The organism is Desulfoluna sp. CLI2B, assembly GCF_056847375.1.
In genome coordinates this window covers 5,616,630-5,731,972 of sequence record NZ_CP186557.1, presented here as the reverse complement: position 1 = coordinate 5,731,972, position 115,343 = coordinate 5,616,630, and the positions used below count along the sequence as shown (strand labels likewise).

Below are 115,343 nucleotides of genomic sequence, written 5' to 3'. Positions count from 1 at the left end.
GAAGCTCGGTGGCAGGCAGGCCTTCAAAATCCCGATACTCCCCGGCCTTTCCGCAGCCCAGGGACGAAGGGTCTGTCCAGGCCAGGCCAATGCCCCCGTCGTCGGTGGTCACGGCCGTGTACTTCAGGCCGATGGTCACAGAGGTCACAATGGTACGGCTCGCCTTGTCGGAAAAATGCGCCGACAGGTTTCGAATCAGTTGCATGGAACTCTCCTCATATTCGTTGGCCATGGGCCTTTCGGACGCACAAAAAGCCAAAAAGGAATTGACCGATTTCTTACCAAATGCAATGTGAGTATGTCAAATGACGTTTAAAAACGCTATATATACGCCAGACAAATACTCGCAAAGGAAACCCAACTGATGAAACCGTTCACACGCACAGCTTCCCTCATGGCCGCCGCCCTGATCTTCCTGTCAGGCCTGGACGTTGCACGGGCCGATGTGGTGGTGTTTGCCGCCGCATCCACCACCAACGCAATCACAGACATCGGCGAACTCTATGCCGCCCGAAAGCTTGGCCGCATGGTTCCCTCCTTTGCCTCCTCCTCCACCCTGGCCAAACAGATCGGAAACGGGGCGCCCGCTGATGTCTACCTGTCGGCAAACACCAAATGGATGGATTACATCGCCCAAAAGGGCCTGGTGGGCCAGGGAAGCCGTCATCTCTCCCGCGAAAAACCGCATCGTCCTCATCGCGCCGGCGAAAAGTGCCCTCACGGACATGGTTGTCAAACCGGGTTTTTCCCCTGCCTCGGCCCTGGGCGAAACCGGCCGCCTGGCCATGGGAGACCCCGGCCACGTCCCGGCGGGCATGTACGGCAAAAATGCCCTGGAGAGCCTTGGGTCCTGGGATGAAGTCAAAGATCGCCTGGCCCCCATGAAAGATGTTCGGGCAGCCCTGGTGCTGGTGGAACGCGGTGAATGCCCCTTGGGCCTCGTCTACGCCACCGATGCCGCCATCTCAAAAAAAGTGCGCGTGGTGGGGACCTTTCCCGAGTCCTGCCACCCGCCCATTGTCTACCCCGTGGCCGCCGTCAAGGGAGGCAACGCCGAAGAAGCCCGGCGATTCCTTGACTTCCTGCAGACCCCGGAGGCCCGGGCTGTCTTTCAAAAATACGGATTCGGCGTCAGGTAATGGGCATTTTTACCCTTACCGCCTTGGAGCGTGAAGCCGTGGCCTTAAGCCTCCAGGTGGCAGGCTGGGCCGTGGTGCTCAGCCTGCCCGTAGGGATCTTGACGGCCTGGGCCCTTGCCAGGGGCCGGTTTCCCGGAAAATCCCTCCTGGAGGCGCTGGTCCACCTGCCCCTGGTCCTACCGCCTGTGGTCATGGGGTACCTGCTGCTGGTGCTCCTGGGGCGAAACGGTGCCATCGGAGGCCCCCTCTTCAACTACCTGGGCATCTCCCTGGCCTTTCCCTTTACCTGGAAAGGGCAAACGGCTGCAGCCCGGCCCACGGCCCTTTGCCTGTCTGCGCCGTACGCCTCTCCCTGGAGAGTGTGGACCCGGGACTGGAAGCCGCGGCCCGCACCCTGGGTGCCGGACCCGTCGCGGTCTTCTTCACGGTGACCCTGCCCCTCATGGCCCCGGGAATCCTCACGGGAACCCTCCTGGCCTTTGCCCGGAGCCTGGGGGAGTTCGGTGCCACCATCACCTTTGTCTCCAACATCCGGGGAGAGACCCAGACCCTGCCCCTGGCCCTCTACACCCTCACCCAGGTGCCGGCCGGCGAGACCGGTGCCATGCGCCTGTGCATCCTGTCGGTACTCATCGCCATGGTGGCCCTCATCGTTTCCGAGACCCTTGCCCGCCGAGTCGCAGCCCGCATGAAGGCATAAATGAGGGGTAACAATTCAGCTCCGAAAATCAGCTTCCGGCGGCAAGGTGTGCCACCTTGAAAGCAAGTTGCGAATGCGCTTTCCCCTTCGTTCCTCATGGAAAATCACATTCGCCTTTGAGTCAGATCAAACTGAATCAGTTGTTAAAACCTGTTTATCAAACGTTTCAAACGTTTGGCCCCGGCAGGTCCGCCGGAGGCATACGCTGAACAGTGACAAGGAAGGATTCAATCCCATGCTGAATTTACAGATCCACCATACACAGGGCCGGTTTATCCTGGATGTAGCCTTTGAGGCCCCCGGAACCGGGGTCACGGCGCTTTTCGGCCCGTCCGGGGCGGGAATCGCGGCGAAGATGGCGGCGGCGGCGGCCGCTGCCGCACCGCGCTAACGGGCTCTGTCTCTTTGATTCAAAGCAGGGCATTGACCTGCCCCCGGAAAAGAGGCGCATCGGGTATGTGTTTCAGGAGGGACGGCTCTTTCCCCACCTTTCGGTGCGGTCCAACCTCACCTACGGCATGCGAAGGACGCCCGCTGCCCTTCGTTTTGTGAATTTTGATGAGGTAACCTCCCTTTTGGGCATCGGCCATCTCCTCACCAGGCGACCGGCAGGTCTCTCCGGAGGGGAAAAACAGCGGGTGGCCATCGGCAGGGCCCTTTTGACCAGCCCGGCCATGCTCCTCATGGACGAGCCCCTGGCCTCCCTGGATACGGCACGAAAGGCCGAAGTGATCCCCTATATCAAAAAGCTCGCGGCCCACGTCTCCATCCCCGTTCTCTACGTCAGCCATGCACCTGATGAAATCCGCGCCCTGGCAGCCCACGTAGTGCCCCTTGAAAACGGGGGAGTCACCGCTGAAGGCTCACCAAAGGCTCTTTTCTCAGAAGGAATGCTCTCTTCCCCATGGAGTACCGGGCCCATGGCCGTTGCGTCCCCCTGATCGCTGTTTCCACCACGCACTTGCCCAAAAAGCAAAACCCCCGGGGCACCGTTGCCCCGGGGGTTTTACACCACTACAATTTAGGAGAATATAAGGATGATTTTTTTCCCTGAACCGTCCCCTTAAGGGCGCTTCAGAAAAGGGTCTTGCTGTTTTCAGATTTCGGGGGGTGCCTTGCGGCACCCCCTTCAACCTTATGGAGATAGGAGGATGAAGAATATATGTAAACACCGTGTTGACGACCCGGGCCACCGGATCGCGATGAGGAGATTCTTTAAAACAGCTTCCGAAGGACCCGGCTCAAAGGGATTTCCAAAAAAGGGGGAAAAGAGGTTTCTTTGGGTTGTTTTGCGTTTTGTTCGGTTGAGCCGGGCCTTCGAGAGGCTTGTCCTGGTTAATTTGCAACCCGCGTGCCAAACCAAGATTTATTTTTGGTAAAAATACATAACAATCCTTTATAAAAGGACATACCCATAGCAAAAAAATTCAGCATACGTTTTTCCCCTTTGCAGAGCTCGCCACCTCGCCCTTGCCATGGATACTTTTTAACCACATGATTACCCCCTCCCCCCAACGCTTTGGTTACTTTGTAGCCACCTGCCCCAGCAACGCACAAAGACAGGCAAGGCATGCCACACTGGAACACGATCTTACCGATAACGAGTCTGCTCGCCTTCTATGGTTAAAATAGGGAGCAGAAACAAGCCTCCGGCGTCTAGGGGATGATCACCTGGCCCCCAACTTGCGAAGGCTTTTTTGAGCTGAATGGTCACCCGTGCCGGATCCAGGGCCAGGGCCAAACGCAAAACCCCCGGGGCACCATGCCACGGGGGTTTTACGTATTGCACCACTGCAATTCAGGAGAATAAAGGATGAAGCTATATGTGAACACCGTGACGGCCCGGGCCACCGGGCCGCGATAGGATGGTATGTCCTTCAGGTTTGGATCATGGCCTATTTTGTGAACCGGACCAGGGCATACCCCCGGCCTCTGCGGATGATGAGCATGTCCACCTGCTCACCCTCATCAATGCCCTCCAGCACCTCGAAGTAATCGTCTTCGGAGCGAATGGGCGTGTGATTGACCTCTTTGATGATGTCACCGTGGACCAGGCCGATCTGGCTGCCTTTGCTTCGGGGCTTCACCCCGGTGATGAGGACCCCCTGGGTGTCGGACAGGTTGAAGCGCTTGGCCATCTCCGGGGAGATGGAGGCGATGTCGATGCCCAGATCCGTGTCCCCGCTGCCCATGCCCTGGGCGCCTGCGGTCCTGCGATCTTCACGCTTGCCGATCTTGACCTTCACGGTCTTCTCTTTGCCGTTCCTGAGAAAGGTGACCTTGACCTTGTCCCCCACCTTCTGGGAGGCCACAATGCCGGTGAGGTCTTTTAAGGTCTCCACTTTTTTGCCGTCGATGGAAAGAATGATGTCCTTGGCCCTGATACCCGCCTTCTCCGCAGGATCACCCTTGAAGGCGTCCATGATCATGACCCCTTTGGCACCGGGAAGTCCGTAGTATTTCACCACGTCACCTTGAATTATTGCCTGGATGGAGACCCCGAGCCACCCGCGGGTCACGTTGCCGTCCTCTTTGAGCTGGGCGATGATACCCGCCGCAAGCTTCACGGGAATGGCGAACCCAAGCCCCTGGCCGCCCTGGATAATGGCGGTGTTGATACCGATCACCCGACCTTCAAGGTCCAGAAGGGGGCCCCCGCTGTTCCCGGGGTTGATGGAGGTGTCGGTCTGAATGTAGTCGTCGTAGGGCCCGCTGCCCAGGACCCGCCCCTTGGCGCTGACAATGCCGGTGGTAACCGTGTGCCCCAGGCCGAAGGGATTGCCGATGGCCATGACCCACTGGCCCACCTTGATCTCCTGGGTGTCCCCCAGCTCAAGGGCGGGAAGCTCTTTATCGGCATCGATCTTGATCAGGGCCAGGTCCGTACTGGGATCACGCCCCGCAATGGTGGCCTCGTACTCATGGCCGTCCTTGAGGATCACCTTGATCTCCGTGGTGTTCTCCACCACGTGGTTGTTGGTCACAATGTAGCCCGAGGGATCCACGATAAAGCCGGAGCCCAGGCTGCGCTGCTTGAACTCACGCTGGCGCTGATCCCCGAAAAACCGCTCGAAGAACTCGTTCATGGGATCGTTGGGGTCCATGCCCTGAAAATGCCGGGAGACACGGCCACCGCCGTTGACTGTTTTCTCGGTACGAATGTTCACCACGGACGGAGAGGCTTTCTCCGCCAGCTCGGAAAAATCGGCGGGGATCATCTTGACGGCTTCCGCCCTGACGGGAACGGCCGTCAGGAGCACGGCCAAGGAAAGCATCATCAGGGCAGCGATACGTAAAGGGTGTGACGATTGCGGGATGGCTGTTTCTCGTGTGTGCATCATCTATGGGGTAGCTCCGTTGTTAAACGTTGTCGTCTCGTTTTAAAAAAATCTTCCGAAGGGCCCGGCTCGGAGGGGTTTTCCAAAAGGGGGAAAAGAGGCTTCTTTGGGTGTGTTGCGTCTTGCTGAACAAGCCGGGCCTTCGGAAGGCTTGGAGACGAGTAGTGCAACCGCTGTGCCAAGCTTTGAAGTCAACCCACAGAAGCATCCCGTAACCGACTGTCATCATAGAAAAGATAAACAGCCTTCATGGTTCTTCAACAGCCGCGTTCTTTTTTTTCTTGCAGGCCCGGGCCACATAGTGGATACTTTTTAGCCATATGATTCCCATGTAACCGGATGGCCATGGTTATTTTTTAACCACCTGTGCCAGAAAACGCCCGCTTTGCCTCAAAGCGGTACAGCTCCCGTTTGTCCATCAAAACGGTCTCGGGACCTGTATCGGCCTTTCAGGTAAGGGTCTTGAAGCCAGGTCTCACCAGGCAGGGCCCGGTGGCGCACGGCCTGGCACCGGTTTTGCTATTCAGATTCCATTGGGCTTTATGCACCATCCCCCCGGTCCGGTGACCGGGCCATGCCCTGAACCATTATAAAACAAGAGAGACGGTATGCCATCGGAACGGAAATTCTGGTCGGAAGTCCCGCCCTGGATCTTTATCGGAGCGGTCGTGGTGCTTCTGCCCATCTCCTCCTGGGTCACCTTTGACAAAATCAAGCGCCAGCGGGAAAACAGTATCCAGCTCCTCATCGAAAAAGGCGCGGCCCTGATCCGCTCCTTTGAGGCCAGCACCCGTACAGGCTTCATGGCCGACAGCTTCCGGGAGAACCGAAAACTCCAGAAACTCCTCTTTGAAACAGCCCGCCAGCCCGACATCTCCTATATCCTCGTGGCCCAGGACGATGGCCGCATCATCGCCCACAACAAAGCCTCCCTGGCAGGCAAGCACCTGAACCTCACCTACCAGGGCAAAGAGCTGGACTTGAAGCGCATCGCCGGTTCCGGCCGCCTCTTCTGGCAGATCATTCATGAAGAGGGGGGCAAGCAGACCCTGGTCATCTTCCGCCGATTCACCCAGGAGGCCTCCAGCCTCTTGCGGATGCAGATCTCCAAGTACGACAACCGGGTCCTCCCCGACGCCGTGCTCCAGCTGGAAAAGGCCCCGGAGCGCATCATCTTCGTGGGCCTGGACATGAGCTCCGTGGAAAAAGCCGGGAAAATCGAGATGCAGGACTCCCTCATCTCCGGGGTGGTGCTGCTCCTGTCCGGGTTCGGGGGGGTGATCCTCCTGTTCATGATCCAGGCCTACCAGTCCACGCGAAGCTCCCTCTCCCGCATAAAGGCGTTTTCCGATACCATCGTGGAGAACCTGCCCATCGGGCTCATGGCCTTTGACAGTTCCTTTCGGATCCTCTCCTTCAACCACGTGGCCAAAAAGGTGATGCAGCTGCCGGACAACACCACGGGCAAAGAAGCCCGGGCCCTCTTGCCCGGGGAGTTCACCGATCGCATCCAGGAGCTGAAATACGGCATCGGCATGGTGGAGGACCAGGTGGAATGCACCACCCCCCAGGGGGCCTTTCTTCCCCTTCAGGTAAGCGCTGCGCCCTTGAGGGACGAAGAGAACCTGGTCACCGGGTACCTCTGCCTCTTCAAAGACCTCACCGAGGTGCGGAGCCTGAAACGGGAAGTGGAGCGAAGCCGCCGCCTGGCCTCGGTGGGCAAGCTCGCCGCGGGCGTGGCCCACGAAATCCGCAACCCCTTGAGCTCCATCAAGGGATTTGCCACCTATTTCAGTGAGCGTTACAAGGACAACCCCAACGACTTGAACATCGCCCAGATCATGATCAAAGAGGTGGACCGCCTCAACCTGGTGGTTGGCCAGCTCCTGGAATTTGCCCGGCCCGTGAGCCTCTCCCCCAAGCGGGTGGAACTCGATCCCTTCATCGATAACTGCGTCAAGCTTGTGAGCATGCGGGCAAGGGAGCGGGGAATCACCATCGCCACGGTCTTTGACGACGCACCCGAGACAGCCCTTTTTGACCCGGACAAGATCAGCCAGGTGCTGCTCAACCTCTTTTTAAACGCCATTGAGGCAACAGAACCGGGGGGCAGTATCGATTTGAACGTCACACGCCCCGTGGGATCGACCAATCTCGTCCTCACGGTAACCGACACCGGGTGCGGCATCTCCGATGAGAACCTCGCCCATATTTTTGATCCCTATTTTACGACCAAAGCATCTGGAACCGGGCTGGGACTGGCCGTCAGTCACAACATCGTGGAAGCCCACGGTGGCGAAATCCGTATCAAGAGCATCGAAGGTGAAGGCACCGCCATCACCCTGGTCATCCCAACCAAAGCGGAGCAGACAGATCATGACAAAAAACTTCTCGATTCTGGTTGTTGACGACGACACCTCCCATCGAACCATGCTGGCCACCCTTCTCACCGGGTGGGGTTACACCATCTTTGAAGCCAACGACGGCGAGCCCGCCATCGAGATGGTCAAGGAGCGTTACTTCGACCTTATTCTCATGGACATCCGCATGCTCAAGGTTTCGGGCCTGGAAGCCATGGAGAAGATCAACCAGATCAACCCGGCCATTCCCATCATCATCATGACCGCCTACTCCTCCATTGAGACGGCGGTGGGGGCGTTGAAAAACGGAGCCTACGACTACCTCACCAAGCCCATCGACTTCGACAAGCTCCGCCTCACCATCGAACGGGCCACGGAACGCCAGCGCCTTCAGGAAGAGAACCAGCGCCTGCGCCTTTCGTTAAAGGAGCAGTTCGACCGGCAGAACATCATCGCCCGAAGCAACGTGATGACCCAGCTCCTGGACACCGTGGCCCAGGTGGCTACCTCCGAGGCCACGGTCCTCATCACCGGGGAGTCGGGCACCGGCAAGGAGCTCATCGCCGGGGCCACCCACTACAACAGCACCCGGCGGGAAGGCCCCTTTGTGAAGATCAACTGCGCGGCCATCACCGAGACCCTCCTGGAGTCCGAACTCTTCGGCCACGAAAAGGGGGCCTTCACCGGCGCCCAGCGCCGCAAGGAGGGAAAATTCGTCCAGGCCCACGGAGGCAGCATCTTTTTGGACGAGGTCTCGGAGATGCCCCTGTCCATGCAGGTGAAGCTCTTGAGGGTCCTGCAGGAGCGGGAGATCACCCGGGTGGGGGGCGAAGAGGTCATCCCCATTGATGTCCGCGTCATCACCGCCACCAACAAAAACCTGGCGGACCTTGTGCGGGAGGGAAAATTCAGGGAAGACCTCTACTACCGGCTCAACGTGGTGGACCTCTACCTGCCCGCCTTGAGGGAGCGGCGCGACGACATCCCCCCCATCGCCCAGCACTACCTTAAGAGCCTGGCTGAAAAAAACCGCAAAGAGATCTCCGGGTTCACTCCGGAAGCCATGGACATGCTGGTGCGCTACCGCTGGCCCGGTAACGTGCGCGAACTCATCAACACCGTGGAACGCGGGGTCGTCCTCTGCCAGAGCCCCTACGTGGGCATCGAGTCCCTGCGCCTCATGGAAGAAGAGCAACTGGAACCGGCCCACGCCACTGCCGGATTTTCCGGCGAAGTCCGGCCCCTGGAAGAGGTGGAAAAAGAGGCCATCCTCTTCACCCTGGACGCCACCGGTAACAACAAAAGCCAGAACACAAGGCATGGGCGTTCATAGAAAAACCCTGCACAAAAAGCTCAAAGCCTACGGGGTGATGCCTTAAGGGCAGAAAACGGCCTCCGGCGGCCCTGCCGGGGGCTAAACTTTTAAAAAGTTTAACAAATAGGTCTTAAAAAACCATTTTTGATGAAACCTCTTCTAAAGGCGGATATGATTTGACCCGAGGAACGAGGGGCAAAGCGCATCCGCAACCTGCTTTCAAGGTGGCACACCTTGCCGGGGCCAAACGTTTGAAAAGTTAGACAAACAGGTCTTGACTGCTTTGCCATGAATTCCAGCGATTCCGACTGTTCTAACCTTTCGGAAAGTTTTTTGCGGAGCTTTTTTTCAAAAAAGCGACCCGCCGGAGGCAAGGGAATCGTTACAAAAAAAGGGCTCGTGATCTTAAAAGAATCACGAGCCCTTTTCTTTTTCCTTGCCATGTTCTGTGGTCATTTATCGCGCAGCGACAAGCAGCCCCCACATCCCCGCTCACGGGCGCCGCCCGTCTGCACATGTGAAGGGGCAACGCCCCGGAGCATGTGCTTTATCTGTTTTTCCAGTCAAACACCTGAATGTTTTCCGCCTTGTATTTGTCCGGGCCCTGCTCGATGGCGTCGAACTCCAGGATGACGCCTTCGCGTTTGTAGCGCATCAACTGATCGCTGACGATCTTGGGCTCGAAGTCGTTGACGTGACAGAAGACATTGCTCTGCACCTCACCGACACCCAGACCGGTACGCATGTTGAGAAACCCGTACTCGCGGCCCTCTTTGACGGAAGAGATGATACCGCGCTGCCGGCGTTTGTTGTCGAACCGGCTGGGCATGAGCCCTGGCACGAGAAAACCTGAAAAACTGTTGTCCACTTCCCGGCGCAGTTCGGAGCTGGTGTTATCAAAGGAGAGCAGGTCCACACGCTTTCCCCGGTTCTGAAGCGCCCTGACCAGGCGCAGGAAGTCGCCGTCCCCGGTGCCGATGAGCACGTAATCGAGGTTTTCGGACTGGAGCAGAGCATCCACGGCCAGGTCCAAGTCGGCGTTGGCCTTGACCACGGTGTCCCCGTCGTCGTTAAAGTAGCGTTTCACGGTTTTTAAGATCAGGTGAAAACCGGCCCGGCGCATGGCGTTTCGGTACTCTTCGCTGCGCATGCGGTACTCGTGGTCAAACTCCTCCCGGTCGAAATCCGCGGCCAGATAGGCGTTGGCCCGTACAATGGTGGTGTCCTGGGCCGAAACCAGGTCGCGAATGACGCTGTAACGCATGCCCCACCCACCATTGAAGCTGAGGTTGTCTACATCAAGAAAAATACCTGCCTTGAGCATAATGTACAAATCTCCGATACATGCGTGGGACGATTTCTCCTAAATCAATTAAAAAAAAGCCCCCCCGAGCAAACGATCCGGCACGCATAACATAATAAACGGCCTTACCGGCGGAAAACAGCGACGGGGTCAAGGTGCGAATCATCCATTGAAGCTCTCAACCACCGCCCTTTTCCGGGGAGGAGTCATTCATAATCTGCGATCACCCTGGCGCACACCATGAAATCCGATGTGCACCGCCATATAGTGTAGGAATATCATTCACATCTTTACCATAGTTTTTCATTTGCCACAAAGGGGGAACATTTTTTAAAACCACGCGAAAAGCCATTATCCTTGAGGGGCTATCCCCTCGGCAGCCCTTTTCCGCCCATGCCGTGTCGCCAAAACAAAAAAAGGCATGCCCCCGGAGCTCTCTCCGAAAGACACGCCTTTACCGTTAGAAAAAAGAAAATAATCAGGCCAGCATGCCCCCGTCCACCACCAGGGAACTGCCCGTCACATAGGAGGCTGCGTCCGAGACAAGGTAGAGGACCGCACCGGCCATCTCCGAGGGCTCGGCCACGCGGCCTGCAGGGATCTGGCGGTTCACCTCCTTCATGATGTCCTCATTCCGGGTGATGGCAGAGGCGAACTTGGTGTCGGTCAGGCCCGGAAGCAGGGCGTTGACCCGAATTTTGTCCGGGGCCATCTCCTTGGCCAGGGCCTGGGTCATGGCGATCATCCCTGCCTTGCTCACGGAGTAGACCCCTTGAAAAAAAGCAGGCCGGACCCCGTTCACCGACGCCACGTTGACGATGGCTCCGCCGCCCCTCTCCTTCATCAGGGGAGCGGCGTTCCGGATAAGAAAAAACGGGCCCTTGAGGTTTACGTCGAAGATCTTGTCCCAGGCCCACTCTTCGGCGTCCACCATGGGCCCGAAGTGGGGATTGGCCGCGGCGTTGTTCACCAGGATATCCAGCCCTCCGCAGAGGCGCTTGACCTCTGCCGTCAGCTGGGCAATCTGTTCAAGGTCCCCGGTGTGACAGGCCACGGCATGGGCTTTGCCCCCGGCCCCTTCGATTTTTGCCTTTACCGCTTCGAGACCTTCGATCTTACGGCTCGAAAGCACCACCGTCGCCCCGGCCTCTGCAAGGGCCATGGCAATGGCCTCTCCGATGCCCCGGCTTGCGCCGGTGACCAGCGCTGTTTTCCCTTCAAGTGAAACCGATACAGCCATACCTACCTCCCATGATCCATTGATTTCCGGTTCAGTACATATGATAGAGCGGTCCTCTCAAGGATCTGCACCGCAAAAATCAGCATGGCAAACCGCTTGTCCCTGGTGAGGCCCTTGTGGTACCGCTGGTAAATCTGCTGGGCAATAACGGCCAGGCGAAACAGGCCAAAGCAATGGTAGTAATCAAACCCCGAAACATCCCGGCCCGTGAGCCTGCCGTAGCGAGCCACCATCTCGGACCGGGAGAGCGCCCCGTCCATGTTCGTGGGCATAAGGCGGATCATCTGCATCTCTTCGGGGTCGTCTTTCTCCACCCAGTAGGCCAGGGAGTTGCCCAGATCCATGAGGGGGTCACCGTAGGTGGCCATCTCCCAGTCCAGAACCCCGATGATCGCCATGGGATCGGCCTCGGACAACACGATGTTGTCCAGTTTGTAGTCGTTATGGACGATGGTGGGCTGCGGCGTGTCTTCGGGCATGTGGTCTGCAAGCCACTCCATGACGGCTTCGAAGTCCGGGGCGTCGTCGGTCCGGGCGTTGCGGTAGCGCCTGCTCCACCCCTCCACCTGACGCCTTACATACCCTTCGGGCTTGCCCAGAAAATCAAGCCCCGCCTCTTCCACGTCGATGCCGTGGAGAGCCACCTGGACGTCCAGCACCCTTTCGCAGAGCCCTTTCGCCTGGGCCGGACTGTAGGCAAGCCCTGCGGGCAGGTCCTTTCTAAGGATGATCCCCTCCATGCGCTCCATGACGTAAAAGGGGCACCCCATCACCTCCGGATCCTCGGTGTAGTACAACGGCTCAGGGCAGTATGGAAAATGGGGCCTTAAGGCGCTTAAGATACGGTACTCACGCCCCATGTCGTGGGCGCTCTTGATCCTGGCCCCGAAGGGAGGCCTGCGCAGGACCATCTCGGTCTCTCCCACGCGCACCAGATAGGTAAGGTTGGAAAACCCGCTGGGAAACTGGGTCAGTGTCAGGGGGCCGGAAAGCCCCGGGATGTTGGCCACCAAGCAATCATACAGCTTGCCCTCGTCCAGCCCTTCTCCGTCACGAATCGCCTGTGCTGTGTCCTTCATGCGCTCTCCTCTTCCATATCTCTGAATTAGGCAGACAGAAAAAACAGCCTCCGGCGGCCCTGCCGGGGGCTAAACTTTTAAAAAGTTTAACAAACAGGTTTTACGACTATCTTGTAAGGCTCCGCCGAGACAACCTTGACAGTTTGTCATGCTCCATCGGGAACGTTTTACGGTTCTTTTTTCCCAAAACGGGGGGCAGTGCGGTTAAATCTGATATCCAGCAAAATACCGATGCGTATCCTGTGACGTCGAAACTTGTATAGCAACTCGCAGAAACCACCAGCCTTTATGTCGGGCGAAGCCCGAGCCGAAGGCCCCTGCGCTTTGGCCCGAGGAACGAGGGACAAAGCGCAAGGGCTATATGCTTTCGAGGTGTTTTCGTTATCGTGGCTTCGCCACCCTCGCCGCCGGAGGCACGCTTTTTGCCGGTCACTTTAACCATAGAAGGCAGCTTTTCCTTGAGCTTATGCTAACCGAGAGAAGGCCATCTCGATGACGGCGTCAGCGTAGGATTCCACGGAGGTGCCCCGTTTTTTGAACTTCCAGCGTTTCAGGTACCAGTCCTGCTGCATGGCTTTTATGAGCCCTGCGATCAGGGCGGCATCGCAGGGGGTAAAGGCCTTTTCCGCGATGCCCTCTTCAATCTGATCGGTGAGGGCTTTTTCCGTTGCCGCTTCCATGGCAAGGGCCCGGCTGACATCCTCTTTGCCCAGGTGGCGGGACTCCATGAAGCTGAAAAAAAACCACGGCCGGGCCACCTCGCTCAGGTAGATGTGCGCTCGGATCAGGGCAGCGAGTTTGTCAAAGGGGTCGGTGAGGTCTGTGACGCTCTCCCGTAAAAACCGCTCCAGAATCCGCCGTCCCTGCCCCTGGATCAGGGCAAGGAGTTCTTCTTTGCTCTGGATATACCCATACAGCCCGCCCATGGAGAGACCGCTTTCGGTGCACAGGTCCCGCATGCTCATGGCCTGGAACCCCTTCTCCATGGAAATGGCGAACACCGCCTGGATGATCCGCTGGAGGTTCTTCACCGCCGTGGCCTCTTTTTTCACACGGATGGACCCTGCGTTTTCCCGGAACAGCTCCCGGATCATCTCCTCCCTGGAAACCTCGAACTTCTCTTGAAATACACGATAATCTTTCGTCGTCACGTCAGCCCCTTGCCCTTGTCCCATACTGATATTACCCAAACTAAAAACGAATGGTAACCATTCAGCTTATGCCTCCGGCGGCCCTGCCGGGGGCTAAACTTTTGAAAAGTTTAACAAACAGATTTTAAAATCATATTTTACGTTTACGCCGACACAAATACGGATGTGATTTGACCCGAGGAACGAGGGGCAAAGCGCATTCGTAACCAGCTTTCAAGGTGGCACACCTTGCCGCCGGAGGCTCGTTTTTCTACCTCACCTCCCGTCCTTCATAACTCCGCAGGATCCGTTTGGCCAGAGAGGTTTTATGGACTTCGTCTGCACCATCGTAGATACGGGCGGCACGTTCGTGGCGGTAGAAATAAGCCAAAATGGTGTCGTCGGTCATGCCCAGGCCACCGTGGACCTGCAGAGCCCGGTCCACGATGCGGTTCATGGTGTTGGCCACCACAAACTTGATCATGCTGATGCTGTCCCGGGCCTTGGCCGCCCCCACGTTGTCGATCTGCCAGGCGGCGTGGAGGGTCATGAGGCGGGCGGCCTCCATCTCGGCTGCGGATTCGGCGATCCAGCCCTGGATGATCTGGCGGGTGGCCAGGGTTTTCCCGTTGGGGGCGATGACCCGCTCGTTGGCCCGCTTGCACATGAGGTCAAAGGCCCGCCTGCAGATCCCCAGCCAGCGCATGCAGTGATGGATGCGTCCCGGGCCCAGGCGCTCCTGGGCAATGACAAACCCCTGGCCTTCGGGTCCCAGAAGGTTTGTTTGAGGCACCCGGCAGGACTGATAGAGGATCTCGGCGTGGCTTGCGTAGCCGTTGCCTTCATGGCCCATGACCGGGATGTTGCGCACGATGTTGAACCCCGGGGTCTCACCGGGCACGATGATCATGCTGGCCTGGAGGTACGGGGGAGCGTCCGGGTTGGTGACGGCCATGACAATGGCAAAGTCAGCTCCGTCGGCGCTGGTGGTGTACCACTTGTGGCCGTTTATGACGTAGTCGTCCCCGTCTTTCTCTGCCGTGGTCTCCAGCATCACCGGATTGGATCCCGGCATGTCCACCTCGGTCATGGAAAAGCAGCTGCGGATGTCGCCCGCCACCAGGGGATTCAGGTAGCGTTTTTTCTGCTCATCGGTGCCGAACATGTGAAGGATCTCCACGTTCCCCGCATCCGGGGCCTGACCGGAACGGAAGATGACCAGGGGGAACGCCCCAGAGCCTAGGAACTAGGCCGTGTTCAACCAAGAGAGCCCCATGCCCCCGCACTCCACAGGAAAGTGGGCGCAGACACCATCTGCCGGACCATGGCCTGCTTCTCCCGAATCTTCGGCAGCATGTCGTTAAAGTCATGCACGAGGTACTCCGGCTCCATGGGAATCAGCTCCCGATCCACAAACTCGTTGATCATCGAGACGATGGTCTCAATGCGTTCCGATACGCCAAAATCCATGACGGTCTCCTCGATTTAGAGTTTAGCCTGATTTATAAAACCGGGTTTGACAAACAGGTCTTAAGCAAGCCTTTCCAGGCTCCGCCGAAATAATTTCCACTTTTTCACATTAGGAAAATTTTTTGCGGAGCTTTTTTTCATAAAAGCGCCCCCCCGGAGGCAAGCTGAATAGTTGCCTGAATAGCAGCGCCAAATCTTTATCTATACGTCACCCACTCCCGGCCCAGAAGGGCCAGATGGGCGGACACGTTGGCGCTCATGAGACGTATCCCTCGTTTGCCGACACGCAGGGTGGAATACCCCCCGTTTACAAGCTCCCATGAAAGGATCATGGACTCCGACGGCGACAGGTTGAGGGCACCCCCCAGGGCCATGGCAATGGCACCGCCCGACGAAAAGACAGCGACGGTTTCCCGGGGGGCAAGGCCTGCTGCAAGGCCCTTGAGGCCGGAGCGAACACGCCCGGCAAACGCGCCAAAGGACTCCACCCCCGAAGGCAGGGGCATGCCGCCCATCCAGAGAGAGAGGGCCTCTTCAAAAAACGGCTGAAAGGTATGGTTGGAGAAACGGGCTTCAAGGGCCTCTGTCAGATGGGGATGGCTTCGGGCAATGAGGGGATGGGCAGCCTCAATGATGCCCATGTGGTCGTATTCGTTAAAATCAGAACAAACCGCCACATCCCGGGGCGTATTCATCACGGACAGGGCCAGGGCCGCGGAGGCCTGCTGGCGCTTCGGCTCTCCTGCCACCACCCGGTCAAAGGAGACCTTGCAGGCGCTGAAGTGGTCCCCCACCGCTTTGGCCTGGGCTTTTCCCAGGTCGGTGAGGCTGTCATAGCGCTGGCTTCCAAAGGCGGCCTGCCCGTGCCGTATGAAAATGATTCGGGCCATGTCCGTATCCCCTTCGTTCAGGTGAGATGACCGGTCGCGGAGATGTGCCAGTGAGGAAAGGCTGGCCCGCGACCGGCCACACGGATCATCGACAGCCCCTGCCTGGCGCTGCCGTGGTATCGCTGCTGAATCACACTCTAAAAAGGCCGACGCCAACCTGTCAAGAAAAAAAGAACGAGCGCTCGCTTTTTTTGTTGAAACCCTTTTCCCCCCACGCTACAGTAACCATGTACCCACGAAACCGGAAAAAAGGGGGAGGCCCCATGCACATCGCTGTGCTCATCAAGCAGGTCCACAACACCGGTTCCACACAGCTCCAGCCGGACCCGGAGGCATCACCCGAGGACTTTCGCATCAACCGCCTGGACGAACACGCACTGGAAGAGGCCCTGCGCATCAAAGAGTCCGGGAGAGGGGTCACGCTTACCCTGGTCTCCGTGGGCCCCGACCGGGTCACCGACGCCCTGAGGCGAGGACTCGGCATGGGGGCCGATAAAGCCATCCAGATCAAGGCAGACATTGAACCCCTCTGTGCCACGAAAACGGCCGCGGCCCTGTTCCCGGTCCTTGACGACCTCAGGCCCGATCTCATCCTCTGCGGGGCCATGAGCGAAGACCTCATGCAGGGCATGACCGGCCCAGCCCTTGCCGCCATGCTGGGCATCCCCCACACCTGCCAGGTCGTGGAAGAGCTCCGCATCACAGAATCCCCCCGCACCCTGGAGGTCACCCGGGACGCCGGGGCAGGCATGCGGCAGGTGGTAAGCCTGCCCTTTCCCTGCCTTGTCACCGTGCAACAGGGGTTCAACACCCCACGCTACCCCAACATTACCCACATGATCAAAGCGCGCAGCCAGCCCATTGAGTGCCGAAGTGTGCCCCCGGCAGCCCCAACGGTCACGACCCCGGTCACCGGCACCTCCCCGCCGGTGCAAAGGGGCCGTGGCCTCCGCATCAAGGGATCACCGGAAGAGCAGGCCGCACATTTCATCGCCTATCTCAAGGAACGCCAGGTGTTGCCAGAATAAAAAAAGCAGACCTCCGGCGGTGAGGTGAGCCACCTCGAAAGCATATTGCCGTTGCGCTTTGTCCCTCGTTCCTCGGGCCAAAGCGCAACGGCCTATAACCTATAACCTATTTCCTATTATCTACTTTATCCTGACATCATGATCGCACTTATCATCGACATCTCCGGCACTCATCTGCCCGCCGTCGCCATGGAGCTGGCAGCCCTGGCCCTGCGACTGAACAAAACCGAAACATCCGGCATCATGGCCGTGGTGTGCGGAAAAGAGGCGGCCCTTGGCGCCCGCCGGTTTGCCGAAGCCTCGGGAGTAGACACCCTGGGGTTGGTGTGTGACCCGGAAGCCCATCCTGCCGCGGACATGGTAACGGCCCTCAGGGCGGTGCTCCCCGCACAAGGGCTCCGGCATCTCCTGTTGCCCCACACGCCCTGGTCCATGGAAGTGGCCCCGGTCCTGGCTGTGGGTTTGGGGCTCCCCACGGTTCCCTGTGTGACGGGATACGACACGGAAACGGCGACCTTTTTTCGCAGCGCCGGATCAGGCACCTCCCTTCTGCACGTCAAGGCCCCCGCTGGCGGGGTGATCACCTTGCAGGCCGGGGCGCTCTCCCCTGCTCCGGACGCCGATGTTCCGGGGCGTGTCACTGTCCGCCCTTTGGCTGTGGCCCCGGGTCCGATCCGCATCCGATCCTCATCGGCTCAGGAAAGAGGAAACGCAGACCTGTCCGGCGCCCGGGTGGTGGTCTCCGTGGGCCGGGGCATCGGCTCACAGGAGAACCTGTCCCTGTTCCGCCGCTTTGCAGAGGCCCTGCCCGGCGCCGCCACAGGGTGCTCCCGCCCCCTTGTGGACATGGGCTGGATGCCCTACCCCTGCCAGGTGGGGATCACAGGCACCGCCATCACCGCGGATCTCTACATCGCCCTGGGCATCTCCGGCTCCACCCAGCACCTTGCAGGCATTCCCCGGAGCACCACCGTGATCTCGGTGAACCGCGACCCGGATGCGGCCATCCACGCCGTCAGCGACCTTATCGTTGAGGCCGATCTCCGTCCCTTCATGGAGGCGACCCTGGCGCTTTTAGCGACAAAATAAAAAAGGGGCACCGACCCTAAGGTCGGTGCCCCTTTATTTCATGCACAATGTGGTGCGCTCACCCTGATTAGAATCAGGCTTCGGCTTCTGCCGCTTCCTTCTTCTCCTCTTTGGGTGCGTCTGCTTCGGGAGTCTCTGCTTTGGACGCCTCAGCCGCTTTTTCAGGTGCGGCCTCGGTGGCCTTGGGCTCGGCCTTCTCTTCAAGCTCGGTCATCTTTCCGGTGAGGAACTTGATGGGTGCGCCGTAGCCGGGGGCGATAACCCCGGGCTTGCACTGGACCTGGAGACAGGGTGCGTCTTCACAGAACTGACACTTGTCGTAATCGATCTCGCAGAGGTTATCCACCACCTTCATGGCGTCATGGGGACAGGCCTTGACGCAGAGACGGCAGCCGATGCAGCCCACGTTGCAGACCTTTTTGGTCTGGCCGCCCTTCTGGCGGTTCTGGCAGCCGATGACGCTGACGGCGTTGTCGGGGACCAGGACCATGATGTCCCTGGGGCAGGCCGTAACGCAGAGGCCGCATCCCACGCAATTGTCCACGTTTACCTTGGGCACGTTGAGCTCGCCGATGACAAGGGCGTCAAAGGGACAGGCGCGTACGCAGTTCCCCAGGCCAAGGCAGCCGTATTCGCAGCCTTTTTCACCGGCAAAGAGGTTGGCCGCGGCTTCGCAGTCGTTTAAGCCGTTGTAGATATATTTGGTGGTGCTGTTGGTTTCGGGACACCCCTTGCAGCGGGCCACGGCCTTTACAGGCTTGATCTCCGCAGCTTTTTTTCCGGTGAGCGCGGCAATTTTCTGGGCCACCTCGTTGCCACCGGGCGTACAGAGGTCAGGGCGCACTTCCGGGTCTTCCACCACGGCTTCGGCGTACTGTCCGCACCCGGCATAGCCGCAGTTGGCGCAGTTACCCGCAGGGAGGATGTCGGCGACCTCATCAATAAGAGGGTTGGTCTCGACGGCAAGTTTTTTGTCGGCAAGGGCAAGCAGAAGGCCGATGGCAGCTCCCAGCCCACAAAGTACCAGTAAAGGAATCACAATGGTCATAACTACCCCATAGAAGGATATTAGGTGTTGGTTCCGGCAACCCCGGGGTCGCCTTGTATCACCCGCCACACAGTCTTGATAAACGTGTCACACGTCGATGAGCCGACGGGTCGTCCCGACCTCGGTAAGCCATGAGGTCGAGGTCACTTTACAGCCGGTTTCCAAAAATGTAAATACCCGACTTTTCACAACGATACCATTTTAGCAAAATGGTGACCCGGATAAAATGTGCCGACACATGGAATGGCCCCGTTGCCATACGTCCTGTGGCTCCACCGGGGACATGCCCTGCATCGGGCTTTTCCGGCCACCCCTTTCCATAACGGGCAAAGCCCCGTCTTTGTCCATTACTTCTTACAAAAATTATGCCACTTTTTCAAATGCATCTTTTTTCCATTGTTCCCCCGGACACCGCGCAACAACGCCAAATGTCTCCCCTTCCGAGCGTGCAACCCACCTGTTTTCCAAAAATCCGTACACAGGCCCGTCCCCATCCGTTATTTCGGACACGCTTCAGTCCCCAAGGCCCCCGTCCCCCCTTGAAATCATGGGACAATTTTTTCCCACCCACTATGGCACGCATGTTGTAATGTTTCTCTCCTGCCTGCATTGGCATCGGACCCGCATCGTCCCGGCCCCTTGTTCTGAGACTGGAAACCATCCCCCCGTTTTTCACTCTCTTGACCCGTTTGGCCGCTGTCGACGATGCGGGTTCCTCATTTTCGGATGCCTTAGCCCCGATTCCCCTGCCCCAATCAGCCCCCTCCGGTGCCACGGTTACCGGACCTTTGATTTTTATGCGGGCATCTTATATGGTGCCATGTGCCCCTGCGGAAAAATGCGGGGATGGACCCAATCACCTTGAAGGACACACCATGAGACAAGAAGAAGGCATCGTCATCAAAACAGCATCCCACGGCCGCGCCTGGGTGGAAACCGTCCGCACCTCCGCCTGCGAGGGCTGTGCCTCCAAGGGATCCTGCCATGCCTCGGGAAAATCCATGGAGGTGTGCGCCATCAACGACGCCGGAGCCCACATCGGAGACCGGGTCCTCGTCTCCATCGGCACCGGCACCCTCATCAAGATGTCCCTTCTGGCCTATATCTTTCCGGTATTTGCCCTCATGGCAGGAGCGGCCGCCGGAAACACCCTGGGCCCGGCCCACGGAATGAACCCCTCCCTTGCCGCCGGTATCGGTGGATTCGGAGCCCTGGCCGTCTCCTTTGTCATCATCCGTTTCTTTGAGGGGAAGATTGCCCGGGGGGACTCCTACACCCCACGCATTACTCGCATTCTTCCCGGAGCGCCCCTGGCCTGACAACGGTCCTATCACGCAACCAACGTCCCTTCAGGGGAACCTTTTTTCAAGACGGCTCTCCTCTTTTTTCCGGAATTGCTCCTGTAAATGAGACCTTTTTTGTCCTGATTTACGGAGGCAAGCCATTGTCAATCGCAGCTTTCCGCTCCTCCGAAACAAAAAATCCCCCTCCCGTTGTCAAATTGCCAACCACTACACCGGATACGAATGTTTTCTGGTTAAGTTATTGCGATTAATTGCTTGATAATTTTTCACCTGGCCCAAGGGTGTGCCCGGTTTCATCATAGATTCACGAGGATTTACCGGAACGGCCAAAGACGGGATTTCTCAGGCACGTGGAGTACACGGGACAGTTACCCTGATTTTATCTCGGGCGTGCCGCCCCGGACAAAGGTGTCATCACATGAAGGGGGTATAGTCGGGGACCCGGTAGATCAAAGCAGCATCATCCGCACACGGCGACTTCACCGGTCACGATACGTGACGCCGGTCAGCTGTCCGGTCGCTGTTTTCATGGACGCCCACGGTCCTTACCGCTTGACGCTGCCGTGAGAAACACACTCACTATTTAACCACCCAGGACTTAAGTTGGAAGAAGGGATGCAACACCCGTCGACACGCCGGAGGGTTTTGCACATGGGCGCCGGGCCTCGGCTCGCCCATGGCCGGAAAACCAAGGGCTCGCGTCTTCCGCCCAAGGCCTGCAAGGATGAGAGAGGAAGTTGACTTAGGATGCGCCCAGAAAACGAGAGGAAACTGGCCGTCATACTGGGATTGGTTCTGCTGGCGACAGCGGCGCTGTGCTACACGGTGCTGAAGCCTGACGCGCCGGAAGAACCGGTTCGTATGCTCTTCAAGGGAAGCGCGGGGGATGTGCTTTTTACCCACCAGATCCATGTCAATGAGTACGACACGGACTGCGCTTCATGCCATCACAACCTGGATGACGGTGATGAAGAGTACAACTGCAGCGAATGCCATGAACCCGGCGCGTCGGAAGACGACGATGTGATGGGTCGAACCGACGCCATACACGCCCAGTGTATCGGTTGTCATGAAGAGATGGGGGCAGGTCCCGCCGAATGTGCGGAATGCCATGCCACGCCAAAGTAACGGGCCTATTCGTCATGAGATGACGCCACCGCCCACGCCTTGACGACCCCCTTGCCGGCGCCTGAAAGGCCATGGGCCCGACCCATGGGAACGTTCCGGGCGGCTGGACTCATCACCAAAACACCATCACAACACAGGGACTGAGACTACTACAATGATACGACGATCGTTTTTCGGCTACCTGGCGGCAAAACTGCCCTACGAGACGGTGCAGGGCGGACTTCCCGACCCCGTGGACACCGGTCTCCCCGGGGAAGTCACCCTCCAGATTGGGGTTCAGTGTCACAGAAAAGCCTCGTGGATAAAAAGAAAACCATCCTGAAAAAAGGGGTGGAGGTTCAACGGGGAGCCCTCTACGGACTGTTTGATGAAGAAAAGCACGACCTGACCGCGCCGGTCTCCGGCACCGTCGGCAGCGTGGAAACCCGCACCGGCAACTACGGACGGCACTTCGCCCTGGTGAACATCGCCACCAGCGAAGAAGGAGAGCCTTCTCCGGCCTTTTCCGAGGCCCTGGACCAGGACGCCAAAGGCGAAACAAGCCTTGCCTTTCTGTCCCACCTTCCCGGACGCCCGCCCTTTGCCCGGCTCGGAAGCGACAGCATCCACACCGTGATCCTGAGCGCCCTGGAAAAGGACCTCTTCACCAACGTCAACCAATACGCCCTCCAGGCCCGCAAGGCCGACTTCAAGCGCGGCGCGGACTTCATCAAGGAGCTGGCCCCCAAGGCCCGCGTGGTCCTGGTTCTTCCCCAGTACCTGGAGGCCGAAGCCGGAGACACCGGCTGCGAGACCGTGGGGGTGAAAAACCTCTACCCCAACGGCAACCCCCTCCTGCTGGCCAAGCGCCTGTCCGGCACCCCGGTGGAGGCGGGCAAAACCCTGGAAGAGGCCGGCTTTCTCTTCTTCAGCGCCGAGTCTGTGGCGGCCGCCGGAAAGGCCCTTCGCACCCGAAGCCTTCCCCAGGAAAAGCTCGTCAGCCTCACCCTTAAGGACAAGCAGACCAAGCTGGTCAATGCCCGCATCGGCACCCCCATCTCCCGGATCTTCGAGGCGGTGGGCGAGACCCTTGTGAAGCGTGACCACCTCATCGTGGGCGGCCCCCTCACCGGCATGTCGGTCTACACCCCGGACTTCCCCGTGGACCCGGACACCGACGCCATCCTCTGCTACGGCCCGGAAAACATGCCGCGCCTCACCGACACCTACTGCATCAACTGCGGCAAGTGTGTGCGTGTCTGCCCGGCCAACATCCCGGTCAACCTTCTTATCCGCGTGCTGGAAAACGGCCTCTACGAAGAGGCGGTGGAAAAGTACGATCTCGACGCCTGTGTGGAGTGCGGCCTCTGCAGCTTCATCTGCGTGGCCAAGATGCCTGTGCTTCACATCATGCTGGCGCGGCCTCCATGAAGTGTGTGAAACGGGAGGCTCACGATAGACAATTAGACCAAACTGATTGTATCCCACGCGCCCTTCTACCGGGACGCCTGCACCGTCATGAAGCGCAGCTACCTCATCATGGCTGCTGCCCTTGTGGCCCTGATCCCCGGCTGGGTCATGTTCGGCGCCCCTGCCCTGGGTGTTTCCGCCCTGGCCGTGGCTTCGGCCATCTTCTGGGAGCTGACCGCCAACACCCTCATGAAGCAGCAGCCCACCGTCGGTGACGGCAACGCAGCCATGGTGGGCCTCATCCTCTCCATGCTGCTGCCCGCAACCGCCCCGTGGTGGATGGTCATCACCGGCACCTTTGTGGCCATCATCATGGGCAAGGTGGCCTTCGGCGGCATCGGGGGCAACCCCTTCTGCCCGCCGGCCCTTTCGGCGGCGGTCCTCACCGTGTCCTGGCCCTCCCTCATGAACTTCAACGGCATGCTCGTGGATTACGACATGATGTGGACCATGGTGGATCCCCTCATCAACGTGAAGTTCTTCGGCGCGGGCATGGCCGAGCTCTACCCCCCCATGGAACTCCTCATGGGCCACCAGGCCGGTGGCATCGGAGCGGTCTGCGGAGCCGGGCTCATTGCCGGCGGCATCTTCCTGATGATCCGCGGCATCAACCGATGGGAGATCTCTCTCTCCTTTCTGGCGGGCGTCTTTATCAGCGCCTGGCTGTTCAGCATGAGCAACCCGGACCTTTACGCAGGACCCGTCTTCCACCTCCTCAGCGGTTACACGCTGGTGGCCGCCTTCTTCCTGGCCACGGAAGACGCCTCCTCTCCGGTAAACGTCGTCCCCATGCTCATCTACGGCTTCGGGGGCGGGGTGCTCACCGTGCTGATCAGAAACAAAGGGGCCTGGGTGGATGGTGCCCTGTTTGCCGTGCTTCTCATGAACCTGGCAAACCCCATCCTCGACATGATCCGACCGAAAGCATTGGGAAAGGTGTAACATGAACGATATGTTTAAGATGGTACTGGTTCTCGCCGTCCTCACCTCCGTCTCGGGCGGGGTGCTGGCCGGGGTCCGAACCCTGACGATGGACCGCATCGAGTACCAGCAACTCAAATTTCAAAAGGAACCGGTCATTCGAACCATCCTGGCGGATGCGGACAATGACCCCATGGCCGATCGTTTCAAGGTCAAAGACGGCGAAGTGTCCCACACCATCTTCCCCGCCAAGATCGGCGATCAGAACATCGTAACCCTCGAAGCCTTCGGCAAGGGGTTCTCCGGCCCCGTGGGGCTGCTGGTGGCCTTTGACATCGACAACGACACCATCGTCGGCAGCGGGGTTACCATCTACAGCAACCCCGGGTTTCGGCTGGCGGAGGACCCCTCGCTGGTCGCCCAGTTCGAAGGAACCGGCATCGACCAGACCGCCTCGGTGAGCAAGGACGGCGGCGACATCGACGCCATCTCCGGCGCCACCATCACCAGCCGTGCCGTGTGCGTGGCCGTCAACGAAGCAGGCGCCCTCTACACGCGCCTGAAGCCGGAGCTGGTAAAACGCATGGACAACCTCGCGTCTGAAGGAGGGAGCAACTGATGGCCAAGTCATTATCCCAGGAGTTCGTCAAGGGTCTCTGGGAAGAGATCCCCCCATTTCGCCTGGTGCTGGGCCTCTGCCCGGTCCTGGCCGTCACCCGGTCCGTGGAGAACGGCATCGGCATGGGCATCGCCACCACCTTCGTGCTGGTCTACTCCGACCCTGCTGATCTCCATCTGGGAACAGCTTCATCCCCTCAAAGATCCGCATCGCCTGCTTCATCACCATCGTCGCCACCTTCGTGACCGTGGTGGAGTTTCTCATGCAGGCCTTTGCCTACCCCCTTCTACCTGAAGCTGGGGATCGCCCTCGTCGATACCGTGCCGCTGGGCTCGTTACTGGGCCGCGCGCCGAAGCCTTTGCCTGCCGACGAATGTCGCCCACTCCCTGGCCGACGGCCTGGGCATCGGCCTGGGATTCACCCTCTCCCTGGCTGTGTTGGGTACCTTCCGCGAAGTGCTCGGTGCAGGGACCTTTCTGGGGCACAGCGTTTTCGGAGACGCCTTCCAGCCCTTCACCTTCATGGTTGAGGCCCCCGGCGCGTTCATCGGGCTGGGCATTCTCCTCTGCCTCATGAACATCGCATCGTCGAAATAGAAAGGAGGGCGAGACACCATGACCGAATACATTTTGCTGGCCATCAGCTGTATCTTCGTCAACAACATCATGCTCACCCAGAACCTGGGGGCCTGCCCCTTCCTGGGAACCTCCAAGAGCATGGACACCGCCGTGGGCATGAGCATGGCCGTCATCTTCGTTCTCGTGATGGCGGGTATCACCACCTGGACGGTGGAAGCGGCGATTTTGAAGCCCCTGGACCTTCAGTTCTTAAGGACCGTGGCCTTCATCCTCATCATCGCCTCCCTGGTGCAGTTCGTGGAGATGTTCCTTAAAAAGAGCATGCCCTCCCTGTACGCGGGCCTCGGCATCTTTTTGCCCCTTATTACCACCAACTGTGCGGTAATCGGGGTGTACCCCTTCATCAACATCAACGAAGAGTACACCTTCATGCAGGCCCTGATCTCTTCGTTCTGCTACGCCACAGGCTTCGGCCTGGCCCTGGTCCTTTTTGCAGGGGTCCGGGAGCGTGGGGTGGCTGACCAAGTACCGCCCCTTGCGGGACACCTCCATCGGCCTCATCACCGCAGGCTACCGTGCCCTGGCCTTCTTCGGCTTCAAGGGCGTCAGGGGACGCCGATCTACCCTGAGGCGAGATCTGTCTAAACACGAAAAAGGGCGGCCCGTTACAGGGGCCGCCTTTTTTGTCTCCGGTGGCGCTTTTTGAAAAAAGCACACAAAAACTTCCCGGGAATTAAAACACGTCCCTTAGGATTACCTGCGGGGCTGAAGGGACGTGCCTTGGTAAGCGAAAAAATGAAACCTGTTTCTCAAACGTTTCAAAAATTTTGCCCCCGGCAGGGCCGCCGGGGGCAAAATCTAAATGCGTTTGCCCTGTTCCAAAACCCTTGACCCGCAGCACCTATTCTGACAACGTGTTACCGTAAAGCACACATGTGTTTTCCAAGGCACCCCTTTCACAGCCCCTCAAAGACCGACCAAGAGACCCTGACCATGACAAACACACCGTCCCAGGACACCCCCAATCTCCCCATCGGCACGGTCATCCACGACAAGTGGATCGTCCTCGAGTTTGTCGCCAAAGGCGGCATGGGCGAGGTGTACAGGGCCCATCAGGTCAACCTCAAACGCGACGTGGCCATCAAGGTCATCTCCAGGGAGTGGCTCCTCTCGTTCCAGGGGGACGATGAAGAGCTGGATACGGCCCTTAAGCGCTTCAGGCGGGAGGTGGAAGCCATGGCCTCCATCCGGCACCCCTGCGTCATCCAGGTCTATGACCACGGCCTCTTTACACCGCCGGACGGCAAGGAGGCCTTGGAATTCATCGCCATGGAGTTTGTGCCCGGGGCCACCCTGCGGGACACCATGACGGAAAGCGGTTTCGACCCGGAAGACGAATCGGCGGCCCGGTGGATCCGACACACCTTTCTGCCCCTTCTGGAAGGGGTGGAGGCCATACATGCCGGGGGCATCGTCCACAGGGACCTGAAGCCCGAAAACATCCTCATGGACGGGGCCACCCCGAAGATCTCCGATTTCGGCCTGGCCCGCTCGGGAAAGTGGCAGGGCCTCACCCACACCATGGATATGCTGGGCACCCTGCAGTACATGTCTCCGGAGCACATGGCCGATGTCCGCCGGACCACCCACCTGTCCGATGTTTACGCCCTGGGCAAAATCCTCTTTGAGGCCATGGCCGGGCCCGAAGCCTTAAGGTCCCTCACCTTCAAACAGGCAGGGCTCCCGTCCCCGGAGTCCCCCTTTTTTGAAGAGATCCACCGGATCATCGCCTCGGCCACGGCCGAGGCCCCGGAAGAGCGCACCGCCACGGTGGCGGAGCTGAGCAGCAGGCTCACAGGGGCCCTCTCCCTCACGGGCAGCCCGGCCACGGCTTCACCGAAAAAAACGGTGCCCGCCCTATACAGATGGGCCATCCTCTGCCTTGTTGCGCTGCTGTGTGCCATCCTTGTGTCTGGCACTTCTCCGGCCCGGAACCGGCGAATCACCTGGCGGCGGAACGCCCGGCGAGCCTCCGGGGGGCCAGCCCCTCCTGGCGGAGAACAACACCACCATGTTTCGCATCAGCCCGCCCCGGGCCGAAGAGGGAGCCCCGGCCCCCTTTTACATGTCGGAAACCCAGGTCACCAATCTCCAGTTCATCGCCTTTTTGAACCAGCAGCCCAGGGCACGGGTCACCGTGGACGGCAACCGGGTCATGGGAGACGGCAGGCTCTGGATGCTCATGAAAAAACAGCATCTCCCCCCGCCTCCGGGGACGTCCGACCACCAGGCCCCCATTACCTTTAAAAAGGGACAGTTTGTTCTGGTAAGCGGAGACAGCGCCGCCTGCCCCGTGGTCAACATCTCGGGATACGCGGCCCTTGCCTATGCCGAGTTCTACGACAAGGCCCTTCCCACCTTGGACCAGTGGGAGACGGCAGCAGCGGTGCCTCCGGCCGACGATACCACACCGGAGCGCCTCCCCTTTCCCTTCCCCGTGCTTGTCTTTAAGCCCAACACCTTCGGCATCCGAGGCGTGGGTACACCGGTGATGACCGAGTGGGTCCTGGCCGAAGGGGACGTGGCCGCTGAGCCCGTCCTTGCACGCCCCGCCATGCACCCCAAAGCCAACGGAAACGATACCTTCCCCGACGTGGGCTTCAGGCTGGTGGCCCCGGCAACACCGGCCAGCGATTAGTCTAAGACCCGACGTATCAAAAAGGCAAAAGCCTAAATGCGTTGGCCTTTCCTTTTTGTGTAGAGACTGCTCACCACCACGATAAGACAGGCCCAGGCTATAAAACGCCCCCAGATTGGTGAGAGGCTGGGATCCCGCAACACCCCGGGAAGCCGGGTAAGATCCCGGCAGAGGCCTGCGGCAGAAGGAAACAAAAGAAGAGCGAAAAAAGCGGAAAAAAACAGATTTCGATACAGGGTTCCAAGAAAAGAGCGCCCCGCGCCCAGGGCATGGACCAGAGGCAAGAAAGCGTCCTCCGGGGCGCCATGGGGTGGGTTGTCCTGGTCCACAGCCAGGTCGGCTTCCGCCATGGCCGGAGCGTCTTCCGGGCCGTCCCCCACCACGCAGAGATATTTTCCCCGGCCACGCAGGGCAGCCACGGCCCCGCCCTTCTCCCCGGCAGGCAAATCGGCCAGCACCCCGTCCATGCCCAGTTGCGTAGCCAGGACACCGGCGGAGGCGGCAGGTGCCCCGGTCAGAAACAGCACGGTGAGCCCCATCTGTTTCAAGGAGGCCACCGCGGCCTCGGCCATGTCCATGGGGTCGGAACGGCAGAATCGCGAACCGTTTTTTCGGATGCCACCACCAGGGTGGTGTTCCCGTCGGCTTCCAGGGCGTCCAGCACCTCCCCTTCGTGGTGAAAGCAGACCCCGTGGGACACCAGCCAGCTGGCCTTGCCCACCCGGACGATCCGGCCGTCCACCACCGCCTCCACCCCTTCGCCGTGGGGTTTAAAATCGGTTCCCCGGCTTCGGAAGTTACCCACCCGCTCGGCGTACAGCGCAACGGCCTTTGCCAGGGGGTGCTCTGAATCTGCTTCCGCTGCATCGGCAAGGCGCACCAGCCGGGATTCGGTCTCACCGTTCATGGGCACCGCATGGATCACCCGGGGCCGCCCCCGGGTCAGCATTCGGCTGCTGGAGAAAACCACCGTGTCGACCCGGCCGAACTGCGCCAGCGTCCCAGGTTGCCTTTCCCACAGAACTCCGGTTGGGCCTTTTCGCCAAACGGCCACGGGTAGGGCCAGCCCCACGACACAGGGAAGGGCAAGCATGAGCACCATGGCTCCGCGCCCCAGGGAAAACGCAGACATCCCGATGGCGGAAACCCACGCCCCGCAGGTCACCACCGCAGCAAGGGCCAGGACGGCAACCAGCAGCAGCGCCGCCCGACTCGCAGCTCCGGGCATGGCAGCCCCACATCCTTTATTCACATGTTCCGAGCCACTGCCAGCGACACGTCCGTTGCCGTGCCCCACCATGCCTGGTGCCCTCATCTCTGCTTCGCCCATCTTACCCCATCCGTCCTTATATAAAAAAACACCCGCTACACACCGGGCACGGCGACACGATAATCGAACCTGCGGGGAATGGCAATGCCGTACAACCGGTCCCCCAGGGCAAACGCATGTAACAATTCGGTGGCCTCAGGCGGGTCGCTTTTTGAAAAAAGCTCCGCGAAAACGTTCCGGTAATCAAGGAGCTATGCAAGGTTGCTGTGTACACCAAAGAGATAAAGCCTGTTTGTCAAACGTTTCAAAAGTTTTGCCCCCGGCAGGGCCGCCGGAGGCAAAAATCTAAACGCGTTGGCCTAGCCGGTCACCCTTCAGCGACGCAGCACCCGGGCCCAGCGCCAGACATTGAAAAAACCGGCCAGGGCCGCAGCCACATAGGTAAGGGAACAGGCCACAAGGATTCGTCGGGCGGCGGGAAGGTCCTCTTCAGGGATGTAGGGACCCGATTTAAGCAGGGGCAGGGCGCGGCGGAAGCTGGCGTCCAGCTCCACGGGCAGGGTGACCAGGTGGACCAGCACCGGCGTGATGAGCAGAATTCCTGCTCCCACCAGGATCAGGCGACCCATGATGGGAGCCTTGAGCACCACGCCCACAAGGGGAAAAACGATAAAGATCAGGGTGCCGCATCGGTCCACGGCCTCCGACAGCTTGATGAGACGCCCCCGGGCAAAAAAAGGGGGGTACCCCCGGGCGTGCTGGAGGGCATGGGCCACTTCATGGGCGGCCACCACCACGGCGGAAAGGGTCCTGCCCTGGGCAAAGGCCGGCCGCAACCCCACGCACTTTTGCCCGGGGTCGTAATGGTCGCCCAGCAGGGAGACCTCGGCCCGCACCTCCTTCAGCCCCAGGTCCTTGATCAGAAGACGGGCAAAATCCAGCCCGGTGCCCGAAAAATAGGCCTCCCGATTGTAACGGGCAAGGATGTATCGTGCCCAGGCCTGGGGGCCGAAGAGAATCACCAGGATAAGAAGCGCTGCAACAAGAAAAATCATGAACACTCCCGTAACATAAAAGGGCACGGGCCATCCGCAGCCCTTGGGGTGCAGATCAGGCGGTCAGGGTCCCTCCGGCAAGGGACCGGTACCGCACCTCGGCGGGGAGGTCACACTTTTTCCCCTGCTCGTCCAGCCTGACAAAGGTGATGGTGGTGGAAAACACATGCCTCTCATCCGTGGCACCGGGCTCGTCGGAGAAGACCTCCACCCCGTACCTCACCGAAGAGCCCCCCTTTTTCACCGGCTCGATCTGAAACCTCAGGATGGCCCCGCTGATCACCCTCTGCTTGAATACGATATCGTCCATGCCGATGGTCACCAGGGTGCAGCCGGGAAAATCCCGGGACGCAACAAGCCATGCGTATTCATCGATCCATTTAAGCAGGGCCCCTCCAAAAAGATAGCCGTGGTGATTGAGGTGTTCGGGACGAACAATGGCATAGGTGTCCATAAGCGATTCTCTCCAGCGTCACTTGTTAAAAAGCGCCTTGCCCTGAGCCCTTCGGCCCGGAGGATTCGGCACACAAATCCTGTCGCGTGTCTGCGGCTCCCCTGCGGGCACACCCTTACCGGGCCGAGATAAGAGCCTTCTGCACTCTACACAGGCTCTTTCCGGGTTTCAATGCAGATTTTCTCACCCCTTTATGGCCGCTCCTTATCTGTGGTATACTGATTCATTGAAAACACCCCCTGCGATGCCTGCCCCGCCCCGTCACCCCGGAACCGGAGTCTCCCTGCAGGCCCTCTTCGCCATCGCACACCCCGACCCAAAAAGACCGGCACCATCCCTTCCCTTGCGGCTCCTGTGCCCATGCGCCGCCGCCCAAAGGAAACCTGCCATGAGCCTTCGCCTTAAACTGACGCTTTTTATGGCCTTGTTTACGGCCACCCTCCTCGGCGCATATCTCGCATGGTGGCTCCCGGCGTACACCCGGCGGGTCGAGTCCGACCTGATCACCCTGGGGGAGGCCGAGGTCGCCCTTCTTGCCGAGGCCATGCGGCCCGGCATCCTCTCCGCCCCGCCGGGGGGCCTCGTAGGGGCCCTGGAGCACACCCTTGAGACCTCTCCGGTCTGGAGCCGCATCATCCTGACCGACGCCCGGGGAAAACAGGTCTATCCCCCCACGCCAGAGCCCCCTGAAACCACGCCCCTGACCTGGTTCGAAGCCACCATCACCCACGGCATGGTGGAGATTGCCACCCTGCGCCTCGGCGCCAATGTCAAAGCCCTCACCGCAAAGCGCACCCAGGCCGCCGCCCGCATGGGCCTTTTGCTCATTGCCCTGCCCGGCATCCTTACCATGGCACTGCTCCTGTACACGACCCGGCGGATTACCCGCCCCTTGAACCGCTTGGGTGTTGCGGCACACCACATCGCACGCGCCGATTTTAACGTCGCCCTTCCGGGGGCCACAGGCGATGAAATCGGCCTGGTGACCCACGCCTTTGACACCATGAAGACCCGCCTTGCGCAGCGGGAACAAAAGGGCACCGAAAACCAGCTGCGCCTTTCGGCCATCATCAACAACGCAGCGGCCGGCCTCATCACCATCGATCACGCCGGGACCCTGCGATCCCTCAATCAGGCGGCGGAACAGATGTTCGGATACGCATCCAAGGATGTCCTTGGGCAAAACATCCGCATCCTCATGCCCCGGCCTTACCGAAGGGAGCACGACCGATTCATACGGCGCTACCTCCAGTCCGGAGAAAAAAGAGCCATCGGCATCGAACAGCAGGTCAAGGGCAGGCGAAAAAACGGCGAGGTCTTTCCCATCTGGCTCGCGGTCTCGGAGATGAAGCAAACCGAAGAGCCCCTGTTTGTTGGGTCGATCCTTGAGATCACCCAGCAGAAAAGCGCAGACGCGGAACTGATGAAACATCGGGACAACCTGCGTGTCATGATCCATGAGCGTACCAAGGACCTGGAAATCGCCATGGAAAAGGCCGAAGCCGCCAACAGGGCAAAATCCAACTTTATCTCCAACATGAGCCATGAAATCCGCACCCCCATGAACGCCTTGCTGGGCTTTCTGGCCCTGGCCCTGGAAAAAGACGACTTGCCAACAGAGCTTCGGAGTTACCTGGAGGTCGCCCACCGCTCCTCCTGGAGCCTTTTGGGGCTTCTGGACGACATCCTCGACATCTCCAAGCTCGAAGGAAACCGCATGGAGCTGGAGTTCACCCCCTTTGATCTCACCGCCCTGTTGCGGGACATCTCCCAGACCATGGCGGCAGCCGCCCGGGAAAAGGGGCTCTACCTGCGGTTATACATGGACACGCCCATGCCACGATACTGCTCAGGGGATCCCATGCGGCTCAGGCAGGTGCTCTTCAACCTCCTCTCCAACGCCGTCAAGTTCACCCACAAGGGGGGTATCACCATCCATGTGGAGTCCCTCACCGGCACGGACATCCATTTTGCCATCAACGACACGGGCATCGGCATTCCCGAAGACCAGCTGAAACGTATCTTTGAGCCCTTTGCCCAGGCCGATGACTCCACCACCCGACGATACGGCGGCACCGGCCTGGGGACCGCCATTGCCAAACAGCTCACCGAACTCATGGGCGGAACCATCTGGGTCAAAAGCGAGGTGGGCAAGGGAAGCACCTTTCACCTGACCATCGCCCTGCCGGAGGCCGCAGCACCCCACCAGGCCCCGCCGCAACCCCACGCCTCTGTGCCGGCGGCCCTTTCCGTCCTCGTGGCAGAAGACATCGATGAAAACGCCAAGCTCATCATGATCCGCCTGGAGCAGCAGGGGCACGGGGCCGTGTCGGTTGCCAACGGGCAGGAGGTTCTCAGGGCCCTTGCCGAGACGCCCTTTGACCTGATCCTCATGGACGTTCACATGCCGGAAATGGACGGCCTGGAGGCCACCCGCAGAATCCGCTACGGCGATTCCGGCAAGGCTCCCCGAACCATCCCCATCATCGGGCTCACGGCCAGCGCCGGGAAACAGGATGTCAAGGAGTGCCTGGACGCGGGCATGGATGAAGTGGTCACCAAGCCCATCGACTTCTCGCACCTCTTTGCCGCCATGGAAGCCACCCTCCCCCGTGAAGGCCTCTCCCCACTGACCGCCCCCGAGCCCACTGACGGCTCCGGCGGCACATGGCCGAGAATTGCAGGGGTCGACATGCAAAAGGCCATGACCACCTGGGGAGACCGGGCCGTATACCTCAAAGCCCTCTCGTCATTCGTACAGAAATTCAAAGCAACCCCTCAGGCCATGCTCCGAGCCGTAGAGAAAGGAGGCACAGATGGCATCCACCAGAAACTCCATGCCATCAAGGGGGCGTCGGCCAACCTCTGCATGACCGAGGTTCACAGGGCCTGCCAGGCCCTCACCCCCTTGCCGGGCCCCGACGAAAGCCATAAAACGCGTCCTCTTCTCCTCACCCTCCACGGCGCGTTCCAACGGTTGGCCCAGGCCCTGACACTTCCGGACCGGAAGGCCCCCACCGCGGCCCACCCCGAGCGCTCCCCGGAGGAAGCGGCAACCTGGTTTGCCGAGCTGTTCAACGCTCTGGAAACCGACAACCCGGACCGGGTGGCCCCCCTTCTGGAACCGACTGTCGCCTGTATCTCCGAGGCACACACCCAAACCATCCAGGACAGGGTGGACCTGTTTGACTTCCGAGGAGCAGAGGAAGAGGCCAGGAAAACAGCCCGAGACATGAACATTTACTTAAACGGGGAAGCCCATGGCGCAAAAACATAAAATACTCGCGGTGGACGACGAGCCCGGTAATCTTCAGATCATCCGGCTCATCCTCAAAGACCACTACGACCTGGCCTTTTCCACCAGCGGGCGGGAGGGGCTCCATGCGGCATACAAGCATCGGCCGGACCTTCTGCTCCTGGACGTGATGATGCCGGACCTCAACGGGTACGACCTGTGCCAAAACCTCAAGGCAGACCCCAGGACCCGGCGTATCCCCATTATCTTCGTCACGGCCATGGGGGATGTGGAGGACGAAAAAAAAGGGCTGCAGCTCGGGGCCGTGGACTACATCACCAAACCCATCAGCCCCCCCATCCTCAAGGCCCGGGTCAACACCCACCTGGCACTCTATGACCAGAACCGGGAACTCGAACATGCCGTGGCCCGCCGTACCCGGGACCTCCACTCCAGCCGGTTGAAGGTTATCCAGCGCCTTGGACGGGCCTCGGAATACAAGGACGACGAAACCGGAGCCCACATTATCCGCATGAGCCACTACTCCCGGATGATCGCCCTGGCCGCCGGTCTCTCCCAGGAGGAGGCACAGCGCCTCTTCACGGCCGCCCCCATGCACGATGTGGGAAAAATCGGCATCCCCGACAACATCCTCCAGAAACCAGGCCCCCTCACAGCCGAAGAATGGGTCATCATGAAACGACACCCCGCCATCGGAGCGGAAATCATCGGCGAGGACGACTCCGAACTCCTGAAGTACGCCCGCACCATTGCCCTGACCCACCATGAAAAATGGAACGGCTCAGGGTACCCCGGAGGCCTTGCCGGCGAGGCGATTCCCTTTGAAGGACGCATCGTGGCCCTGGCCGATGTCTTTGATGCCCTCACCAGCAAGCGCCCGTACAAGGAGGCATGGCCCGTGGAAAAAGCCATGGCCCATATTGCCGACGAATCCGGCGGCCACTTTGACCCGGCCCTGGTCAAGGCCTTCATGGGCATCAAAAAACACCTGCTCTGGGTTCTCAACAAATGGGGCGACAAGGCGTGACCCATTGCACCCGTTGCCCGGACAACCCATCCTTACCAGGAGACCTTCCGTGGAAAAATGGACCATTTTGACCGTGGATGATGAGCCCATCAACCGAGAGGTCATCAAACATATCCTCAAAGATCACTACCGGCTGATGTTTGCCGAAAACGGGTTTAAAGCCATGGCCCTGGCCACAGGCAGCCTGCCGGACCTCATCCTTCTTGATGTGATGATGCCGGAGATGAGCGGCTACCAGACATGTGCCGCCCTGAAAAAGGACCCCAGGACCCGGAATATCCCCGTTATCTTCGTCACCGCCATGACCGACATCGAAGACGAAACCACGGGCCTGGAAATGGGTGCCGCCGATTACATCACCAAGCCCATCAGCCCTGCCATCCTCAAAGCGCGCATCGCCACCCACCTGGCCCTCTACAACCAGAACCGCACCCTGGACGCCAAGGTCAAGGAGCGCACCAAGGAGCTCAACAACACCCGCCTTGAAATCATCCAGCGGCTGGGAAGGGCCTCGGAGTACAAAGACGACGAAACCGGGCTCCACATCCTGCGCATGAGCCACTATGCCCGGCTGCTCGGCCAGGCCATCGGCCTGCCCGAAGTGGAGGTCAATCGCCTGTACAATGCCGCCCCCATGCACGACATCGGGAAAATCGGCATCCCGGACCGTATCCTCCAGAAACAGACCGCCCTCACCGAAGACGAATGGCGCATCATGAGGCGCCACCCCAAAATCGGAGCGGAGATCATCGGCCCAAACCCTTCCCTTCTCCTTCAGATGGCCCGCACCATTGCCCTCACCCACCATGAGCGCTGGGACGGCAGTGGGTACCCCCGCCGACTCAAGGGCGAAGCCATCCCCATCGAAGGCCGCATCGTGGCCGTGGCCGATGTCTTTGATGCCTTGACCTCCAGGCGCCCCTACAAAGAAGCCTGGGACGTCAGCCGGGCAGTGGACTACCTCCGAAAAGAATCGGGCCACCTCTTTGAGCCAAACCTGATCAGCCGGTTCATGGGCATCCTTCACCAGGTAATCGAGATAAAAGAGCGCCTCGCCGACCACCCGGACGCCGTGCATCGTGCGGCAGCCAACTGAAGCCTTTTCCTGTGGATAACCCGATTTTGCATGGTTTCCGTGGTTGGCAGACAAACTAACCGAGCATGACTGACCGGCCACAACCAACCAGTATTCCAGCTGATAGCGCAACCGTTCTGCCTGAAACAATGGAGTGCTTCCGGGGATATCCACCCCTTGACATTAAATGAATGATCGTTTATTAAACTCCCATGAGACCCAAAGACGAAACCAAACGAGAGGCCATCTTAAACGCCGCCATGGTGCTGATCAACACCCTGGGGCTGGCCCACACCTCCATGTCCAAAATCGCCAGGGAGGCAGGGGTCTCCCCCGCCACCATCTACATCTACTTCGAAAACAAGGACCACCTCCTCCTCACCCTCTACGTGGAGGTCAAACGGGAGATGAGCCGGGCCATCCTGGACAGCCTGGACGACGACCTGGACATCCGGGACGCCTTCCGCTTCATGTGGGAAAACCTCTACGCCTACTACCTGGCCTACCCGGACCACTTCGTCTTTGCCGAACAGTTCTGCAACGCCCCCATCGCCGATGCCGTGGAGGAAGAGGAGGCCAAAGGCTTCTTCGCACCCTTCACCCACCTCATCGAGCGAGGCCAGAAAGAGGGCATCCTTAAGCAGGTTCCCATGGAACTCCTCGTGGCCTTTGCCTTCCACCCCCTCACCCAGCTGGCCAAGCAGCACGTCAAAGAGGGAATCGCCATGAACGACGACGGCCTCGAAGCCGCCTTCTCCTGCGCCTGGGACGCCGTGGCCGCCCCCGAGGCATAAGCCACGTGCCTGAAAAAAGAAAAAAACCTATTCAGTTGCCTCCGGCGGGCAGGGGCTACAGCCCCTGCACCCCAGTATCGCAAATGCTCCGGGACTCGTTCCTCGCCCTGCGCATTTGCTGACGGGCTACGCCCGTAAGGTGTTGCTAAGATTAAGGGGCAATAGTCCGTATCAGGATGTTGCTCTCCTTAGGGAATGATGCACGAAGGCTCTGTCCCCACGTTCATCATCCAAGGCACCGCCTTTGCCTCTCTTCTTTTTTGCCCCCGCCCCACGCCATAGTTGTCCCCTGTATCAGCAACACGAGACATTTTTTGATGATAACCTGACTGCACGATTCGAAAGCTCCCCAAATACGCCCTCTCGTTCCAGACCGGTAACAAAGAGATGAAAAAGGTAGGTTATTAGTAGGTTACAAATAAACAATCGTTCATTCATGATAAAGTTTTCAAATCTTTCTGTGTATTGTGATGGCGCAAGGCCGAATCCTTTTCTCCCAAATACACTCTATCTCACATAGCTTGTGCCACACACCTTGTACCCTTAGAAAAGGAATCTCGTTATTCCTTGGGTATAGGCTTATCCCAAAAACATCTTCCTGCTCAGCCCACTTCCTAGCAGCCCATGGCAATGGGGGCACACTTTTCATCGGAAAGTGCTAAACGATCGTTCTTTTATTATATCTTTTTCGAAGCAGTATGATGATAACAGAGCCCAAGACCATTGCATCCGATCCCACAAACGTCCACGTCTAACATAGGCCCTCCACACTACCCATCCCTCCATTATGGACACTTACAAACAAACGACCATTCGTTTATTATAAACACATCAAGAACACGGCGTTTTTATTCATGTTTGACTTCTATTACCGTTGGCTTCGGCGGCTCGCAGGGGCAATGTGACCCTGAATGGCTATACCGACCAGAGCATACGGGCGCAGCCCGTCAGCACATGTGACGAGCCCGAGGAACGAGGGCTTGGAGCATGTGCATACTGGGGTCAAGGAGCTCAGCCCCTTGCCGCCGGAGTTATTCCGGTTAAACTTCTTCAGCGTGTTTTTAGAAGAATGAAATGGGCTTCTCCTGTAAAGACGGTTGCCAGATGTCACACATCACGCGAATGCCCCGATAACGCGGGTAGAATGGCTGCATCCATGCATTCGCCTCAGGGTTTCAAGGTGCCCCCACCTTGCCGCCGGAGGCAGGCTTTTTATGCGTCTAAAATGAGATCACGGGGGTGGGCAGGTGTTGCTTGGCAACGGAGATGGAGGTGTTGCTGCCGCTGAGAACACTGTAGGCGGCGGCAAGGGCAAGATCGGGGGTATTGTTCTCCTCGCTCAGGTGGGCAAGGACAAGGTGGGAGAGCCGGGACCGGTCCACGGCATCCAAAAGGGTGGCGGCCTCTTCGTTGGAAAGATGGCCCACGCGGCTACGCACGCGCTGTTTCAGGGGCCGGGGTTGTCGTAGAGGAGGTCCCAGTAATATCGTAGGACTCCAGGATCAGGGCGTTGCAACCTGACAGGTGCTCTTTCACAAGATGGCCCGCAATGCCCAGGTCGGTGGCGATGCCCAGGACCGAACCGGACGGGGTGGTGACCCGAAACCCGGAGGTATCGGCCGCGTCATGGGAGATTGAAAAGGGGTGGATCTCCATGTCCCCCACACAAAAGCGCCTGCCGCACTCCATGGCCTGAATGTCCATGGCTTTGGTCTTGCCGAGCTTCTTGACCGACCCTGTGCGGGTGGCCTCGGTGATGAACAGGGGGATCCCGAACCTGCGGCACACCACCCCCACGCCCCCCACATGGTCGGTGTGCTCATGGGAGACCACCACGGCAGAAAGGGTCGTGGGATCGAGGTCCCGCTCGGCCATGCGCCGCTCCAGCTCACGGCCCGAAAGGCCGCAGTCAAACAAGACCGCCGTCTCGCCCCCCTTTACGTACAGGGCATTGCCCTTGCTGCCGCTGGCGAGCTGGCAAAAACAGTTTTCCGGTTCCTGAATCTCAGTCATCTCATGTCATCCCAAAGAATAAAATGCCTCCGGTGGCCCTGCCGGGGGCCAAACTTTTGAAAAGTTTGCCAAACAGGTCTTAACAGCTTTGCTATGAATTCCAGCGATTCTGATTGTTCTAACCTTTCGGAAAGTTTTTTGCGGAGCTTTTTTTCAAAAAAGCGACCCGCCGGAGGCAGGCTTTTCACGACCACAGAGGGCACCGTTTTTTTGTTTTGATCTTGCGCCGGTCCTTATACGCCGGTGTGTCCGAAGCCGCCGTCTCCGCGCTCTGTGGCGTCGAGGTCGTCCACCACGGTGATCTCGGCCTGCCAGACGCGGGTCACGATCATCTGGGCGATGCGCTCGTTGCGATTGATGACAAAGGGCTCGGCACCGAAGTTAATGAGGGCCACCTTGACCTCGCCCCGGTAATCGCTGTCGATGGTGCCCGGTGCGTTGACGATACCGATGCCGTGCTTGACGGCCAGGCCGCTCCGGGGCCGGATCTGGGCCTCAAATCCCTTGGGAAGGGCCATGGAAAACCCGGTGGGGATCAGGGCCACGGCACCGGGTGCCAGGGTCACGGGGGCTTCGTTGGCCGCATGGATATCCATGCCCGCGGCCTCCTCGGTCATGTAACGGGGCAAGGGAACGTCGCTGTTTTTCTGCGGGTCAAGGCGCTTGAAGGCCACCCGGGGTCTGTCGGTCATATCGGCTCCATATAATAAAAAAATGCGTAACTAATCAGTTCAAAAGCGCCTCCGGCGGCCCTGCCGGTGGCCAAACGTTTGAAAAGTTTGACAAACAGGTCTTAAGAAAGTCATTCCAGGCTTCGCCGAAAGAAATTCGTCACTTCTTTTGGAAAGTTTTTTGCGAAGCTTTTTTTCAAAAAAGCGACCCGCCGGAGGCATGCTTTTTTTCAGCACCCTTGCCCATAGGAGACTCGTTTTACGGAGCGGCAAAAAAATACCGTAACAGGCACAGACAAAAAAAGGTACCCCCACACGGGAGGTACCCTTCATTTTTTTGGTGTCATGGGGAGCCGGCCATGGGGTCAGCCGGACGCCATCACAACCCGAAGACCTTTCGGATCTCAGCTTCGGAAGGCTCGGGGCCGAGGACGGCCACGGCGGGTTTCTGGCTGAAGGCCATGTCCGCGACCTTTCGGACCTCTTCCACGGTGACGGCCTCGATCTGGGCCACCACCTCATCCAGGGAGAGCTGGCGTCCGAAGTGGAACTCGCTGGAGGCAAGTCGTGCCATCTGGCTGTCCACGCTCTCGGAGGCCAGGAGAATATTTCCCTTGGTAAAGGCCTTGGCCTCGTCCAGGGTCTCCTGGTCCACGCCGTGCTCACAGAGCCTCATGAGCTCCTGGTTCGTCACCTCCAGGCATTCGGTGAGCCGGTCCGGGCTGACGCCCGCATAAACACCGACCATGCCGCTGTCCACGTAGGATGCGTTGAAGGAGTAGACGTTGTAGGCAAGGCCACGCTTTTCCCGGATCTCCTGAAAAAGCCGGGAACTCATGTTCCCGCCCAGGATGGTGTTCATCAGGGAAGAGGCAAAGCGCATCTCGTCGGTGACGGAGAGGCCGGGCCACGCCAGGCTCACGTGGGTCTGCTCGATCTCCCGGGACAGGGCCTTCACCCCGGACAGGGGGGCAGGCACCTTCCGCACGGGAAATCCGTCCCGGGCCTTGATGCCTTCAAAGGCCGGGGCCAGAAGGGAGACAATCTCCTCGTGGTCCACATGGCCTGCGCAGGAGATCAGCACCCGGTCGGGCTGGTAGAGATGGGAAAAGAACCGAACAAGATCCTCCCGCCCGTACCCCAGGATCTGCTCCCGGGTGCCCAGAATGGACCGCCCCAGGGCGTGATCCCCCCAGAAACACTCTTCCAGGAGGGTGTGGATATGATCCTCGGGGTTGTCCTCCACCATGCCGATCTCAGAGAGAATCACCGGCCTTTCGCTCTCCACCTCTTCCTGGGAAAAGGTGGAGTTCAAAAAGATATCGCTGAGCAGGTCCGCCATGGTGACGAGGTGCTCATCCATCACGCGGGCGTGATAGCAGGTGTTCTCCATGGAGGTAAAAGCGTTGGTCTGCCCGCCAATGGCGTCGAAGGCCTTGGCGATGTCGTAGGACGACCGCTTTTGGGTTCCCTTGAAGAGCATGTGCTCGATAAAATGGGAGAGCCCGCCTTCGGGCACGGCCTCGTCACGGGCGCCTGCGTCTACCCAGACGCCCATGGAGACGGATCGCACATGGTCGATCCGCCTCGAGACGATGCGTACGCCGTTTGTCAGTGTGGTCTTATCGACGGCCCCTGTCATTGCCCCCTCGACCACCTCGTCCGCCGCGTCCGCGGTCATCCCTTCGGCCGCCCCTGTCGTCCCGGCGTCCGCCGCGATCATCGCGGTGGGGACGTGCCTCTTCCCCTTCGGGGGCGGGCAGGACTGCCTTGTGGCTCAGGCGGATTTTTCCGTCGCGGGTTACCTCAAGGACACGGACCTTGAGCTTGTCCCCTTCGCTGACAATGTCGGAGACACTGTTCACGCGGTAGTGGGCCAGCTCGGAAATGTGAACGAGGCCGTCCACGCCCGGGCGGATGGTGACAAAAGCGCCGAAATCGGCGATCTTGGCCACGGTGCCTTCGTACTCTTCACCGGGCTCGGGATCGGTGCCGATGTCGTTGACGATCTGAACCGCTTTGGCTGCGTCTTCGGCGTTGACGGCGGTGATCTTCACGGTGCCGTCATCGGAGACTTCCAGGCGGGTGTTGGTGTCGGTCTGGATCTGACGGATGTTCTTGCCGCCGGGGCCGATGATGTCTCGGATCTTGTCCGGGTTGATCTTGACCACGTGCACCTTGGGTGCGTGGACAGAGATCTCCTCACGGGGTGCGTCGATGGCGTCGAGCATCCTGTCGAGGATGTGGAGACGGCCTTTACGGGCCTGCTCCAGGGCCTTGACCATGATCTCCTTGGGGAGTTCGTTGATCTTGATGTCCATCTGAAGGGCGGTGATGCCCTCGGAGGTACCGGCCACTTTGAAGTCCATGTCGCCGGTGTGGTCTTCATCCCCGAGGATGTCGGAGAGGATGGCCACCTTGTCGCCCTCTTTTACGAGGCCCATGGCGATGCCGGAAACCGGCTTGGAGATGGGCACGCCGCCGTCCATGAGGGCCAGGGTGCAGGAGCACACCGTACCCATGGAGGAGCTGCCGTTGGACTCGGTGACCTCGGAGACGAGGCGCACGGTGTATTCAAAGTCTTCCTTGGAGGGAAGGATCGGCTCGATGGCACGGAAGGCCAGGGCACCGTGACCGATTTCACGTCGGCTGGGTGCACCCACGCGCTTGCACTCTCCCACGGAGTAGGGAGGGAAGTTGTAGTGCAGCATGAAGGGCTTGGTGGTGTCTCCGGAGAGGGTCTCCACACGCTGCTCGTCCATGCCGGAGCCCAGGGTCAGGATGCCCATGACCTGGGTCTCGCCGCGGGTGAACAGGGCGCTGCCGTGGGGGCGGGCCAGAACGTCCACGTCGCAGGTGATGTCGCGGATCTCGTCAAAGGCCCGGCCGTCGATGCGGTGCCCGTCTTCGAGGATGATGGCGCGGGCCACCTTCTTGCTCAGGGAGCTGAAGATATCGGAGATCTCGTCCTTGCGCTCAGCCATCTCTTCGGAGAGGCCTTCGATGAGCTCGGCTTTAACGGCTGAGACAGCGGCTTTACGGGCCATCTTGTCTTTCACCTGAAGGGCTTCGCGGACCTTGGCGGCCGCCTGGCCGTCCACAAAGGAAACCAGGGACTCGTCCACGGCAGGGGCTTCCACCACGCGCTTTTCACGGCCCACAGCCGCACGCATCTGCTCCTGAATATCAATGAGGGGCTGGATGGCGTTGTGACCTGCTTCCAGGGCCTCGATCATCTCGGCTTCGGAAACCACTTTGGCCCCGGCTTCCACCATGGTGACACCGGTCTTGGAACCGGCCAGCACGATGTTGATGTCGCACTCTTCCATCTGGCTCAGGGTGGGGTTGATGACGAACTCACCATCCACACGGGCCACGCGTACGGCGCCGATGGGCCCTTCAAAGGGCAGCTCGGAGATATGCAGGGCCGCGAAGGTGGCGATCATGGCCAGCACATCGGGCTCGTTCTCTTTGTCCATGCTCATGACGGTGGCGATGACCTGGGTCTCGCAGCCGTACCCGTCGGCAAAGAGGGGTCGGATGGGGCGGTCGATGAGGCGGCAGGTGAGAATCTCTTTCTCGCTGGGACGCCCCTGCTCACGCCTGAAGTAGTTGCCGGGGATACGTCCGGCCGCGTAAATCTTCTCCTGGTACTCCACGGAGAGGGGAAGGAAGTCGATTCCCTCCTTGTTCTTATCGGCCCCTACGACGGTAACCAGCACGCTGGTTTCGCCCATCTGTGCGATGACGGCCCCGGAGGCCTGCTTGGCGATTTTGCCGGTTTTAAGGGTCAGTGTCTTTCCGTTCAGCTCGGTTTCAAAGCTGTATTCTTGCATCTATTGCTCCTTGGTTAGGTGAAACCGCTGCGTTCATTTGTGAGGCCCCTCATCGAACGTCCTCATAAATAACGGCACGCGTGAGCCATCCACCCATATGACGGGGGTCGATACCTCAGGTGTGCTTATTTAAAAGGAGTTCGGTTTCGGGTTGCCTCGTGTGCGGCGGTCAAGGGGTATGGGAGTGCGGAGGGCACCGGAACCATTTCCGGTGCCTTCCGCAAAAACCATCTATCGTTTGAGGCCGAGTCGTGCGATCAGCTGCAGATGCAACGAGTGATGTTTCTTCTTCATGTAGTTTGAGAAGACGACGGCGACGGCCGACGAGAATCAACGCCAGCAACGTGAGTGGTGGTCTTCTTCCTCGTGTACCTTCACGTGCTCGTGTAGGTACTTGATTCGGTCGGTCAGAAGCGCAATCTGCACTTCGGGGGAGCCGGTATCGGACTCGTGGGTTTTCGGACCGCTCATGCACGTTCGAGTTTCTCGTCAGTGGTAAATACGATGGTCTCGCCTCCAACCGGGTGCGCACCCTTCGGAGGAACGTTTTCTGTCCGCCGCACGGCACCGTGAATGAATAAAATTGGAATAACTGAAAACCGGCAAACCGTTCGGCAAACCAACACCCGCCAGCCGCCTTCTCCGATCCGATATTCCATTCAGACCGGCTGCATCATTCGGGCGGTTGCTTCTGCTCGCATAAGTGCGACCGTAAGTCCCCCACAGGGAACCCCGACGACACAGAAGGATAATTATACCTTTATGCGTTAAAAACACAACAATATTTATGATGTGCCCCGTATTTTGCCGACTCCACCACGGCAATCAGGGCGCCGTGGCCGTCCAGGACCCGGCAGAAATCAGCCCCGGCCTCCTGGCCGCAAGGCGTCCAGGCCAAAGGGTTCCCGTTCATGACCAGGGCCCGGGTGGCCTCGTCCACCACCATGGAAGGCAGGTGGGAGAGGGCCTCGGCCATGGGAATCATGGACAGGTCTTCCCGTTCCATGGTCTCTGCCTCGGAAAGGGGCAGGGCCTCGTCCACATGAAACCCGGAGCTCTCGATACGGCGAGGGCGGCGGGGAAGGCGCCCCGCATGCCTGGGACTCTGCCATGTCCCGGGCCAGGCTGCGGATGTAGGTCCCCTTGGAACAGCTGACCTCAAAATCGATGTGGGGAAAGGAGAAGGCCACGAGCCGGTTTTCATGGAGAGTCACGGGACGGGGGGGCTTTTCCACGGCCTGCCCTTTCCGGGCCAGCTTGTAGAGGGGCACCCCGTTGTGTTTCAGGGCCGAGTAGATTGGCGGAACCTGCATGAAGTCCCCTGTAAAGGCGGCACACAGGGCCTCTGCTTCGGGAAGTCCCAGGCGCGACTCAAGGGCGGCCATGGCCTCGGCAGACTCGGTGGTGAGCACCTCGCCGTCGGGGTCCAGGGTATCGGTGAGGGTCCCCAGGCCAAGGCGGGCTGCGTAGCGTTTGTCTGCATCAAGGAAAAAGCGGGAGAGCCGTGTGGCCTTTCCCACGGTGATCACCATGAGGCCCGTGGCAAAGGGGTCCAGGGTGCCCGCATGGCCCACCTTGGAGAACTTGAACCGCTTTTTGATGCGGTAGACAACCGATGCCGACGAGATTCCCGCCGGCTTGTCGATCAATAAGATACCGTCGTTCATCTGTCTTATCTAGAATGCGTCGGAGATCCGAAGCACTTCCTTTTTGATGTCCTTGAGGCTGGTAAAGGAGGTAAAGGCGGCTGCGCCGGGATGGCCGCCGCCACCGTAGGCCGCGGCAATGATCCCAACATCCACGGGACCGTTGGAGCGCAGGCTGACGTGGTAGTGGGGCTTGGGTCTGTCCCCGGGCAGGGGCCGGGACTCCTGGATGAGAACGGCCACCTGCACATCTTCAATGTGCTTGGCGTAGTTTACCAGGCCGTTGATATCGTCCACGCTGGTCTCAGTCTCCCGCAGCATCTCCTGGGTCAGGTACATGACGGAGAGCTTGCCGTTGTCCGAGATCTCGATGGTGTCCAGCACCATGTTCAGGAGTTTGAGGCGCCCCAGGGAGTAGGTGGCAAACAGGGTCTGGGCCACCTTGTAGGAGTCCACCCCCGTCTCCACCATGCGCCCGCAGATAAAATAAGCCTCCGGGGTGGTGTTCTGGAAGAGAAAAGAGCCGGTGTCTGTAAAAATGGCCGTGTAGATGGCGTACGCCATGGAGACGTCGATGGGCACCTTCAGATCCGTCACCAGGCGGTAGACGAGCTCTCCGGTGGACGAGGCGGCAGGGTCCACCATCTGGTGGAGGCCGAAGCCGGTGTTGGTCACGTGGTGGTCGATGTTAAGAACGGTGGGTATCCGGCCCACTTCGTCGGCATGGGACCCCACCCGGGACAGATCGCTGCAGTCCAGGACCACGGCGGTGTCGTAGGACGAGAGGTTGCCGGGATCAGACATGATTCGCTCAATGCCGGGAAGAAAACGAAAAATGGCGGGAATGGGGCTCTCATTATAAAGCCGCACGTTTTTCCCCATCAACGACAGGGCGCGTCCCAGGGCCAACAGCGACCCGATGGCATCACCGTCGGGTCGGATATGGGTCACTAGGAGCAGGCTCCTGCTCTGTTTCAGGGATTCCAGAATCATCATCCTGATGGCCTCGCATAGCTCTGAACGATCCGTCTGTATAAGGTCACAGGAAAAACCACGGCACCCTGCGCACCAACGCGTGACGTCGTCGCTGAAGTTACCGGGTTACGACTCCGACTCGCCTTCTGATTCGGAGTCACCATTGACCGAGAGAGTTTTGAGGACCTCGTTGATATGCGAACCGTAGTCAAAGGATTCGTCATACACGAAGGTCAGCGACGGCATGAACTTCAGCCCGAGCTTGCCGGCCAGGGATTTTCGCAGAAACCCCGAGGCACTTTTGAACCCGGCCAGGGCGTCGTACTTGGCTTTTTTTCCACCGGACACGCAGAAAAAAACCTGGGCATGGCGCAGGTCGTCGGTGAGCTTGACGCCTGTCACGGTGGCCATATCAAGGCGGGGATCGCTCACCTTTTTGTGCAGCAGTTCCGAAAGGGTGGACTGAATTTTAACGCTGACCCGTTCAGCACGAGAAAACGGCTTCATACTGGGTATGTATCCTTATGGTGTCAAACGCTGAAATGCCCCGTCATGAAAAACCGGTAAGGCGTATGGCGAGGCATTGCAGCGTGGAAGTCTTTTCAGAAATACCAGAATAGAATGCCGGCCCGAAGGCCGGCAGGATGCGCTAATCGAGGGAAGGTTTGATCTCTTCCAGGTAGTAGCAGTCGATGGTGTCACCGAGCTTGACATCGTTGTAGTTCTCGATGCCGATACCGCATTCGTAGCCCTGGGCCACTTCTTTGGCATCGTCCTTGAACCGCCTGAGGGAGGCCAGGTTGCCGTCGTAGACGATAACCCCCTCGCGCAGGAGGCGGACCTTGTTGCCGCGGACAATCTTGCCTTCGAGAACGTAACACCCGGCAATGGTCCCTTTCTTGGGAATCACAAAGGTGTCGCGAACTTCGGCACGACCGAGGATCTTCTCCTCGAAGGTGGACTCCATGAGTCCGACCATGGCATCTTTGAGGTCCTTGATGGCATCGTAGATGATGTCGTAGAACCGCATGTCCACGCCCTCTTCCTTGGCCATGTTCTGGACCTTGGTGGCGGGGCGGACGGCAAAGCCGAGGATAATGGCGTTGGAGACCGCTGCCAGGGAGACGTCGGATTCGGTGACGGTACCGGTGGCGGAGTGGATCACATTGACCTTCACCTCGCTGGTGGAGAGCTTGCCGAGGGACTCGCGGAGGGCCTCGATGGAGCCGTGAACGTCGGCCTTGATGATCAGGTTGAGGTCCTTGACCTCGCCCTCTTCCATCTGCTCGAAGAGACGATCCAGGGTCACGCGGCTGTTCTTGGCCAGCTCGCGGGCACGGGCCTTCTGGAGGCGGTGCGCACTCACCTGCTTGGCGTCTTTGTCGTCTTTGACCGCAACCATCTCGTCGCCGGCTTCGGGAACACCGGTGAGGCCGATGATCTCAACAGGCATGGAGGGACCGGCCGTGGTGACCTGCTCGCCCTTGTCGTTGAACATGGCTCGGATCTTGCCGTGGTACATGCCGCAGACAACGGACTGCCCGGACTTCAGGGTACCTTCCTGGATCAGGACCGTGGCCAGGGGGCCGCGGCCGATGTCGAGCTTGGACTCCACCACGTGGCCGATGGCCAAACGATCGGGGTTGGCATCCAGCTCCAGGACTTCTGCCTGGAGAAGGACCATATCCAGCAGATCGCCGATACCTTCGTGGCTCTTGGCCGAGACGTTGACGAAGATGGTGTCTCCGCCCCAGTCTTCCGCCAGAACGCCGTGATCGGAGAGCTCTCGCTTCACACGATCCGGATCGGCATCGGGCTTGTCGATCTTGTTCACCGCAACGATGATGGGCACCTCGGCCGCCTTGGCGTGGTTCAGGGCCTCAACGGTCTGGGGCATGACGCCGTCGTCGGCGGCAACCACCAGGATAACCAGGTCGGTGACCTTGGCACCGCGGGCACGCATGGCGGTAAACGCCTCGTGACCGGGGGTGTCGAGAAAGGCGATGGCCCCGTTGTACAGATGGTCAGCACCGATGTGCTGGGTGATGCCCCCGGCTTCCCCTGAGGTGACGGAGCTTTTACGGATCACGTCAAGCAGAGAGGTCTTACCGTGGTCAACGTGGCCCATGATGGTGACCACGGGGGATCGGGTCACACGCTTCGAGGGATCCTCGTCCACGGAGGAGGTACTCAGGATGGTCTCTTCTTCAAAGGCCGCGCGCTCCACTTCAAAACCGAATTCCACGGCAACGAGCTCTGCGGTATCGTAATCGATGGTCTGGTTCACCGTGGCCATGACGCCCATGCCCATGAGCTTGATGATCATGTCGTTGGCCTTGATGCCCATGCGCTTGGCCAGTTCGGCCAGCACGATGGTGTCATCCACCTTGATGCGTCGCTTGATGGCCTTGGGTACGGTAATCTGGGTCTTCTGGCCCACGGGCTGCTGCTTGTGCCTGCCGCCCTTACGGCCTTTACGGCCCCGGCCTTCAGAGTACAGGGCGTTGCCCTCTACCACGGTCTTCTTACGACCCTTCTTGCGAGAGCCAAAGGCGTCTCCGCCGGTCTCGTTACCACGCCCGCGACGGCCCTTCTTGCCGCGTGAATCACCGGCCATCTCGCCACCCGTGGGAGGCATCTGGGGCTCATGGGTTCGCTCGTTGCGATCGTGGGTGTTGTTATGGGGCGTCGAAGGTCGGGAGTAACCGTTACCACGATGGGTTGACGCCTCTTTGTCCCGGAGGAACGCGGGCTTGGTCCCGGGCTCGGGGAGTTTGATAATCTTGGCAGCCGTGAACTTCTTCACTTTCTTGCGTTTCTTCTTGGGCTCATCTTTATCAGCCGCAGAAGCATCCGCCTCATCAGGTTGTCCCGTCTTACCGCCTTCTCCGGCTTCAGCTGCCGGAGCCACATCTTTTTCAGCGGCCTTTTCAGCCACCGGTGCCGCCTCTTGGGCGGGTTCGGCTTTCATTTCTGTGACACTCTCCTCTTCGTTCTTGGCCTCGACAACGGGTGCTTCCGGCGTCTCGGCAACGGGAGCTGGCGTCACGCTTGCGGGCTCAGGGGCGACCTCGGGGGCTGCGGGCTCTTCCTGGGAAGGCGTCTCAACCTCGGGGCGCTTGATGATGCGGGCCGGCTCACTTTTCTTGGCTTTCTTGGGTTTCACGGGCTCGGTGGCCGCCTTGGCCTCGGCCTCGGCTGCTTCGTCCTCTGCCTCGACCACAGGCGTCTCCGCCTTTACCACCTCTTCAACAGGGGGAGTGGTCTCGGAGGCGGCTTCGTCAGCGGTTTCCGGCTGAGGAGGCTTCACCTCGGGGCGCACCACCTCTTCCGCCACGGCGGCGGGCTCCACGTCGGAGGCGCTTTCTGCCTCGGCGTGTTCTGCATCGTTACTGCGCTTGCGTCGCCTGATGACGGTCTTTCGAACGCGCTTGTCCCGAGTCTCCGGATCTTTATCGCCAAAGAGGTTCTTTCGGATCAACTCAACGGTATCATCCTCAAGAGAACTCATATGACTTCCAACCTCAATGCCCATGGCCTCAATCTTGTTGAGCAACGCACGGTTGGTCATATTCAGGCTTTTGGCAAGTTCATAAACTCTGATTTTTGCCATTCACTCCCCCTAATATATTCTGCAATATATTCTGCAACAACTCCCTGTTCACACGGCTTACCGAAAAACCAATCCTTGTGTGACGCCCGCCCGGGTTTTAAGGCTTACGCGTCGAGATTCGGCTCGGGGTCTGATTCCTGCTCCGGGCTATCGCCCTCCTTGTCGGCCTCATCGGCGTCCAGGGGTTCCGGCTCGGGTTCTGCTTCCTGCTCCGCGCTCTCGTCTGCACCGTCGGCCTCTTCGGCCACCGGCGTATCAAGCTCGGATTCCTCCGACATCTCGTCTTCGGGGATGTCGCTCGCAGCGGCGTCGTCTGCCGCTGACTCATCATCTTCTTCGCTTCCCGTCGCTGCAGGCTCCGGGTTTCGGGCTGATTCAAGGACCAGGGTTGCCCGCTCCTCGTCAAAGCCGTCGATGTCGAGAAGATCGCTCATGGAGGCTTCCGCCACATCATCGACGGTGTAGTACCCGCTGGAATGAAGGGCCTCGGCCTGGGCTGCACCGACACCGGGAATGCTCATGAGGTTGTTAAACTCATCCTTGAGCGACCGGCTGTGCTCTTCTTCGCTGACCACATCCAGCTGCCATCCAGTCAGGATGGATGCGAGCCGGACGTTCTGCCCTTTCTTTCCAATGGCCACGGAGAGGTAGTCCACAGGGACGATGACCTCCATGGTCATGGTGTCTTCATCGATGATCACCTTGGCGATCTCCGCAGGTGCCAGGGCGTTGCAAACATAACGGGCGGCATCTGGGTGCCAGGGGATGATATCGATCTTCTCCCCTTTGAGTTCCTGAACCACGTTCTGGACGCGGCTTCCCCGCATGCCCACACAGGCGCCCACGGGATCGATGTCCGAATCGATGGAGCTGACGGCGATCTTGGCACGTACGCCGGACTCCCGGGCAGCGCCGTTGATCTTGACCACCCCTTCCATGATTTCGGGGACCTCGGTCTTGAACAGGGCAATGAGAAACTCCGAGCTGGCGCGGGTCAGGATGACCTGGGGGCCGCGGGACTCCAGGAGGATATCTTTGATGAGGGCACGGACCCGATCGCCTCGGCGGAAGGTCTCCCGGGGGATCTGTTCCCGCACGGGAAGCACGGCCTCGGTGTTGCCGAGGTTGACGATGAGGTCCCCCCGGTCCACACGCTGGACAATGCCGTTGATGATCTCTCCCTTGCGGTCGATGAAGCTTTCATAGATGGCTTCGCGCTCGGCATCCTTCATCTTCTGGATGATGACCTGCTTGGCAGACTGGGCGGCAATGCGACCGAAAGTAGAGGTGTCGACCTTCAGGCCGAGGCTGTCCCCCATCTCGCAATCCCGATCCAGCTTTCGCCCCTCTTCGATGGTGATCTCCACGTCGGGATCCACCACCTCATCGACGACTTCCTTGAACTGGAAGACCTCGATCTCACCGGATTCTTCGTTATATTGAACCTCAATGTCGGCATTTTTGCCCAGTTTTTTCCGGGCTGCAGACGCAAGGGCTTCTTCCATTGTCTTGATCAGCACATGAAAATCGATACCCTTGTCTTTGCTGACCTGCTCAACAACTCGTTTGATCTCTGAAATTTGCATCAGCTCTCTCCAATATTTCCGACAAGTCTGGCACGTTTGATGTTCTCAAGGGCAATCTCGTGCGTTGTTCCATCCACGTCCATGCACACCATCTCACCCGGAGCCTGCCCGAGGAGTGTGCCTTTGAAACGGCTTCTCCCTTCAATGGGGGAATGGGTCGTGATGACAGCCATGCTCCCTTTGAAGCGATCGAAATCCGCTGGTTTGGAAATGGGTCGGTCAAGGCCCGGTGAGGAAACCTCCAGACGGTATTCACCGCGGATGTCCAGGGAGACGTCCATGAGGTCGCCCAGCTGGCGGCTCACATTGGTGCAGTCGCCCAGGCTCACCCCGCCCTCTTTATCTATATAAAGGCGTAGAATCGTCTGGCCGAACTCGGTCACGGTCTCCATGTGAACAAGCTCCAGCCCTTCGCCCTCGCACAGGTCATCGGCAAGGCGCCGCGCCTCGGCGAGGTGCCGTCCGGTGATAGCCGATTGCGATCGGCCCTCTTTTTTTCGATTTTTCTGTTTCTTGGAGCTGGTACCCATACCGTTTATCCGTTCAACCCACTGTAACACAGCGCAGTAAAAAACAAAAAACGGGCGTTTTGCCCGTTCCCGAATGCAACAGACCTTCATGTCACGGCATCGCCCGAGTGGGCAGACACCACTGCCGAATGGCCTCAAGGAACGGGGCTCACCCAGCAAAAAGCCCCGAAAATGGGACTGTTTCAAGGGGCGCACGGGTGGTAAATACGACAGGGCCAAACCCTTCGACGCCAGTTACCGGCGGGTTTTACCCCCCCGGAGCAAGCGTTGCGCGCAGCTCCCTCAAATTTCCAGCCTATTCTAATAAGATAAAAAAAGTGTATTGTCAATATATTAATCAGGGAGGCCGCGCCCGAGTCCTTGTGCCGCCTAAACCATGGCCCGAATCAGCCGCAATTCGTCCACAATCCCCTTGAGAAAATCCTGGGTGGATGTCGGGGCGGCGTCTTTTTCCTTCCCCTTGCCCCCGAGCATTTTTTTGGCGCCTTCGATGGTATAGCGCTCATCGTGGAGCAGGCGCTTGATCTCAAGGATTGTGTCGATGTCTTTCCTGCGGTACATGCGCTGCCCCGACTCCGTGCGTTTGGGACGAATGGCGGAAAACTCGCCTTCCCAAAAACGCAGGACATGGGACTCCAGCCCCGTCAGGCTGCTCACTTCGCTGATTTTGAAATACTTTTTCTGAGGAACAATACCCATTTTATCCTCCCCGCCTTGCGTGTCCTGGTAACCGGACCGTCACCGCGTCCAGCCCGCGCCAACCTCCTTTTCGGCACTCCAACCACGTTTGCGTCGCGCCCCGGCCCAAGGCCGGGGCGCCTCAAAAAAAAGGGGCGCCAAAGACGCCCCTTTCCTGCCCGATCACAGCGTTCCTGTGTTGTCGGTGCCTTAAATGGAATCAGGGAAGGACAGCATCGAAACGCTTTAACAGCATCTCCATGATCCGGGTGTGAATCTTATTGACCGCCTTGTCGTTGAGGGTCTTGTCCGCAGATCGGTAAACCACCCTGAAGGTAAGGCTCTGCTTGCCTTCGGGAATGTTCTCCCCGGCGTACCGATCCAGAAGCCACGCACGCTCAATGAGGGGCTGCTTCTCATCCAGGATGGAAGCCACCGCATCACCAGAGCGGACGGAAGCCTCGCAGATGATGGTCACGTCCCGCGTCACGGAAGGAAATTTCGGAATGGCCGTGGCCTGGCGATCTCCGGAGATACGCTCCGCAAGGGGCGCCATGGCCAGTTCAAAGACAAAGACATCCTGCTTGAGCTCAAAGCTCTTCAGCACATCGCCGTGGACCTTGCCGGCAAGGCCGATCACCTCACCGTCCAGCAGGATCTCAGCCGTGTACCCCGGACGGGTATAGCTGCAATCATCCGCTGCCATGGGCCGGAAAGCAACCCCGGAAACATGCAGGGCCTCAAAGAAGCCCTCGAGGGCACCCTTGAGATCGAAGAAGTCGCACGACTCTTCCTTGCCGAACCAGGAGGCGGCCCGGCGGTCACCGGTGACAAGGCCGGCAAGCATTTCCGGCTCCTGGGGAAGGGTTTCCCCTTCTCCTGCGATGAAGGTAGCCCCCACCTCAAAAAGCCGCAAGCTGCGTTCCTGAACGCTGATGTTTCGAGCGGCAGAAGAGAGAAGCCCGGGCACAAGGGAGGTTCGCATCACCTTCTGCTCTTCGGAAATGGGATTGAGGATAGTCACCAGGCGCCTGCGGGGGTCTGCCTCGGCAAAGCGCAGCCTGTCCACGGCGTCTTCCCGGATAAAGCTGTAGTTGACGGCCTCGTTGAAACCAAGCCCCACAAAGGCGCCGCGTACGGCCTGACGCGCTTCAAAGGCAGGAGGATAGCTCTCCTTGGCAGCCACGACCTTGGCGTAGGAGGTCTCGATATTGTTATACCCCCAAAGCCGGGCGATCTCCTCGGAGATATCCTCGGGCCGTTCCACGTCCACACGGAAGGAGGGGGGAACCACCTCCAGGGTGTTGGCGTCTGAAACGGTGACGGTAAATTCGACGCGGGCAAGGTATCCTGCCATCTCATCGGCCGACAGGGACGTTCCCAGGCGCCTGTTCAGGGCGTCCACGTCCACGGTGATGGTGCGGGGCGCATAGGGCACGGGGTTTTCGTCGATGAGGCCTTCCACCAGGCGCCCGTTGCCGAGCTCTGCCATAAGGGCCGTGGCCCGATCCAGGGCATACACAACCCCCTCGGGGTCGGTGCCGCGCTCGAAGCGATGGGACGCATCGGAATGGATCCCCGTAAGCTTGGAGGTCTTCCGCACTGAGGTGGGGTTAAAACAGGCGCTCTCCAGGAGTACGCGGGTGGTCCCCTCCTCAATCTCGGAGTTCATGCCCCCCATGACCCCGCCGATGGCAACGGATTTCTCGCCGTCACAAATCATCAGCATCTCGGCGTTGAGCTTGTGCTCTTTTTCATCCAGGGTGGTAAAGGCCTCCCCTTCTGCTGCGCGCTTCACCACGATGCGGTTCTCGGCAAGGCGGTCAAAATCAAAGGCATGCAGGGGCTGACCGGTCTCCATCATCACGAAGTTGGTGATATCCACGATGTTGTTGATGGGTGTCAGGCCCACGGAGAGAAGTCGCCGCTGGAGCCAGGCCGGAGACGGCCCCACCTTGACATCAAAGACCAGACGGGCGGCATACCGCCAGCACAGATCCGCGTCTTCGATGGTCACCGAAGTGTGATCACCGATGGTGCCCAGGGATGCGTCGGCCTCGGGAAGGGACACTGCCGGACGGGTAAGCGCAACGGGAGGTTCCTGGAGAGAACCGGCTTCACGGGCAACACCAAGCACGCTGAGGCAGTCGGGACGGTTGGGAGTCAGGTCGATCTCCACCATGGAGTCGAACAGGTCCAGGGCTTCTTTAAGGGGCGTACCGGGCACAAGGTCGGTACCGAGCTCCATCAGACCGGATGCATCGGTATCCAGCTGAAGTTCCCGCGCGCTGCAGAGCATGCCGCCGGACTTCTCACCACGGATTTTCCCCTTCTTGATCTTCACACCCCCGGGCAGAACCGCGCCGGGAAGGGCGCAGGGCACCACAAGGCCTTCGGCAGCATTGGGCGCGCCGCAGACGATGCCCACGGGCTCGTCGGCACCCACGTCCACCTGGCAGAGCCGGAGCTTATCGGCATTGGGATGGGGTTTTGCCTCGACAATCCGGGCCACGACCACGCCGTCAAGGGAGTCATACAGAGGGGTTACGGAGTCCACCTCCAGGCCGGCCATGGTGAGCCCGTCTGTGAGGCCTTCGAGACCCATCTCCAGGGGTATGTATTCTTTTAACCAGCTTAGACTGAATTTCATCTTAGAATTGCCTCAGGAACCTGATGTCGTTTTCAAAATACTTCCGAATATCATCCACGCCGTATTTGAGCATGGTGATACGCTCGATGCCCATGCCAAAGGCGAAGCCGCTCACCTTGTCGGTGTCGTAGCCCACGTTCTCCAGAACAGCGGGGTGCACCATGCCGGAGCCGAGGATCTCAAGCCAGCCGGTATGGGAACAGACTCGGCAGCCCTTGCCCCGGCAGATCACGCACTTGATGTCCACCTCGGCGCTGGGCTCGGTGAAGGGGAAAAAGCTGGGACGGAACCGAAGGGAGATGCCGGGATCGAACATCTGATGGATAAAGGAGGTAAGAACGCCCTTCAAATCCCCGAAGGAGACGTCTTTGTCCACATAGAGGCCTTCCACCTGGTGGAACATGGCCGTATGGGTCAAATCGGAGTCACACCGGTACACCTTGCCCGGAGCGATGATCCTGACGGGAGGCTCACTCTTTTCCATAACGCGGGGCTGAGTCGGAGAGGTATGGGTCCTGAGCACGGTTTCGGGCGAAATATAAAAGGTATCCTGCATATCCCGGGCGGGATGGTGCTTGGGAATGTTGAGGGCTTCAAAGTTGTAGTAGTCGCTCTCGACCTCGGGCCCCTCCACCACGGAAAACCCGAGACGGGTAAAAATCTCACAAATTTCCGTGGCAATGCGGGTGATGGGATGAAAGGAGCCGACCTCGGCACGGCGCCCGGGAAGGGTGATCATCTGGGTCAGACGCCTCGGCCTCGGCCGCAAGGACGCTCAGGCGCTCTGCAACGGCATTTTCGAGCCCGCGCTTCATCTCGTTGGCCCGCTTGCCCGCCAGGGGACGCTCCTCCGCAGGGAGGGCGGAGATATTTTTAAGGTACTGAGTCACAAAACCCTTTCGACCCAAATACTGGGTGGAAAGGGTTTTCACGCTTTTCTCATCGGAGGCCGCCTCAATGTCGGAAAGGGCCTCACTGTAGATCTGTTCGATATTAGTTTCCACGGTCGCGCTACGTATCCAGTTTGGATGGCCTCAACCTTCAAGAGGGTCGGGACCTGTTAAAAAAACGAGGCAAGGCAGCGTGCTTTGATGAAAGCGAGGCCGCCTTACCCCGAAAAAGGCCCATCCGAAAGAGCGGGTCGACATGCGTGGCACCAAGGCCGTCAATGCACGACCCGACTGTGGCAGGGAATCGATCTCCTTAAAGCTGCTGGGACGCTCGCTCTGCAATCACGGAAAACGCTGCAGGGTCGGAAACGGCCAGTTCAGCCAGGACTTTACGGTCCAGATCGATGTTGGCCAGCTTCAGGCCATGGATAAACTTGCTGTAGGAGAGACCGTTCATACGCGCGCCGGCGTTGATACGGGCGATCCAGAGTCTACGGAACTCGCGTTTTTTCTGCTTGCGGTCGCGGTAGGCGTACATCAACGCCTTGTCTACGGAGTCGGCCGCGGTGCGAAACAGTTTGCTGCGACCGCCACGAAAGCCTTTGGCCAGCTTAAGAACCTTATTTCGACGCTGCCTCGCTTTAGTTCCTCTTTTAATTCTCATTGTCTTTCTATCTCCTTCGTTACATCACGGCCTGACCGTTTACCTACAGTGGCCCGTGATGTCCGCCGTTTTTTTCTGGTGATGGTGACCGCACTGAATCTTAAACGTCCAGCAACGGTTCAAAATCTCATTTTCGATTCCGTTGATCGGCCCGCTTGAACCTGATGACCTCCGGATCCCGTACGGCACGGCCGTTAAGGGGCTGGGGTTCCAGGCGGGGACAATCGCCTCTGCTTCAAGGAAAGCTACCCGTTGGGAAGCATTCTCCTGACAGCTTTAACGTTGGTTGCATCAAGAACCTGTGCAAGCCTCAGAGACCGCTTGCGCTTGGTGGTCTTCTTGGTGAGGATGTGGCTTGAGTTGGACTTGTTGAACTTGTATTTGCCGGAACCGGTCTTCTTGAAGCGCTTTGCAGCTGCTCTGTTGGTCTTGATCTTGGGCATGGTGTAAAACCTCTTTCACATTTAAGGTGGCGCAGACATCTGCCGCCCGAAGGCCGAAAAACCACAGGCGAACCGAACGTGTACGGTACCGCCTGCGCCGAATGTCATCACGTTGACGCCCCGAACCGGGAAACGGGGACCCCGGAGTCGAAGGCATTATGATGACCCCGCAAAAAGCCGCAAGTCACCGGCCAGGTCTCCGGCATACCGGAAGACCACGGAGGGTGACCTTTGTGCTTTGCGAAGGCATCTTACTTGGGAGCGAGGATGATGAACATGGTACGCCCTTCAAACTTGGGCATCTGCTCTACCGTCGCGACGTCTGCAGTCTCTTCGGCGACACGGGCAAGCAACTCGCGTCCCAGGGCGGAGAGGGTAATTTCACGCCCGCGGAACATGCAGGTTACCTTGACCTTGTTCTTCTTGCCGATAAACTTTTTGATGTGACCGACCTTGGTCTGCAGGTCATGGTCACCTGTCTTGGGCCGGACCTTGATCTCCTTCATCTGGAAGGAGCTCTGCTTCTTCTTGGCCTCCTGCCGCTTCTTGGTCTCTTCGTACTTGAAACGACCAAAATCCATAATCTTGCAAACAGGAGGATTCGAGTTCGGTGCCACCTCAACAAGATCGAGTCCGCCTTCAGCGGCTGTGTTCAATGCCTTCTGAATGGGAAGCACGCCAAGCTGGGTTCCGTCGGAACCGATAACGCGCACTTCTCTTGCTCTGATCTTGTTGTTGACGTTGATTTTGCTGCGGTTAGCTATGTTCTCCTCCTCGTGGTCTACTGTTTCAAGCTATCATTCCGCAATCACAGTCTATTTTGCGGATAATGTATCATCAACAAACGTTCTATTTATAGAAGATTTGGCACAAATGCAAGAAAAAAGTTACTTTTTCCGGGTTGTTAATCCCTGAAACCACAGGGAACAACAGCGGAACGTGACACAGCCTGTCAGGTCTACACTCCAGGAAGCTGTCCTTCCAGTACCCGTTGTCCGGGTTGGCAAAAAACGCCTTGAACAAGAACTTGTTCCGAAGGACGCGCCCCCGGACCTCGACCCCGGACTGGGCATACAGGGGCCCAACACTGGAAAGGTCACAGGACGCCCCGCCCCCCATGGCGTCTTCATAGGCCCACACCACACGGGAGACCCCGCTGAGCAGAATCGCCCCAAAGCACATCAGGCAAGGCTCCATGGTACAATACAGCGTGGCCTTGGCCCCCTGGGCAAGCCCCCCGGACTCCAGAAGGCTCCTCAGGGCCGTCACCTCGGCGTGGTCCAGCTCGTTCCCGGGCCCTGCGGCCGTGCCGCTTCGTCGCCCCGTGGCCACCACACGCCCCCCTGACACAACCACGCACCCTACAGGAAAATCCCCTCCCTCAAGGGCCTTTCGGGCCTCACCAAGGGCAACCTCCATCCAACGGACATCGTCTTCAGACACACTCACACTCCCAATTTAATTTTTTTGCCTCCGGCGACCCTGCCAGGGGCCAAACATTTAAAACGTTTGTCAAACAGGTTTTGTTTTTTGAAGCGAGTGCCCTAACCGGTCACAGTCCCTCATATTTTTTCATTTATCAAGGCATTTACCGCAACGTTTTTTGCGGCGCTTTTTTTCAAAAAAGCGACCCGCCGGAGACATAAGCTGAATAGTTACCACAAAAAACCATCATTCCAGCCTGCAGATGGTGGTATCGCAGGGACAGCTGTCATCCACCTCGCAGGCATGGAGAAGCCGAAGGGCCATCTCCCTGCGCCGCTCCGGCACCGGCGCCATGGGCGCCTCCGAAACCAGGGCCTCAAGCTCGCCCCTGCCGGGGATCGCATCGAATCCGCTCCCCTTCACCTTCCCGGTGACGGCGTCCAGCACATCGGCGTCCTCTCCGTTGGTCACCACCACCACAGGAATCTCATGGGGAGCCAGCACCAGGCACAGGGCCTGACCCGAGCGGTGACGGGTGACAATGGAGCCTGGCCGGTAGCGGACCACCATGGCCGCGACCCCACCCGACGAAACGATAAAATCCACAGGAAACCGGGCCTTCTTCTCCCCGGCCCCCACCTCCACAACCCGGGACGCATCGATCTCATCCGGGGCAAACCCGCACACATCCATAAGATGCCGGGCAATTTTCTGGCGATACCGCTCGTCATGGGTATCCGTCAATGTTTTGCCCGTCAGGCAGTCCGTCAGCGTCCCCAGAATCAGGTGATGACCTTCGCTCATATGCGCCTCCTCGACCATCAAATCCCTTTGACCATCTTTCAGCTTAACCGATTCAGCAGGGCGAAACAAGAATTGCCGCGCCTTACCCCGGGGCAAACACATTCAGGCATTGCCTCCGGCGACCCTGCCGGGGGCCAACCTTTTGAAACGTTTGACAAACAGGTTTTGTTTTTTTGCGGCTGCGCCCCTGCAAGGCATAGCCCCTCTTCATTTTTTAATTACCGGAACGTTTTTGCGGAGCTTTTTTCAAAAAGCGACCCGCCGGAGGCACCCCTCGGACAAAAGCCCTGCCAAAGGCGCCCACACTGCGGCTTTCAGGGCTTCACCTTGTATTTACCCCTCAACCTGTTATATAAAGGTTATTTTATTTTGCCATGGTGCGCCATGGCCGCTCGCATCCAGTGCAAAGGGGGCACCACATGCAAGCCCCGACCAGCCGCTCGTTTCCGGCGCATTGCACGCCACCCGAGATGGTTCTGAAAAGAGGGACAAGGCCATCATGACATCACGTGAAGAGTTCGAAAAAAGGGAGGAGAGCTTTCTCTCCCCCTACGGGCTGCCCAGCTCGGCGGATCAGAGCGGCGCGGAAGAGGCCTGCCCCATCCGGAGCGACTTTCAACGCGACCGGGAGCGCATCGTCTACTGCAACGCCTTCAGACGCCTGAAACACAAAACCCAGGTCTTTCTCTCCCCGCTGGGGGAGCACTACCGCACGCGCCTCACCCACACCCTTGAAGTGGCCCAGATTGCACGGGCCGTGGCCCGCGCCATGCGTCTCAACGAAGACCTCACCGAGGCCATCGCCCTGGGCCACGACCTCGGCCACACCCCCTTCGGCCACAGCGGAGAGACGGTCCTGAAAGAGATCTACTCCGGCAACTTCTCCCATCCCATCCAGAGCCTTCGGGTCATCGACATCCTGGAAAAAAACGGGGCGGGGCTCAACCTTACCCTGGAAGTGCGCGACGGCATCCTTAAGCACTCCAAGGGGTACGGCACCATCATCCCGGAGTCCAAACGGGAAAAGGCCTGCACCGCAGAAGGTCAGGTGGTCCGCGTGGCCGATATCATGGCCTACCTGAACCACGACCTGGACGACGCCATCCGAAGCGGGGTCATCTGCAAGGAGCAGATCCCCGAACGATGTGTCCGGGTCCTCGGCAGCAACCACCCGGAGCGGGCCACCACCATGGTCCGGGACCTCATCTACGCCTCCCACCCGGAAAACGGAGAGCTGAAGCTCCAGATCACCGACGAGGTGCACCGGGCCATGGACGAGCTGCGCAATTTCCTCTACCACAACGTCTACCGGTCTCCGCAGGTCCACAACGAGTTCGTCAAATCCAAAAAGATCCTGAGGGAGCTCTACACCTTTTTCCTCCAGGACACCAACGAAACCATCTTCTCACACGAGCTGGCCGCCCTGGAAATGCCGAATCACAACACGATCCGCTCCAAAGAACGCTCCGTCTGCGACTTCATCGCCAGCATCACCGACCGATACGCCCTGGAACTTTACGAGCGCCACTTTTTTCCGTCGTCGCTGGTATAAACCACAATGGGCCCGCACAACCAACCGAGGCCCCATACACGAGACACAAGGCAAAAACACCCATGAACAGAACCCGCCCCCTGATCAAAATCGACAACCCCGGAATGGGCCCACCGGATCAAGCACCTTTTCGATAAAATGGATCGCAGCTATACTGCGGCCGCATCGACAAGCGGGTTCACCTGCGCAGGCTGCGAGGACAACTGCTGCCTCTCCCTGTTTTATCACCACACTCTCATGGAACTCTTCTACCTGAAAGAGGGCCTTGCCACCCTGCCGGAAGAGACCCTTGCCACCGTCACTTTCCGGGCCCAGGAAGCCGCGCCCCTGCTCCACCAGCGAGCCAACGGCGAACGGGATGAAAAGGTCCCCTGCCCCCTCATGGAAGAGGGGCAGTGCATCCTCTATGAGCATCGCCCCATGGTCTGCCGGCTCCACGGCGTCGCCCACATCCTTGAACGGCCCGACGGCACCGTCATCGACGGCCCCGGATGCGCCCGGTACGAACAAGCCGACACCCAAAGCCTGCCCCTGAACCGCACCCCCCTTTACCGGGAGATGGCCATCCTTGAAAAAGAACTGAGGGAAGAGACCGGCTTTGCCGACCGTTTAAGACTCACCATCGCCGAGATGATCCTGCTTTAATCAAAAAAAGGCGATCCGCCGGAGACCATAAGCCCATGAAACACCTTGACACACCCACCCTGGACGGCCTTGAAGGCCGCATCAAAGAGGGCGAAACCTTCCGGTTCCGCTGCCACGCAGGCCTTGAATGCTTCAACCGCTGCTGCCGCAACCTCAACCTCTTCCTGAGTCCCTACGACGTGCTGCGCCTCAAGCAGGGCCTGAACATCACGGCCGGAGAATTCATCGACCAATACACCGATGCCGTACTCAGAGAAGGAAAGGCCCTCCCCGAGCTCCTGCTCCGCATGAACGACAACGACGAAGCCACTTGCGTCTTTCTCTCCGAGGCCGGCTGCACAGCCTATGAATTCCGCCCGGACACCTGCCGCACCTTCCCCTGCGAACACGGAGTCTACTACAACGCAGAGGGCACAAGAGAGCGTGTCCTCTTCCTTCGCCCCCCCTCTTTTTGCCGTGGCATCGACGAAGAGCAGGAGCTGACTCCGGAGGCGTGGCAAAAAGACCAGAACGCCGAAAAACACAACGCCATGAATGAACTCTGGGGAGAGGTGGAAACCCTGCTCTCGGGCAACCCCTGGGGCGCAGAAGGCCCCAAGGGCCAGCGCGCCAAAATGGCCTTCATGGCCACCTACAACGTGGATGATTTCAGGGAATTTATCTTTGGAAGCTCGTTTTTAAAGCGCTGCAAAATCAAAAACGATCTCAAGATGAAACTGAGAAGGGATGACGTGACCGTCATGAAGTTCGGTTTCGAATGGATCCGGGCCGTCCTCCTGGGCATGCCGTCAAAAACGATCCACATGAAATAAAAGCGGGTGCCTCCGGCGGCCCTGCCGGGGGCTAAACTTTTAAAAAATTTAACAAATAGGCCACAAACAACAGTTACATGAATACCGTTATAAATGCGGATGTGATTTGACCCGAGGAACGAGGGGCAAATCACATCCGCCATCTGCTTTCAAGGTGGCACACCTTGCCGCCGGAGGCTTGCATTACAGCTTTTCCACTCCTTCCGGCATCTCCCACACCCGATCTCCACCCAGGACATACCCGCCGTCGAGGCGAATGACGAATTCGTCATAAAAAGGGGCGTCAAACGCAATTAGCCGCCTTACCACATCTTCCGGCGTGCCGGTGCGGCCCGGAGGGTATGGTCCACCAGACCCTTTTTGACCTTGTCCGGGTGCATGCCCCAGCCTCTAGTCTCTTTGCCGTGACGGGTGTCCATAACCCCCAGCATCAGCTCGTTGACCCGGACATTGGGTGCGCCAAGACGGGCCCAGGTTTCGGTGAGCAGGGAGATGCCACGATTCAGGGCGGAATACCCCTCGTTAAACAGGTAGCTGGCAGGACCGCTTCGCCCCACCATCCCCGCAATGGACGTAAGGTTCAACACGCATCCGTCCGGAGCCTGCTTCAAATACGGCAAGGCCGATTCAAACACCCAGCGCTTGGCCGTGAGGGTGGTGGCCACCTCCAGCTCCCACTGATTCTTTGTGTAGGTGCCGTGGACCACGGGCATGCCGCCCCGCTCGATGTTGTTGATGAGGATATCCAGTCGCCCAAAGCGATCAATTACGCGCTTGATAAGCCCCGGCACCGCCTCGGTGTCGGTTAAGTCCACGCGAACGATCTCATGGTCGCACCCCACCTCGGCAAAGGCCGCCTCCATGGCCGGGAGGCTCTCCTCCCAGTCGTGCCAGGTCAACACCGTCCGAATCCCGCGGCGGGCCAAAGAGAGCCCGATCTCCCGACCAATGCCCTTCACCGCCCCCAACACCAACGCCACACGTTCATCTGCCATCTTTCAAATTCCCTTTCTGTTAGCCAAAAGCGTGCCTCCGGCGGCGAGAGTGAGCCACCTCGAAAGCACATAGTGTCGTTCGTCCTCGTTCCTCGGGCCAAAGCGCAAGCACCTTCGACTCGGGCTTCGCCCGACATAAACGCCGATTGTTTATGCGGGCTGGCTCACAAGCTTCGACGTAACAGGATACATTGTTGCTACGTGTCCATTTTGGATCTAACCGCACTGCTTCCGGCGGCCCTTCCGGAGGCCACCCCCCTTAAAAAGGCTGACAAACAGATCTTAAACCATCATGCCACGGCTCCACCGTAACAGTTCAGGCGCGATCCCTTTAGAAGCATTTTTGCGGAGTTTTTTTCAAACAAGCGTCCCTAAATGCCCTTCATCTGCTTTGCAGAAAAATAAAATAGGCATCTCCTGCAAAAGCGGTTGCCATATGTCACACTCCACGCGAATGCCTCGAAAACGCCTGGACGCACGCAACACACCTCCATGCGTTCGCCATAGGGTTTCCAGGTGCCCCCCACCTGGCCGCCGGAGGCAGGCTTTTTATCACCCACGTTGGCCTGTCCGGACTTTACATCACGACGCCCGTCGGGTGCCGAAGAGGCGCTCCCGGATCCAGCCCATGGCCTCACCGAGAAGGGCTTCGTCGTCGTCGAGGACGGCCTGTTTGCGTTCTGCATCCAAGGAGATGGTCCCGTCGGCCACCTGGCCACGGAATCCGTCGAGATCATAACAGGCGAGTTCGAAAGCCTTGCGGTCATCTCCTTCCAGTCGGCCGGGCATGTGCTGCTGCTTGAGGCTGATAAGCTCCATCATTCGGTCGTTATGCTCGTTGTAGGCCACAAGACCCTGGCTTTCCATCCAGCGTCTCGGGGTCCACACCTCCCCGCCGATGAAGCCCTCGCAGATGGGCTTCGATGACGGCAAAGTATTCGGTGATCGAACCGTCTTCCCGGGAGCGGGCCAGGGCTCGGGCCAGGGGAAAGAAGCGACAGGAGGCCGGGCGGTCGTCATACACGGCGCAGCCTTTGTCGGTCACAAAGGGACAGGCGTTGTGTTCCCTGGTGGATGTTTTAAAAGAGACCACGGGGAGGCCGGTGCTATCCCCTGTGTATATAAAGGTATAGGTATCGAGGAACTCGCGGGTGGACATCTTGAGGGCCCGGCTCAACCGGAGGATGTCGTACGGGTAGAGAAACTGGTTGAGATCGCAGCAGCACTGGTTGAAACACCCTTTCTGGGCGCCGCATGCAAAGGTAAAGGATTCGTCGATTCCAATAAACTGTGGTTCACCGCTCATAACACCTCCGTCCGGGGCCATGCCCCCCAAAACATATTGTGCCGGGACCGACCCCGCCCCATTGGGTATGGCGGCACCGCATCCTGACTGTATTTCTTGAGCCTTGTGCCGGAAAGAACCCCTCCCGGCCCCGGTGCGGCATCGCTCCGGAGGCACCATGGTCCCCCAGCCCGGTACCAATGTCAAGACCGCCTGAGGGGTGGCCCGGCACTGAACGTCAATTCACTGATGGAAACCTTCAAAATTATTGATTTACTAGAACATCGTTCACGCCGACTTATGATAAATTCCTTTTAACAACCCAAAATTTATTCCTTGAAAAGCACCATAAACCCCCGCATCTTAGAGATGTTACCTCACGCTCCGCCCCCCTCATCCCCGTGCAACGCTTTCCATTTAAAATCCGACAGATACCTATATCTGGTATGAACTACCACTCATTATAGAAGATGTGGAAATACCACGAAAAACACAGTAGATAGCTCTTTTTTCTGGGAATTTCAGCCCCTAAAAATGGTTGACAAGGGTCAGACCCGGTGATACTTTGCAGCTTAATTATTATCATGGGAAGTGACCCAAAACACTATCACCTATTAGAATAAAGCAATTTGAGAAGAACATTATATATCGGCGGAGAGGACGAACTCTGCGGATACATAATTTTTTTATTATCGTAGCCAAGAGGTGTAACACCTCAGGCAACAGTGTCAGTGGCGATACCTCCATTTTGGGAGTTTCGCCAAAAGTTAACGAGGCATTGAACAGGTGATCAATGCCCTATCAGGGAGGTATAGCAAATGCCAAGCTATGTAATCGCTGAAAAATGTGACGGTTGCAAAGGCGGGGAGAAGACAGCATGTATGTACATCTGCCCCAACGACTTGATGGTTCTGGACCCCACTGCCATGAAGGCCTACAACCAGGAGCCCGATCAGTGCTGGGAGTGCTTTTCCTGCGTTAAAATCTGCCCCTCACAGGCCATTGAAGTACGCGGCTACTCCGACTTCGTGCCCATGGGCTCCAGCATCATGCCCATGATGGGCACCGAGGACATCATGTGGACCTGTAAGTTCCGTAACGGTGTCGTCAAACGCTTCAAGTTCCCCATCCGAACCACCGCCGAAGGTTCCGCCAATGCCTACGAAGGCCTCAAAGGCAAAGACCTCAGCTCTGCCCTCCTCTCCACTGAGGAAGCGGACGGCAAGACCCTTGCACAGCCCCTTGAGCTTGCATAGGTCTTCTTGGTCACCACGAAGGTGTTTCTGATTACGATTCAAAAAATTTCTTTTTAGGAGGAAATGACAATGGCATTACCTAACAAGCCTTTGGGAGAACTGAAAGCTGTTCGCGACCCTGAAGTCGTCGAAATGGAAGTGGATATTCTGATTGTTGGCGGCGGCATGGCTGCCTGCGGTACGGCCTTTGAGGTCAAGAAGTGGGCCAGCGACGACACCAAGATCCTTCTCGTTGACAAGGCCGCCATGGAGCGTTCCGGTGCGGTTGCTCAGGGCCTCTCCGCCATCAACACCTACATCGGCGAGAACACCCCCGACGATTACACCCGCATGGTCCGTAACGACCTCATGGGTATCATCCGTGAAGACCTCTCCTTTGACGTAGGCCGCCACGTGGACGACTCCGTTCACCTCTTCGAAGAGTGGGGCCTCCCCATGTGGAAGAAGTCTGCCGACGGCAAGAGCATGGACGGCAAGAAAGGCCTCAAGATGGGCCTCCTTAAAGATGGCGCCACTCCTGTTCGTACCGGTAAGTGGCAGATCATGATCAACGGTGAATCCTACAAGCGTATCGTTGCCGAAGCAGCCAAAAAGGCCCTCGGTGAAGAGAACATCCTTGAGCGTGTTTTCATCGTCGAGCTTCTCAACGACAAAAACGATCCCAAGAAGATCGCCGGCGCCGTTGGTTTCTCCACCCGTGAAAACAAAGTCTACATCATCAAGTGCCAGACCATGATGTGTGCCTGCGGTGGCGCGGTTAACATCTACCAGCCCCGTTCCGTTGGTGAAGGTAAAGGTCTCGTGATGATCCGCATGGAGAACGCAGGTTCTACCTACACCATGTGTCTCCGTGCAGGTGCTGAGCTCTCCATGATGGAAAACCGTTTCACCCCCGCCCGTTTCAAAGACGGTTACGGCCCCGTGGGTGCTTGGTTCCTTCTCTTCAAGGCTCACCTTGAAAACGGTATCGGCGAAAACTACGCCGCCACCGACCGCTCCAAAGAAGAGCTGGCTAACTACGCTCCTTACGGCACCGCAGCCATCACCCCGACCTGTCTGCGTAACCACCTGATGCTCTTCGAGATGAAGGCCGGTCGTGGTCCCATCATCATGAAGACCACCAACGCCCTGCAGAAACTCGGCGAGACCATGGACAAGAAAGAGCTCAAGCACCTCGAGTCCGAAGCTTGGGAAGACTTCCTTGACATGACCTGCGGCCAGGCCAACCTCTGGTGCGCCACCAACACCGAGCCCGAGAAGAAAGACTCCGAGATCATGCCGACCGAACCGTACCTCCTCGGTTCACACTCCGGCTGCTGCGGTCTCTGGTGCTCCGGTCCCGATGAGGACTGGGTACCTGATTCATACAAGTGGGGCGTCGGCGACAAGGTCTACAACCGTATGACCACCGTTCCCGGCCTCTTCACCGCAGGCGACGGCGTTGGCTGCTCCGGTCACAAGTTCTCTTCCGGTTCTCACTACGAAGGTCGTGTGGCTGCCAAGGGCATGGTTCAGTACATCACTGACAACCCCTTTAAGCCTGAACTGGCCGAGACCAAAGAAGAGCTCGTCGACCTCGTATGGAAGCCCGTCCGTACTTACCTCGACAACAGCGAGTTCACCACTGCTCAGAACGTGAACCCCAACTACTGCAAGCCCGACGGCATGGCCCTTCGTCTTATGAAGGCCACCAACGAGTACGGCGGTGGTACGGCCACTTACTACCAGACCAGCTCCAAGGCCCTCGAAATCCTCATCGACGACCTGCTCAAGATGATGCACGAAGACTGCGAGAAACTCGCAGCCGGCGACCTGCACGAGCTGATGCGCTGCTGGGAAATCTTCCACCGTCTCTACACCGTAGAAGCTCACGTACGGCACATCCAGTTCCGTAAAGAGACCCGTTACCCCGGTTTCTACTACCAGGCAGACTTCCCCGGCCAGGATGATGAAGAGTGGTTCTGCTTCGTTAACTCTGCCTACGACAGGAAGTCCGACGAGTGGACCATGAAGAAAGAGCCTTACCACAGAATCATCCCCATGAAGTAATTCTAAGGGAAGCTGTGATGAAGTAGCTTAAATAAGCCTCCAGATGTCCCTTGCGATGTCTGGAGGCTTTTTTTAATGCCCCGCGCTCTTTCATGGGACTGAATTTATTTTTTTGTTGTAAACACTTTTTCCTTCGCCGAAATGTTGTGTCCAGATTTTTGCGGGCTTCAGCTCATACGCCGGAGCCCGACGGAATGTGGACACGCACACCAAGGTGACCAAGGAGAAGGTGAACAGCACCATCTTGTCCCCGGAGTCCACAAAAAAGAGTAGCGAATACGATGGTTTCGACAGTTTATAAACATTTATGCATGGAGGGATAGCATGACAATCGACAAAGCAGCCCCTGCTAGTGCAAGCATTTTGGTCGTTGGCGGTGGGATCAGCGGACTGACCACCACCCTCGAAGCCGCTGAAACCGGCCACGAGGTCATCCTGGTTGAAAAAAACGCCTACCTCGGCGGGCGTGTTCTCCAGTTGAACCAGTACTTCCCCAAACTCTGTCCTCCCACCTGCGGGCTTGAAATCAACTTCCGCCGGATCAAGGACAACCCTGCCATTCACGTGCAGACCATGACCGAAGTGGTGAAGGTCGAAGGGACCCCCGGCAACTACGAGGTGACCCTGAAAACCCGTCCCCGCTACGTCAACGACAACTGCACCGGCTGCGGCGCCTGCGCCGAAGCGTGTGAAGGCGAGATTGAAAACGAGCTCAACTTCGGGATGGATCGCACCAAGGCAGCCTACCTGCCCCACCCCATGGCCTTCCCCGCCAAGTACGTCATCAGCGAGTACATCAGCGCCGACGACAAGAAGAAGTGCGAAGAGGCCTGCAAGTACGGAGCCATTGATTTTTCCATGACCGAGACCACCACCACCGTGAAGGTGGCCTCCGTGGTCTGGGCCACCGGATGGAAGCCCTACGACGCCACCCGCATCGACAACCTTGGCTTCGGTCGCCACCAGAACATCATCACCAACATGATGCTGGAGCGCATGGCCTCCTCCACCGGCCCCACCGAAGGCAAGATCGTTCGGCCCTCGGACGATGCAGCCCCGAAATCCGTGGTTTTCGTGCAGTGCGCAGGCTCCAGGGATGAGAACCACCTGCCCTACTGCTCCTACATCTGCTGCATGGCCTCCCTCAAGCACGCCACGTACCTGCGCGAGCAGTACCCCGACTGCGAGGTCACCATCTACTACATCGACCTCCGCGCACCGGGCCAGCGCTACGAAAAATTCTACAACAAGCTCAAGGAAGACGAGAAGGTCTTCTTCGTCAAGGGCAAGGTGGCCGAAGTGGCTGAGGCCGACAACGGCTGCGTCACCGTGGTGGCTGAAAACGCCGTCACCGGTAAAAAAGTGCGCCAGACGGCCGATATGGTTGTCCTGGCCACGGGCATGGAGCCCAGCCTTGCAACAGACAAGCCCCAGGCAGATCTCACCTTCAACGACAACGGCTTCATCATCAACGATTATGACAAGGGCGGCATGTTCGGGTGCGGCTGCGCCAACAAGCCCGCTGACGTTGTCTCTTCCAACCAGAATGCTACAGGTATGGCCCTGAAAGCGATTCAAACCGTAGTAGGGAGGTAAATAACCATGGCAAAAAAATATGGTGTATATATCTGCACAGGTTGTGGAATCGGCGATGTCCTCAATATTGACGAGCTGGCGGGTGTGGCTGAGGACGAGGGCTACACCGTCAAGCGTCACGAATGCCTCTGCGGCAAAGAGGGCCTTGAGATGCTCAACGCCGACGTCAAAGACGGCGTCAACGCACTGTCCATCAACGCCTGCTCTCGCCGGGTCAACTACGACATCTTCAAGTGGGACGACTGCCTGGTGGACCGCGCCAGCATCCGCGAGCAGGTGGTCTGGAGCATGAGCCGCGAGAAGTACCCGGCCAAAGGCCCCGAAGACGACGATTACTTTGTGGACAATATCCAGCTGGCCGCCAACGACTACATGCGCATGAGCCTGGCTCGTCTCGAAAAAATCGAGCAGCCCGAGCCCTTCAAGCTTGAAAACCAGAGCAACAAAATCCTGGTTATCGGCGGCGGCATCACCGGTATCAACGCGGCCATCGACGCAGCCAAGACCGGCGCCGACGTCACCATCGTGGAAAAAGAGGCCAAGCTGGGCGGCTGGGCAGCCAAGATGCGCAAGCAGATGCCCCAGGGCGAGCCCTACACCGAGCTCTTGCCTCCGGTCATCGGCGACACCCTCGCCAAGCTTGACGGCTTCTCCAACATCACCGTCAAGACCAGCACGGTGGTGGCCCGTATCGCCGGCCAGCCCGGTGACTTCACCGTGACCCTTAAAAAGCCCGGCGAGAAGATCCCCTTTGACGTGCCCTTCCCCCTTCCCGATGAGATGAAGGTGGACGAGGCCGGCAACGAGCTGGACGCCGAGTCCCTGGCTGAAAAGTACAAAGAGTACAACGAAGGCCGTGAGGACATCCTCCACCTCGACCCCGAAGGGGAAAAATTCGGTGCCGTGATCCTGGCCGCCGGCTGGCGCCCCGCCGAGCTCACTGCCGAGGCTTACCCTCACCTCTCCATCGACGATCCGGACGTGATCACCAACGCCCAGTTTGAAGAGATGGCAGCCGCAGGCAAGCTGACTCGCCCCTCCGACGGCAAAGAGGCCAAGAACGTGGTCTTCATCCAGAGCCCCGGTGCCGGCAGCGACCGCGACTTCGAGTACGCCGGTTCCGTTACCAGCCTCGTGGCCCTGAAGCAGGCCAAGTACGTCCGCGAAGACTACGAAGACGGCAAGGCATACATCTTCTACCAGCACATGCGCACCCCCGGTCTCACCGAGGAGTTCTACAAGAGCATGCAGCAGGACAACGGGGTCTTCATGACCAAGGGCGACATCGCCTCCGTTACCAAAGAAGGCAAAGCCTTTACCGTTGAAGCCAACGGCACCCTTTTGGGCGACAGCCTCAAGGTGAAGGCCGACCTCGTGGTCGTGGCCGCCGGCATGGTCCCCGTCACCGTGGACGACGCCGTCATCAACCTGGCCTACCGCCAGGGCCCCGGCTTCCGCGACAACGACATCTTCGACGGGTACGCAGACTCCAACTTCATCTGCTTCCCCTACGAAACCCAGCGTACCGGCATCTACGCCGCCGGCGCCATCCGTCGGGCCCAGACCATGGAAGAGTCCATCGAAGACGCCTCCGGTGCGGCCCTCAAGGCCATCCAGTGCCTTGAGTCCGTCAACCGCGGCGTGGCCGTGCACCCCCGAAGCGGGGACATGACCTTCCCGGACTTCTTCTTCCAGCGCTGTACCCAGTGCAAGCGCTGCACCGAAGAGTGCCCCTTCGGCGCCCTTGACGACGACGAACGCGGGACCCCGAAACCCAACCCCACGCGTTGCCGTCGCTGCGGTACCTGCATGGGTGCCTGCCCCGAGCGTATCATCGGCTTTGCCGATTACAGCATCGACTCCGTGGGCTCCCAGGTCAAGTCCGTCTGGGTTCCCTCCGAGGACGACTACTACGAGCCCCCCATGCGTATCCTGGGCCTGATCTGCGAGAACGACGCTCTGCCCGCCCTGGACATGGCCGCCATGAAGAAGCTCGGCGTCGACGCCCAGATTCGCTTCATCCCGGTTCGTTGCCTGGGTTCCGTCAACGTGGTCTGGATCAAGGACGCCCTCTCCCAGGGTATGGACGGTGTCTTCCTCCTCGGCTGCAAGCACGGGGACGACTACCAGTGCCACTTCGTCAAAGGCTCTGAGCTGGCCGATGTTCGTATGAAGAAGATCGGCGACGCCCTGGCCTCCCTCGCCCTCGAGGAAGAGCGCGTGGCCCAGTTCGAGATCGCCATCGACGAGGCAGACAAGCTGCCTGAAATCGTCAACGGCTTTGTCGAGCAGGTGGTGGCCCTGGGTCCGAACCCCTTCAAGGGCTTCTAAGACCCGGCTCTTATGATGCAATGATCGGAGCCTCCCCTGATGCCTTCGGGGGAGGCCCCTTCAAGCGAGTTTCTAACGCAGAAAACGATGAGGAGGAATTCTCATGTCCGATAAAACCCTTGTGAATCCAAACCTGGAGTTCATTGATGAAGTGGTGGGACTCGGTGGCGACTCCCTGAAGAAGTGTTTTCAGTGTGCAACCTGCGCCGTGGCATGTCCCATCGCCCCCGAAAACTCACCCTTTCCCCGAAAAGAGATGATTGCGGCCTCCTGGGGCCTCAAGGATCGCCTGGTGGGAAGCGCCGATATCTGGCTCTGCCATGCCTGTGGCGACTGCTCCACCCTGTGCCCCCGCGGGGCTCAACCCGGTGACGTGCTCTCGGCCATTCGCTCCTATGCCATTACCGAGTACGCCCAGCCCAAAAAACTGGCCAAAATGGTCACCGACAAGAGCAAGTTCTGGATCCTTACGGCCATTCCGGCTGTCTGGTTCGCCATCATGGCCATCATCACCATGACCATGGGCGGTACCATGGAGAAGATCTTCGGCTTTTTCGGCGCCCACTGGGTGCACCACACCGACGCACCCATCGCCCATGCTCGTTTCATCTCCACCTGGCTGGTGGACTTTACCTTCGTGCCCCTGGCCATTGCAACTGTGACCATATTCTACCTGGGTCTCAAGCGCATGCTCAACGACATGCATGAAAACGCCCTGGCCGAAGGCAAAACCGACAAGCAGGACCTGGACATCAAGGCGTTCCTGAAAACCATCCCCGCCGTGCTTCCCAAGATCCTCAAGCACACCCAGTTCAACGAGTGCGGAGAGAACAAGTCACGCGGCACGGCCCACATGATGGTACTCTTCGGGTTCGTTGGCTGCTTCATCGCCACGGCCATCGCCGGCTCCCTTCTCTACTTAGCCGGAACAGCCGGTCCTTACTCCCAGCTCAACCCCCTCAAGTGGTTCGGTAACCTGGGCGGCATTCTCATCGTCCTGGGCGCAGCCCTGATGATCAAGGACCGTCTCGGCAAGAGCGAGACCAGCAACTACAAAGACTGGTACCTCCTCGGCTTGGTCATTCTCCTGGGCGCCACCGGTCTCCTCACGGAGATGGCCCGCCTGGCAGGAAGCACCTTCGGGGCCTACCTGCTCTACTACATCCACCTGATCGCGGTCTTCCACCTCTTTGCGTATGTGCCCTTCTCCAAGCTGGCACACTTTGTTTACCGCATTGTGGGCATGACCTACGCAGAGTATGCAAACCGCCAGTAGTGGCTGAAGCTGCATCTGAATAAAAAAGGAGAGCCGCGCAAAGCGCGGCTCTCCTTTTTTTATTTGCCATGCTGAACAGGGCAGGGTAGCCCCCCAAAAGCCATGGCAGACCAAATTCCTTCCAGAGCCGCAGCATCTTCTCGACAATTTCGGTCTCCAATGCCTACCCACTATCCATAGGGAAACACGAAACGCTTATAATGAGAGTTTCATCATCGCCCCACCCTTTCTATGCCTGAATAAGAATTCATTCCATTTCGAGCCTATTTGATGCCTTGAGCAGCCCTCCGGCACCCATCGCCCACAGACTTTCTAAGCCCTGTATGCGCTCACTTTGTGGCATTATAGAAGGTTCACACCCATCGTTACGGGTGCACCACTCCCCTTTACCGACCACCTGGTGTTCAGTCTATGTTCCAACGAATAGCGATTCAGACGATACTTTCTATGGTTCAAGGGGATGGAAAAACAGACCTGCGGCGGCAAGATGGAGTCGAAACCCTGTGGCGAATGCACGGAGGTTGACATCATGCAAACGTTTTCGGTGCATCGCGTGGAGGGGGATTGTGGGCCACCGTTTTTTAAGGAGAGGCCCATTTCATTCTTCTGCAAACCCGATGGAGGTCATGCGGAATTTGCTTGGTTTTAATCGGAATGACTCCGGCAGCCCTACCAGGGACATAAGCTGAGGCGTTACAAAATAAAAAGGGCGGTGCATCTCTGCACCGCCCTTTGACAAGCAAACAAACGATCTCACCCCGTCAGGAGTGAACACCCATGCTATTTGCCGAGAGCGGCAGCGTGGGTTTTGATCTCAACTTTTTCGGTGAGACCGGCATAGTACTCGCGGAGGATGACGAGAACTTCTTCACGACCGAAGTGATCGGGAATCTCGGTACCTTCGGAGAGGCCTTTACGCAGCATGGTGCCGGAAAGGATAACGCGGTCTTCTTTGCTGTGGGGGCAGGTACGCAGGGAAGCCATGCCGTCGCACTTCTTGCAGTAGAAGGTCCAGTCGATCTTCAGGGGCTCGCAGAGGAGGCGCTTGCCTGCATCTTCGGGCATGGGGATCTTGTCGAAGAGATCCTGGGCCTCGAACATGCCGTAGAAGTCGCCAACACCAGCGTGGTCACGACCGATGATCATCTTGGAGACACCGTAGTTCTGACGGAAAGTGGCGTGGAGGAGGCCTTCACGGGGGCCAGCGTAACGCATGTCAAGGGGATACCCGCCCTGGAGAACGTTCTCTTTGACGAAGTACTTGTCAACGAGGGTGTCGATGCATTTCCGCGTACTTCCGCGGGGATGTCGCCGGGCTTCAGGTTACCCACGAGGGAGTGGATGAACGCCGTCGCATACCTCGGCAGCAAGCTTGGCCAGGTACTCGTGGGAACGGTGCATGGGGTTACGGAGCTGCAGGGCTGCAACGGTTTTCCAGCCGCGCTCTTCGAAGATGGCACGGGACTGGGCGGGGGTCAGGTAAACACCCTTGTACTTCTCGGGGTAGTCGCCTTCAGAGAGAACCTTCACGGGACCGGCCAGGTTGAAAGCTTTCTGCTTCATAACCATCTGAACGCCGGGGTGATCATCTTCGGCGATTTTCCAGAACTCTTCAGCAGTGGGGGTGCCTTCGCCCATGAAGACCTTCTCGCACTCGTAGCGCTTGTCGGCTTCGGTCATCTCGTATTTTTCGGTGACCTTCATAGTGGCCATGATCTCGCCTTCGGCGGTCACAAGGGCAATCTCTTCGCCGTCGGTGATGGCGTCAGCGTCTTCTTTGGAGGCGTCGAGGGTCACGGGGATGGGCCAGAAGGTCCCGTCGGCCATGAGGAAATCGTCACAAACACCTTTCCAGTCGGCTTTGGTCATGAAACCGGTGAGGGGGCTGAAACCACCGATGCCCATCATGATGAGGTCGCCTTCGGCGCGGGGGCTGATGGTGATTTTCTTGAGCCCTTCAGCTTTTTTGAGTTCAGCTTCCTTTTCAGCACCTTCGAGAAGGCAAATGGTCAGGCCTTTCCCACCATGGGGAGCAACTAAGTTTGACATGAGCACGTCTCCTTTCATTAAAAAAAATGACTTGGATATAATTCGAATAAATGTTCTTCACATTTACTTCATGTGCGTTATCTCTATTATTAAAGTAGATGAATAGGAAACAAGGCCCGCTTTGTCAAGTTGAATTTAGGACTTTCATCAACACAGATGATGATAGACGTTTTATCACATCCCCAATTTTGCTTTATTTTTGACCGGTTGATTGATTTTTCACCCCATATGGTGCATTTTCAAAACCGCCACACCACCTGTAGAGCCAAAGACCGACATGAAAAAAGATCAAAAAAAAGGCACCGCCCCTTGATGATAAGGAGCGGTGCCGTCTTTTTCATGTCAAATCAGCCTCTACGGGCAGATATGTCCCCTTTGAATTACTTCAGGGAAGACAAAACAAAGTAGGAGCGACCTTTCCCTGAAAGACCGGCCTTTTTGTTGAGGACACCACCGAAAACCTCCAGCTCGCCGTCCCCGTCGATATCCACGATATCAAAATCGATCAGAAATCCCTTAAAGGCTGCCGAGCTTGCAATCGGTGCCAGCTCGTAGCCGTTCCACCCCACAACCACAACACGACCATTTTTGTAGCGTTTCAACCCCTGGAACAGATGCCCCAGAGAATCTTTGTGCTGAAGCACGCCCACACCTTTCAGGTTCCCGTGATCCACAGATTGAACCCGGGAAACCAGGTAGCGCCGTTCCTCACGCTCTTTGGACCCTTCGGTCTTGGAGAGAAAAAACCGGGAGCCGCCATAATTTTCGTCGCTACGGTACACACTGGAATGGTCGGAAGCGTCGTTCCAGAACCCCAGACGACCACCCTCGGAAAGAAGGTAATACCCGTTGCCATCACCTTTCAACACGGGGGCCGTGTCCCAGCCAAGGACATTGAAAGCCCCATTCATCTCAAGGGGATGACCCAGTTCAAGGCCCTTAGACCCCAGACTCACCCGGTGTATATCACCCCAGTAATCGATGCCGTCGAGTCTCTGTGCAATACAGGTTCGTTCCCCATCAGGCAGGGACACAACGGCCGAAAGGAACGGCGCGGGTTTACCCACCGGTACCAGGGTGGTTCCGTTGTGACGAAACACCAGAGTAAAGGGGTCCTGGTTCACAGCGTGAACGGCGGAAAGTAAGAGCTCTGACTTGCCATCTCCGTCAAAATCCAAAGTATCCATGCGGACCGGTTTCAAATAATCGGGGTAACTCACCCTGTCAGATTCAACAATGGCCTTTTTAGATACGTTGAAAAGAAGCAGGGTTCCCCTTGTAGCGGCCACGGCTTCCACCACTCCGTCTCCGTTCATGTCCGCAGCAGCAACGCTCTGGACCTCCATGGAAAAGATATCGCTTCGAACGGCCTCTTCTTCAGTAGGCACAGGCGAAGGGGTTGGCACTTCCTTTTTGACAACCGGTGCTGGTATCGGAGTCGCCTTGGGCGCCTCCACCCCAGCTGTCATTTTACCGGCCACCTCATCGGCCAGCTCGCCCACAAAGCCAATGAGCTCGGCTTCGGAGCCGGATCGGGAAAAATGGAAGCCCTTTTGTTCCATGGATGCGCCGAGGTTGGCGGTGCCGCCAAACAGGGTGACGCTGATATCAAGGGAGGGCCCGTCACACTCCGTGAGAACGGAGACCCCGGCCTCCCCGAGTCGGTTAGTAACCATCTGGGCCACGCCGGTTTTCAGGTACCCGCTGGCCTCGGGTCCGTTGTAGGCCACCTCGTCAATGGACAGGCAGGGCTGTGCTCCCATGGCCGCCCCCCCAAGCAGGAGGACCATGGTTGCCACCATACCGGCAACCCGCTTCTTCATGTGGAATTTCATAGACATCCTCTCCCGGCACTTGCGCCGTGTTCATACCTATTTTATATAAGGTCGCTTTTCATAAGTAGTGCATTGACAATACACAGAAACTTCACTTTTTTTAGACTATCATCATATCCGCGTTGGGTGAAGTTTTTTCTACCCGCAAAACCACGCCTCGCCACCAACCTGTTTTTATTAATGATTCTCTCGAAGGACACCCTTCTAAAATCGTAAAATTATATTGACATTCCCATTGAAATTTTTTAAAAACTTAATCTTAATTAAGGTAACATAATGGATGTGTTGCTTTATGTTATCCGGTTGCTGCTTGTTGTTACACCCGGAAATCTTCGCATTTTCCTAACGATTTCCAAACAGTATGGTGCTACCTTCCTGCGAAACCGGAGTCATGGTCAACACCGGCAATGCCGCGCATGGAGCCTTGCGATCGGTCTGACGCGCCTTCAGGGACCTGTCCGAAGCTAAGATGCCAACGCGCCGGGGGACTATTTGAAACCTGAACGATAAGGAGATTTATTAATGTTCAAGAAAGTGTTCGCTGCAATGCTCGCCGGCCTTTTCATCAGCGCTCCTGCGTTTGCAGAAGTAAAGATGAGCGGTTCTTTTTTCATCAAAGGGAATGGAGTCCAGAACCCTGAGACCGGTAAAGACTACCGTTACTATGAGTCTGACCTCGAAATTAAATCCAGCATCATCGTTAACGAAAACACCTCCGTTGACATCACTGCTGAAGCATTCGACACCAGCTGGGACAACTCAGCCAACATCGCTGGCGGCAGTGCCAACGACGACGGCCAGAATTACTTTGAAGTCAGCAAAGCTGCCATGACCCACAAGTTCACCACCGGCACCACCTTCATCGGCGGTATCGACAGCAACCTTGACGCATGGGGTACTGCTTTCGGCGACAACGCCGAGCGTATGTACTTCATCCAGGCTGACCAGGCCACTCCCTTCGGTACCCTGACCTTCAAAACTGAAAAAATCAATGAAGTCGACAAAACCGATGACGATGCCGATGTTGATGGCTACCTCGTTGGCCTGACTACCAAAGCTGGCGCCTTCACCATTCAGCCCGCAGTCTACTACCTTGACGCTCAGTCTGCCTGGACCGATGACCTTGGTGTCCAGGGACTCTCCGCTGGTTCCTCTGCCATCAAAGGCCAGGTTGCCGTAACCGGTAAAATTGGTGCCATCAACCTCGAATCCGAGTTTGGTTTCGCGTCTTACGATGACGACGCCATTGGCGGTTACGACGGTTCTGTATTTGGCCTCTGGGTTGATGCAGGTACTACCGTTGCAGGCCTCGGCGTTAACGCCGGTATCCTCTACTCCGGCACCGACGATCTGGTTTCTTACTACGTAGGTGACGAACTCTGCCCCATGGAAGTACTGGGCGATGAAATCCTCCTCGAAGGGACCACCCTCGCTCGCGTCAAGGTCTCCAAGGCTATTACTGAAACTGTTTCAGTAGACACTGCCCTGGCCTACGCAATGACCAACTTTGACAAGGACGAGAACCTCGCGCGTTCCACCAGCACTGGCAACATCAAGTTCGACAATGTTTACGAACTCGATGTTAACGCTTACTACAAAGCATCTGACGCCGTAACCCTCTCCACTGGTATTGCTTACCTTGACGGTGATGACGCAAACGAAGAGTCCTTCGAAGACGAAGGCGTTTGGGGCTACGTAAAAATGAACGTTGCTTTCTAATTTTAGGAATGCATAGTTCTTAGCCATTAAAAAAGGCCCGCCGTTTTGGCGGGCCTTTTTTTGTTTCCAAGCCTTTTCACAAGCCCACTGGAACCTCACGCAACGCAGCTCACCGCGCCGCCCCTACCCACTTCGCCAAACGCGCTTATACCAAAATAGAAAGCCCCTGCTATATATCCACAGCAGAGGCTCCAATAACACAAAACCTATCTATCAAATTTTTTAAAAATTTGGCCCCCAGCAGGGCCGCCGGAGGCTGATTGCACCGTTAAATCTATTTTTCTGAACCATCAACCATTAATTCTCATTCAAGAGCTGATTCACCACCTTGGGGTTGCCCTTGCCCTTGGTGGCTTTCATGACCTGGCCCACAAAAAAGCCCATGAGCTTCTTCTTGCCGCCGCGGAAGGCCTCCACCTCTTTGGGGTTGTCGGCCAGGAGCTTGTCCACGATGCCTTCGATCTCAGAGGTGTCGGAGACCTGGGCAAGGCCCTTTTCATCCACAATCACCTTGGCCTCTTTTCCGGTGGCGGCCATCTCGTCAAAGACAGTCTTGGCCATGGTGCCGCTGATGACATCCTCCTGGACAAGGGAGAGAAGCCCTGCCAGCATCTCCGGGGACACGGGCACGTTGCCAAGGTCCATGCCGCCGGTATGCAGAAGCCCCAGGACGGATCCCATAACCCAGTTGGCAACCATCTTGGCCTGCTTGGGCTTGGAGCCGAAGATGGCCAGGCAGTTGTCGAAATAGGTGGCCAGCTCTATGGACGAGGTGAGGACATCGGCATCGGCTGCGGGCAGGTTCAGCTCGTCCACGTAGCGCTTCTTCATGGCATCGGGGAGCTCAGGCAGGCTGCCTGCGATCTCATCGTACCAGGCGTCGTCGATGACCACGGGCAGGAGGTCGGGGTCCGGGAAGTAGCGATAGTCGTGGGCGTCTTCCTTGCTGCGCATGGAGGTGGAGATCTCCTTGTCGGCGTTCCAGAGGCGGGTCTCCTGGATCACCTCGCCGCCGTTATCCAGAATATCGGCCTGACGGTTGATCTCATATCGAATGGCCCGCTCGATGTTCCTGAAGGAGTTTAAGTTTTTCATCTCGGTGCGGGTACCGAACTCTTCTTGGCCCCTGGGCCGCAGGGAGACGTTGGCGTCGCAGCGGAGGCTGCCCTCTTCCATGTTGCCGTCGCATACCCCGATGTGGCGCACGAGCTGATGGATTTTTCTCACCAGGGCACCGGCCTCCTGAGCAGAGCGCATGTCCGGTTCTGAGACGATCTCGATGAGGGGCACCCCAGCACGGTTGAGATTCACCAGGCTGATGGGGCGCATGGGGTCGTGATTGAGCTTGCCCGCATCGTTTTCCATATGGATCCGCGTGATGCCGATGCGCTTGGTGGAACCGTCTTCCAGGTCGATGTCCAGATGACCGTGCTCGGCAATGGGCAGGGCAAACTGGGTGATCTGGTACCCCAGGGGAAGGTCCGGGTAGAAGTAGTTCTTACGGGCAAAACGGTTCACCCGGTTGATGGTGCAATTGGTTGCCACCCCGGCCTTGGCCGCATAGGCCACTGCGGTTTTGTTAAGCACCGGAAGCACCCCGGGCATGCCGGTACAGACCGGGCAGGTCTGGCTGTTGGGCTCCGCCCCGAAGGCGGTGGAGCACCCGCAAAAGATTTTTGTTTTGGTTTTCAGCTGCGCATGTATTTCAAGGCCAATGACGACTTCATATTCCATATCCGACTCCGCTGCATGGGCGATATCATAACAAAGAACCGGTCCATCAAGCCGACAGACCGGTATGTATATAAAAGGAAGGATTATAGAAGATTTCAGGTTTGATGACAAACCCTTATTCATGGTCGAGGGACTTTCCCGACACAACAGATCGTTACGCACCACCAGACTCATCACGGCCCTTCCCATCCCCTCGCCACCAAACACGGGCACCAAAAATATACGTTTTGACAAACCCCAATCTCCATACTATAAATACGGGTTTTTCAAACTGTTTTGCGCCGACGTCAAGGTGACCGGCACATGAAACGAACCACACCGGACGGGACAAACCACGAACACCGCTCGTCCCCACCGATGTGTCAAGGCACGGCAGACCATATGAAATATTTTCTTTGCGTTATCGGAATGGTGATGATTGTTGAGGGACTTCCCTGGTTCGGATTCCCGAACAGGGCCCGCCAGATTCTCCTGACCCTGGCCGCCCAGCCGGAAAATCGCTTGAGAAGCATGGGGCTGTTCATGATGCTTGGAGGGCTTGCCCTCGTTTATCTGGGGAATATGTAAGAGATGTACCAACTCAGTGATTATCGATTCGACCTTCCGGAAGAACTCATCGCACGCCACCCGGAAAAAAACCGTACCGACTCCAGGCTCCTGCATCTGGAGCGTCACACCGGTTCAAGGCACCACCGACATTTTTCCGATCTCTCGGGCCTCCTTAATAAAGGAGACCTCCTGGTTGTAAACAACACCAGCGTCATCCCCGCCAGGCTCATGGGCCACAAAGAGACCGGCGGCAAGGTGGAGGTGCTGATCCTGGACTACCGGGAAGGCATGGCAGCCATGGACCGCGACGGTGCTTTCTCCTGCCGGTGCCTGCTCAAGGCGTCCAAGCGGGTCAAACCCGAGACGCCCATCCGCTTCGGAGACGGTTTTTCCGCCGTTGTGGAGAGCTTTGACCAGGGTATTTACCGCCTCCGGTTCGCGTGCGACGGCGACTTTGACCGCCTCCTTGAGACCCACGGCAACATGCCCCTGCCCCCGTACATCAAACGGGACGCAGACGCCTTCGACAAAAAAACCTATCAGACGGTCTATGCCAAAAACCGCGGGGCCGTGGCCGCCCCCACCGCAGGGCTCCACTTTACGGGGGACCTCATGGAGACCCTGAAAGCCAAGGGCGTTGAGATCGCCGAGCTCACCCTCCACGTGGGCTACGGCACCTTCGAGCCCGTGCGGGTGGACGACATCCGGGACCACGCCATCCACACCGAGTGGTACGAAGTCTCCGAAGCCACCGCATCCGCTATAAACAATGCCAAAGCCGAAGGCCGCCGGGTTATCGCTGTGGGCACCACCTCGGTGCGCACCCTGGAGTTCGCCACCGCCGATGACGGCACCCTTACCCCCGGTGCCGGCCCCTGCGATATCTTTATCTATCCCGGCTACCAGTTCAAATGCGTGGACGCCATGGTCACCAACTTCCACACCCCGGAGTCGACTCTCCTCATGCTCGTCTCCGCCTTTGCCGGAAGAGACACCATCTTCACCGCCTACAAAGAAGCCGTCAGGCTGAAATACCGCTTCTTCAGCTATGGTGATGCAATGTTTATTGATTAAAGCGTACCGAAAAAGCATGCCTCCGGTGGCGAGGTGAGCCACCTCGAAGCGTATTGCGACTGCACTCTCCCCCTCGTTCCTCGGGTAAAAGTGCAATCGCCTTAGGCTCGAGCTTCGCCCGATACAAACGCTATCGGTTGATGCAAGCAGCGTCACAAGCCTCGAAGTAACAGGATACGTTATCGTAACGTGAGCAGTATCCTCGTTAGCCGTAAAAGCGTTTCGACTTCAAGCAACCTCTTTCAGGCAAGCGCCGGAGGCAACCGTCATATAAAAATAGCCTGTTCTACACGGGCAAAGCCCGTCAGCGAATGTGACAACCTGAGGAACGAAGGTTGGAGCATTCGCAAACCTGGGGTGCAGGGGCTTTAGCTCCTGCCCGCCGGAGGTAGCTTTTACATAAAGGAAAACCATGAGACTTACGTATACCAAAGAAGCTCAGTCCACAGAGTGTCGGGCACGGGCAGCCACCATCAAGACGCGTCGGGGCGAGATCAAGACCCCCATTTTCATGCCTGTGGGCACGGTGGGGTCGGTGAAGGCCGTGTCGGTTGAGGACCTTGAAGAAGCCGGCGCCCAGATCATCCTCGGCAACACCTACCATCTTTATTTAAGGCCCGGCACCGATGTGCTGGACGTTTTTGGCGGGCTCCATGATTTCATGAAATGGAAGCACCCCATTTTAACGGACAGCGGGGGGTTTCAGTTCTTTTCCCTGGCCAAGCTCACCAAGCGCACGGAAGAGGGGGTCTCGTTTCAGTCCCACATCGACGGGTCCCGGCACCTCTTCACACCGGAAAAATCCATTGAGGTGCAGAACCACATCGACTCGGACATCATGATGTGTTTGGACGAGTGCACGCCCTACCCGTCGGACCACAAGGCCACCAAAGAGTCCATGGAGCTCACCACCCGATGGGCCCAGCGCTGCTATGATTTCTGGCAGCAGGAGACCGACCTGCGCAACAACGCCTTCGGCATTGTCCAGGGCGGCATGTACAAGGACCTGCGCACGGCGTCGGTGGAGCAGATCTGCGACATCGATTTTCCCGGCTACTCCATCGGCGGCCTCTCCGTGGGCGAGCCTAAGGATCTGATGATGGAGATGGGCGAGCACACCCTGGCCCAGATGCCGGACCTGAAGCCCCGCTACATCATGGGCGTGGGCACCCCCTCGGACATCGTGGAGCTGGTCATGATGGGCGCCGACATGTTCGACTGCGTCATGCCCAGCCGGAATGCACGAAACGGCAAACTCTTCACCTCCGAAGGGGCCCTCAACATCGCCAACCAGCGGTATCAGAAAGATGAAAAACCCCTGGACCCAGTGTGCACCTGCTACACCTGCCGAAACTACTCCAGGGCCTACCTGCGCCACCTCTACAAATCCAAAGAGCTCCTGGCCTACCGCCTCAACACCATCCACAACCTTCATTATTATATGAACCTCGTGGGGGAAATCAGGCAGGCCATCCTCGAAGACCGCTTCATGGCCTGGCGCAAAGGCTTCTACGCCGCCATGGAGGGCGGGATTCAGTAGTGAAACAAAAGCGTGCCTCCGGCGGCAAGGTGGGGGCACCTTGAAACCCTATGACGGGCTCCGCCCGTTGCTTACGGAAGAGGGTGGCCAACCTCCGGCATACAAGCGGAGTCCGCTCTTGTCACGAGGGTGCCAGAAGCATCAACCAACTGTAGGGTGCGCTTGCGCACCATTGACGGGCCTTGTGATCGCAATACGGCTTCAGACCTTCCAAGGTTTGCGATGCATGAAGCTTCATTAGCCCAACCCATCAAAGGGTTTCCCAACAACATGCGGTGCGCAAGCGCACCCTCCTCGATGAGGCATAAGCAACGCCGGTTCTCCCCCCGTTTTCTCAGTCCCCTTCCTTCGTATGGATAAATTTCTTTGATTTTTTTCCACATCCTGTGAAATAAAAGTGATTCACACCGATCTCATCAAACGTTTCGTTTGGTTTGCAGCAGCCGTATCGGTTCCCAGGTAAAAACATGGACGCCGCGACGATACCGCCTGCCCGGGACACACCGCAGGCTTCGTGGCTGATATGCGTTCTTTTCATTCACCACAAGAGATAGACGGACCGGAGGATTTCATGACCATTTCGACCAAGATCAAGGGTGCCATCGAAAAATCATCATTTATCCGCAAAATGTTTGAGGAAGGAGCCCGCCTCAAGGCAGAGCACGGAGCGGACAAGGTATACGACTTCAGCCTCGGCAACCCCTACCTCGCCCCCCCGGCTGAATTCAAGGAGAGCCTCATGAAGGTGGCGGCCTCTTCCGGTGAAGGCATCCACTCCTACATGCCCAACACCGGCTACCCCTTTGTGCGCGAGGCTGTGGCCGGGTTTGTCTCCGAGCAGCAGGGGGTCACCCTGGATGAAAACGACATCGTCATGACCTGCGGCGCGGCAGGGGCCCTCAACGTGGTTCTCAAGACCCTCCTTGATCCCGGCGACGAAGTGATCTGCCCGGCGCCCTACTTTGTGGAGTACAATTTCTACGCCGACAACCACGGGGGCGTGGTAAAGACCGTTCAGACCAACCCGGATTTCACCCTGGACCTGTCCGCCATGGAAGGACATCTGTGAAAAGACCAAGGCCATCCTTATCAACACCCCCAACAACCCCACCGGCCAGGTGTACGACAAGGCGAGCCTTGATGCCCTGGGAGATCTTCTGGCCCGCAAGAGCCGGGACATCGGTCATCCCATCGTCCTTATCTCCGACGAACCCTACCGGAAGATCACCTACGCCGGTATCACCGTGCCCTCCATCATGACCAGTTACGCCAACAGCGTGGTGGTGACCTCCTACTCCAAGGACATCTCCATCCCCGGAGAGCGCATCGGCTACATTGCCATCCACCCCGACTTCGAGGGCAAAGGGCTCTTTCTGGGCGGCCTGGCCCTGTGCAACCGTATCCTGGGGTATGTCAACGCTCCGGCCATCATGCAGCGGGTCATCGCCGACATCCAGGGGGTCAACGTGGACATGACGCCTTACGAAAAAAACCGGGAGCTTCTGGTGGACGGCCTCACCGAGGCCGGGTATGAATTCACCGCCCCCAAAGGGGCTTTTTACCTCTTTCCCAAGTCCCCCATCGAAAACGACGTGGAGTTTGCGCGGGAACTCCAGGAGGAACTGATCCTCGTGGTACCGGGCAGCGGATTCGCAGGGCCCGGCCATTTCCGTATCTCTTTCTGCGTGGACGCGAAAACCATCACCGGGGCTCTCCCGGGATTTGCCAGGGTGATGAAAAAATACAAGTAGTTACTCCTCGAGGAAAACCGCGATAAACTCCGTTCACATTCCTTTCAGAGGTTACCCGGCGGAAAGATGTTTTTTCATCTGCCTCTTTCCGCCGGATTTTTACCCGCCCCCAGCCAGGCACCTCCGAACCACACGAAATAAAAGCCAATCAGTGCATCCTCCGTAGGGTGCCCCTATACCGCAGGCCCTCACCACAAACCCGTCCCCTTCCGCCCCCAATATTCATGAATTCCACTGCTTGCCAAGTTCCCCGCCCCATCGCCTCCTGTCAATACCAAGGTATCATCCTACAATAGCTCGTATTTTTTTACTTGACATTGTCGCCCAAATATACAAAATTGTTCGATTCTAGTAATATACTTTCAGTGCCTACATGGCCAATACCTCGATCTGAACGACACATTTAACGTACGTCTGACGACAAAAAAGGAATTGGGAGCCGTCTCAAGGTGACACGTGTCACCCCAAGGGAGTACTGCCCCCTAAGGGTCCATTGCCTGCCGATTTTTCGGGGGTTTGACCCGCCTTTACCGATATTGAAGATTGATGCGCGAATGCCCCCTGCCCGATGGGATACGGGCAGGTGCCGTTCGGCATACATGGATGCCGTGGCAACACGGGATCATCATGAGAAAAGATGCTTTCGCACCGGGCGTGGCTTTATTGCCTGCCGCGGGATGTATCGACCGCACCGTCGACCCCGCACATTCACCCCTGTGAACCCACACGTGAAACGCCTCCGGTCAAAGACATCGATTATTATGTGGAGGGGATAGAGTATGATAGTTGAAGGTCTGGGATTGATGGTTGCAGGCATGGGGGTGGTCTTCGCGTTTCTGACCCTCCTGGTCTACGCAATGAAAATCTCGGCAAAGGTGTTAGAGCGATTTACCGATGCCGAAGTGACGGGTGGACCTTTGGAAAAACCAAAAACCGCAGTGTTTCAAAAGGCTGGAGATGACCTGACTGAAATCGCGGTGGCCATTGCGGCTGTAAAAGCCTGCGCGCGCAGCTAACGAAAGGGATAGAAGATTATGGCTAAGAAATTAGTTCGTTTCATGAACACAGCGTTTCGTGATGGTTTTCAGTCGGTCTACGGAGCGCGAGTATTTACTGACGATTTTATGCCTGCCGTTGAAGCGGCAGCCGCAGCGGGCTGCAACTACTTTGAAGCAGGCGGCGGCGCGCGGTTTCAGGCACTCTATTTTTACAGCAACGAGTGCGCCTTTGATATGATGGACAGGTTCCGCGCGGCCGCTGGCCCCGACGCTGACCTGCAGACCCTGGCGCGAGGCATCAACGTGGTGGCCCTGGACTCTCAGCCCAAGGACATGATCAAGCTGCACGCCGAAATGTTCAAGAAGCACGGCATCTCCACCATCCGTAACTTCGATGCCTTGAACGACGTCAACAACCTGATCTACAGCGGTCAGTGTATCGCCGAAGCAGGCCTCAACCATCAGGTGGTCATCTCCATGATGGCCCTGCCTCCGGGCTGTACCGGCGCCCACGACGCCGATTTCTACGTCGACATGCTCAAGCAGATCATGGATGCGGACATTCCGTACCACTCCATCTGCTTCAAGGATGCCTCCGGCACCAGCTTCCCGTCAACGGTCTACGAGACCATCAAACGGGCCAAGGAGATCATTCCGGCGGACATTCCTGTTCAGTTCCACACCCACGACACCGCCGGTATCGGTGTCATCGGGTACAAGGCCGCCCTGGACGCGGGCGTGGACGTCATCGACCTCTCCATGGCTCCCTGCTCCGGCGGTACCTGCCAGCCCGACATCATGACCATGTGGCACGCCCTGCGTGGCACCGAGTACGAGCTGGACTGCGACATCGACAAGATCCGTGAGGCTGAGGAAGTCTTCAAAGAGTGCATGAAGGACTACTTCCTGCCCCCCGAAGCCAAGGCTGTGGAGCCCATCATTCCCTGGTCTCCCATGCCCGGCGGCGCCCTTACGGCCAACTCCCAGATGATGCGTGACAACAACATCATGGACCGCTTCCCCGAGATCATCGAAGCCATGGACGAAGTGGTTCGCCTGGGCGGTTTCGGTACCTCCGTAACCCCCGTAAGCCAGTTCTACTTCCAGCAGGCCTTCAACAACGTCATGATGGGCAAGTGGAAGAAGATCGCCGAAGGTTATGGCAAAATGGTCCTCGGCTACTTCGGCAAGACCCCCGTGCCCCCCGATGCCGAAATCATCAAGATCGCCTCCGAGCAGCTGGGCCTTGAGCCCACCACCCGCAGCCCCCTCGACATCAACGAGGAGGATCCCAACAAGGGCATCCCGTCTGCCAAGAAGAAGCTCGAAGACAACGGCCTGCCCACCACCGATGAGAACATCTTCATCGCGGGCGCCTGTGGCGACAAGGGCATCAACTACCTCCTCGGCAAAGCCACCATCGGCGTTCGCAAGAACGTGGCCGAAGCACCCAAGGCCGAAGCCAAGGCAGCCCCGGACGGCTACACCGTCACCGTGGGCGGCAGCACCTACGCCGTGAAAATCGACGGCAACACCGCCGTGGTCAACGGAAAAGCATACAACGTCAATGTGGCCGAAGGCCTCGCCGCCGCTCCTGCCGCCGCAGCCGCCCCCGCGGCTCCCGGCGTGAAAGAAGCTGTCAAGGCCCAGATGCCCGGTGCCGTGGTTCGCATCTCCGCAGCCAAAGGCGCCCAGGTCAAGGCCGGCGACACCCTGCTCGTCCAGGAAGCCATGAAAATGGAAGTGGAGGTGAAAGCCCCCGTGGACGGTACCGTGGCCGATATCCTCGTGGCCACCGGTGACCAGGTGAACGCCGATCAGGTCCTCATCCAGATCGAAACCGCCGGCGCTCCCGCCGTAGCCGCAGCACCTGCTGCAGCGGCTGCCCCTGCACCTGCCGCCCCCGCCGGGGCCGGAGAAGAGGTGAAGGCGCAGATGCCCGGCGCCGTGATCAAGGTCCTGGTTGGAAACGGCAGCGCCGTGAAGGCAGGAGACACGCTTCTCGTTCAGGAAGCCATGAAGATGGAAGTGGAGGTCAAGGCCCCCGTTGACGGCACCGTCACCAGCGTGGCTGTTTCCGCGGGCGACCAGGTGGCATCCGGCCAGAGCCTGGTCACCATTGCTTAAGGTGATTCTCCATCGCACTCTTTATGCCTTCAAACGACTGAACGGACAGGATAGGACCATGACTCGATACATGAGATTGACACATAAAATCTCCACCAAGCCCCTGGCGATTGTGGCAGCCCTTGTCGCTCTCTGCCTCTTCAGCGGGGTCTCCATGGCAAGTGCCGCCAGCGCGCCAGCGCCGGCTCCCGCCGCGGACGCCTCCATGGGGAAAGTGGAAAAGCTCTGGAAAAGCACCGGACTCAATGCATTTGTCAACGGTGTCAAAGAAATCTTTGCAGAGAAAACCATCGACAACCACCAGCTGATCCCCCTGGGCATCGGCCAGCTCATCATGATTGCCGTAGGCTGCATCCTGATCTGGCTGGCCATCAAAAAAGGGTTTGAACCCCTTCTTTTGATTCCCATCGGCTTCGGCGGTATTCTTGCCAACATTCCGGTGGCCGGCATTGCCGGACCCGAAGGGTTCCTCGGCCTCATCTACGGCTTCGGGATCAATAAGGGCCCTCTCCCCTGCTGATTCATGGGCGTGGGCGACGACCCACTTCGGCCCCCTCATCGCCAACCCGAAGACAGCCCTTTTGGGGGCGGCCGCCCAGTTCGGCATCTTCACCACCCTCATCGGCGCCCTGGTGCTGAGCCAGGTGGTTCCCGGCATCGACTTCTCCCTGCAGGACGCCGCCGCCATCGGTATCATCGGAGGCGCGGACGGCCCCACGGCCATCTTCCTTGCGGGACGGCTATCGCCGGACTTGCTGGGTGCCATTGCCGTTGCGGCTTACTCCTACATGGCCCTGGTGCCCATCATCCAGCCGCCTATCATGAAGGCCTTCACCTCCAAGGAGGAGCGAGGCATCGAGATGAAGCAGCTTCGCCACGTCAACAAGGTGGAAAAGATTGTCTTCCCCTTGATGGTCCTGGGCATCTGTATCCTGCTCCTGCCGGATGCAACGCCCCTGATCGGTATGCTGATGTTCGGCAACCTGCTCAAAGAGTGTGGCGTGGTGGAACGTCTCTCCAAGACCGCCGCCAACGAGCTGATCAACATCGTCACCATCCTGCTGGGCATCTCCGGCTCCAAGCTGGCTGCGGAGAAATTCCTGCAGCTTGAAACCCTGGGGATCCTCCTTCTCGGTCTCGTGGCCTTTGCCATCGGTACCGCGGCAGGTGTTCTCCTGGCGAAGCTGATGAACCGCATGAGCAAAGAGAAAATCAACCCCCTTATCGGCGCTGCCGGTGTCTCCGCCGTTCCCATGGCAGCACGCGTGGTCAACGGTGTGGGTGTTGAAGAGAACCCCCACAACTTCCTGCTGATGCACGCCATGGGCCCCAACGTGGCCGGCGTCATCGGTTCGGCGGTTCGCCGGGCTATCCTGGCCGGTAAGTACAACCTGATCCAACGGATCCCGACATAAGAAAATCTCAAAGCCCCGTTCCTCCGGAACGGGGCTTTTTTTATGCCAAAACACTTGGTAACTATTCATCTTGCCTTCTATGGGTAATGTGAGTGGAAAAACAAGCCTCCGACGGCGAGGTGAACCACATCGAAAGCTGATTGCCCTCGGGCTTCGCCCGGCATAAACGCTGATGATTGTGCGGACTGGCTCACAAGTGTCGAAGTCAATGAATACGTTATCGCCACCTGCCTGTTGCCGATTGAATCGCACCGACTCCGGCGGGTCGCTTTTTGAATAAAAGCTCCGTAAAAGCGTTCCGGTTCAATGCCCGTTTTGTTTAAACAAGTCAGCTCACCAAAAACTCTCGGCCGCTCCACGTCATTCGCAAGTCCTGTTTGTCAAGAATTGGTGAACGTTTGGCCCCCGGAAGCTGTTTTACGCTGAACAGTGACAAACCCAGAAACAGTCCGGCTCACTCAGGCCCGTCATTTAAGTCACAATTGCAATGCGTTAGAACGCCACCGCCTTGACAGCCAAAAAAAAAGTATGGTAGACAATTCGTGACTGAGCGACCGTTCAGCCTCCTTGCGCAGCCCTGCCACACCTTCTCGTCCCGGCCCCACGGCTGATCGCTCAGGGGCGTGCCCCAGGCACAACTCAGACCAGGAGCAAAGCACCCGACTCACATGCAATCGGCGATGCTTTTCCGCTACAGGTTTTCGCCCCAAAAATAGAAGGGGCCCATTCCCCTGATTCAGCTTTCATGATAATAATGTTCACCCCGATTATCACTTGCATGCAAAGCGCATCGCCATCATCAACCGGGAACCCCCCAAGGAGGCCGCATGAATCGCGTCCAGAACAAAATCCACAACCTGAAAGAAAAAGACGCACAGACGCTGATCATGGGCGGAGCTCCGGCCGTAGAAAAGCAGAAGGCCAAAGGCAAGCTCACCGCCAGGGAACGCCTGGACCGCCTCTTTGACAGAGGCACCTTCCGGGAAATCGACCGCTTTGTGACCCACCGATGCACCCACTTCGGCATGGAGGGCGTGGAAATCCCCGCCGACGGTGTCATCACCGGACACGGCCTCGTGGGGGGACGCCCCGTCTTTGCCTATGCCCAGGACGTGACCTCCCGGGCAGGCAGCCTGGGTGAGATGCACGCAAAAAAAATCTGCAAGATCATGGACATGGCCATGAAAGCCGGGGTGCCCATCATCGGCATGAACGACTCCGGCGGCGCACGCATTCAGGAGGGGGTGGATGCCCTGGCCGGATACGGAGAGATCTTTTTTCGAAACGCCTCGGCCTCCGGGGTCATCCCCCAGATCTCGGCCATCATGGGGGCCACAGCGGGCGGGGCCGTCTATTCGCCGGCCATGACCGACTTTGTCTTCATGGTCAAAGAGACCAGCCACATGTTCATCACCGGCCCCGACGTGATCCGCTCAGTCACCGGCGAAGACGTGGGCTTCGACACCCTGGGCGGGGCCGTCACCCACTGCACCAAAAGCGGGGTGGCCCACTTTGCCTGTGAGGACGATGAAGAGTGCATCGACCGCATCAAAATACTCCTGTCTTACCTTCCGGCCAACAACAAGGAGAACGCGCCCCGGGCCCTTTCCGAGGAGCCCATCCACCGCCTCTGCCCGGAGCTCGACACCCTGATCCCCGAAAACCCCGTGAAGCCTTACGACATGTTCGACCTCATCCGGGCCGTTGCCGATCACGGAACCTATTTTGAACCCCACAGCCTCTTTGCCCCCAACATCATCACCTGCTTCATCCGCCTGGGGGGCCGCACCGTGGGGGTTATCGCCAACCAGCCCAAGGTCCTGGCAGGATGCCTGGACATCGACACCTCGGACAAGGCCAGCCGCTTTATCCGCTTTTGCGACGCCTTTAACATTCCCCTGCTCACCATTGCCGACGTCCCCGGCTTTCTTCCCGGCATCCAGCAGGAGTGGGGAGGGATCATCCGCCACGGGGCCAAGCTTCTCTGGAGCTACTCCGAAGCCACCGTGCCCAAGCTCCTTCTCATCACCAAAAAAAGCTGCGCACCTGATTCGCCATGAGCTCCCGCCACCTGGGGGCGGACATGGCCTTTGCCTGGCCCACGGCTGAGATCGCCGTCATGGGAGCCCAGGGCGCGGCCAACGTCATCCACAGAAAAGAGATCAAAGGCGCCGACAACCCTGAGGCCATGCGCAATGAAAAAATCTGCGAATACAACGACCTGTTCCTCACCCCTTACATCGCCGCTTCCCGGGGCTATATCGACGCCGTCATCGTCCCTTCAGAAACCCGCAACCATCTCATCGATGCCCTGGACGTCATAAGCTCAAAACACGAAACCCGACCGCCCCGAAAACACGGAAATATCCCGCTTTAAAAAGCATGCCTCCGGCGGGTCGCTTTTTTAAAAAAAAGCTCCGCAAAAAACTCTTCTAAAGCACCCGCGCTACGTTTTGATCGCCCTTCAGGGCGATCAAAACGTAGCGCGGATGCGAAAATGTCGAAATTATTTCGGCGTAGCCTGTAAGGCTTTAAGACCTGCTTGTCAAACTTTTTAAAAGTTTGGCCCCCGGCAGGGCCGCCGGAGGCCACCTGAATACGTTGCTGCGCCCCTTCTTTTTCTTCCCCAAAACCCCGTGATATACTACCTTATAGAGACAAAAATTCAGGAGGAAAGAGCATGGGTGCACGAAAACGCGCGGCCCTTCGCGGGCAGTGGTATCCGGAGAGCCGGGAGGCCTGCTTCAAGGAGGTGGAAGGATATCGGAAGGAGGGGTGGCTGAAACGCCCCTCGGGGGACGCATTTCAAGCGGGGATCGTTCCCCACGCCGGATGGTTTTTTTCCGGCAGCATCGCCTGCCGGGTCATCGAAACCGTGGCCCGGGGTGAGTTGCCGGACCTGGTGGTCCTGTTCGGGCACCACCTGGGGCCGTCTGAGCCCACCAGCGTCATGGCCGAAGGGACCCTGGAAACCCCCTTTGGAGACCTGCGGGTCCACGAGGCCTTCTCAGAGGCCCTGGGAAGAACCCCTTATGTGCGGCGGGAGATGAGCCCTTTCATGGCGCCTGAAAATACCCTGGAGCTTCAGCTTCCTTTTATCCGGTACTTTTTCGGGGAGACTCCGGTCTGCCTCATGGGGGTGGCCCCCAACAAGTGTGCTGAGCCCGTGGGCAAGTCCGTGGTGGACGCAGCACGCAGCCTGGGCCTCACCGTCAAGGTCATCGGCTCCACCGACCTCACCCACTACGGCCCAAATTTCGGGTTCACCCCCCAGGGCAAGGGGGAAAAGGCGAGGGCCTGGGTCTGCGATACCAACGATCGAGAGGCCATCGACCACATGACAGAACTTGATGCTGCCTACTTCACCGACGAGGCCCTGGCCCGGCGCAATGCCTGCTGCGCAGGTGCCGTGGCCGCCACCCTGGCCGCAGCCCGGTCCCTGGGCATCCCCCGCGGCCTTGAGATCGCTCACACCACCAGTTTTGACAAAAGCCCCTCGGACAGTTTCGTTGGATACACCGGGGTGGTATTCTAAGCCATGAACATTCCAAAATACTGGGCCAAAGGCACCACACGACACGACGTTCGCATGCGAAACATCCTCACGGGCAAACCCATGGCTCCCCTCGCCTGCTGGGGCTGGTCCGACACCAGCCTTGCCGACGCCAGGGAAAAGGGGCGCAAACGGGCGGACGCCGTTGCCGAAATGATCCTCAAGGGCAACCGGCCGGACACCTACCTCTATGGCGATCGCCCCATGCGGGAAAACGCCTGATAAAGTGGACATCGGAGGACGGCACGACCTGGGCCGCCGTCACCCTCAACGGATACGGATGCCGGGTGCTCAACACGGCACGGGCCATGTTCATCGACGTGGACCTGCCGATGCCGTCCCTGTGGGACTGGCTCAAATACAGGGCACGCATGCTGACCGGCGCCCGCTGCCTGCCCCCTCGGCAGCAAAAGGAGTATGAAGCCCTGTCCAAGGTAGAGACCATGGTAAGGGCAGACCCGTGTTTCGGTATCCGGGCCTATCGCACCCGGGGAGGCCTCCGTTACCTGGTTACCCATGCCCACGCCGACCCCACCTCTGAGCTCACCTCCGGCATGATGGAGGTCCTGGGTGCCGACCCCCTTTACATGCGGCTCTGCAAGACCCAAAAATGCTTTCGGGCCCGCCTCACCCCCAAACCCTGGCGGTGCGGGCTTACCGGCCTGCACGTCTCGTACCCCTGGAGGGATGAAACAGCAGAGCAGGAGGCTCGCCGATGGCTCTCGGCCTATGGGGACAAAACCAGAGACCTGGCCACCTGTGAGCTGATCAACCACTTCGGATCCCATACCATGGACGAAGAGATCTCCCGCATCGTCTCCTTCCACGATAAGGCGACCCGGGCCCAGTCCGGGCTTGAGCTTGCATAAGCCGGATGCACGTCAACAATAGTTGTAACTATTCAGCCCATGCCTCCGGCGGCCCTGCCGGGGGCTAAACTTTTAAAAAGTTTAACAAACAGGTTTTAAAAAAAGGGACATGAATGCCGTTTTAAATGCAGATGTGATTTGCCCCGAGGAGCGAGGGGCAAAACACATCTGCTATCTCGCCATGAAAACACCATAGCCTTAGTCCCCATAAACACAAAAAGCCCCTTCGATTGCTCGAAGGGGCTTTATTTTTTAATTGGCTGGGATGCAGGGATTCGAACCCCAATAGACGGAATCAGAATCCGTAGTCCTGCCATTAGACGACATCCCAGCAGGCAACTCAATTGGTTGCGAGAGGGTATATAGTCCGGTGAGGCCGGTTGAGTCAAGCAAAAATTTCGCCTTTTTCAAGCCCCCTTCCGAGGGCTTACCCTAACCCTCTTTGGGCAAAGGGCATTTTTGCCCTGAACAAGGCGCAGAAAAAATCTCCGGCGCCTTGTCCGCCCGGATCGCTACCCCAGGCTCCGGATATGGGCCACGGCGTCGTCGATACGCTTTAAGGTCTCCTCTTTGCCGAGGACATCGAGCATCTCGTACATGTCGGGGCTGGCACCGGTGCCGGAGACGGCCAGGCGCATGGGCATGGCCACCTTGCCGAATCCCACCTCGAGCTTGGCCACCACGGCCTTGAAGGTCGCGGCCAGGGCGTCCTGGGTAAACTCGGTCTCGGCCAGGGCCTCCTTCATCGCGAGGAGCACGTCGGCGGCCTCGGGCTTGAAGGCTTTTTTGGCCATCTTGGGATCGTACTCTTTCACCCCTTGGAAAAAGAACCGAGCGTTCTCGGCCATCTCCACCAGGGTATGGCTTCGGGGGGCCAGGGTCTTTACGGCCTTTTCCAACTGCGCGCGGTCGTCGGCCACAATGCCCGCCTTCTCAAGGAAGGGCAGGAGGGCGTCGGTGATCTCCTCGGTGGGCTTGGCCTGGATGTGCTCGTGGTTGATGGCCATGAGCTTGTCCTGGTCAAAAACGCCGGGGGAACGGCCGATGTTGTCCGGGTTGAACTTTTCGATGAGTTCTTCGCGGGTGAAGAACTCCTGGTCCCCGCAGGACCAGCCCAGGCGCGCCAGGTAGTTGATCATGGCATCGGGAAGGATCCCCATGTCCCGGTACTCGGTGACGCTGGTGGCACCGTGCCGCTTGCTCAAACGGGCCTTGTCCGCCCCAAGCACCATGGGCACATGGCCGTAGGTCGGCACCTCTTCTCCCATGGCCTTGACGATGAGGACCTGCTTGGGGGTGTTGTTGACGTGGTCGTCGCCCCTTAAGATGATGTTCACCTTCATGGTCAGGTCGTCCACAGCAACAGCCAGATTGTAGGTGGGAGTTCCGTCACTACGCTGGATGATGAAGTCGTCGAGTTCTGCGTTGGGAATGGAGATCCGCCCCTTAACCATGTCGTCAAAGGCGGTGGCCCCGGCCAGGGGTACCTTGAAGCGAACCACGGCCCCTTCGGTGGGGCCCAGGTTTCGCTCGCGGCACTTCCCGTTGTACTTGGGTTTCTCCCCTTTGGCCCGGGCGGTCTCCCGCATCTCGTCGATCTCCTCGGGGGTGCAGGTACACCAGTAGGCGTGGCCGTCTTCAAGGAGCTTGTCGATCACCTTTTTATAAAGGTCAAAACGCTTGGTCTGATAAAAGGGGCCCTGGTCCCAGTCGATCCCCAGCCACTCCAGCCCGTCGAAGATGGCCTGAACCGACGCCTCGGTGGAACGTTCCAGGTCTGTGTCTTCGATGCGGAGGATGAAGGTCCCGCCGGTTTTCCGGGCGTAGAGCCAGTTGAACAGGGCGGTGCGTGCTCCGCCGACATGAAGGTAACCCGTGGGGCTCGGAGGAAACCGTGTTATAATCTCACCCATAGCATCTCCTGTGGTATCTATTTTTTTAAAAAAAATTTTGCCCTTCAATCCGCACCCGCTCGAAAAAAAACGTTGTGGATCGATAGGGATCTGCGCTATCTACGGCTCATGGCCAATTACCACAGTTGCTTTGCCAGCACAAGTAGCCAAAATCTAAGCACGTGAATATTCTTGACAATCGCCTTTAAATAAAATAAATAAGGGCGGTTAAGACTGTTCCATCATTATACATAATTTTTTAAAGAAATAAATGAGTTAGGAGATAACCATGGCAGTACCTAAGCGTAAGACCTCCAAAGCCAGATCGCGAAAACGTCGCACCCATTACAAGACTGACGCCCCCAACGTGTCCGTCTGCCCCGAGTGCGGTGAGCCCAAAATGATGCACCAGGCATGCCCCGACTGCGGCACCTACAAGGGTCGCAACGTACTGGCAGAAGACGAAGAGTAGCGATCACACGATGTGTCGAATCCGCACGCGAGTAACAACGCGTGCAAGGCGCCACGTTTTTTCCCTGGAGTGTAGGGTCCATGCCTGACACCAATCCACGCAGTATCGTCGTCACCGGAGGGTCCCGGGGCATCGGCCGAGAGGTCTGCCTCGAATTTGCCGGTCCCGATACCCGCATTTACTTCAACTACGCGTCCTCCGAGGAGGCGGCACGGCAAACCGAAGCCCTTGTCGCTGAAAAGGGTGGTACGGCCGTGGGCGTCCGTGTGGATGTCACCTCCGAAGCGGAGGTCTCCGCCTTTATCAAGAAGGTGGTGGACGAGACCGGGCGCGTGGATGTGCTGGTCAACAATGCCGGTGTTACGCGGGACGGGCTTTTGGTCCGCATGAAAGAGTCTGATTGGGACACGGTGTGCGACACCAATCTCAAAGGGGCTTTTTTCTGCCTGAAAGCCGCGGCACGGCCCATGATGAAGCAGCGTTCCGGCCGCATCATCAACATCACCTCCATGGTTGGGGTTACGGGCAATGCCGGCCAGGCCAACTACTGCGCCTCCAAGGCGGGGCTCATCGGCCTTACCCGTTCAGCGGCCCGCGAGCTGGCCTCCAGGCAAATCACGGTCAATGCCGTGGCACCGGGGTTCATCGATACCGACATGACCGCCGCCCTTTCGGAGGAGGCCATCGGATCCATCATCGCCCAGATCCCCATGCAACGTACCGGCTCACCTTCAAGATGTGACCGGTGTTGTAGTCACCGCCTCTGAGCGGCAGCGCCTCGTCCACGGACAGGTACTCCATGTCAATGGGGGCATGTTCACATCATAACGACACAATGAGGTAGCGATGTCCGTAGAAGACAAAATCAAAAAAGTAGTCTCTGAAAAGCTGAAAGTCGAAGCCGGTGACGTGGTTCCCGAAGCACACTTCGTCAACGACCTGGGAGCCGACTCTCTGGATCTCGTGGAGCTGATCATGTCCATGGAAGAGGTCTTCGATATCGAGATCTCCGACGACGAGGCGGAAAAGCTCGTTCGCGTCAAAGACGCCATCGAGTACATCGAAGCGCGCATGTAGCGCGGCCGGCCGCAAGGCCGACTCGGCAAGGCTCCCCTTCATGGGGAGAAGAAACAAAAAGACCATGACGATCAGGTTGACAGGGTGGGCCGTTCCCACCCTTCCTTGTATCTATAAGGCACGATAAGATCATGAGTAACGACACAACCCCGTATGAGACCGAAGTCATCATCGGATGCGACCACGCCGCCTACCCCCTGAAGGAGACCATAAAAGTCTTTCTGGAGAAAAAGGGCGTCAAGGTGGTGGACGCGGGATGCCACGGGCCGGAGTCCGTCAACTATCCCGATTTCGCCAAAGAGGTGGCCGGCAAGGTCTCCGACGGGACACACCCGAAGGGCATCCTTCTGTGCGGCACCGGCCTCGGCATGTCCATGGCCGCCAACCGCTTTAAAGGTGTCCGTGCGGCCCTGGTGAGCGACGGTTTTTCCGCGCGCATGAGCCGCATGCACAACAACAGCAACATCCTGGTCATGGGCGCCCGCGTCATCGGCGAATCCCTGGCCCTGGACCTTGTTCAGATCTGGATGGAAACCCCCTTTGAGGGAGGACGTCACCTGGATCGCATCCAGATGTTTGAGTCCTTCTGATCAACAGGGAAAACTGCACGGCAACACCGCTTTTCTATGGGGAGCGAACCCTTGAAAGCAGGGCCTGCACGGCGGGATTCCCGGCGACAGGGGTCGCAGGCGGTGAGCCTGATCGCGGTGACCCACGTCGAAGGCAACCTGCCGCCCTTGGGGATAAGGGCTGAAAGGGAAGACACCCGGCACGGACCGAACTCACACTGTTCGTCCGCCGCACACCGGTCGGTCCCCACGGACTCCGGCAGCGCTTCGACAAGCCATTCGACGTGGCGTCCTTCACCAACCGAAAACCCGGCTGACAAGCCAAAACCGGCTGACGCGCCGAACACACGGCTGAAGAGGAAGCAAAGGTGAACCTGAAGTGTATTAGAGATGTGGACCCGGATATTGCCCTTGCCATCGAGAACGAAATCTCGCGGCAACAGAACAACCTTGAACTTATCGCATCGGAAAACGCGGTGAGCACCCCGGTCATGGAAGCCATGGGCACCCCCCTGACCAACAAGTATGCCGAAGGGTACCCCGGCAAGCGATACTACGGCGGTTGCGGCCACGTAGACACCGCTGAAGCCATTGCCATCGAACGGGCCAAAGAGCTCTTCGGCGCGGCCTATGCCAACGTCCAGCCCCACTCGGGTTCCCAGGCCAACATGGCGGCCCTTTTCGGGATGCTTGAGCCCGGCGACACTGTCATGGGCATGGACCTCGCCCACGGCGGCCACCTGACCCACGGCAGCCCCGCCAGCTTCTCCGGCAAGTTGTTCAACTTTGTCCATTACGGCGTGGAAAAAGAGACCGGCATGATCGACCTCGACCATGTGGAGTCCATGGCCCGCGAGTGCAAGCCCAAACTCATCATCGTCGGGGCCAGCGCCTATCCCCGCACCCTCGACTTCGAAGCGTTTTCCGCCATTGCCCAGCGCACCGGCGCCGCCCTCATGGTGGACATGGCGCACATCGCCGGCCTGGTGGCCGGTGGCGTCCATCCCAACCCCGTCCCCTACGCGGACGTGGTCACCTCCACCACCCACAAGACCTTAAGGGGCCCCAGGGGCGGCCTGATCCTCTCCGGCAAAGACCTCACAGGCGTCATGAACAAGCAGATCTTCCCCGGTATCCAGGGCGGTCCCCTCATGCACGTCATCGCGGCCAAAGCCATCGCCTTCAAGGAAGCGTCCACCGACGAATTCAAAGCCTACCAGGCACAGATCGTCAAAAACGCCGCTGTCCTGGCCGACGCCCTCATGGAAAACGGATTTGACCTGGTTTCTGGCGGTACCGACAACCACCTCATGCTCCTGGACCTCACCCGCATGGACATCACGGGCAAGGACGCCGAAGAGACCCTGGACCGCGCCGGCATCACCGCCAACAAGAACGTGGTCCCCTTCGACACCCGCAGCCCCTTTGTCACCAGCGGGATCCGCATCGGCACCCCGGTGCTCACCACCCGAGGCATGAAGGAAGCCGAAATGAAGCAGGTGGCGGGTTTCATGGCCAAGGCCCTGACCAACAAGGACAACCCCGCCGTCATCGACACCATTCGACAGGAGGTGAAGGCCCTCTGCAACGCCTTCCCTCTGTTTACCGACTAACAGGTCACCGACCCGTTGATCGAAGGGAGGGCCGGCTCGCAAAGCCGGGCCCTCCCGCCGCCAAGGAGCCGCCCATATGGAACCGGAACAGACTCGCCCCTCATGGGCCCAGTACTTCATGGACATCACCGAGCTGGTGGCCAAGCGCTCCACCTGTACACGCCGTGCGGTGGGAGCCATCCTTGTCAAGGACAAGCGGATCCTGGCCACGGGCTACAACGGCGCCCCCAGCGGGGTGCGCCACTGTGCCGAGACCGGATGCCTGAGAAAGCAATTGGGCGTCCCCTCCGGGGAACGCCATGAGCTCTGCCGCGGCGTCCATGCAGAACAGAACGCCATTGTGCAGGCCGCCCACTACGGGGTGTCCATCAACGGCGCCACCCTCTTTTGCACCAACCTCCCCTGCTCCATCTGCGCCAAGCTGCTGATCAACGCAGGGGTGAAGAAGATTGTGTACCAGTCGGGTTATGCCGACGCGATTTCCGAAGAGATGCTAAGCGAAGCCGGTGTTGAAGTGATTCAGGTCCCCTGAACCGGAGTATTGGCCCACAAGACCACTGTCACAAGGAGAACGCCATGAAATGCCCCTACTGCGCCGAAGACAACACAAAAGTCGTGGACTCTCGGGACACCAAGGATAAAAACGAAATCCGGAGGCGCCGGGAGTGCCTCGCCTGCGGCAGGCGCTTCACCACCTACGAGCACGTGGAAAAACTCCCAGTCATGATCGTGAAAAAAGACGGCCGCCGGGAAGAGTTTACCCGAAGCAAGGTGGCCGCAGGCCTCTACAGGGCCTGTGAAAAACTCGATATCAGCGTCAACGTCATCGACGCTTATCTGGACGAGCTGGAGCGGGACCTGCGGGAGACCGGAGAAAAAGAGATCCCTTCTCAGAAGATCGGTGAGAAGGTAATGATCTGGCTCCACGGCAAAAACGACATCGCCTACGTCCGCTTTGCTTCCGTCTACCGGGAGTTCAAGGACGTCAACGACTTTGTCATGGAGCTCAAGGGGCTCCTCTCAAAGGAGTCGCAGTAGCCGGGCCGTCCCCGGCACATTAAAGGGACGGCGCTTTACAAACAGCGCAACAAAGGGGGAGCCATGGAGGCTCAGGAGTACATGGAGATGGCCCTTGCCCTGGCGGCACGAGGCATCGGATGGACCTCCCCCAACCCCGCGGTCGGGGCTGTGGTGGTCAACAACGGACAGGTGGTGGGACGCGGCTGGCACAAGGCCTGCGGCGGCCCCCATGCCGAGGTCTTTGCCATTGATGAGGCAGGAGACCGGGCCGAAGGCGGCGACATCTATGTTACCTTGGAGCCCTGCAACCACACCGGCAAGACCCCTCCCTGCACCGAAAAGATCTTGAGCGCCGGGATCCGGCGTGTCTTCATTGCCATGGAAGACCCCAACCCCGTGGCTTCAGGCGGCATCGAGCGCCTCAGGTCCCAGGGGGTCGAGGTGACCTCCGGCATCCTCCGGGAAAAAGCCGAAGCCCTCAACGAAGGGTTCATCAAACACGTGCAGACGAACCGCCCCTTTGTGGTGGCCAAAAGCGCCGCCACCTTAGACGGCCGCACCGCCGCATCCACGGGCCACTCCCAGTGGATCACCGGCGAATCCTCCAGGCGCCATGTCCACGAGCTTCGGCACGCCGTGGACGCCATCATGGTGGGCATCGGTACGGTCAAGGCCGATAACCCCTCCCTCACCTGCCGCCTGGAATCCGGGGGAAAAGACCCCATCCGCATCATCCTCGACAGCCACCTCACCATTGACGATCAGGCGAGGGTGTTGCAGCTCAATTCCGATTCTGATACAATAATCGTTTGCGGTAAGATCCCAACGGAAGCCGAGGAGACCCTCCGGAAAAAGGCGCGCCTTGAGGCTTCTGGAGCGCGGGTTCGAGGTCCCCTTAGGTATCTATGTGGATCTTGACCGCCTCATGGCAACCTTGGGAAAAGAGAAGATCCAGAGCATCCTCCTCGAAGGGGGAGCGACCCTTCTCAAATCCGCCCTGGACGCAAAGATCGTGGACAAGTTCCGCATCTATATCGCGCCCAAGCTCCTCACAGGAGACGACGGGTTTCCCGTCACCGCAGGCAAAGGGCCCCTCTCCATGGACGAGGCCCTGACCCTTTCCCGGGTTGCTGTTCGACACTTTGACAATGACGTAATGATCGAGGGCTACCTGTAAAGATGCCGATCGCCCTGCGGGGCGTGCCAGCCGTTTCAGGACCAGCTTTCTTGAGAAGAGGCGATGAGGTATGTTCACCGGAATTATTGAAGGATTCGGCACCATCAGGGACATCCGCCCCACAGGCCAGGGGTCCCGCTTTGCCATCGAGGCAGACTTTCCCCTCGACCGCGTCAAGATCGGGGACAGCATCGCTGTGAACGGCTCCTGCCTCACCGCCGTGGTCCTGGACGGCCGCCGCTTTGAGGTGGACGTGGCCCCCGAAACCATTAAACGCACCGTCTTTTCCAGCATCCACGTGGGTTCCCGCGTCAACCTGGAGCGTGCCCTGCGCCTCTCCGACCGCTTAGACGGCCACATCGTCTCCGGCCATGTGGACGGCGTGGGCACCATTGTCAGCAAGGAACGCCAGGCCAACGCCGTCATCGTCACCATCGCCGTGGAAAAGCACCTCTCCCGCTTCATGATTGAAAAGGGCTCCGTGGCAGTAGACGGCATCAGCCTGACCATCAACGCCGTCACCGACACCACCTTCACCCTGAGCATCATTCCCCACACAGCAGAAATCACCAGCATCGGCCAGAAGCCGCCCGGTTCCATCGTCAACATCGAAACCGACATGGTGGGGAAGTACATCGAAAAATTTCTCATGACGCCCAAGCCCGATCAGAAGCCCCAAGCCCCTTCCATCGACATGGCCTTTTTGGCCGACAAGGGATTTTTGTAAGCCGACGACGCAAGAAAAAGGGACCGATGCGGGTCCCTTTATATAGTGAGAGCAAGAGGAGTAAGAGGAGTCTGATATGCCCGTTATATCCATCGAAGAAGCCATTGAAGAGATTCGCGCAGGTCGCATGGTCATCCTGGCCGATGACGAAGACCGTGAAAACGAAGGAGACCTGACCATGGCCGCCGAGGCGGTCACTCCCGAGGCCATCAACTTCATGGCCAAATACGACATGCGCTCGATCCGCCTGCCCATGTCCTCGGCAACTGCTACTACCTGGACCTGCCCATGATGGGGTGGTATGACAACACCAGCCAGTTCGGCACCGGGTTCACCGTCTCCATCGAAGCCAAAAAAGGGGTCACCACCGGCATCTCCGCCGCGGACCGCGCCACCACCATCCTGACGGCCGTGGCCGATGAGACCAAGGCGGCCGACATTGCCCGCCCGGGCCACATCTTCCCCTTGCGCGCCCGTGACGGCGGGGTCATGGTCCGCGTGGGCCAGACCGAAGGGTCCGTGGACCTGGCGCGCCTTGCCGGTCTCAAGCCTGCCGCCGTTATCTGCGAGATCATGGACGACGACGGCACAATGGCCCGCATGCCCTCCCTGGAGGAGTTCAGCAAAGAGCACGGCATCGGCATCTGCACCGTGGCGGACCTGGTGGAGTACCGCATGAAGAAGGAGTCCTTCGTCAAGCGGGCCGCCGAGAACGCCACCACCGCCATCTCCTGGTGGTGGACTTCAAGATCATCGCCGTTAACGACTGGTACAACCACCCACATCGCCAACTGCCAAGGGGAGATCAACCCGGAGGAGCCCGTTCTCGGTACGCGTCCACTCCGAGTGCATGACCGGCGATATCTTCGGGTCCATGAAGTGCGACTGCGGCGATCAGCTCCAGCGCGCCATGGCCCGCATCAACGACGAAGGTTCAGGGGTCATCCTCTACCTTCGCCAGGAAGGCCGCGGAATCGGCCTGGTGAACAAGCTGAAGGCTTACGAGCTCCAGCGCCAGGGCTACGACACCGTGGAGGCCAACGAAAAACTCGGCTTCAAGGCAGACCTTAGGGATTACGGCATCGGGGCTCAGATGCTCGCCGACATCGGCGTGCGCAAGATGCGCCTCATGACCAACAACCCCAAGAAGATGGGTCAGAAGGACGGCACCTCCCGTTGTGGAGCAGGTGCCCATTGAGGTGCACACCAACGTCTACAGCCTAGAGGACTTGACCTGCAAGAAGCTGAAGATGGGCCACACCCTGAACATCGAGCCCAAAAAAGACTCCCACAACATGTAGGGAGTCCCCAAGGACAACAAACCCGGAGCGGTCGGCTTGCCGGTCGCTCCTGTTTTCACATTTTAGACTGACACCTATAAACCAATAGGGAAAGGGACTCACCATGCCCAATATCATCCAGTCCAGCCTGACCTCCGAAGGCAAAAAATTTGCCATCGTCGTAAGCCGTTTCAACGACTTCATCACCGAACGCCTTGTGGGCGGTGCCGTGGACGCCCTGACGCGCAGCGGCACAAAAGATGCCGACATCGACATCATCAAAGTCCCCGGTGCCTTTGAGATTCCCCTGCTGGCCCAGAAAGCCGTGCAGACCGAAAAATACGATGCCGTCATCTGCCTGGGTGCCGTCATCCGCGGGGCCACCCCCCACTTTGACTACGTCTGCGCCGAAGTATCCAAGGGCGTGGCCCATGTCAGCCTGGAAGCCAACATCCCCGTCATCTTCGGGGTCGTCACCACCGATACCATCGAGCAGGCCATCGAACGGGCCGGCACAAAAGCCGGGAACAAAGGCTTTGACTGTGCCCTGTCTGCCATCGAAATGGCCAACCTCATGACCGTCATGGATGAAGGACAGAAGTAAATGGGAGTAAGACGAGGCGCACGGGAGCTTGCGTTGCAGGCTCTCTTTTTTGCGGATATAAAGCCCCAGGCCCGCCGCGACGCGGTGCAGCTCTTTCGGGACAACTACATCACCGACGAGGCGTATCTGCCCTTTTTCGATACCCTCACCGAAGGTGTTCTGGACAACCTGGAAGAGATCGACGCCGCCATCGCAAACCGATCCAAGAACTGGAAGGTCTACCGCATGTCTTCCGTGGATCGCAATGCCTTGCGGGTCGGGGTGTTTGAGATCATGTTCCTTGAAGATGTCCCGGACAAGGTAGCCATCAACGAGGCCATTGAGATCGGCAAACACTTTGGAACCGCAGAGTCGGGCGCCTTTATCAACGGTATCCTCGATGCCGTGTCCGCTGACAAAAGCTAAACTCTTTAGGAGGACCCGACCTTGTTGATCACAGACCTTGTTGTGGGACCCATCGGTGCAAACTGCATCATCCTCGGATGCGAAACCACCCGCGAAGCAGTGGTTATCGACCCCGGCGACGACGCCTCACGTATCTTGAAGGCCCTGGCCGATGAAAAGCTCACCGTTAAAGCCATCATCAACACCCACGGCCACTTTGACCATGTGGGAGCCAACAAGCGCCTGAAAGAGGCCACGGGCGCCGATCTCATGATCCATGAAGCCGACGCGTCCATGCTCCAGGAGCTCTCGGTGACGGCCATGGCCTTTGGCCTCAAGGCGGAAAACTCGCCCCCGGCCGACCGTCTCCTCACCGACGGGGACACCATCACCTTCGGCAACAAGACCCTGGCGGTCCTCCACACACCGGGCCACACCCCCGGCGGGATCACCTTGTACTGCAAGGACGAGAAGGCGGCCTTTGCAGGGGACACTCCATCGGAAGAACCGACCTCCCCGGCGGCAACTACGCCACCCTCATCGCCAGCATCAAGGAGCAGCTCTTTTCCCTGCCCGATGATACCGTGGTCTACACCGGCCACGGCCCCAAGACCACCATCGGCACCGAAAAGCAGTACAACCCCTTTCTCAAGTAGAAGGGGGCGGGCATGACGCCCTAACTCCGGTACCAAATCAAAACGGGCCGTTTCCCATCCGAAAAAAGATGGGAAACGGCCCGTTTTTTTTAAGGCGTCACAGCGGTAACTATTCAGCTCAAACAAGCCTCCGGCGGCTCGCCTGCCTCCCTACCCCTCCTCTTCCGCCACCGAGCCGGGACCTGCCAGGGGCCGGAAGCTCTTTTTGGAAGCCTGGCAGAACGGACAGGCCCAGTCATCGGGCAGATCCTTAAACGCGGTGCCGGGCGGGGTGTTGGTTTTGGGTTCCCCTTTGTCGGGGTCGTACACATAACCGCAGTTGTGGACCTGGCATTGATACATGTCTTTGAGTGAAGCCATGGAAGCACCTCCTGAAAGGATTGACGAGGGGTCGACACCACAAATCATGTCGGGCTGCTGTCTGGACCAACGAAAGGACACTACGGCATAGCCTACCAAGTTTTTTGGTATTGTTCCAAGATGTTTTGGCTAGTACTGGTTATCCGCCCCCGGCTTAAACAAACGCTCCCAGCTGACATGCCCGGATCTTGACCCCCGTCTTTTCGCAGGCCCCGGCCAGAAGGGCCCGGGAGAGACCGTCCTCCTTTGCCTTGGCAAAAATTTCCCTGCAGGTGACATGCCCCTTTGCCTCGGCGCTTTCATCCAGCCATGCCGCCACCTCATCAGAGATGACCTCGGGGATCTGGATCCGCTTCTGCTTGCCGGGCCCAAACCCGAAGAGCCCCAGCTGGCAGGTCTCTATACGAATTTCGAGCTCATCAAGGCATGACCCGGCCTCCCCGGGGGTCACACCACAGCGCAGGGCCGTGGACAAGGCCAGGGCACAGCTGATGCGCCCCTGCCTTGCAGCCCCCTTCAACTCCTTGACTACCTGGTCTTTTGACACTGCCATTGCGCTACCTCCCCGTACACAGATCGTTCCTCGGTTAATTTACCCCAAGCCCCCATAAAACGGGCCTTTTCCACACCTCATTTCCCTTGCCATGGGCTGTGCTGTTCTGATACTCTTTTCCAACATTTACCGTAACGGCTCCCGCCAAAAACAACGCACTCCACTCATCCCGACCGGCAGGTGGCATCCACGCTCCGGTGGTGACCATCGTCTCCAAGACCATGGTCACGGGCACCGCCCCGTGGCGCACGGGATGTTTGCCTGTTTTTCCGTGTCGTTACAAAAGAAAGACCCCCGGATGCATCCCACGGATCGCGCCCCGCGGAGCAGGTCGCCGCCGGACAAGGCGGCAACCCCGTGAATCAAGTGATCTGTTTGTTACATTTCCGGGAGCCCGACGTTCAGACATGCATCACGACGAGAGGGAACCGTCTGGTTTGCTCACAACCCGTCTGATACAATAACAGTTGGAAGGCGCTTTCGCCAAGCCCCACGGCACCGCGCCGGGGTGAGCCTGCCCCGGCCCGCAACGGCCCACCCTGCCGAAGCCGTATGGCACCGGCCCTTCCGACGAAAGAGATACGACCCATGTCCCTGGTTCAGACACGAAAAAAAACACGAACCCTCCGTGTCGGAGGGGTGGCCGTGGGCGGTGACGCCCCCATCTCGGTGCAGTCCATGACCAACACCCGCACCGAAGACATCAAGGCCACCGTGGCCCAGATCCACCGCCTGCAAGAGGCGGGGTGCGAGATCGTCCGGGTGGCGGTCCCCGGCATGGAGGCGGCCGAAGCCATCGCCGCCATCAAAAAAGAGATCGCCATTCCCCTCATCGCAGACATCCACTTCGACCATCGGCTGGCCATTGCCGCCGCTGAAAACGGAGCCGATGCCCTGCGCATCAACCCGGGGAACATCGGCAGCCGGGAAAAGGTCGTCAAGGTGGTCACCTGCGCCCAAGAGCGCGGCTTGCCCATCCGCATTGGGGTCAACGCCGGGTCCCTCTCCCAGGAGATCCTGGACCGGTTCGACGGGGTCACCCCAGAGGCCATGGTGGCCAGCGCCATGGAGAACATCCGTATCCTTGAGGAGCTCGACTTTTTCGACATCAAGATCTCCCTCAAGGCGTCGGACGTCACCCGCACCGTGGAGGCCTACCGCCTCCTCTCCGGTCAGGTGGACTATCCCCTGCACGTGGGGGTTACCGAAGCGGGCTCCCTGTTTCCCGGGGTGGTCAAATCGTCCATCGGCATCGGCATGCTCCTCTCAGAGGGCATCGGGGACACCATCCGCGTCTCCCTTACACGGGACCCCGTGGAGGAGATCCGCGTGGGCCAGGAGATCTTAAAGTCCCTGGAGCTCCGGCGCTTCGGCCCGGAGATTGTCTCCTGCCCCACCTGCGGCCGCTGCAACATCGACCTGTTCTCCATCGTGGAGCAGGTGGAACAGGCCCTCATCGGCCGAAAGACTCCCATCAAGATCGCCATCATGGGATGCGTGGTCAACGGCCCAGGAGAAGCCCGGGAAGCCGACATCGGCGTGGCGGGCGGCCACGGCATCGGGATTCTGTTCAAAAAGGGACAGGTGGTGAAAAAATTCCCTGAAGATCAGCTGGTGGAGGTGCTCCTGGCAGCCATCGATGATTTTGAAAAAAACAAAGCGTAACGACTCAACAGCCCATAAAGAAACGATCACGGCCTGCATTAAAAACCGGCCGATATACCCATGAGGACGACAATGGCAAAAAAGGTACAGACAGCGATTACCCCCACCCGAACCGAAGACTACCCCCAGTGGTACCAGCAGGTGGTCAAGGCCTCCGACATGGCCGAAAGCTCCCCTGTGCGCGGGTGCATGGTGATCAAGCCCTGGGGCTATGCCCTCTGGGAAAACATCCAGAAGTCCATGGACGCCAAATTCAAGAAGACCGGCGTGCGAAACGCCTACTTTCCCCTCTTCATCCCTTTGAGCTTCCTTGAAAAAGAGGCTGAGCACGTGGAAGGCTTTGCCAAGGAGTGCGCCGTGGTGACCCACCACCGCCTCCAAGCAGGGCCCGAAGGGGGCCTGGTACCCGCAGGGGAGCTCGCCGAGCCCCTCATCGTGCGCCCCACCTCCGAGACCATCATCGGGGACTCCTTTGCCAAGTGGATCACAAGCTACAGGGACCTTCCCGTCCTCATCAACCAGTGGGCCAACGTGGTGCGCTGGGAGATGCGCACACGGACCTTCCTGCGCACCAGCGAGTTCCTCTGGCAGGAGGGGCACACCGCCCACGCCACCTCCGAAGAAGCGATTTCCCGCACTGAACAGATGCTGGAGGTCTACGCCAATTTTGCTGAAGAGTACCTCGCCATGCCGGTGATCAGGGGCCGCAAATCCGACTCCGAGCGTTTCCCCGGCGCCGTGGACACCCTCTGCATCGAAGCCATGATGCAGGATCGAAAAGCTCTTCAGGCAGGGACCTCACACTTCCTCGGCCAGAACTTCGCCAAAGGATCGGGCATCACCTTCCAGAGCGCCGACGAGAAAGAAGAGTACGCCTGGACCACCTCCTGGGGCACCTCCACCCGCCTCATCGGCGGCATGATCATGACCATCTGACCACGACTACGCCCCCCCGCATCGCCCCGGCGACATCGGGGTCTTCTTCCTCCATCTTCCGCAAGCCCGAAGAAAAAGAAGAGGTGCTGGCCTACACCAGGAAGCTGGCCGAAGAACTCTCCCAGGTGACCTACCACGGCCGCGCCATCGAGGTGGAAGTGGACGAGCGCGAGATCGGCGGCGCAAGGGGCTGGGACTGGATCAAAAAGGGCATCCCCGTCCGCGCCGAGATCGGCCCGCGGGACATGAAAGAGGACTCGGTGTTCATGGCACGCCGGGACCTCTCCCCCAAAGAGAAGCGCGGGGTCAAGCGCGAAGAGCTCCTGGCCACCCTGCCCGCCATCCTGGACGAGATCCAGCAGGCCCTTTTCGACCGGGCCCTGGCCCACCGGGAAGCCAACACCCGTCCCGTGGACGACAAAGAGGCCTTCTACGCCTGGTTTACCCCGGAAAATGAAGAGAAGCCCGAAATCCACGGCGGATTTGCCCTCTCCCACTGGTGCGGGGACGGTGCCTGTGAAGAGAAGATCAAAACCGACCTGAAGGTCACCATCCGATGCATCCCCTTTGAAGGCGACGAGGAAGAGGGAACCTGCATCTGCTGCGGCAAGCCCAGCAAAAAACGGGTGATCTTCGCCAAGGCATACTAATAAATACCCCCAAAGGGGCCGCCACATCCGGTGACGGCCCCTTTGGTTTTTGTTTGATGTCAACGTAACGATACGGTTTTTCTTTAAACGGTGCGCTCTAACGCGTCGCGTTATTAAAGGCTGAATCGTTACATGTTAAAAAAAAACTTAACGTAAAAAATGGCCCCGGGGCCACGTGGTGAGGCAGCAGTACCGATGATCCGTATAAACGATATCCTGGACAGAATCATAGAAATCCATCCCGATGCCGACCTGGACATCGTGGAAAGGGCTTACATCTTTTCCGCGCGCGTCCACGACGGCCAGACACGCCTGTCCGGAGAGCCCTACCTCACCCACCCCCTGGAAGTGGCCTACATCCTGGCCGACATGAAACTCGACGTGGAGAGCGTGGCTGCCGCCCTGCTCCACGACGTGGTTGAAGACACCCACGCCACCGAAGAGGAGATCGCCCAGTACTTCGGCACCGGGGTGTGCCATATCGTGGCCGGGGTCACCAAACTCAGCAAACTCAGCTTTGCCACCTCCCAGCAGCGCCAGGCCGAGAGCATCCGTAAGATGATCCTGGCCATGGCCAACGACATCCGCGTCATCCTCATCAAGCTGGCCGACCGTCTCCACAACATGCGCACCCTGAAGTTCCACAAGCGCGAGGAGAAAAAGCGACAGATCGCCAAGGAGACCATGGACCTATACGTGCCCATCGCCTCCCGCCTGGGGATCTACTGGCTCAAACAGGAGCTGGAGGACATTGCCTTTGAAACCCTGCAACCCGAAGAGTACAAAAAAATCAGGGAACAGGTAAAAGACGATCAGCTGTCCCAGGAAGAGGTGGTCTCCTCCACCAAAAACCGCATCAAGGAGCTCATGGAGGATGCAGGGCTCCACGGCCAGGTCATGGGGCGCTACAAGCAGCTCTACAGCATCCACCACAAAATGGTCTCCCAGCAGCTCACCTTTGATGAGATCTACGACCTCGTGGCCTTCCGCATCATCCTGGACACCATCCCCCAGTGCTACACGGCCTTGGGGATCATCCACAGCACCTGGAACCCCATCTCCGGAAAATTCAAAGACTACATCGGCGTGCCCAAGCCCAACATGTACCAGTCCCTCCACACCACGGTGGTGGGGCCCGGGGGGCACCGCATCGAGGTGCAGATCCGCACCAAGGAGATGGACAAAGTCGCCAAATCCGGCATCGCCGCCCACTGGTCTTACAAAGAGGGCAAGGTGGCCGACGAGAAGCTGGGGGAAGCCTACGCCTGGGTCCAGGACCTGGTGGAGAACCAGGAAAACGTCAAAAACCCCGGCGAGTTCATGGAGAACGTCCGCATCGACCTTTTCCAGGACGAGGTGTACGTTTTCAGCCCCAAGGGGGAGATAAAAACCCTGCCCAAGGGCGCCACCCCCATCGACTTTGCCTACGCCATCCACACCGAAGTGGGCAACCAGTGCAGCGGCGCCAAGGTCAACGGCCGCCTGGTCTCCCTCACCTATGAGCTCCAGACCGGTGACGCCGTGGAGATCATCATTACCAAGGGCAACACCCCCAGCAAGGACTGGATCGGCTTTGTAAAAACCGTAAAAGCCCGCGCCAGGATCCGGCATTTCATCCGCTCCGAGGAGAAAGAGCACAGCGTGGCCCTTGGAAAGGACCTTCTGGAAAAAGAGTTCAGGAAGCACGGCCTCAACTTCAACAAGCTCTCGGCCACGCCGGAGATGGAAGAGGCCGCCGCTGCCTTCGGCTTCAAGGGCGCCTCCTCACTCGTGGAAAACGTGGGCTACGGCAAGGTGACCCCCCGCCAGGTGGCAAACCGCTTCCTTCCCCAGGAGAGTAAGCAGGACAAGCCCGAGCACTCCCTCTTCCACCGGCTCATGGGCCAGTACAAAGAAGGGGGATGCCGTCATCGTCAAGGGCATCGACAACATCCTCATCCGCCTGGGCAAATGCTGCAACCCCGTCCCCGGGGACGAGATCACCGGCTACGTGACCCAGGGCCAGGGCATCACCATCCACCGCAGCAACTGCACCAATGCCCTCACCATGAGCCCGGAGCGCTGCGTGGACGTCACCTGGGCCAGCGAAACCCAGGAGAGCCTTCCCGTCAGCATCCTCGTGCGATCCCAGGACCAGGTGGGCCTGCTTGCCAAGATCACCTCGGCCATCAGCGACAGCCGCGCCAACATCGTGGACCTGGTCATGAGCCGCCAGGACCAGGGCGGCTACGAATGCACCTTTACCCTCAACGTCAGCAACACCGATCAGATCAAAAAGGTCATCCAGAACATCAAGCGCATCCGCTCCGTCCGAGAGGTGCGACGCATCGGCGACTGATGTGCCTTGGGCGGCCCTACCGGGGCTAAACGTTTAAAAAAGTTTAATAAACAGGTTTAAAAAAATCTTTTTGAATAAATTTTTACTTTAAAGGCGGATGTGATTTGACCCGAGGAGCGAGGGGCAAAACACATCCGCAACCTGCTTTCAAGGTGGCACACCTTGCCGCCGGAGGCTGTTTTTTTTTGAGCTGAATAGTTACCTCACTTTAAACCCTGCGTCAGGGTAGTTGTCACCCCGCCCGAAGCACCTCGTCCTCCCCGGCCTTGTCCTCAAAACAGCCTGCAATCTCCACAAATCGGTGTTCGCAGGCCACAAAGGCATCCACCACAGCGGGATCGAAATGGGTCCCCCGGCCCTCCAGAATAATCTTGCGAGCCTCTTCATGGGGACAGGCCTCCTTGTAGACCCTTTGGGACCGCAGGGCGTCGTAGACATCGGCCAGGGCCATGAGTCGTGCCGAAAGGGGGATGTCCGAACCCGCAAGTCCCCGGGGGTACCCGCTGCCGTCCCACTTCTCATGGTGACTTCCCGGATGCCAGGGCACAGGCCAGAAACGAGGATGCTGGCGCCGGGTTCCCATCTTCAGCTCAGCCCGCCGGATGGCCTCCTCCCCCTTGAGGGTATGGAGCTTCATCACGGCAAACTCCTCTTTGGTCAGGGGACCTGTTTTCAAAAGAATCGCGTCCGGCACCCCCACCTTTCCGATGTCGTGGAGGGGAGCGGTCTTGTACAGAAGATCCACCACCGAAGGGGGCAGCACCCCGCCGTAGGCGGGCACCTGTGCCAGGGTCTCTGCCAGGAGCTTCACGTAATGCTGGGTTCGCCGGATATGGGAGCCGGTTTCGTTGTCCCGGGTCTCAGCCAGGGAGGCCATGCTGTTGATGATCACGTCCCGCAGCCGCTCCACCATGAGGTTCTGCTCTTTAAGCCCTGCGATCATCCGGTTTGTGTAGCTGGCAATAACCCCGAGCTCGTTGTTGAAGGCCACAGGCACCCGGGTGTCGAAATCACCGGCGGACACCGCCCTGAGGGTTCGGGTCTCTTCCTCCAGAAACAGGTGAATGTTTCGGGCATAGGTCATGACGATGTTGGCCGTGTACCCCATGAGAACGGTGATGATAAAGGCCTGGTTGAAAAAGACCGACTTCCTGTCCTCAGCCGTCATGATGTGGCTGTCCAGCCAGCAAAAATCATTGAAATAGACGACAATCATGGTAACGGTCACCGCCGTAAGGGAGGCCACCGTAACCAGCACCAGCTTTCTGGACACGGACACAAAGTGCCCTGATGTGGTAAAAAGCCCCCGCCCGATCTTCATGGCCAGTCGACGGTTGTGGATCAACCCCAGGTCCGCCCCGACAAAAAAGCCCAGGCTTAAAAAGCCGGTGATCACCTCAACCGAACTCCTCGTCCCGCCACCCCACCAGGTGTCCAACAGCACGCTGACGAGAAGCCCCACCAGGCCCAAAAGCGCCACATCCAGAAAAAAGAGCCCGGCCACCTGCAGCCGGGGAGGCGTGATACAAAACACGAAACGACTGAGAAGCCACCTTGCCCCGCGCATCAAAATCAATGCGGTGCCCATTAAGAGAAACCACGGCATCTTCGGAACCGATGCAACCATGGGACAGATCCCAACTCCGTAGCCTCCCATAACGGCAAGGACCAGTATATAATGAACCGAAGCCCGCGGGTCGTACTCCTGGCTCTCGGCAACGGTATTGCAACGCATGTAAACAAACTCCCGGAGGATTGCTGAGGTTTAGCTCAAAGCAACTTCCGACGTAAAAATGATGCCGAATCGCTATGGAGCCATTCAACCCTGATCGCATGGGGACCGCGTCCCTCCCAGGGTAAACGTCAAGCCGCATCCGTCATGATGCAGGGAACATTTTCACCCGGGATCTGACGTGTGATATACCTGCCCATTCCCACTGTCAACATCTGTTGACAAATCATGGACAATCTGCGCCAGGCCAGAGCCCTACCGGTCGTAAAAAAAATAAAACCGGGAGCATAACCATCCACGCGGGGCCTTGGCAGCCACACGTCCATATGCACCCGGCAATGCACGTCACGCACAAAAAAAACGCCCTCGGTTCTCACCGAAGGCGTTTTCATGTTTCTCAACAGATCACATCAGATTCGTCAGGAGACCTCGAGCCCCTTTTGTTCCATCAAGGCCAGGCCGTACTCAATGGAGACGGCATAGCTGATCTGGGTGTGGTACCCCGAAGGCCGACTGCCCCGGGCAAAATCACCCCCGTCTTCAACCGGGGAAAATCGCCCGATGACCACCCCGATAACCCGGCCGTCATCGGCATTGACCAGGGGCCCACCGGCCACGCCGTCAAACACCATGGTGTCGAAAAGCAAAAGCCGCTTTCCGTTTCTGGAACACACCTTGGAACTCAGGATCGCGCTCTGGGCCACGAGGTTATGCATTTCATCGTGGCCGAAGGGAAACCCGAGGCTGAGAAGGCTGGTACCTATAATCAGGTTCTCGGTGGTCCCCCCAAGGTGGTCCGGGGTCCGGATACGCAGGTTTCGATCGATCTCCAAAAGCGCCACATTGTGGACCGTGTCCGCAGCCGCCACCGAGACGCTCATGGCCGACACCCGGTCCAGGCTGATGGGCATGAAATCGTCCGGGTTGCTCGTGGGAACCACCATCAAGCCTTCGGGATCCTCCTCAATGAGGTGGGCTGCCGTCAGCAGGTACCCGTCGTCGTGCATGAGAAAGGCCGTCCCCAAAAACACAACGGAGCTCTCCTTCTTCCGCACCAGCATCATGCACCCACCTGCAAATTTCTGACTCACATCCTGTAACATCGCTTATCCTCCTTTTGCAGATCAGGCGCTCTTCTTACGCGCAAACACAACGTGGGGCGCCTCGGCACCCTCGATCTCAAACTCTTCGCCCTTCTTTTTCCCGGTCTTCACGCTGAAGGTCTGGACCCCGATGTACTCGTTGAGCCCTTTCTTCAGGCTCACGCACATGATGATCAGGACAATGCCGAAGGGAAGGCCCGTGGTGATTACCGCAGACTGCAGGGCGGCCAGGCCGCCGCAGAGCAGCAGGGTCGCCGCCACCACCCCTTCCAGGATGGCCCAGAAAAGGCGCTGGGGAATGGGGGGATCCGGGTTGCCGCCGGCGGTGATGATGTCGATGACC

101 protein-coding genes, 1 tRNA gene and 10 pseudogenes (2 of these 112 cut by a window edge) are annotated in these 115,343 nt (G+C 58.5%); 65 read left to right on the top strand and 47 right to left on the bottom strand.

Annotated elements, in window-relative coordinates:
* A protein-coding gene (locus ACOYW2_RS26615) for a Rossmann-like domain-containing protein (RefSeq protein WP_482768527.1) crosses the window boundary here: on the bottom strand, positions 1-205 show its start. 551 nt of this gene lie to the left of the window's left edge; the window shows 205 of its 756 coding nt (coding positions 1-205); the start codon lies at positions 203-205; the stop codon falls past the left edge of the window.
* A 159-nt stretch (positions 206-364) separates the two neighbouring features.
* Here ACOYW2_RS26615 and ACOYW2_RS26610 point away from each other — a divergent pair.
* The 6 genes and pseudogenes from ACOYW2_RS26610 to ACOYW2_RS26585 form a co-directional block, all read left to right on the top strand.
* Positions 365-604: pseudogene (locus tag ACOYW2_RS26610) on the top strand (substrate-binding domain-containing protein); the annotation flags it as partial.
* A gap of 121 nt (positions 605-725) precedes the next feature.
* Positions 726-1,139 carry a molybdate ABC transporter substrate-binding protein gene (gene modA / locus ACOYW2_RS26605; protein WP_482768526.1) on the top strand — a complete coding sequence of 138 codons (414 nt, stop codon included), beginning with the start codon at positions 726-728 and terminating at the stop codon, positions 1,137-1,139.
* A complete protein-coding gene (locus tag ACOYW2_RS26600; protein ID WP_482768525.1) occupies positions 1,139-1,570 on the top strand; it encodes an ABC transporter permease in 432 nt (143 codons plus the stop codon). The genes modA and ACOYW2_RS26600 overlap by 1 nt, the downstream gene beginning before the upstream one ends.
* On the top strand, positions 1,501-1,839 hold the full coding sequence (locus tag ACOYW2_RS26595) for an ABC transporter permease subunit (protein ID WP_482768524.1): 339 nt from the start codon (positions 1,501-1,503) through the stop codon (positions 1,837-1,839). Before ACOYW2_RS26600 ends, ACOYW2_RS26595 begins: the two co-directional genes overlap by 70 nt.
* A 235-nt stretch (positions 1,840-2,074) precedes the next feature.
* On the top strand, positions 2,075-2,230 hold the full coding sequence (locus ACOYW2_RS26590; RefSeq protein ID WP_482768523.1) for a hypothetical protein: 156 nt from the start codon (positions 2,075-2,077) through the stop codon (positions 2,228-2,230).
* Between the two features lie 67 nt (positions 2,231-2,297).
* Positions 2,298-2,780, top strand: a complete 483-nt coding sequence (locus ACOYW2_RS26585; protein ID WP_482768522.1) for an ATP-binding cassette domain-containing protein — start codon at positions 2,298-2,300, stop codon at positions 2,778-2,780.
* A 954-nt stretch (positions 2,781-3,734) separates the two neighbouring features.
* Here the strand turns inward: ACOYW2_RS26585 and ACOYW2_RS26580 are convergent.
* Positions 3,735-5,180 carry a Do family serine endopeptidase gene (locus tag ACOYW2_RS26580; RefSeq protein WP_482420681.1) on the bottom strand — a complete coding sequence of 482 codons (1,446 nt, stop codon included), beginning with the start codon at positions 5,178-5,180 and terminating at the stop codon, positions 3,735-3,737.
* Between the two features lie 605 nt (positions 5,181-5,785).
* Here ACOYW2_RS26580 and ACOYW2_RS26575 point away from each other — a divergent pair.
* Positions 5,786-7,585 carry an ATP-binding protein gene (locus tag ACOYW2_RS26575; RefSeq protein ID WP_482418772.1) on the top strand — a complete coding sequence of 600 codons (1,800 nt, stop codon included), beginning with the start codon at positions 5,786-5,788 and terminating at the stop codon, positions 7,583-7,585.
* Positions 7,554-8,870, top strand: coding sequence for a sigma-54-dependent transcriptional regulator (locus ACOYW2_RS26570; RefSeq protein ID WP_482768521.1), 1,317 nt, complete (start codon positions 7,554-7,556; stop codon positions 8,868-8,870). Before ACOYW2_RS26575 ends, ACOYW2_RS26570 begins: the two co-directional genes overlap by 32 nt.
* A 529-nt stretch (positions 8,871-9,399) precedes the next feature.
* On the opposite strand, the gene ACOYW2_RS26565 is transcribed toward ACOYW2_RS26570, so the two are convergent.
* The 7 genes from ACOYW2_RS26565 to ACOYW2_RS26535 form a co-directional block, all read right to left on the bottom strand.
* Positions 9,400-10,176 (bottom strand): LabA-like NYN domain-containing protein, encoded by a 777-nt coding sequence (locus tag ACOYW2_RS26565; RefSeq protein ID WP_482768520.1) that lies wholly within the window; start codon positions 10,174-10,176, stop codon positions 9,400-9,402.
* Positions 10,177-10,633: 457 nt separating this feature from the next.
* Positions 10,634-11,395, bottom strand: a complete 762-nt coding sequence (locus ACOYW2_RS26560; RefSeq protein WP_482418770.1) for an SDR family oxidoreductase — start codon at positions 11,393-11,395, stop codon at positions 10,634-10,636.
* A gap of 2 nt (positions 11,396-11,397) precedes the next feature.
* Positions 11,398-12,474 carry a phosphotransferase family protein gene (locus tag ACOYW2_RS26555; RefSeq protein ID WP_482768519.1) on the bottom strand — a complete coding sequence of 359 codons (1,077 nt, stop codon included), beginning with the start codon at positions 12,472-12,474 and terminating at the stop codon, positions 11,398-11,400.
* Between the two features lie 464 nt (positions 12,475-12,938).
* Positions 12,939-13,625, bottom strand: a complete 687-nt coding sequence (locus tag ACOYW2_RS26550) for a TetR/AcrR family transcriptional regulator (RefSeq protein WP_482768518.1) — start codon at positions 13,623-13,625, stop codon at positions 12,939-12,941.
* Positions 13,626-13,875: 250 nt separating this feature from the next.
* A complete protein-coding gene (locus ACOYW2_RS26545) occupies positions 13,876-14,784 on the bottom strand; it encodes an acyl-CoA dehydrogenase family protein (protein WP_482768517.1) in 909 nt (302 codons plus the stop codon).
* A 77-nt stretch (positions 14,785-14,861) separates the two neighbouring features.
* Positions 14,862-15,074, bottom strand: coding sequence for a hypothetical protein (locus ACOYW2_RS26540; RefSeq protein WP_482768516.1), 213 nt, complete (start codon positions 15,072-15,074; stop codon positions 14,862-14,864).
* Positions 15,075-15,271: 197 nt separating this feature from the next.
* A complete protein-coding gene (locus tag ACOYW2_RS26535) occupies positions 15,272-15,964 on the bottom strand; it encodes a histidine phosphatase family protein (RefSeq protein WP_482768515.1) in 693 nt (230 codons plus the stop codon).
* Positions 15,965-16,227: 263 nt separating this feature from the next.
* Between ACOYW2_RS26535 and ACOYW2_RS26530 the strand changes: the two genes are divergently transcribed.
* Both ACOYW2_RS26530 and ACOYW2_RS26525 read left to right on the top strand, forming a co-directional pair.
* Positions 16,228-16,992 carry an electron transfer flavoprotein subunit beta/FixA family protein gene (locus ACOYW2_RS26530; RefSeq protein WP_482768514.1) on the top strand — a complete coding sequence of 255 codons (765 nt, stop codon included), beginning with the start codon at positions 16,228-16,230 and terminating at the stop codon, positions 16,990-16,992.
* A 138-nt stretch (positions 16,993-17,130) separates the two neighbouring features.
* Entirely contained in the window at positions 17,131-18,081 is a 951-nt protein-coding gene (locus tag ACOYW2_RS26525) for an electron transfer flavoprotein subunit alpha/FixB family protein (protein WP_482768513.1), read from the top strand.
* 73 nt (positions 18,082-18,154) lie between these two features.
* Here the strand turns inward: ACOYW2_RS26525 and rnfB are convergent, their stop codons facing one another.
* Positions 18,155-19,129 (bottom strand): RnfABCDGE type electron transport complex subunit B, encoded by a 975-nt coding sequence (rnfB, locus tag ACOYW2_RS26520; RefSeq protein WP_482768512.1) that lies wholly within the window; start codon positions 19,127-19,129, stop codon positions 18,155-18,157.
* A gap of 875 nt (positions 19,130-20,004) precedes the next feature.
* On the opposite strand from rnfB, the gene ACOYW2_RS26515 reads away from it, so the two are divergent.
* The 11 genes and pseudogenes from ACOYW2_RS26515 (at position 20,005) to ACOYW2_RS26465 (ending at position 27,827) form a co-directional block, all read left to right on the top strand.
* A complete protein-coding gene (locus tag ACOYW2_RS26515; protein WP_180138684.1) occupies positions 20,005-20,448 on the top strand; it encodes a SoxR reducing system RseC family protein in 444 nt (147 codons plus the stop codon).
* Positions 20,449-21,180: 732 nt separating this feature from the next.
* On the top strand, positions 21,181-21,561 hold the full coding sequence (locus ACOYW2_RS26510; protein WP_180138682.1) for a cytochrome c3 family protein: 381 nt from the start codon (positions 21,181-21,183) through the stop codon (positions 21,559-21,561).
* A gap of 297 nt (positions 21,562-21,858) precedes the next feature.
* Positions 21,859-22,971, top strand: a complete 1,113-nt coding sequence (locus tag ACOYW2_RS26505; protein ID WP_482768511.1) for a 4Fe-4S dicluster domain-containing protein — start codon at positions 21,859-21,861, stop codon at positions 22,969-22,971.
* Between the two features lie 42 nt (positions 22,972-23,013).
* Positions 23,014-23,952 carry an RnfABCDGE type electron transport complex subunit D gene (locus tag ACOYW2_RS26500; protein WP_482423844.1) on the top strand — a complete coding sequence of 313 codons (939 nt, stop codon included), beginning with the start codon at positions 23,014-23,016 and terminating at the stop codon, positions 23,950-23,952.
* 1 nt (position 23,953) lies between these two features.
* A complete protein-coding gene (locus tag ACOYW2_RS26495) occupies positions 23,954-24,550 on the top strand; it encodes an RnfABCDGE type electron transport complex subunit G (protein ID WP_482768510.1) in 597 nt (198 codons plus the stop codon).
* Positions 24,550-24,654: pseudogene (locus tag ACOYW2_RS26490) on the top strand (Rnf-Nqr domain containing protein); the annotation flags it as partial. The gene ACOYW2_RS26495 and the pseudogene ACOYW2_RS26490, both read left to right, overlap by 1 nt.
* 86 nt (positions 24,655-24,740) lie before the next feature.
* Positions 24,741-24,788, top strand: a pseudogene (locus ACOYW2_RS26485) (hypothetical protein); the annotation flags it as partial.
* A gap of 77 nt (positions 24,789-24,865) precedes the next feature.
* Complete coding sequence (locus ACOYW2_RS26480; protein WP_482771090.1) at positions 24,866-25,147, top strand: Rnf-Nqr domain containing protein; 282 nt, start codon at positions 24,866-24,868, stop codon at positions 25,145-25,147.
* 18 nt (positions 25,148-25,165) lie between these two features.
* Positions 25,166-25,774, top strand: a complete 609-nt coding sequence (locus ACOYW2_RS26475) for an electron transport complex protein RnfA (protein WP_482768509.1) — start codon at positions 25,166-25,168, stop codon at positions 25,772-25,774.
* Between the two features lie 288 nt (positions 25,775-26,062).
* Positions 26,063-26,839 (top strand): annotated as a pseudogene (locus ACOYW2_RS26470) (serine/threonine-protein kinase); the annotation flags it as partial.
* A 361-nt stretch (positions 26,840-27,200) separates the two neighbouring features.
* Entirely contained in the window at positions 27,201-27,827 is a 627-nt protein-coding gene (locus ACOYW2_RS26465) for an SUMF1/EgtB/PvdO family nonheme iron enzyme (RefSeq protein WP_482768508.1), read from the top strand.
* Between the two features lie 32 nt (positions 27,828-27,859).
* Here ACOYW2_RS26465 and ACOYW2_RS26460 read toward each other — a convergent pair whose 3' ends face one another.
* From ACOYW2_RS26460 to ACOYW2_RS26445, 4 genes are all read right to left on the bottom strand, one after another.
* The gene (locus tag ACOYW2_RS26460) at positions 27,860-28,366 is read right to left on the bottom strand and encodes a hypothetical protein (protein WP_482771089.1); all 507 of its coding nucleotides are present in this window, start codon (positions 28,364-28,366) and stop codon (positions 27,860-27,862) included.
* Between the two features lie 5 nt (positions 28,367-28,371).
* Positions 28,372-29,055, bottom strand: a complete 684-nt coding sequence (locus ACOYW2_RS26455; protein ID WP_482768507.1) for a hypothetical protein — start codon at positions 29,053-29,055, stop codon at positions 28,372-28,374.
* A 416-nt stretch (positions 29,056-29,471) separates the two neighbouring features.
* Positions 29,472-30,152, bottom strand: coding sequence for a zinc metallopeptidase (locus ACOYW2_RS26450; protein ID WP_482420665.1), 681 nt, complete (start codon positions 30,150-30,152; stop codon positions 29,472-29,474).
* A gap of 55 nt (positions 30,153-30,207) precedes the next feature.
* Positions 30,208-30,606, bottom strand: a complete 399-nt coding sequence (locus ACOYW2_RS26445) for an acyl-CoA thioesterase (RefSeq protein WP_482418757.1) — start codon at positions 30,604-30,606, stop codon at positions 30,208-30,210.
* Between the two features lie 388 nt (positions 30,607-30,994).
* Between ACOYW2_RS26445 and ACOYW2_RS26440 the strand changes: the two genes are divergently transcribed.
* The 4 genes from ACOYW2_RS26440 (at position 30,995) to ACOYW2_RS26425 (ending at position 36,758) form a co-directional block, all read left to right on the top strand.
* The gene (locus tag ACOYW2_RS26440; RefSeq protein ID WP_482768506.1) at positions 30,995-33,883 is read left to right on the top strand and encodes an ATP-binding protein; all 2,889 of its coding nucleotides are present in this window, start codon (positions 30,995-30,997) and stop codon (positions 33,881-33,883) included.
* Positions 33,867-34,889 (top strand): HD domain-containing phosphohydrolase, encoded by a 1,023-nt coding sequence (locus tag ACOYW2_RS26435; protein ID WP_482418755.1) that lies wholly within the window; start codon positions 33,867-33,869, stop codon positions 34,887-34,889. The genes ACOYW2_RS26440 and ACOYW2_RS26435 overlap by 17 nt, the downstream gene beginning before the upstream one ends.
* A gap of 49 nt (positions 34,890-34,938) precedes the next feature.
* Complete coding sequence (locus ACOYW2_RS26430) at positions 34,939-35,985, top strand: HD-GYP domain-containing protein (RefSeq protein WP_482418754.1); 1,047 nt, start codon at positions 34,939-34,941, stop codon at positions 35,983-35,985.
* Between the two features lie 191 nt (positions 35,986-36,176).
* Entirely contained in the window at positions 36,177-36,758 is a 582-nt protein-coding gene (locus ACOYW2_RS26425; protein ID WP_482768505.1) for a TetR/AcrR family transcriptional regulator, read from the top strand.
* A gap of 1,220 nt (positions 36,759-37,978) precedes the next feature.
* On the opposite strand, the gene ACOYW2_RS26420 is transcribed toward ACOYW2_RS26425, so the two are convergent.
* The 20 genes and pseudogenes from ACOYW2_RS26420 to ACOYW2_RS26325 form a co-directional block, all read right to left on the bottom strand.
* Positions 37,979-38,197, bottom strand: coding sequence for a hypothetical protein (locus ACOYW2_RS26420; RefSeq protein ID WP_482768504.1), 219 nt, complete (start codon positions 38,195-38,197; stop codon positions 37,979-37,981).
* The gene (locus ACOYW2_RS26415; RefSeq protein ID WP_482768503.1) at positions 38,190-38,771 is read right to left on the bottom strand and encodes an MBL fold metallo-hydrolase; all 582 of its coding nucleotides are present in this window, start codon (positions 38,769-38,771) and stop codon (positions 38,190-38,192) included. The genes ACOYW2_RS26420 and ACOYW2_RS26415 overlap by 8 nt, the downstream gene beginning before the upstream one ends.
* Positions 38,772-39,004: 233 nt before the next feature.
* Positions 39,005-39,463 carry a dUTP diphosphatase gene (gene dut, locus ACOYW2_RS26410; protein ID WP_482768502.1) on the bottom strand — a complete coding sequence of 153 codons (459 nt, stop codon included), beginning with the start codon at positions 39,461-39,463 and terminating at the stop codon, positions 39,005-39,007.
* Positions 39,464-39,821: 358 nt separating this feature from the next.
* Positions 39,822-41,123: a M16 family metallopeptidase gene (locus ACOYW2_RS26405; RefSeq protein WP_482768501.1), complete on the bottom strand. Its 1,302-nt coding sequence runs from the start codon at positions 41,121-41,123 to the stop codon at positions 39,822-39,824.
* The gene (locus tag ACOYW2_RS26400; protein ID WP_180138649.1) at positions 41,065-43,278 is read right to left on the bottom strand and encodes a polyribonucleotide nucleotidyltransferase; all 2,214 of its coding nucleotides are present in this window, start codon (positions 43,276-43,278) and stop codon (positions 41,065-41,067) included. The genes ACOYW2_RS26405 and ACOYW2_RS26400 overlap by 59 nt, the downstream gene beginning before the upstream one ends.
* A gap of 330 nt (positions 43,279-43,608) precedes the next feature.
* A complete protein-coding gene (locus ACOYW2_RS26395; RefSeq protein WP_482768500.1) occupies positions 43,609-43,749 on the bottom strand; it encodes a 30S ribosomal protein S15 in 141 nt (46 codons plus the stop codon).
* Positions 43,750-44,138: 389 nt separating this feature from the next.
* Positions 44,139-44,945 (bottom strand): tRNA pseudouridine(55) synthase TruB, encoded by an 807-nt coding sequence (gene truB, locus ACOYW2_RS26390; RefSeq protein ID WP_482768499.1) that lies wholly within the window; start codon positions 44,943-44,945, stop codon positions 44,139-44,141.
* 9 nt (positions 44,946-44,954) lie between these two features.
* A complete protein-coding gene (locus tag ACOYW2_RS26385) occupies positions 44,955-45,920 on the bottom strand; it encodes a DHH family phosphoesterase (protein ID WP_482768498.1) in 966 nt (321 codons plus the stop codon).
* A 105-nt stretch (positions 45,921-46,025) separates the two neighbouring features.
* Positions 46,026-46,406: a 30S ribosome-binding factor RbfA gene (gene rbfA, locus ACOYW2_RS26380; protein ID WP_180138635.1), complete on the bottom strand. Its 381-nt coding sequence runs from the start codon at positions 46,404-46,406 to the stop codon at positions 46,026-46,028.
* Positions 46,407-46,548: 142 nt separating this feature from the next.
* Positions 46,549-49,512: a translation initiation factor IF-2 gene (infB, locus tag ACOYW2_RS26375; RefSeq protein ID WP_482768497.1), complete on the bottom strand. Its 2,964-nt coding sequence runs from the start codon at positions 49,510-49,512 to the stop codon at positions 46,549-46,551.
* 104 nt (positions 49,513-49,616) lie between these two features.
* Positions 49,617-51,098, bottom strand: coding sequence for a transcription termination factor NusA (gene nusA, locus ACOYW2_RS26370; RefSeq protein ID WP_482418748.1), 1,482 nt, complete (start codon positions 51,096-51,098; stop codon positions 49,617-49,619).
* Positions 51,098-51,628 carry a ribosome maturation factor RimP gene (locus tag ACOYW2_RS26365; protein WP_482418747.1) on the bottom strand — a complete coding sequence of 177 codons (531 nt, stop codon included), beginning with the start codon at positions 51,626-51,628 and terminating at the stop codon, positions 51,098-51,100. Before ACOYW2_RS26365 ends, nusA begins: the two co-directional genes overlap by 1 nt.
* A 369-nt stretch (positions 51,629-51,997) precedes the next feature.
* Complete coding sequence (locus ACOYW2_RS26360) at positions 51,998-52,327, bottom strand: MerR family transcriptional regulator (RefSeq protein ID WP_482418746.1); 330 nt, start codon at positions 52,325-52,327, stop codon at positions 51,998-52,000.
* A gap of 199 nt (positions 52,328-52,526) precedes the next feature.
* A complete protein-coding gene (gene pheT / locus ACOYW2_RS26355) occupies positions 52,527-54,956 on the bottom strand; it encodes a phenylalanine--tRNA ligase subunit beta (RefSeq protein WP_482768496.1) in 2,430 nt (809 codons plus the stop codon).
* A gap of 1 nt (position 54,957) precedes the next feature.
* Positions 54,958-55,960 (bottom strand): annotated as a pseudogene (pheS, locus tag ACOYW2_RS26350) (phenylalanine--tRNA ligase subunit alpha).
* Positions 55,961-56,159: 199 nt separating this feature from the next.
* Complete coding sequence (gene rplT / locus ACOYW2_RS26345; RefSeq protein WP_180138621.1) at positions 56,160-56,510, bottom strand: 50S ribosomal protein L20; 351 nt, start codon at positions 56,508-56,510, stop codon at positions 56,160-56,162.
* 245 nt (positions 56,511-56,755) lie between these two features.
* Entirely contained in the window at positions 56,756-56,953 is a 198-nt protein-coding gene (gene rpmI / locus ACOYW2_RS26340) for a 50S ribosomal protein L35 (protein WP_180138619.1), read from the bottom strand.
* A 251-nt stretch (positions 56,954-57,204) separates the two neighbouring features.
* A complete protein-coding gene (gene infC, locus ACOYW2_RS26335) occupies positions 57,205-57,699 on the bottom strand; it encodes a translation initiation factor IF-3 (protein ID WP_281374464.1) in 495 nt (164 codons plus the stop codon).
* 103 nt (positions 57,700-57,802) lie between these two features.
* Complete coding sequence (locus tag ACOYW2_RS26330) at positions 57,803-58,396, bottom strand: nucleoside deaminase (RefSeq protein ID WP_482768495.1); 594 nt, start codon at positions 58,394-58,396, stop codon at positions 57,803-57,805.
* A 228-nt stretch (positions 58,397-58,624) separates the two neighbouring features.
* On the bottom strand, positions 58,625-59,182 hold the full coding sequence (locus ACOYW2_RS26325) for a type I restriction enzyme HsdR N-terminal domain-containing protein (RefSeq protein ID WP_482418742.1): 558 nt from the start codon (positions 59,180-59,182) through the stop codon (positions 58,625-58,627).
* Positions 59,183-59,681: 499 nt separating this feature from the next.
* Between ACOYW2_RS26325 and ACOYW2_RS26320 the strand changes: the two genes are divergently transcribed.
* From ACOYW2_RS26320 to ACOYW2_RS26310, 3 genes are all read left to right on the top strand, one after another.
* Positions 59,682-60,734 carry a deoxyguanosinetriphosphate triphosphohydrolase gene (locus tag ACOYW2_RS26320; RefSeq protein ID WP_482420650.1) on the top strand — a complete coding sequence of 351 codons (1,053 nt, stop codon included), beginning with the start codon at positions 59,682-59,684 and terminating at the stop codon, positions 60,732-60,734.
* A gap of 138 nt (positions 60,735-60,872) precedes the next feature.
* Positions 60,873-61,379: a YkgJ family cysteine cluster protein gene (locus tag ACOYW2_RS26315; RefSeq protein ID WP_482768494.1), complete on the top strand. Its 507-nt coding sequence runs from the start codon at positions 60,873-60,875 to the stop codon at positions 61,377-61,379.
* Between the two features lie 35 nt (positions 61,380-61,414).
* On the top strand, positions 61,415-62,191 hold the full coding sequence (locus ACOYW2_RS26310) for a YkgJ family cysteine cluster protein (RefSeq protein WP_482768493.1): 777 nt from the start codon (positions 61,415-61,417) through the stop codon (positions 62,189-62,191).
* 302 nt (positions 62,192-62,493) lie between these two features.
* Here the strand turns inward: ACOYW2_RS26310 and ACOYW2_RS26305 are convergent, their stop codons facing one another.
* From ACOYW2_RS26305 to ACOYW2_RS26295, 3 genes are all read right to left on the bottom strand, one after another.
* Entirely contained in the window at positions 62,494-63,186 is a 693-nt protein-coding gene (locus ACOYW2_RS26305; protein WP_482768492.1) for an SDR family NAD(P)-dependent oxidoreductase, read from the bottom strand.
* A gap of 582 nt (positions 63,187-63,768) precedes the next feature.
* Positions 63,769-64,053 carry a hypothetical protein gene (locus ACOYW2_RS26300; RefSeq protein ID WP_482768491.1) on the bottom strand — a complete coding sequence of 95 codons (285 nt, stop codon included), beginning with the start codon at positions 64,051-64,053 and terminating at the stop codon, positions 63,769-63,771.
* A complete protein-coding gene (locus ACOYW2_RS26295; protein WP_482768490.1) occupies positions 64,016-64,492 on the bottom strand; it encodes a YkgJ family cysteine cluster protein in 477 nt (158 codons plus the stop codon). The genes ACOYW2_RS26300 and ACOYW2_RS26295 overlap by 38 nt, the downstream gene beginning before the upstream one ends.
* Positions 64,493-65,289: 797 nt before the next feature.
* On the opposite strand from ACOYW2_RS26295, the gene aprB reads away from it, so the two are divergent.
* From aprB to qmoC, 5 genes are all read left to right on the top strand, one after another.
* Complete coding sequence (aprB, locus tag ACOYW2_RS26290) at positions 65,290-65,727, top strand: adenylyl-sulfate reductase subunit beta (RefSeq protein WP_180138576.1); 438 nt, start codon at positions 65,290-65,292, stop codon at positions 65,725-65,727.
* 69 nt (positions 65,728-65,796) lie between these two features.
* Positions 65,797-67,776, top strand: a complete 1,980-nt coding sequence (gene aprA / locus ACOYW2_RS26285; protein WP_482768489.1) for an adenylyl-sulfate reductase subunit alpha — start codon at positions 65,797-65,799, stop codon at positions 67,774-67,776.
* Positions 67,777-68,100: 324 nt separating this feature from the next.
* Positions 68,101-69,372 (top strand): CoB--CoM heterodisulfide reductase iron-sulfur subunit A family protein, encoded by a 1,272-nt coding sequence (locus ACOYW2_RS26280; protein ID WP_482418735.1) that lies wholly within the window; start codon positions 68,101-68,103, stop codon positions 69,370-69,372.
* 6 nt (positions 69,373-69,378) lie between these two features.
* Positions 69,379-71,703, top strand: coding sequence for an FAD-dependent oxidoreductase (locus ACOYW2_RS26275; protein WP_482768488.1), 2,325 nt, complete (start codon positions 69,379-69,381; stop codon positions 71,701-71,703).
* A 103-nt stretch (positions 71,704-71,806) separates the two neighbouring features.
* The gene (gene qmoC / locus ACOYW2_RS26270; RefSeq protein WP_482768487.1) at positions 71,807-72,979 is read left to right on the top strand and encodes a quinone-interacting membrane-bound oxidoreductase complex subunit QmoC; all 1,173 of its coding nucleotides are present in this window, start codon (positions 71,807-71,809) and stop codon (positions 72,977-72,979) included.
* Positions 72,980-73,759: 780 nt separating this feature from the next.
* Here the strand turns inward: qmoC and ACOYW2_RS26265 are convergent.
* Positions 73,760-75,028, bottom strand: a pseudogene (locus ACOYW2_RS26265) (sulfate adenylyltransferase).
* 380 nt (positions 75,029-75,408) lie between these two features.
* Positions 75,409-76,863 (bottom strand): hypothetical protein, encoded by a 1,455-nt coding sequence (locus tag ACOYW2_RS26260; RefSeq protein WP_482768486.1) that lies wholly within the window; start codon positions 76,861-76,863, stop codon positions 75,409-75,411.
* A gap of 522 nt (positions 76,864-77,385) precedes the next feature.
* Between ACOYW2_RS26260 and ACOYW2_RS26255 the strand changes: the two genes are divergently transcribed.
* Entirely contained in the window at positions 77,386-78,582 is a 1,197-nt protein-coding gene (locus tag ACOYW2_RS26255) for a hypothetical protein (protein ID WP_482768485.1), read from the top strand.
* 297 nt (positions 78,583-78,879) lie between these two features.
* Here the strand turns inward: ACOYW2_RS26255 and gatB are convergent, their stop codons facing one another.
* Entirely contained in the window at positions 78,880-80,316 is a 1,437-nt protein-coding gene (gene gatB / locus ACOYW2_RS26250) for an Asp-tRNA(Asn)/Glu-tRNA(Gln) amidotransferase subunit GatB (protein ID WP_482768484.1), read from the bottom strand.
* A gap of 303 nt (positions 80,317-80,619) precedes the next feature.
* On the opposite strand from gatB, the gene ACOYW2_RS26245 reads away from it, so the two are divergent.
* The 13 genes and pseudogenes from ACOYW2_RS26245 (at position 80,620) to ACOYW2_RS26185 (ending at position 94,192) form a co-directional block, all read left to right on the top strand.
* A complete protein-coding gene (locus tag ACOYW2_RS26245) occupies positions 80,620-80,883 on the top strand; it encodes a DUF2065 domain-containing protein (protein ID WP_482418728.1) in 264 nt (87 codons plus the stop codon).
* 3 nt (positions 80,884-80,886) lie between these two features.
* Positions 80,887-81,939 carry a tRNA preQ1(34) S-adenosylmethionine ribosyltransferase-isomerase QueA gene (gene queA, locus ACOYW2_RS26240; RefSeq protein WP_482768483.1) on the top strand — a complete coding sequence of 351 codons (1,053 nt, stop codon included), beginning with the start codon at positions 80,887-80,889 and terminating at the stop codon, positions 81,937-81,939.
* Between the two features lie 412 nt (positions 81,940-82,351).
* Entirely contained in the window at positions 82,352-83,479 is a 1,128-nt protein-coding gene (gene tgt / locus ACOYW2_RS26235; protein ID WP_482768482.1) for a tRNA guanosine(34) transglycosylase Tgt, read from the top strand.
* A gap of 571 nt (positions 83,480-84,050) precedes the next feature.
* Complete coding sequence (locus tag ACOYW2_RS26230; protein ID WP_482768481.1) at positions 84,051-84,548, top strand: aminotransferase class I/II-fold pyridoxal phosphate-dependent enzyme; 498 nt, start codon at positions 84,051-84,053, stop codon at positions 84,546-84,548.
* Between the two features lie 49 nt (positions 84,549-84,597).
* Positions 84,598-85,230, top strand: a complete 633-nt coding sequence (locus ACOYW2_RS26225; RefSeq protein ID WP_482768480.1) for an aminotransferase class I/II-fold pyridoxal phosphate-dependent enzyme — start codon at positions 84,598-84,600, stop codon at positions 85,228-85,230.
* Between the two features lie 779 nt (positions 85,231-86,009).
* Positions 86,010-86,246, top strand: a complete 237-nt coding sequence (locus ACOYW2_RS26220) for an OadG family protein (protein ID WP_180138544.1) — start codon at positions 86,010-86,012, stop codon at positions 86,244-86,246.
* Positions 86,247-86,264: 18 nt separating this feature from the next.
* Positions 86,265-88,355, top strand: a complete 2,091-nt coding sequence (locus tag ACOYW2_RS26215) for a biotin/lipoyl-containing protein (protein WP_482768479.1) — start codon at positions 86,265-86,267, stop codon at positions 88,353-88,355.
* A gap of 58 nt (positions 88,356-88,413) precedes the next feature.
* Positions 88,414-88,875, top strand: coding sequence for a sodium ion-translocating decarboxylase subunit beta (locus ACOYW2_RS26210; RefSeq protein ID WP_482768478.1), 462 nt, complete (start codon positions 88,414-88,416; stop codon positions 88,873-88,875).
* Positions 88,805-89,770: a sodium ion-translocating decarboxylase subunit beta gene (locus tag ACOYW2_RS26205; protein ID WP_482768477.1), complete on the top strand. Its 966-nt coding sequence runs from the start codon at positions 88,805-88,807 to the stop codon at positions 89,768-89,770. Before ACOYW2_RS26210 ends, ACOYW2_RS26205 begins: the two co-directional genes overlap by 71 nt.
* Positions 89,771-90,597: 827 nt before the next feature.
* Positions 90,598-92,147 (top strand): annotated as a pseudogene (locus ACOYW2_RS26200) (acyl-CoA carboxylase subunit beta).
* 303 nt (positions 92,148-92,450) lie between these two features.
* Entirely contained in the window at positions 92,451-93,305 is an 855-nt protein-coding gene (gene amrB, locus ACOYW2_RS26195; RefSeq protein ID WP_482768476.1) for an AmmeMemoRadiSam system protein B, read from the top strand.
* A gap of 3 nt (positions 93,306-93,308) precedes the next feature.
* A complete protein-coding gene (locus ACOYW2_RS26190) occupies positions 93,309-93,545 on the top strand; it encodes a hypothetical protein (protein WP_482420628.1) in 237 nt (78 codons plus the stop codon).
* Positions 93,546-93,610: 65 nt separating this feature from the next.
* The gene (locus tag ACOYW2_RS26185) at positions 93,611-94,192 is read left to right on the top strand and encodes a hypothetical protein (RefSeq protein WP_482768475.1); all 582 of its coding nucleotides are present in this window, start codon (positions 93,611-93,613) and stop codon (positions 94,190-94,192) included.
* 257 nt (positions 94,193-94,449) lie between these two features.
* Here the strand turns inward: ACOYW2_RS26185 and ACOYW2_RS26180 are convergent.
* Together ACOYW2_RS26180 and gltX are read right to left on the bottom strand one after the other, a co-directional pair.
* Positions 94,450-94,523 (bottom strand) — tRNA-Gln (locus ACOYW2_RS26180).
* A 181-nt stretch (positions 94,524-94,704) separates the two neighbouring features.
* Entirely contained in the window at positions 94,705-96,105 is a 1,401-nt protein-coding gene (gene gltX / locus ACOYW2_RS26175) for a glutamate--tRNA ligase (RefSeq protein WP_482768474.1), read from the bottom strand.
* Between the two features lie 268 nt (positions 96,106-96,373).
* On the opposite strand from gltX, the gene rpmF reads away from it, so the two are divergent.
* From rpmF to ACOYW2_RS26105, 14 genes and pseudogenes are all read left to right on the top strand, one after another.
* Positions 96,374-96,556 carry a 50S ribosomal protein L32 gene (gene rpmF / locus ACOYW2_RS26170; protein ID WP_180138532.1) on the top strand — a complete coding sequence of 61 codons (183 nt, stop codon included), beginning with the start codon at positions 96,374-96,376 and terminating at the stop codon, positions 96,554-96,556.
* A gap of 80 nt (positions 96,557-96,636) precedes the next feature.
* Positions 96,637-97,323: a 3-oxoacyl-ACP reductase FabG gene (gene fabG, locus ACOYW2_RS26165; protein ID WP_482768473.1), complete on the top strand. Its 687-nt coding sequence runs from the start codon at positions 96,637-96,639 to the stop codon at positions 97,321-97,323.
* A gap of 79 nt (positions 97,324-97,402) precedes the next feature.
* Entirely contained in the window at positions 97,403-97,633 is a 231-nt protein-coding gene (acpP, locus tag ACOYW2_RS26160; RefSeq protein WP_180138529.1) for an acyl carrier protein, read from the top strand.
* A 131-nt stretch (positions 97,634-97,764) separates the two neighbouring features.
* A complete protein-coding gene (gene rpiB / locus ACOYW2_RS26155; protein WP_482418717.1) occupies positions 97,765-98,223 on the top strand; it encodes a ribose 5-phosphate isomerase B in 459 nt (152 codons plus the stop codon).
* Positions 98,224-98,570: 347 nt separating this feature from the next.
* A complete protein-coding gene (gene glyA / locus ACOYW2_RS26150; RefSeq protein WP_482768472.1) occupies positions 98,571-99,815 on the top strand; it encodes a serine hydroxymethyltransferase in 1,245 nt (414 codons plus the stop codon).
* Positions 99,816-99,891: 76 nt separating this feature from the next.
* Positions 99,892-100,347, top strand: coding sequence for a deoxycytidylate deaminase (locus ACOYW2_RS26145; protein ID WP_180138523.1), 456 nt, complete (start codon positions 99,892-99,894; stop codon positions 100,345-100,347).
* Between the two features lie 44 nt (positions 100,348-100,391).
* Positions 100,392-100,853, top strand: coding sequence for a transcriptional regulator NrdR (gene nrdR, locus ACOYW2_RS26140; RefSeq protein WP_180138521.1), 462 nt, complete (start codon positions 100,392-100,394; stop codon positions 100,851-100,853).
* A 63-nt stretch (positions 100,854-100,916) separates the two neighbouring features.
* Complete coding sequence (gene ribD, locus ACOYW2_RS26135) at positions 100,917-101,753, top strand: bifunctional diaminohydroxyphosphoribosylaminopyrimidine deaminase/5-amino-6-(5-phosphoribosylamino)uracil reductase RibD (protein WP_482768471.1); 837 nt, start codon at positions 100,917-100,919, stop codon at positions 101,751-101,753.
* Positions 101,743-102,012 (top strand): RibD family protein, encoded by a 270-nt coding sequence (locus ACOYW2_RS26130; protein ID WP_482420622.1) that lies wholly within the window; start codon positions 101,743-101,745, stop codon positions 102,010-102,012. Before ribD ends, ACOYW2_RS26130 begins: the two co-directional genes overlap by 11 nt.
* A gap of 70 nt (positions 102,013-102,082) precedes the next feature.
* Positions 102,083-102,739, top strand: coding sequence for a riboflavin synthase (locus tag ACOYW2_RS26125; RefSeq protein WP_482768470.1), 657 nt, complete (start codon positions 102,083-102,085; stop codon positions 102,737-102,739).
* A gap of 76 nt (positions 102,740-102,815) precedes the next feature.
* Positions 102,816-104,040 (top strand): annotated as a pseudogene (gene ribB / locus ACOYW2_RS26120) (3,4-dihydroxy-2-butanone-4-phosphate synthase).
* 103 nt (positions 104,041-104,143) lie between these two features.
* On the top strand, positions 104,144-104,623 hold the full coding sequence (gene ribH, locus ACOYW2_RS26115) for a 6,7-dimethyl-8-ribityllumazine synthase (protein ID WP_180138513.1): 480 nt from the start codon (positions 104,144-104,146) through the stop codon (positions 104,621-104,623).
* Positions 104,624-105,028, top strand: coding sequence for a transcription antitermination factor NusB (gene nusB, locus ACOYW2_RS26110; protein WP_482418712.1), 405 nt, complete (start codon positions 104,624-104,626; stop codon positions 105,026-105,028).
* Positions 105,029-105,049: 21 nt separating this feature from the next.
* Positions 105,050-105,679, top strand: a complete 630-nt coding sequence (locus ACOYW2_RS26105; RefSeq protein WP_482420619.1) for an MBL fold metallo-hydrolase — start codon at positions 105,050-105,052, stop codon at positions 105,677-105,679.
* A gap of 134 nt (positions 105,680-105,813) precedes the next feature.
* Here the strand turns inward: ACOYW2_RS26105 and ACOYW2_RS26100 are convergent, their stop codons facing one another.
* Together ACOYW2_RS26100 and ACOYW2_RS26095 are read right to left on the bottom strand one after the other, a co-directional pair.
* Complete coding sequence (locus tag ACOYW2_RS26100) at positions 105,814-106,023, bottom strand: rubredoxin (protein WP_482418710.1); 210 nt, start codon at positions 106,021-106,023, stop codon at positions 105,814-105,816.
* 154 nt (positions 106,024-106,177) lie between these two features.
* Entirely contained in the window at positions 106,178-106,576 is a 399-nt protein-coding gene (locus ACOYW2_RS26095; protein ID WP_482418709.1) for a hypothetical protein, read from the bottom strand.
* A 588-nt stretch (positions 106,577-107,164) separates the two neighbouring features.
* Here ACOYW2_RS26095 and ispG point away from each other — a divergent pair.
* The 4 genes and pseudogenes from ispG to ACOYW2_RS26075 all read left to right on the top strand — a co-directional run bounded on the left by ispG (position 107,165) and on the right by ACOYW2_RS26075 (position 112,165).
* On the top strand, positions 107,165-108,241 hold the full coding sequence (gene ispG, locus ACOYW2_RS26090) for a flavodoxin-dependent (E)-4-hydroxy-3-methylbut-2-enyl-diphosphate synthase (protein ID WP_482768469.1): 1,077 nt from the start codon (positions 107,165-107,167) through the stop codon (positions 108,239-108,241).
* Positions 108,242-108,313: 72 nt separating this feature from the next.
* A pseudogene (gene proS, locus ACOYW2_RS26085) lies at positions 108,314-109,827 on the top strand (proline--tRNA ligase).
* A gap of 159 nt (positions 109,828-109,986) precedes the next feature.
* A pseudogene (locus ACOYW2_RS26080) lies at positions 109,987-111,624 on the top strand (RelA/SpoT family protein); the annotation flags it as partial.
* 250 nt (positions 111,625-111,874) lie between these two features.
* Entirely contained in the window at positions 111,875-112,165 is a 291-nt protein-coding gene (locus ACOYW2_RS26075; protein ID WP_482771088.1) for an ACT domain-containing protein, read from the top strand.
* 232 nt (positions 112,166-112,397) lie between these two features.
* On the opposite strand, the gene ACOYW2_RS26070 is transcribed toward ACOYW2_RS26075, so the two are convergent.
* The 3 genes from ACOYW2_RS26070 to ACOYW2_RS26060 form a co-directional block, all read right to left on the bottom strand.
* Positions 112,398-113,900, bottom strand: coding sequence for an HD-GYP domain-containing protein (locus ACOYW2_RS26070; protein WP_482768468.1), 1,503 nt, complete (start codon positions 113,898-113,900; stop codon positions 112,398-112,400).
* Between the two features lie 416 nt (positions 113,901-114,316).
* Positions 114,317-115,000 (bottom strand): S1 family peptidase, encoded by a 684-nt coding sequence (locus ACOYW2_RS26065; RefSeq protein WP_482420616.1) that lies wholly within the window; start codon positions 114,998-115,000, stop codon positions 114,317-114,319.
* 21 nt (positions 115,001-115,021) lie between these two features.
* Positions 115,022-115,343 carry the 3' portion of a BCCT family transporter gene (locus ACOYW2_RS26060; protein WP_482768467.1) on the bottom strand. Its footprint extends 1,328 nt past the window's final position, so the window shows 322 of its 1,650 coding nt (coding positions 1,329-1,650); its start codon lies off the right edge, out of view — the gene reads right to left on this strand; it ends in the stop codon at positions 115,022-115,024.

Bases quoted from the DNA above. Each gene is read 5' to 3' on its own strand.
- modA (WP_482768526.1), top strand. From the start codon at position 726: ATGGTTGTCAAACCGGGTTTTTCCCCTGCCTCGGCCCTGGGCGAAACC.
- ACOYW2_RS26600 (WP_482768525.1), top strand. From the start codon at position 1,139: ATGGGCATTTTTACCCTTACCGCCTTGGAGCGTGAAGCCGTGGCCTTA.
- ACOYW2_RS26590 (WP_482768523.1), top strand. From the start codon at position 2,075: ATGCTGAATTTACAGATCCACCATACACAGGGCCGGTTTATCCTGGAT.
- ACOYW2_RS26580 (WP_482420681.1), bottom strand. From the start codon at position 5,180: ATGATGCACACACGAGAAACAGCCATCCCGCAATCGTCACACCCTTTA.
- ACOYW2_RS26575 (WP_482418772.1), top strand. From the start codon at position 5,786: ATGCCATCGGAACGGAAATTCTGGTCGGAAGTCCCGCCCTGGATCTTT.
- ACOYW2_RS26570 (WP_482768521.1), top strand. From the start codon at position 7,554: ATGACAAAAAACTTCTCGATTCTGGTTGTTGACGACGACACCTCCCAT.
- ACOYW2_RS26565 (WP_482768520.1), bottom strand. From the start codon at position 10,176: ATGCTCAAGGCAGGTATTTTTCTTGATGTAGACAACCTCAGCTTCAAT.
- ACOYW2_RS26560 (WP_482418770.1), bottom strand. From the start codon at position 11,395: ATGGCTGTATCGGTTTCACTTGAAGGGAAAACAGCGCTGGTCACCGGC.
- ACOYW2_RS26555 (WP_482768519.1), bottom strand. From the start codon at position 12,474: ATGAAGGACACAGCACAGGCGATTCGTGACGGAGAAGGGCTGGACGAG.
- ACOYW2_RS26540 (WP_482768516.1), bottom strand. From the start codon at position 15,074: ATGGATTTTGGCGTATCGGAACGCATTGAGACCATCGTCTCGATGATC.
- ACOYW2_RS26535 (WP_482768515.1), bottom strand. From the start codon at position 15,964: ATGGCCCGAATCATTTTCATACGGCACGGGCAGGCCGCCTTTGGAAGC.
- ACOYW2_RS26530 (WP_482768514.1), top strand. From the start codon at position 16,228: ATGCACATCGCTGTGCTCATCAAGCAGGTCCACAACACCGGTTCCACA.
- ACOYW2_RS26525 (WP_482768513.1), top strand. From the start codon at position 17,131: ATGATCGCACTTATCATCGACATCTCCGGCACTCATCTGCCCGCCGTC.
- rnfB (WP_482768512.1), bottom strand. From the start codon at position 19,129: ATGACCATTGTGATTCCTTTACTGGTACTTTGTGGGCTGGGAGCTGCC.
- ACOYW2_RS26515 (WP_180138684.1), top strand. From the start codon at position 20,005: ATGAGACAAGAAGAAGGCATCGTCATCAAAACAGCATCCCACGGCCGC.
- ACOYW2_RS26510 (WP_180138682.1), top strand. From the start codon at position 21,181: ATGCGCCCAGAAAACGAGAGGAAACTGGCCGTCATACTGGGATTGGTT.
- ACOYW2_RS26495 (WP_482768510.1), top strand. From the start codon at position 23,954: ATGAACGATATGTTTAAGATGGTACTGGTTCTCGCCGTCCTCACCTCC.
- ACOYW2_RS26475 (WP_482768509.1), top strand. From the start codon at position 25,166: ATGACCGAATACATTTTGCTGGCCATCAGCTGTATCTTCGTCAACAAC.
- ACOYW2_RS26465 (WP_482768508.1), top strand. From the start codon at position 27,201: ATGTTTCGCATCAGCCCGCCCCGGGCCGAAGAGGGAGCCCCGGCCCCC.
- ACOYW2_RS26460 (WP_482771089.1), bottom strand. From the start codon at position 28,366: ATGGGGCTCACCGTGCTGTTTCTGACCGGGGCACCTGCCGCCTCCGCC.
- ACOYW2_RS26455 (WP_482768507.1), bottom strand. From the start codon at position 29,055: ATGCCCGGAGCTGCGAGTCGGGCGGCGCTGCTGCTGGTTGCCGTCCTG.
- ACOYW2_RS26450 (WP_482420665.1), bottom strand. From the start codon at position 30,152: ATGATTTTTCTTGTTGCAGCGCTTCTTATCCTGGTGATTCTCTTCGGC.
- ACOYW2_RS26445 (WP_482418757.1), bottom strand. From the start codon at position 30,606: ATGGACACCTATGCCATTGTTCGTCCCGAACACCTCAATCACCACGGC.
- ACOYW2_RS26440 (WP_482768506.1), top strand. From the start codon at position 30,995: ATGAGCCTTCGCCTTAAACTGACGCTTTTTATGGCCTTGTTTACGGCC.
- ACOYW2_RS26435 (WP_482418755.1), top strand. From the start codon at position 33,867: ATGGCGCAAAAACATAAAATACTCGCGGTGGACGACGAGCCCGGTAAT.
- ACOYW2_RS26425 (WP_482768505.1), top strand. From the start codon at position 36,177: ATGAGACCCAAAGACGAAACCAAACGAGAGGCCATCTTAAACGCCGCC.
- ACOYW2_RS26415 (WP_482768503.1), bottom strand. From the start codon at position 38,771: ATGACTGAGATTCAGGAACCGGAAAACTGTTTTTGCCAGCTCGCCAGC.
- dut (WP_482768502.1), bottom strand. From the start codon at position 39,463: ATGACCGACAGACCCCGGGTGGCCTTCAAGCGCCTTGACCCGCAGAAA.
- ACOYW2_RS26405 (WP_482768501.1), bottom strand. From the start codon at position 41,123: ATGACCGCGGACGCGGCGGACGAGGTGGTCGAGGGGGCAATGACAGGG.
- ACOYW2_RS26400 (WP_180138649.1), bottom strand. From the start codon at position 43,278: ATGCAAGAATACAGCTTTGAAACCGAGCTGAACGGAAAGACACTGACC.
- ACOYW2_RS26395 (WP_482768500.1), bottom strand. From the start codon at position 43,749: ATGAGCGGTCCGAAAACCCACGAGTCCGATACCGGCTCCCCCGAAGTG.
- truB (WP_482768499.1), bottom strand. From the start codon at position 44,945: ATGAACGACGGTATCTTATTGATCGACAAGCCGGCGGGAATCTCGTCG.
- ACOYW2_RS26385 (WP_482768498.1), bottom strand. From the start codon at position 45,920: ATGATGATTCTGGAATCCCTGAAACAGAGCAGGAGCCTGCTCCTAGTG.
- rbfA (WP_180138635.1), bottom strand. From the start codon at position 46,406: ATGAAGCCGTTTTCTCGTGCTGAACGGGTCAGCGTTAAAATTCAGTCC.
- infB (WP_482768497.1), bottom strand. From the start codon at position 49,512: ATGGCAAAAATCAGAGTTTATGAACTTGCCAAAAGCCTGAATATGACC.
- nusA (WP_482418748.1), bottom strand. From the start codon at position 51,098: ATGCAAATTTCAGAGATCAAACGAGTTGTTGAGCAGGTCAGCAAAGAC.
- ACOYW2_RS26365 (WP_482418747.1), bottom strand. From the start codon at position 51,628: ATGGGTACCAGCTCCAAGAAACAGAAAAATCGAAAAAAAGAGGGCCGA.
- ACOYW2_RS26360 (WP_482418746.1), bottom strand. From the start codon at position 52,327: ATGGGTATTGTTCCTCAGAAAAAGTATTTCAAAATCAGCGAAGTGAGC.
- pheT (WP_482768496.1), bottom strand. From the start codon at position 54,956: ATGAAATTCAGTCTAAGCTGGTTAAAAGAATACATACCCCTGGAGATG.
- rplT (WP_180138621.1), bottom strand. From the start codon at position 56,510: ATGAGAATTAAAAGAGGAACTAAAGCGAGGCAGCGTCGAAATAAGGTT.
- rpmI (WP_180138619.1), bottom strand. From the start codon at position 56,953: ATGCCCAAGATCAAGACCAACAGAGCAGCTGCAAAGCGCTTCAAGAAG.
- ACOYW2_RS26325 (WP_482418742.1), bottom strand. From the start codon at position 59,182: ATGAGCGAAGGTCATCACCTGATTCTGGGGACGCTGACGGACTGCCTG.
- ACOYW2_RS26320 (WP_482420650.1), top strand. From the start codon at position 59,682: ATGACATCACGTGAAGAGTTCGAAAAAAGGGAGGAGAGCTTTCTCTCC.
- ACOYW2_RS26315 (WP_482768494.1), top strand. From the start codon at position 60,873: ATGGATCGCAGCTATACTGCGGCCGCATCGACAAGCGGGTTCACCTGC.
- ACOYW2_RS26310 (WP_482768493.1), top strand. From the start codon at position 61,415: ATGAAACACCTTGACACACCCACCCTGGACGGCCTTGAAGGCCGCATC.
- ACOYW2_RS26305 (WP_482768492.1), bottom strand. From the start codon at position 63,186: ATGGCAGATGAACGTGTGGCGTTGGTGTTGGGGGCGGTGAAGGGCATT.
- ACOYW2_RS26300 (WP_482768491.1), bottom strand. From the start codon at position 64,053: ATGGAAAGCCAGGGTCTTGTGGCCTACAACGAGCATAACGACCGAATG.
- ACOYW2_RS26295 (WP_482768490.1), bottom strand. From the start codon at position 64,492: ATGAGCGGTGAACCACAGTTTATTGGAATCGACGAATCCTTTACCTTT.
- aprB (WP_180138576.1), top strand. From the start codon at position 65,290: ATGCCAAGCTATGTAATCGCTGAAAAATGTGACGGTTGCAAAGGCGGG.
- aprA (WP_482768489.1), top strand. From the start codon at position 65,797: ATGGCATTACCTAACAAGCCTTTGGGAGAACTGAAAGCTGTTCGCGAC.
- ACOYW2_RS26280 (WP_482418735.1), top strand. From the start codon at position 68,101: ATGACAATCGACAAAGCAGCCCCTGCTAGTGCAAGCATTTTGGTCGTT.
- ACOYW2_RS26275 (WP_482768488.1), top strand. From the start codon at position 69,379: ATGGCAAAAAAATATGGTGTATATATCTGCACAGGTTGTGGAATCGGC.
- qmoC (WP_482768487.1), top strand. From the start codon at position 71,807: ATGTCCGATAAAACCCTTGTGAATCCAAACCTGGAGTTCATTGATGAA.
- ACOYW2_RS26260 (WP_482768486.1), bottom strand. From the start codon at position 76,863: ATGAAATTCCACATGAAGAAGCGGGTTGCCGGTATGGTGGCAACCATG.
- ACOYW2_RS26255 (WP_482768485.1), top strand. From the start codon at position 77,386: ATGTTCAAGAAAGTGTTCGCTGCAATGCTCGCCGGCCTTTTCATCAGC.
- gatB (WP_482768484.1), bottom strand. From the start codon at position 80,316: ATGGAATATGAAGTCGTCATTGGCCTTGAAATACATGCGCAGCTGAAA.
- ACOYW2_RS26245 (WP_482418728.1), top strand. From the start codon at position 80,620: ATGAAACGAACCACACCGGACGGGACAAACCACGAACACCGCTCGTCC.
- queA (WP_482768483.1), top strand. From the start codon at position 80,887: ATGTACCAACTCAGTGATTATCGATTCGACCTTCCGGAAGAACTCATC.
- tgt (WP_482768482.1), top strand. From the start codon at position 82,352: ATGAGACTTACGTATACCAAAGAAGCTCAGTCCACAGAGTGTCGGGCA.
- ACOYW2_RS26230 (WP_482768481.1), top strand. From the start codon at position 84,051: ATGACCATTTCGACCAAGATCAAGGGTGCCATCGAAAAATCATCATTT.
- ACOYW2_RS26220 (WP_180138544.1), top strand. From the start codon at position 86,010: ATGATAGTTGAAGGTCTGGGATTGATGGTTGCAGGCATGGGGGTGGTC.
- ACOYW2_RS26215 (WP_482768479.1), top strand. From the start codon at position 86,265: ATGGCTAAGAAATTAGTTCGTTTCATGAACACAGCGTTTCGTGATGGT.
- ACOYW2_RS26210 (WP_482768478.1), top strand. From the start codon at position 88,414: ATGACTCGATACATGAGATTGACACATAAAATCTCCACCAAGCCCCTG.
- amrB (WP_482768476.1), top strand. From the start codon at position 92,451: ATGGGTGCACGAAAACGCGCGGCCCTTCGCGGGCAGTGGTATCCGGAG.
- ACOYW2_RS26190 (WP_482420628.1), top strand. From the start codon at position 93,309: ATGAACATTCCAAAATACTGGGCCAAAGGCACCACACGACACGACGTT.
- gltX (WP_482768474.1), bottom strand. From the start codon at position 96,105: ATGGGTGAGATTATAACACGGTTTCCTCCGAGCCCCACGGGTTACCTT.
- rpmF (WP_180138532.1), top strand. From the start codon at position 96,374: ATGGCAGTACCTAAGCGTAAGACCTCCAAAGCCAGATCGCGAAAACGT.
- fabG (WP_482768473.1), top strand. From the start codon at position 96,637: ATGCCTGACACCAATCCACGCAGTATCGTCGTCACCGGAGGGTCCCGG.
- acpP (WP_180138529.1), top strand. From the start codon at position 97,403: ATGTCCGTAGAAGACAAAATCAAAAAAGTAGTCTCTGAAAAGCTGAAA.
- rpiB (WP_482418717.1), top strand. From the start codon at position 97,765: ATGAGTAACGACACAACCCCGTATGAGACCGAAGTCATCATCGGATGC.
- ACOYW2_RS26145 (WP_180138523.1), top strand. From the start codon at position 99,892: ATGGAACCGGAACAGACTCGCCCCTCATGGGCCCAGTACTTCATGGAC.
- nrdR (WP_180138521.1), top strand. From the start codon at position 100,392: ATGAAATGCCCCTACTGCGCCGAAGACAACACAAAAGTCGTGGACTCT.
- ribD (WP_482768471.1), top strand. From the start codon at position 100,917: ATGGAGGCTCAGGAGTACATGGAGATGGCCCTTGCCCTGGCGGCACGA.
- ACOYW2_RS26125 (WP_482768470.1), top strand. From the start codon at position 102,083: ATGTTCACCGGAATTATTGAAGGATTCGGCACCATCAGGGACATCCGC.
- ribH (WP_180138513.1), top strand. From the start codon at position 104,144: ATGCCCAATATCATCCAGTCCAGCCTGACCTCCGAAGGCAAAAAATTT.
- nusB (WP_482418712.1), top strand. From the start codon at position 104,624: ATGGGAGTAAGACGAGGCGCACGGGAGCTTGCGTTGCAGGCTCTCTTT.
- ACOYW2_RS26100 (WP_482418710.1), bottom strand. From the start codon at position 106,023: ATGGCTTCACTCAAAGACATGTATCAATGCCAGGTCCACAACTGCGGT.
- ACOYW2_RS26095 (WP_482418709.1), bottom strand. From the start codon at position 106,576: ATGGCAGTGTCAAAAGACCAGGTAGTCAAGGAGTTGAAGGGGGCTGCA.
- ispG (WP_482768469.1), top strand. From the start codon at position 107,165: ATGTCCCTGGTTCAGACACGAAAAAAAACACGAACCCTCCGTGTCGGA.
- ACOYW2_RS26075 (WP_482771088.1), top strand. From the start codon at position 111,875: ATGAGCCCGGAGCGCTGCGTGGACGTCACCTGGGCCAGCGAAACCCAG.
- ACOYW2_RS26070 (WP_482768468.1), bottom strand. From the start codon at position 113,900: ATGCGTTGCAATACCGTTGCCGAGAGCCAGGAGTACGACCCGCGGGCT.
- ACOYW2_RS26065 (WP_482420616.1), bottom strand. From the start codon at position 115,000: ATGTTACAGGATGTGAGTCAGAAATTTGCAGGTGGGTGCATGATGCTG.